The following is a 113,133-nucleotide window of genomic DNA, read 5'->3' as shown; positions in this document are numbered from 1 at the left end:
ATAATCAAGACCGATCAAGCGTCCGTCATCGACGTTGTGCGTGATCTGCTGAAGCGTATCGGTAATCCGAGGCTCGGCTTCTGCGGAGTGCCGCATGAAATCATCGGCCGTGGCATTGTCACCTGGGGAGAGGCGCAGACCGCTCTCCCCCTCCCACGAGCCGTCAGGACGGTTGCCGCGAGGATGCTCCGGAGCCGTGACAGCACCGGGCACATCGCGACCGCCAGTCGGCGGGACGCCGCTACCCTCGCTTCCGGCCCCTGCACCTTCACGCCCGGATATGGTCTGATCTCCGGCGCGCGCGGGATCGTGGTCAATGTGGTTGCCCGGCAGGTGATCGCCGCTGCCCGGGCTTGCGGTGTGACCACCGGAGCCGGGGAGCTCATGGCTGGCTGAGGGGCCGTGGGTGAAACCGCCTGATGTGCCAGGGGGGAAATGTGATGCGGTGCCACCCGAGACATCGCGGCCCACTCCACCGATATCGTCCCCGGCCCGCCCGGCAGCTCCTCCCACACCGTCTCCGGTATGGGAGGCAGTTTCTGGTCCTTGCAGAGGCGAGCTACGCGGCGGAACGTCCCCGTCCCGGCGGAGGGCTGCTGTCGCATCATCACCAGCATGCACGCCGACCAGGAGAGGCCCTCGTCGCGGCAGCGCCTCCGCCCCCGCGTTTGCTCGTTCGGCGGCCGTGCCTTCATTTGGCATCTCGTCGGGTCTATGAATGGCGTTCTGGTGGTCCCGGGGCGCGGCGATGGAGGGGATGCGTTCGTTGGCGGAGAGTTCGACCCGGGGTGGTGTGGTGTCGCGGACGCCGCCCTTGAGGACGGCCAAGTCGCCGCTCCCGACGTGGAGTTCAGAGCCCGGGGCGAACCTCCACACGGTGCTGACGGATCCGGTACCGGGCGCATTACCGAATCCGGCGCGGGCGCGGGCGGTGACGTCTGCGATCTTGGGTACGGCTCGGGTGGTGGCGCCGACGGCCCTGGCTGTCGCGCTGAGGGGGTCGATGGCCTCGCCGACCTTGGCCAAGGTACCGGCGGTTTTGGCGACGGCGCCGCCCTTGGCCAGTTTCGAGACGGCGGCCAGTGGCCCAGAGGCGATGGTCAGGCCGTTGAAGAAGACGGTGCCCGTGGCCTTGCCCGGGTGGTCTTCCCAGTCGTCCCAGCCGACCAGGCCCTTGGCGAAGGCCTTGGTGTACGGGCGGCCCTCGGCAACTTGCTCTTTCCAGGGCGAGTCCTGCTCGTTCAGAGGGTCGAAGAGGTAGGACTCCAGGCCCAGGACCGCCATGCCAAGACCCTTGCGGGCCGCGTCACCGTCCGCTCCGGGGCTGAAGAGGTCCACGAATCCGGTGACGGTGCCGACGACGTTGTCCTTGATGCTGACACCGGCCTCCCTCACATGGTGGGAGAGGTCGAACTTGTCGTAGGTGAGGGCCTCCGGGGTGCCCCAGGGCAGCTTGTCGGCGTGCTTGAGCGCGTCGGCGGTGTAGCCGTAGACCTGCGCACCGCGCGGGACCAACGTGCCCTCATAGCCCTGCGGGACGTACTGGGTGCCGCCCACCAGAGCCGTGATCTTGTTGTTGGCGGCGATCTCGGCGGCGGTGAAGTCGGCCTTGGCCTGACCGACCTCGCTCCACAGGGCCTCGTGCTGGTCGATCTTGTCCTGGTCCTGGGTCCACTCATCGTCGATCTCGCCGCTGTCGGTCTTCAGACCCGCCACGAAGTCGGCCACCCGGGTCCGCAGACGGTCCAGGCGGGCGATGATGGGCCTCACCGCGCCGGCGTAGTCGTCCAGCGCCCCGGCGACCGTCTCGACCTTCGAGGCGAACAGGTCCGCCCGGTCCCGCACCGGGGCCGTGGAGGCGAACAGTTCCTCCGCCTCGGGTGCCCGGTAGAAGGCCCCAAGACCCTGGAACTTGGTGTGCGCCACACTGCCCGCCTGGCGCAGGGCGCCGGCATGGGCCCGCAGTCCGGAGGCGTGCTGCTCCAGCTGCTCCAGGTCACCGGTGAAGTGGGGAATGTCCTTCGCGCTGATCACAGTGAGCCTCGCGTGAGGGGTATGGGCCGCTCCAGGACCGGGTCGACGACACTGGCCGCGGAATCCTGTATCTCGGCCGCGATCTCCAGGTCGCCCGCCTCGTAGGCGGCGGTGGCCAGCGCCGCGCCGCTGACCGACTGCCCAGCCCGTGCGCCGATGAACTGCACTTCCTCGGTGGTGCCTTCGGCGAACTCGACGAGCGCCGAGGCGACCAGTCCTCCGACCGGGCTCTGGCCTCCGTCGCCAGCTTCCCCTGATACAAGGGCGCCGGACCATTTCGCTGCGCCACCCAGGTCCTCGCCGTACCCGCCGACGTGTCGATCCAGGGCGCCCAGTACCTCGTTCACGTGCGACAGGACGAGATTCACCCCGCCCGGCTCAATATCCCATTTCGGCATGCCAACCCCCTATTTCAGCCCCGTGTCCCCGTATCTGCGTCGGCTCGCAGCGGCCTGTCGGTCAGCCGATGTTGTCGACGGCGGCGCGTGCCCGCGCGAGGGTCGACTGTGCGGTGCCGTCGTTCTGTTCCAGCGTGGTGCGTACGAGGCGGATGATTTCCCGTACCTCGTTGGCCGCCTTGTTCCAGCGGACTTCCTTGCCGTGGTAGTCGTCGGAGACGCCGTCGGCCTGGTAGTCGGCCATCGCGGCCTTCACCGCGCGGTCACGGTCGCCGAGCACTCGTTCCAGCTGGCCGATGATGATCTGCAGGCCGCCCTGGACGTCGGACGAGGCGCCGGTGTCGTAGGAGCGGCGGTCCTGGGTTCCAGCCATGGCGAAGTTCCCCCTGTGTGCGAATGGGTGCGAAGTGTCTTGATGGGCGAGCAGGCCTGCTCGGCGGGCTCAGGCGGAGAAGCGGGCGCCGTCGAAGTTGGCCGCGCCCATGTTCTGGTGGGCGTTGTCGGACTGCTCCTGGTCACCGGAGCCGAACGCGGTGTCCATGCCGGCCTGGCCGCCCAGGATCGAGGACAGCGCCCCGTTCAGATCCGAAGTGATCTCGTCCGCGCGCAACTTGAACGAGTCGAAGGTCGCCTTGCCCGCACCGTTGAACTTGCCCTCCAGCGGCTCGGCCGCCTGGACAAGGAGGTTGATCAGCGTCCCGAGATCGTCGCTGGACCCCACGGTGTTCTTCCCCAGCACCGCGAGAGTCGTGTCTCCCATGTCGAACTTCATGAGTCCACCCCCGTAAGTCGCCAACTATGGTGTGCGCCGCCCTTCGTCCGTCGGTCACAGCAGCAGCACACATCACTCACGCCCCGTAGCCTATCGAACATCCTCTCCCATCGCGCGTTGCAGACGCACCGTCGATTGGGCTGAAGTGGCGTGATCTGTCGCGTGGCGTCAGCAGCGGCGTCCTGGCGCAATTAGCCCAACTCCGTACTCACCAGCAGCGTGTCAGTTCGGCCGCACGAGGATCGGGTCGCGTCGGCAGGTGCCTAGGGGAGTCACGTGGCCGGGACCTTGCGTTGAGGGCCGAGCGCAACGAGGCCTGAGGGGAGGCGCAACCGGCGGCCGGAGCAGTCAGGAGCGCTGCTTGGGAATCAGGCCTGGTCGCCTGGTCGTCGACTCAAGGTGTTCTCGAGCCCCACCGTGGATGGCCGAAGACCGGCCAGTTCGAGTCGTTCGTTGGCTCGTTGACCGGCGGATGCTGCCGCAGCGACGGACCGGGGAGGCTCTGCTGTGGAGGGCAGCGTCGCTGCCGTCGGTGCAGCGGGGGCGCTCGTAAGTGCAGGCGGTTGCTGGACGAAAGAGCTTCGCCAGGACCGACTACCGCTACCTGCTCCAGGCAGCCCGTTACCAGCTCGGCGGCCCGATCGTGCTCATCTGGGACAACCTGAACGTCCATCTGGATACCCGGACGGGCGCCTGGATTGCCAAGCGGGACTGGCTGACCGTCTACCAACTGCTCTCCTAAGCCCTGGATCTCAACCCAATCGAGGAGTTCTGGGCCCTACTGCGGCGCGGCTGGCTCAGCAACGTGGCCTTCACCAGCCCCGACCACCTCCTGCCAGATCGTCAAACGTGCCCTTCGTGCGATCCAGTACCGCCGCGACCTCATCGACAGATGCCTCGCCGGCACCGGCCTCTCCCTCACCTCGACGACTTCACGAGTTCAGGCTCAGTAGACGTCGGCGAAGGCCGCTTGTCCGTATCGCATTGCATGGGATACGGGGAGATCTGGACCGATCGGAGGGCTGCCGCTGCCGCGTAGATACTCTCGTTTCCACCGAACTCGATTATGGGCGGGTCCAGATCAGGCACAATGTGGGTGCTCGGAACGCTAGTGGCGGTCTCCCTACAACCCGCCGCCCTGAGGGGCTTGAGTCGAGGGAGACCCAGGAAAATGGAACCGATTACGCTTCTGCTGATCGCGGTGATCTTTTTGATCGTTCGCGAAAGGTCGTAGCTCGGTAAGAGTGTGACGAGCACGCCGAGGGCCCCGCTGGGGCCCTCGGTCGTTCTACGCCCCGTTGCGCTCGGTCAGGCAGGTATACGAAACCTCGTTGTCCCAGCCCGAGGCTTCCGCGAACGTCAGCATCGCAGCCCGGGCAGGCGGAGCGCAGTCTGGCACATCCGTCATGAACGGCCTCGATTCTCCGGTGGGATCGAATGGCAGAAAGTCTGTGCACTGGTAGTCCGTGACCCCCTTAAGACGACGTCTCGATTGGTGGTGTCCGTAGGGTTCTCCTATGGAGAGTGGGCTTGAGACCGCGTGCCGGATCTGTGGACTGGATGTCGGCGAGGCGCGCTTCGACGATCACGGCTTGGCTCTGTTCGTCATCTGCGAGTGCTGTGGCACTGAATCAGGCGTCGGAGACGACACCGTGGCTCAAGCTCGCCACCTTCGTGACCGTTGGCTCGATGCTGGATCCGTGTGGTTCGAGCCCAAGGCCCGACCAGCAGATCGGGAACTGCGGCAGCAGTTGTCCAACATTCCGCCGAGCTGGCGCTGACCTTGATGGGCTGTCAGGTTGCCGGTGGCATGCGGCGATAGCAGATGAGTAACGCGGCGAGCCCGGCGAAGGCGAGGAAGTGCTCGGCCTTGCGCTCGTAACGGCGGTGCAGGCGGCGGCATCCGTTCAGCCAGGACATCGTGCGCTCGACCACCCAACGGTGTCGGCCAAGCCGGTCGGAGGCTTGGATCCCGCGGCGTGCAATGCGTGGCACGATCTGTCGGCGCCGCAGCCAGCGGCGAAGGCGCTCGAAGTCGTAGCCCTTGTCCGCGTGAAGCTTGGTCGGTCGACGACGCCTGGGGTCATACCGAGAGCGGATCGGTGGGATGCCACGCATCAGTGGTATGAGGGCCTGACTGTCGTGCAAGTTGGCGCCGGAGATGCCGATGGAGAGCGGCAGTCCGTGGCGGTCACAGATGACATGGATCTTTGACCCGAGCTTGCCGCGATCGGTCGGATTCGGTCCGGTCAAAGGCCCCCTTCGACCGCCCGGATACTGACCGAGTCGATCGCGCACCGCGACCAGTCCAGCTCTCCGTTCATACCAAGCTGGTCCAGCACTACCCGGTGGAGCTTCGCCCAGACCCGGGCCTTGGACCAGTACGTGAAGCGTCGGTGCACGGTCTGCCAGGAGGCGTCGAAGACTGGCGGCAACTGCCGCCAGGTGCAGCCCGAGGTCGCTACGAAGACGATCGCGGCCAGCACGGCGCGGTCATCACACCTCTGCCGACCTCCACCCTGCGCACGCACCGGAGGTTCCGGTGCGACATCCTGGAAGATCTCCCACAGCCTGTCCGGCACCAGTCGCTCAACTATCCCCATGCCTGGATAACAAGCCACCGCCAATCAAGACATCGTCTCAGCTTGTTCTTTATCTACGGGGTGGTTGTGGTGCCGAGCAATGACGCCGGTCTGGTGTCTGGTGGTCCCGCGGACGACGATGCATGCCATGACGATTGACGGCTCGTGGTTGCGGATCGAGAACTGGTTATGTGAGTACGCGTCGTCGGCGTACGCCTCATTGCCTCCTGCCACGGGCTCTGATGCGGTACGCGCGGCAGAACGCCAGTGCGGGCTCGCGTTTCCTGACGACCTGGTGGCGTCCCTGCGCCGCCATGACGGTTCGGGGGAGTGTCTGCTGCCCGGCAACTACCGCCTCTCCGGAGCAGCCCAGATCGCGAAAGACTACGTGTGGTGGATCGGGTCACAGCAGCGGGACGTTCCCGATGAACTGCGTTATTGGCGTTCGTCCTGGTTGCCTCTGGCCGTAGATGGCGCCGGGGGTTCCCTCTTCGTCGAGATGGCACCGGGTGACCGGCACGGTCGCATCGGTGCGCATGCCCACAGTGACGGTGGACGGTTCGACGACTTGCCCCAGTACACCTCGTTGCAAGCCCTGCTCAGCTGGGCCGCGCAGGCCCTGTCCGACGGCTATGCCACGGATGTCCTGGACTACGTGCTCACCACGGACGAACAGGGGCTTCCGTACTGGGAGGACGCGGACGCAGAACAGGACGGCGTGCCAGCGGTCTGGGACATGGCAGCCCTGGAGAACCGCTACGGAGGGCTCTGAGCTTGTTCTCTATCTACGGGTGCGGGCCGGTACCGAGAGGCCGGTCGATATTGGGTTGCTGGGCAGTCCGGCGATCGGGAGACTCCCGCTCATGCCTACGACCGCACGTGATCTGACGCTGGAGCACTTTCGATGGGTCGGCGGGCACGCCGATGTGTGGGCGATCTTCCGGGACGCCAAGGCGCTGCCCGCAGTGGTCGCAGGTCTGGTGGAACCGTTCCGGGACGAGGGGGTCACCGCAGTCTGCGGGATCGAGTCGCGGGGATTCCTCTTGGGAGGTGCCGCAGCGGTCGAGCTCGGCGTCGGATTCGTTCCTGTTCGGAAGGGTGAAGGCCTCTTCCCGGGCGACAAAATGGTGCGCCAGTCGGCTCCCGATTACCGGCGTATTCGCCACACGCTGCGGCTCCAGCGGTCCGCGCTGGGGCCGGCGGACCGGGTTCTCTTGGTCGATGACTGGATCGAGACCGGAAACCAGGCTGCGGCAGTCAGGAGCATGGCCGAGGAATGCGGGGCCACCTGGTTGGGGTGCAGCGTCATCGTTGATCAGCTCGCCACGTTGCCAAAGAACGCACTCGGCACCGTTCGGGGGCTGCTGGATGCGCGGGAACTCCCGCCGTCCGAGATCTGAGTTCAGTGTCGCACTTCGAACAAGTCCGAACTTGAGGAAGGCTTGCGCAGTTCAGCGGTGATGGGGGCAGGCTCCGTCTGATCCTGTGCTCCTACCAGGATGCATGTGACTGCGACGAAGACCGTGATGGTTCGAGTGCTGGCTGATGCTGTTCGGGTGGAGGCATTCGCGAACGCCTCCCGTTTCCGCAGCGAGTTCTACGCGTGTCTGACCGCCCGTCGGGACGAACTGTTCGAACTGGCTGACGCGGTGCTGTGCCTCGACGGGCCGGTGGTCTCGCCGGTGGATCTGGCGCTGGTGCCCGAACATCGGCGTGGGCATGGAGCGTTGTACGGAGCCTGTGGGTGCCCGAAACTCGGCCGCCCTATGCGACCTGCGTGTATTCGTGGATCACGCCACCGAGTAGATCTCGACGGATGACCTTGCCGTCCGGGTTGACCGGGGCGGGGAGTGGTCGCAGGGGTGCTGTTTGGTGGAGGGCGCGGTGTGGGCGGTGGGTGTTGAAGTGCGTTTCGTACGCGGCCAGTACGTTACGCAGGTGGCGTTCGTTGGTGATCAGTGTGCGGTCGAGGAGTTCTCGGCGGCATCCGCCGATCCAGCGCTCGATGTACGCGTTTGCCCGGGGGCCCGGACTGGTGTGAGCAGGACCTGGATGGTCTCGGATGCGAAGACTGCGTCGAAGGCTTCGGTGAACTTGGCATCTCTGTCTCGGACCAGGAACCTGACTCGGTCAACGCGGTCGTCCAGTGCCGTGAGGAGCTCACGGGCCTGCTGGACTGCGCAGCTACCGGTCGGATGGGCGGTGACGCCTAGGAGGTGTATCTGACGGGTGGAGATCTCCATGGCCACCATGCAGTACAGACGCCGCAGCAAAACGGTGTCGACGTGGAAGAAGTCCACCGCGAGGAACCCGGAAGCCTGGCTGCGGAGGAACTCTGCCCAGGTCGGGCCTGATCGTCGTGGTGCCGGGTCGATCCCGGCTCTCTTCAGGATCGCCCATACCGTCGAGGCGCCAACCGGGCAGCCCAGCCCGGCCAGCTCACCCGCGATCCTGCGGTATCCCCAGAGCGGGTTCTCCGCTGCCATCCTCAGCACCAGCTCCCGAACGGTCCGTCGGGTCGGCGGTCGGCCTGGTCCTCGGCGTTGGTAGGTCCAGCGGCGCTTGACCAGGTCGGAGTGCCAGCGCAGCAGCGTGCCCGGGGTAACGAACAGATGCCCTCGCAGGCCCTTGGGTAGCAACCGGGCCAGCGCCGCGATCACTGCCCGGTCCGCCCATGAGGGTTGTGGGCGGAGGACATGTCGGCGGAGCACGGCGAGCTGGTGCCGCAGTACGAGTATCTCTGTGTTCTTGGAAGTCTCCGATCGGGCAAGCAACGCAAGCCAGCCCAAGATTTTCAGGAAGGCTAGGTACAGCAGTCGCAGAGCCATGTCTCAGGATCTCGCCATGCCCGGCTTCGACCGCAAGGCCAGGTCAGTAGGGATAGTGAATTTCGGGCACCCACAGGCTGGTTCGGTGCTGTCCGGGGGCAGTTGCTGCCGGGACTGGTGGGGGCGGTGTCCGTTGTAGTGCCTGATGTATTCGACCAGGACTGCGCGAGCGTGGGCCTCGTTGTAGATCAGCATGCGGTCGAGGAGCTCGCGGCGGAGGGTGCCCACGACTCTCTCGCGGATCGCGTTCACTTTGGGCGCCTGTGGCGGGCTGAGCAGGATCTCCACGTTGTCGGCCTCGAAGACGGCGTCAAAGGAACGGGTGTACTTGCTGTCCCGGTTCCGGAGGAGGAAGCGCAGCGACTCCAACCGGTGCCCCTGCGCCATGGCAAGGTTCCTGGCCTGCTGAACGGTCCACGCGGCGGTGGGGTGGGCGGTGATGCCGGCGAGGTGGACGCGGCGGGTGCCATGTTCGATGAAGATCAGGGCGTACAGGCGCTCGAGCGAGATGGCGTCCAGGTGCAGGAAGTCGGCGGCAATGATGCCGTGGGCCTGGGCGGTCAGGAACTGCCGCCAGGTGGGGCCGGAGCGCTGCGGCGCGGGGTCGATGCCGGCTGTGTGGAGGATCTCCCAGACTGTGGACGGGGCGATCGGGTAGCCGAGGCGGGCGAGTTCGCCCTGTATCCGGCGGTGGCCCCAGCTGCTGTTCTCCTGGGCCATGCGCAGGATGAGCTGTTTAACGGCGGGCGCGGTGGAGGGTCTGCCGGGGCGGCGGTGCCGCGTGAACGTCCATTTCCTGGCTATGAGTTGGCGGTGCCAGGCCAGCAGTGTGGTGGGGGTGACGCGAAGGCCTGGCGCCAGCGCTCGCGCGGGACGAACCGCGAGAGCGCGGCAAGCCAGATTCGGTCTGCGGGCTCGTAGCGGACGCGGGCGATCTGACGGCGCAGCACCGCGTTCTCATGCCGTAACGCGAGGACCTCTGCGTCCTTGGCCACGCGGCTGCGGAGCACGGCAGACGGCAGCTTGATCAGATTCCGGACCAGGGTGGTGACGATCGACAGCGACAGCGAAGGAGCATCCCAGGCGCCATTGAGACTGTTGCCCCGCGTGGAGAAGCTGCAGGCCAGAACCGGAATCCTATTTCCGAGCGGGACAGGTGACGAACAGGTGCTTTCGCAAGTCCTTGGGTAGCAGCCGGGCCAGTCCCTCGATCGCTGCCCGGTCCGCCCATGTATCGCGGTCGCTCATCGGCAGCATCCGCAGTGCGGTGAACGTGTTGGTGACGGTCAGGTAGGCGAGACGAAGCAGCACGAGCGCTCATCCTGCCGCACCACCGACCAGGCTTCTGAGCTGTGTGGACGACATTTTCGGCAGGCACAGTGTGGCTGGCCAACCTGACGGCGGAGCACAGCAAGCTGGTGCCGCGGGACGAGTATCTCCGTATTCTTGGAAGCCCCCGATCGCGCCAGTAATGCAATCCACCCCAGGACCTTCAGGAAGGCCAGATACAGAGTCGCAGACCCATGCCTCAGCATCTCGTCCTGCCTGACCTTGACCGCAAGGCCAGGTCGGCAGCGATAACCGAGTTTCGGGCACCCACACGGTCAGATAGGCGAGACGAAGCACTACGAGTGCCCATTATGCCGCGCCATCGAAGACGATCCTGATCTGGATGGACGACATTACCGGCAGCCGCACTGTTCACCGATCGATAACAGGGCGGTCTGGCAGCGAGGAATCTGCAGTGCGGAAATGAAGATGAGTGGCGGTTGGGTCTCCTGGGGGAAGCAGGGCGAAGGTGAGGGAGATCCGGGACGGGTCGATGGCCCCGTTCGGGAGGAACGCTACGTCGTCGGCCTCCTGCCCATCAAGGACCGGGTAGAGCAGGGCGATGCCCCTGCGGTCTGCCGTGCCCCCCAGCTCCGCACGTAGCGCCTGGGCCGTGTCGCGATGGCCTGGATCGCTGATCCTGCCGAAGTAGGGCCCCCTGCGCCGGTTGCGGACGAAGAGGGAGAGCTCCGGGGAGCCAAGTACGGATCCGTTTCTGCGGCGTGGTGAGGTGAGCTGGGGAGCGAGCACCAGCCAGTCCTTGATGGATGTCTCGACGCCGGCCGCCTGGAGATACGTGAGGTGCGGCATGAAGTGGTCGGAGGGTGACCACTCCAGTCCGGCGAGCACCCCCAGAAGCTGCGCGTGTCCGACGACGGTGGTGTGGGCGAGGAAGGCGCCGGTCCCGCGGCTGGCGGCGTCGGCGGGCGGCGTGATGGTGCTCAGGGGGCTCTGGAAGGCGTCGAGAACGGGCTGCCATTGCTCCGTGTTCCTGCGCTTTGCGGTGCCCGACGAGGGGTAGGCCGACGGTTCGATCCAGCGTCCCGGCGACCTGACCTCCACGAGCTCCGCGTTGTACATCTTGCTTGGGCTGGTCGGCCTGAGCCAGGGCAGGTGCTGGGCCACTAGCGGTGGGAGCTGTGCCGGGGTGACCATCGGTTTGCCGTCCACGAGGTATGCGTAGTCGGCGAGTTGGGACCGAAAGTCCTCCTCGGCACGGCACATCGCTCCGAACGCCTCATAGAGGTCGACGCCAATATGGCCTGCCGCCTCTCCCCGGCTGATGTAGAGACGGACCAGGTCGGCGTACCCGCGGCGGAAGCCGAACCAGCGGCCCATCTGCATCAGTGTGTCGGCCTGGGTGGCGGCGCGGCGGTAGTAGCTGACCGTGAGCCCCTCGACGGTGAAGCCCCGGGCGAGTTTGGCTCCACCGACGAGAATCTTCCATACGGGGCGCCGGTCGAAGTCCACGGTGGCCCGCTCGATGTCCTTGTCGCTGTTGACGACGACCACGGGCTTCTCCGCGCCCTTGGTGATGCGGGCGCGGGCGGCTTCGACGTACGGAATCAGCTCGTCGAACGACGCGGGGAGCACGAGGCCACCGGCTCGATGGGCGGAGACGGGTGCGAAGTCCCGGTCGTGCAGCTGCCGCAGCCGGTCGAGGCCCGTGCCGGTCGACGGATCGGGCTCGTACCAGAGTCGGAGCAGGCGGTGGGTGAGTTCGCGATGGTCGGCGATGCGCACGGACTCATGGACCAGCATGGTGTGATGGCGGTAGGTGACACCGCTCGGGTCGTGGGCCTCGCGGTACATCTTGACCGCGCCGGAGAGGACAAAGGAGTCCAAGGCCTCCTGTAGGGAGGAGTCGTCACCCGGGGCGTCGTCGAGGATGGGGCGGACGTGTGCCTTCTCCTTGGAGTTGGCGACCGTCCGCTCTTCGGGTGGGATGGCGGAGTCGATGTCGTGGAAGTCGCGTGCGCCCATGTATCCCGCCGGGCGGGGCAGTGAGAGGACGAAGTCCTTCGGGAAGATGTCCTCGGAGTCGTGCGGGTCGATGAGGACGTTGGCGAACGGCGTGGCCGTGTACGCGACGTACTGGGCCCGGGGGAGCATCCCCAGCAACCGCGAGATGAGTGCGTTGATGGAGCTCCGCTCCGCGCCTTCACCCTGCTTGCCGGGGTGCACCGTGTTGACCGAACCGTGATCGGATTCGTCGTCTACGATCAGCGCAGGAATCTCCTGCAGCTGGGCGCCGAGCCTGCGCAGATCCCTGACGAGGGTGTCGAGCACGGTCTTGTTCTTCTTGACCACCATGAGCCGGGCGGCCGTGCGGTGCAGGTTGGCCGGGTGGTGGAGCGGCAGCGTGGGGTCGGCCTTCTCGAACTCGAGCGCGGCGATCCCTTGACGCAGAGACTGGTAGTCGCTGTTTAGGGTCGTGAGCCGGAGCACGTCGAACGCCCCTAGGCGGGACGGGAGTCCACCGTGCGTCAGGAACTCTCCCGCCTGCCACGCCGGGTCCGTGGCGTACTCGCAGTCCTCTTCGGGGGCATTGCGCAGGATGTTCTCGCATCCCACCATTTCCTGGTCGATGCGCCGCTGTGTCTGGGCACGAAGGATGTTGAGCGAGCCGCTGAGGATGATGACCAACCGATAGCCGACGTCGACGGCCTTGGCGACCACCCCGGTGATGTTGGCAGTCTTTCCGGACTGGACGTATCCGACTACCAGACCCTTGGCCTGGTAGGCGGTGGCATCGGTGGGGTCGGCGAGGCGCGCGACCACCTGGTCGGCACTCGCACCCACGCGGGCCGCCACGTCCGGGTCCCATCCCTTGATCTGCGTCAAGTGGCGCTCGTACGCGGGCCAGTACCAGGGCGCACCGGGCTGGTGCGTGGGCGAGTACCACGGGGTGAACGCGCTGCTGATGACGATTGGGCCGTCGGTGAAGGAGACCGGGGCGAGCTCTGTGAGTAGTCTGCGGGTCTCCGTCTCCAGGGCGAGGAGGCCGTACACCGCGGTGCGGCGTTCGTGGGTACGGGGAGCGGTATCCGTCCAACCGGGCTGCTCGGCATGGTCCCAGGCAGCGAGGGCCTGCTGCCACATGCCGCGGAGAGGGCCCGTGCCGCTGCTCGACACCAGGTGGCTGCGGAAGGTGAACTCGCTTGGGTCGAACGCGTCGAACGTGTGGGGCTCCGGCGCGGACGATCGATCCTCGGACCAGTACGAGAGGGCACGGGTGAGTGGCCGGGGGCCGTTGGCACGCAAGCCGTCCAGCGTCAGAGAATGTACCTCGATCACGTCTTCGTCAGGAGGCGCCTCGCTGACGCCCGGTAACGGCACGAGCTCGTCAAGGGCGTCGCGATGCAGCTGGCCGAGCTCCAGGCGCCGGTAGCCGGCGAGCCGGCGTTCCTGGGTGCGCGGCCCAGTGTCAGTCCAGGGCAAGACCGGGGCACGGTCGTGTTGGCGCAGGACGGTGCACCAGCGGCGATGGGTGTCGGGCGACACGCAGGTCACGGCGTCGCGGGCACCGGCGGCGCGCAGCTTAGCGTACCGCTCCAGCTCGGCAAGACCGGCATCCGCCGGCTCAGTCAACAGACCACTGGACAGCTGGATGTGGGTTCGCAGGCCACGGTTCGCCGACTCGGCCCGCTGTAGGGCGGCCACGGTCTCCCGGTGCCTGCGGGAGGCTCTCTCAGCCTCGTCAGTCTGCTGACGGATGCGTGCCATCAGCGTTCTGACTCGGCTCTCCGGACGGTTCGCGATCTGATTGGCCTTGCAGTCGTGGAGCCGCCGCAAGGTTGCGGCCGCCTGGGGGCTGAGTCGGCTCCCGGCCAACTCAATGACCTTGTCGACAAAATCTTCGGGCGGGGTTCGCCGCCCGCTCAGAAATCGGCTGACCGCCCCCACGTTCACGTGCAGTTCGTCGGCGTAGTTCCTGAGGGAGATGCCCATGACCTTGAACGCGACGCGCAGTGCCTCGGCTAGAGCTCGGTCGAGTTTGGGGAGGTCCTCTCTCAGCTCTTGCAGAGTCCCTGCTGACCACTGTTCTGACGGCACCAGACAGTCCTACCGCGTAGCGAGTCGGTCCGTGTCTGTTGCCGGGCTATTGGCAACAGGCCCAGTCTGTTGCGCCGGGTGTTGGCAACGCGTTGCCCCGGGCGCAACAGCAGCCGGTCACGGAACGGTCGGGGTGCGGCCATGACGGTGGCCGCACCCCGAGGTGCGCGGAGCGCACGTGAGGAAGGCAAGCGATGAGTAAGCGCGCAAGGAAATCGATGGGCAGGCGCGTCCGGAGGCCGGTGACGACTGCCCGTCGGCCCGCCTGCCGGTTGCGTCGGCTGGTCCGTGGGGCTTGGCAGGCCTTCGGGCGGTTCGTACTGCGGGGCTTGGCCACCGCGTTGGGCAGTGCGCTGGCGGCATGGCTGATCTGGTGGGTGCAGGGCCTCTAAGTCCGTAGTCGCATTCCAGCCGACCATGTCCCACGCTGAGCCACAGATCCAGCATGCCCGGAACAACAGGCCCGCCCAGTGCGGGCCTTCGCTGCCTCACACCTCCTGCCGTGCTGACAGGTCTTGCTCTAGCCTCTCCAGCCTTCGCCACTCACGCGCTCGCTGGTCTAGGGGCTCGATCGGAGCTCGCAGTAGACGGAACATTGCCGGGGTTGCCACCCAAAACATGCCGATGATGAGAGTCGTCAGGCAGTACACGGCCTGACCTGTTTCGGGTTTGCCTTCAGGTTTCGCGAGCCACCCCAGGGCCACAGCCTCAACTGAAACAAGTGCGAATACGACCACAAGCCAGGCGATCCCCAAGAAGTAGGTACGCACCAACCTCTTGGTACGCCGTCGTGCCTCGGGTAGCAGGGCCTCGAACCGAGCACGCACCGCCTCCACTTGCTCTCTCGTCGGCTCAGGGGGAAGAGGCTCAAGGACAGCGCGAAGTTCCTCGGAATTCGCGGTGAGCGATTCCTTGAGGATCTTGCGGTGTTGGTCCACCTCCACCACGCCCACGAGCACAATCACGGGCGCGACTGCGGCAACCGTCGCAGCGAAGGACTCTGTCATCTGCATGACGTGAGGCTTCCCCCGCTGGACGGCGACGCACGCCAACAGAGGGGGTGGACATGCCCAACTAGTACAGCAACCCGGTCACCAAAGAGGACCGCGATGCAGTCCGCCGCGTCCACGCGCAAGGTCATGGCCGCCACGAGATCGCCCGCCACATAGGCCGCTCACAGCGCGTCATCCGCCTTACGAGCAGCTCTGGCAGCCCGCCACGATCTACAGCTTCGGCGGCGCCTACGCCCCTTTGAGGTCGGCTGGGGGGCCTTACGGTGGGCATGGCGGACTTGTCGGTTCAGCCTGGTTCACGGGTACGGATCCCTTCCAGGAACTAATCACGCATCCTCCTGCCCCCTGTGACTGCAGGGGGCCGCATATGCGGCAGCGCTCCTCGACGGCCTCGCCTCACTGATTGCGGAAGTGGGCTCGGCCTCCACAAGCCCGACGGCGTCTACACCGCGGCCGAGTAGGGGTCCAGTGGCGCTGTACTTCCACGTATGGCGTCGTACAGCCGTCAACGGCGCTTCAGAACTCCGAACTGGAATCGTGCACTTCTGGGGGTCAAGGGGTCGCAGGTTCAAATCCTGTCGTCCTGACGGAAACGTCGCAGGTAGGGGCCATCTTCGGGTGGCCCCTACTTCGTGTTTGGGAGCAATTTTGGGAGCGGGGAGCGGCTCCCTTCGCTCCCAGGGAGCGTGAGTCTGGGAGCGACGTCAACCGGGGGTCGACGTCTGGTCACCCGATCCGGTCGCTCCCACGGAGAATCTCCGCTGCCCGGTCCGGTGTACGGGGCAAGGGGTCGCACTGTTCGCCCCCTTGTCCGAATACTCGTCATGGGGCCGTGCTCCCACTCGACCCCTTGACGGGTTTCACCGACCCCATGCCTGCGAGGGCTCCCTGTCTCGGTGCACACGTCATCCAGAGGTTGAACGCAGTGGCGGGATGCGGTGCAGTTCGGAAGGGGTGTCGGCTGGGGGTGAGTGCTCCGGTGGGTCCCCTTGTCGCGGCGCAAGTGGCCGTTGGCGTCTGTAGGGCGCGGTATGGAGACTGGCTGTGGTGTCTTGCCGGGCGTAGCTGGGGGTAGTGCGTCGGCGAGGTTGGTGTCTGACTTGACACGCCGCGGGGTTCACCAAGCCGACACAGGCGGCCTGTGTAGCGTCACGACAGCCGCCTAATCTGAGCGCGCCGCAGAACAACAGGCTCCTGTTCGCGGTTCATCTCGTGCCTGTTGCGTGAGTTCTTTTCCGCGTGATCATGGAGTAAGCCATGGGTCCTAAACCGGTGTCGATGCTGGCACCGGAACGGCCCGCGGATATCAAGCCGCGGCGTGCTGGCTGCATCCGACCGCGCCGGATCTGCCGGAAGGTTGGGCTGTTTACGCAGGTGACCGTCGCGCTGCAGACGTTCGGGGACAACGTGAAGGGGCTTCGTTAGCATAGTCTGCCGAACTAGGCAAACGTGCAGGTTAGTTGGGGTCGTGTCCTTCGGGGCGCGGCCCCGAATCTATGCCCGTGCTGGATTGGTGCTGGATTTTCAGACCTGTCGTCACCTGCCGTCATCCCTGTTTATCCGTACCGTGCTGGATTGGGGCTGGAAAGGGAGTGGGGAGCTGCCCACCGATCAGCCCGGTTGGGGCGGTGTCAGCGGGACCGCCGCAGGGTGGGCTACGGGGTTGACGGGGCGGGCCGCGTCCCTGCGCTGAATTCGAGGAATGCGGGCCCGCCGACACCGTGCCGCCTCGCACAAACGGGGGGGGGCAGCGTGTTCTTCGTCTGCTGGTGGTACACGATCTCAACCTCGTCTGACCTGCGGAAACGATGGAAATTTGTCTGTGGGTAATGAAGTTGGTCCGCTCCTGGTCCGGATCTTGCTGGGCGGGAGCAGGGCGTCGGACATCAATGGGGGAGTGCCCCGCAGCGTCACACTGAGCCTCAGGGGCCAAGGGCGGGACATGGAAGCGCAGTTCAGTCGTTGTCTGTCGTCCGAACGGTCATTGCGCCGTCGTCCAGTGTTGCGCCGCGCCTCCGTTGCAGTCGAAGATCTGGAGTCAGGGCTAATCCGCCTGGAGGACTACTTCGTGCTTGTCCCGGCGTTGTTCCCTCCAGAGCCATATCTGGAGGTGCTTCGGCATCTGGTAAAGGGCCTGTATAGGGCCGAGATGTAGGGCAACTGGCGCTTGCCGGCGACGTCCTCGCTGTTCAGGGCCCTGGAGCGGCTGGGATCCGAGCCCCTGCCGGCCACGCGGAAGTCCCTGACGGTGATCCTGCGGAGCCCATGCGAAACAGCGGGTCGAGGACGAGGTCTTCTCCAATCGCCCAAGGGTGATCCCATGTCAGACACACGCGCCCGAGAAGCCTGCTGAATGTGCGCGGCGATCACCGGTGGTCCTCACGTCTGCTTGCGCAGGAACCACTCGGGTGGCCTCGGTGGATAAGGGATTTCACCAGGGATTTGGAGCTCTGCTCGGATTGACTTCTCGAAAGCAAAAAGACACTCCGAGAACGTTGCATACCGCCGGCGCCAGAGCTGTTCATCCCATGGCACCTCGCCTCGGGCAAAATCCTGGAGCTGCCACACCGAGCGATTCAACAGATAGGCGGCCTCGACTATCGCAGGCGGAGCGAGCAGTCGAACGTACTCCACGCTTATCGTGCGTTCCACGTGTGCGGCTTCAAGCTCGGCGCGAAGTCGGTCTCCTTCCTCACCTGTCGGCGGCGCTATGACCATCGTCCTGTCGATCGAGACCACTCGCTGGGCGTTTACCAGATGGCTGGAATAGGCCTGCAGTTGTAACTCGCTCCACCGCTTGGACTTGTCTCCTCGGCGGCGGCGTTCCTCAATGGTGAAAGTCCCGAGAAACGACATCAACGCTCCGACAGCGACGGCAAGTATGGTCACGAACTGCTGCCCGATCATGTAGCGCCTCCAGACGTGGCGTGCTCGTCTCCCGACACGGTCCTCTGAAACCATCGAACCTCGACCGAACCCCGATGGAGCCTCGACCGAAGCAGGGAACGGTTCGACCGCACCGGACAGTGCCGCTCACGTCGACCGCAGATCGGCGGTCGGCTCATCGGCGCTGAGCAGGTCCTGATCGTAGAGGTCGTAGTACCTCAAAATGGATCGACACCTTCTGACCTGGCGCGTTGTGAGTGATCAACTGGCGCGATGGTACTCGTTGATGCGGTCGGCGACGGCTTGTCGGCGTTCGATTCGTGCCGTCGGCAGGTGGATGACCTTGGGGTCGTCGTGCGGTGCGAGTTGGTTGAGGCCTTGGCTGGGTCGGTGAGTGTTGAAGTGGCTCGCGTAGTCGCGGGGGATCTTCTCGGCGTGGCCGCGGTCGAATAGCAGGATGCGGTTGGTGCACTCCTCACGCGCTGAGCGGACGAAGCGTTCCGCATGTGGATTGCAATTTGGGCTGCGAGACGGAATTTTGACGACGGCGATGTACTCGCTGGCGAAAGCGGCGGTGAACTTCGCGTCGTGGTCGCGAACCAGGTGGGTGAAGTCGGCTGTCCGATCGCCGAGGTGCCAGAGTGCTTGACGGGATTGCTGGGTGGCCTAGTACTCCAGCCGTAGATCGCTAGTGCGCCGTCTGACCGACCGCGCCTAGGGGTGCGTGTCCGTGATCGCGATGACCTCGTCGAGGCTGTCCAGGGCGGCCTGCAAGTCGTCGACCTTGGCCTGGATGCGCTCGCGCTCGGTGCGCAGCATGGCTCGTTGCTCGGCGTCGGTGTGCCCGGAGTCCCAGCACGGAAGGAGTTCCGCGATCCTTCGGCTGGTCAGGCCAGCGGCGAACATCTGCTGGAAGAAGCGGACCAGGGGGACGGCATCCTGCCGGTAGAGGCGCTGGCCGGATGGGCTGCGCTCCGCGATGAGCAGCCCCTGCTGCTCGTAGTAGCGCACGGCGCGTACCGAGACGCCGGCACCCCGCGCCACCTCGCCGATGCGGATCAACCGCTCGGCCACGGTCTCCGTGACGGTCATGGTGATGCCTCTCACTCCGGTCCTGACGACCAGCACTTGCCTCTGACGTTAGCGTCAGGTTTTAGCGTACCGGGCATGGACATCAACAACTCAGTTGCCCTTGTCACCGGAGCCAACCGCGGCCTGGGCCGCGCCTTCACCCAGCGCCTGCTCGAACGGGGCGCCCGCAAGGTCTACGCGACGGCCCGCCAGCCCGAGACCGTGGACCTGCCCGGGGTCGAGGTGCTGCCCCTCGACATCGCCGACCCCGCATCCGTGAGGGCCGCCGCCGAGGCCGCCCCGGACGTCACGCTGCTCATCAACAACGCGGGGATCCAGACGGGGACCGACCTCGTGACCGGTTCACTGGACGCGGTACGGCACGAGTTGGAGACCAACATGTTCGGCCACCTGGGAATGATCCGGGAGTTCGCGCCGGCGCTCGCCAGGAACGGCGGGGGCGCGATCGTCAACGTCCTCTCCGCCATGTCGTGGTTCGGGCTCAACGGCGGCAATGCCTACCACCTGACCAAGGCCGCCGCCTGGGCCATGACCAACGGCGTCCGCCTGGAACTCGCCGAGCAGGGCACGCTCGTGACGGCAGTGCACCTCGGCCTGGCCGACACCGACATGGCCGCGGGCTGGCCCGTGGACAAGATCGCTCCGTCGGACCTGGCCGACGCGGCGCTCGACGGTGTCGAGGCGGGCTCCGCCGAGGTCCTCGCCGACCAATGGAGTCGGGACGTCAAGTCCCGACTGCCGCTGACGCCGGAAGAGTTCAACGCCGCGATGGACCGCGCCCTGGCGGCGCTAACGGCGGCCTGAGGGCCCTCGGGGGGCGCTGACTTCGGTCGGATGCTCCCTACGGTCGGTCAATTAATACTCCGTCCGCAGTTGTGAATCTTCACGTTGTGGCCTCGCGTCGGCGGTAGTGGCAGTCGTGGGCGCGGGCCTTGCGCCTGCCGAAAACTCCATCCATGCGGTTCAGGCGGCATGTTGGTATTCGTGGAGGATTCCGCCGAGGCGGTCTCTTCGGCGTACGTCGAGGTAGGTGATCTGTGTGGGGGTGAGCGGTTCGGGGGTGGCGCGCAGGGGTGCTGCCTGGTCTGTCGCTTGGTGGGGCCGGTGGGTGTTGTAGTGCAGTTCGAACTGGCGGAGCGCGTGGCGCAGATGGCGTTCGTTCCAGACGAGGGTGCGGTCCAGCAGTTCGGGGCGGCAGGTCTGGACCAAACGCTCCGTGATGGCGTTCACGCGCGGGATTCGTATGCCGGTGCGCACGACCTGGATGCCGACCTCGCTCAGGATGTCATCGAAGAGAGCGGGGTACCTCGCGTCCCGGTCCCGGACCAGGTACGCGAGGGTGGCGTTGGCCTCCGTCAGTTCCATGGCTAGATTTCGGGCAGCTTGGCTGACCCAGGCTGCGGTGGGGTGTGCGGTGGTGCTGAGGATGCGGATGCGGCGGGTGGCGTGTTCGATGACGGTGAGAATGTACTGACGCTGCCCGGTCAGGGTGACGGTCTCAATGAAGTCGCAGGCCATGAGGGCATCGGCCTGGGAGCGCAGGGAGTCGGCCCAGGTGGTGGCGGCTCGGTCGGGCGCGGGGTCGACGCCCTCGGAGGTGAGGATCTCCCAGACGGTGGAGGCGGCGACCTGGATGCCGAGGGTGGCGAGTTCGCCGTGCACCCGGCGGTAGCCCCAGGACGGGTTCTCCCGGACTAGGCGCAGGATCAGCACGCGGATCGAGCGCACTGTGGGCGGTCGGCCCGGCCTCTTGGGTCGGCACGTGTGGGCGTGGCGTCGTTTGATCAGGTCGCGGTGCCGGCGCAGCACGCTGTCGGGCCGGATCAGTAAGCGGAGTCGGCGCAGGGTGTGGCGGGGGAGTGGTGCCAGCAGGGTGGCGAGCAACGCCCGGTCCTTCGGAGCGAACTTGATCCGGTCCGCGTCCTTGTCGCGGTCGCTCATCGTCAGCAACCGCAGAGTGGCGAACAGGTTGGTGACGGTCAGGCAGGCGAGACGAAGCAGCACGAGTGCTCATCCTGCCGCACCGTTTAACAAGGCTCTGAGCTGCGTGGACGACTTTTTCGGCAGGCGCAGAGTCCACCTCGCCGGGGTCACTGCCCACCTCACCGGTCAGTGGACTGCCCAGCAGGCCGGGAACCTGGCCATGGCACTGGACCGCCGCATGGACTCGCTGTGTTTCCTCCTGCGAGACCGGGGCAGCAAATACACCGTCCCTTTCGACGTAGTCTTCGAGGCCGTCGGCGTTGAGATCCTGCTCAGTCCGCCCCGGGCGGCGAAGGCGAACGCGATCTGCGAGAGAGTCGTGGTCACCCTGCGCCGTGAGCTTCTCGATCGGATCCTGATCTACAACGAAGCCCATGCTGTGAAGGTACTGACCGAATACCTTCAGCACTACAACGGGCACCGGCCTCAACGGTCGCGGTGGCAACTACCCGCAAACAAAACTGAATAGCCCTTCCCGGCCACTGTCCACGACCTGGAGACCGACCGGATCCGGCGACATCCCGTGGTTGGCGGCCTGATCAACGAGTACCACCGCGCTGTATGACTGAACGGCATCGCCGCAGCTCACGGCACCGAACTGTAAATTTCGAGCAGGGCAGCACCCTCAAGTAGCCCCAGGGTGAGGCCTCCTGGGTCAGGAGGAGAATCAGCGCGTGAATCGAGCGGACCGTCGAGTGCAGTGCAGAACGGCTGGGGTACACCCCCCCGATGCAGCGCGCCGAGGGCCGGAGAAGACTGCGACGTCCCCTCGTCGGCGTTCCAAACACCACATCCTCACAGCGCGGTGGCGTGGCTCACCAACGACCCCACACGGCTGGCTGCCGTCTCGGTGTCCTGGATCTGCTTGCGCAGGGCGTCCATGTCGGCGGTGACCTTCGCTGAGGCCTCCCCGAACTCGTCTGGCCAGATCGCCCACTGCGCCCTTCGGCATACTCGGTCGTACTCCACATCGATGTCCGGTGAGGCCGCTACCCGGTCCTTGTAGAGGTCGACCGCGGCCGCCAGCACCCGTAGCGTGTGCTGTGCCTCGGTGTGGAAGGCGTCCTCGAGTTCGCGCGTGACGTCTTCGATGGTCGCGGTCAGCCGGTCGTACCAAGATGCCGCTTCGGGGTAGTCCTGGTCCTTTGGGTCAGGTCGTGGGGGCGAAGAAACAGGCGGACGAGGAGGCTGAGTCAGCGCGGGCGGTTCCTCGGTCTGGCGCGTCCCCGCTTCCGACATGTGGTCGATCAGCCAGTTGCCCTTGTCCTCGTTCGGCTTGTCGCTGTCTCGGGCCAGGGCCGAGTACGCCGCTTCGCCGGCGGCCTCCCCCGCGATCCCGACTATGGGCCCGCCGACGGCCGTGCCAACCGTCTGCCCCACTCCTCCCGCCACGCGCTGGCCCAGGGGTGTCTGCCGCTGGTCCGTGGACCACTCGATCTTGCGGACGATGGGCCGGCCGACCCTCAGGAAGATGCTCCCGTAGTCCACTCGCAGCGCGAGCAGCCGTTCGGTCGCAGTGGCCAGTGTCCTGGCGTCGTCTCCGAGCAGAGTCACGAACTCGCGGAGCACCGCGCCGTTGTCCGGCCCGTCGGGCAGCAGCTTGTCCGTCAGCTTGCTCCTTAGGGCCGACGCCACATTCCCGTGCAACCGCTCGATGGCGAGTTCCAGGGAGGCGTCGATCTTGTCGAACACCCCCACCACCCTCTCCCGGGCGCCGTTGTACTGCCGGTCGAGCTCATCGCCCTTGCCCATGCCCGCCATCGCGTCCTGGAACGCCTCGATCCAGTTGTCCCTGGAGCCCTTGCCGAGTCCGTCCGCGATCCACTGCCTGATCTCCCGACCCGCCCTCTCGATCTGTTCTTTCAGCTCGGCGATCGGTTCCCCGGTCTGGTGGAGCCGGTCGTATTCGTCACGCACACGGCCGAGTTGCCGGCCTACCTGGTTCTTCAGCTCCCTGATGCGGCCGCGGCGCCGCTTCTCCTCATCGGGCAGCGCGCCCAGCCACCCGTCGAACCGGCCGTTCAGGTCACGGCAGAGCGTGAGTATCTCTCCGGCGGGCCCCGACAGGCCGGTGAGTACGAAGGCGACTGCGTCGCGATCCATGTGCGCGAGTCGCTTGGCCAAGAGGTCCAGGGTCGGCGCCAGGATGGCCTCTGTCACCTGGGGCGGTGCAGATTGCCGGATGTCGCACACGCGGATGTCGATGCCCAATTTGCCGCTCTCGACCCGCGCAGCCGCCAATTTCTGCTCGAAGTACTCCTGCGCCAGATCCGTGTCCCGGTTGATGACCAGATGGGCGAAGTCCTCCCGGCGGACGCCCGCCAGGGCGTCGTCCGCGAGCTGCGCCGCGTCCCAGTCCTGGTCGGTGGACGGCGACTTGACCGGCCTCCGCACGATGAACAGCAGATCGGTGCTGTTGCGCAGCTGGGTGAGGAAGCGCTTGTGGACGTCCAGGCCCGCCTCGCCGGACCCCGGCAGGTCCACCAGGCCCAGGCGGACCGCGCCCACTTCCGGGAACTGGCAGAAGATGTCGATGGACCGCACCGCGTGGTACTCGCGCTGGAGTGAGCTCTCGTCTGCGGGATAGGCGACGAACGGCCGTAACCGGTCCAGGGTGATGCCCTCCGACACGCCACGCAGCAGCGGTTCGTAGCTGGCCAGCGACTCCTGCGCGTGCCGCAGCCTCATGACGTATCGCTCGGACCCGGCGCCACCCTCTGCGATCTCCTTTGGGTAGGGGAAACCGCGGAACGTGTCCAGGGTGCTTGGCGCGGGTTGCTTGAGTCCCGCCCTTTCGTGCAGCGGCTGAAGCACCTCGTCGCGGAACGTCTGCCAGGTGTGCAGGTGCAGCACCGCCCGGCCCTGACCTGCGCCCGACTCGTGGAAGATGCGGCTCGGCGTGGCTGTCGACGACGTGTATTCGTTGGACGGGATGTGTTCTTCCCCCAGGCCACTCAACTTGCGCAGCAGTGTGCTCTTTCCGGCTCCCGTCACACCGATGACGCCGATATTGACGGTCTCGCGGTGCACTCGCTCGGTGAGGACGCTGATGCGCTCGGCGTCTTCTGCGAGCCTTCCCGAGAGCTCCGCGGCTCGGTTGGGCCAGTCTCCGTCCGCTCCGAAGAAGCTCCTGACGCCGTTGAACACCGCCGCGTGCGCGTCGTCGGTAGCCGGGGCCGTTGCCGCCGCCCCGGTCAGCTCCGTGATCGACGAGATCAGGGCGTCGAAGGATGCGGTGAACTCACCCCACTGGCCCGCCAGTTCATCGACAAAGTCTCGTTGGGCCGCACGGCCGGCCAGGGCCTCGCTGATCTGCTGCTGAGTGTTCATGATGCCTCATTTCCTGCCTTTCGCGGTCTGCGGATACGGCCCGATGGAGCCTCGGCGCCACGACAGCCCGCGAGGTCATGCCAGGGCCAGCACGACGATGAAGATCAGGACGATGATCGCGACGGCGATCGCGACGGGAGGCCACCCGCCGAACGGGGGGTCCGCGGCGGTCCGGTCGGGCTCGGTGGCGTCGGCGTTGGGTACGGGCTCTGGTGGCGGCCTGTTCTCCGCACGGCGCCCGTCGGGGCCCACGTGGTCTGCGATCCAGTCGAAGGAGGGGTTCGCCGCAGCGGCGGGCGGGGGGTATCGGGGCGGCTCCGGCCATGGCCGTGGGATGGCCGGGCCGGGCTCCCCGACGAGTTTCCAGGGTGGTTGCCCGGTGACCTGGATCCCCGCCCGCGCCGTCACCTGCGGGAGCGAAGGGAGTTGGGTGATGGGTGCTCGGCACATGGCGGTGAGGGCGGCAGCGAGCTCGCCGACACGCGTGTCATTGATTCTCGTCAACTCGCGCCAGATCGCTGTCCGTCCGGGCTGCTGGAAGTCTGTGTCGTGGAAGATCAGGTTCTTGTCGGTGTGGAAACGCCCCCAGAGCGACGCATCGTTCTGCAGGGCGAGCAGAGAGAGGAAGACGACCAGCGAGGGGAAGGCATCCATGTCTCCGGCGTAGTACCCGTTCCTCCGGGACGGATGTTGAAAGTGCTGGGCGCCGCTCTCGCCGGGAGGCCTGTCGGCCAACTCGGGGATGAAACAGCCGTCGTAGTCGATGAGTTTCATCTGCGACCCGCTGACCAGACAGTTGTCGTTCGCGATGTCGCCGTGCGCCATCCCTCGGTTCAGCATGTCGTTGACGGCTGTCAGCCAGGTCGCCGCCTGATCCCCCAGAGCACTGCGCTGGCCGAGGCGCCGGCCGACCCATACATCGAGCGGGTCGCCGTCCACCCAGTCCATCTCCACCAGCGGATAGTGGACGCCCTCGACCACGATTTCCCGGTCCCGGTATGCGAAGCCGACCAGATGCGGTGGCAGCACGGGGCCGAGATACTCGTGCAGCGCCTGATAGCGCAGTCGCTGGTCGGAGGCCGCTCGGGTGAAGCACCGAATCGCGATGTCCTTGGCCCCCGCGGTGGCTTTGAAGACGACCGCCGATTTCCCGCTCGCTGCCAAAGGCATGCCCATGGCGTCCGTGTGGATCATCGCTTCCCGCAGCCGGGCGTCGGCGAAACAGATCGAGGGCGTCTGGACTGCTCCCATGTAATCCGAGGCCCGGGGCCAGACATGAGGCTGAGTCATGAGGCACCTCCCGGAGGAACCAGAGCGCCGGACCCGGGGGACACGTCTCGAATCTGCGCATTGCTGACCAGCCACTCCAGACCCTGCCGGACCATGGTGAGGTCGATCAGGAGGGTCCGTGAGCTTTCGTTGGTGGCCGTCCGTATCGCTTGCTCGACGACTGCGTACAGCTCTGCCTGCGACCCGCTCGACTGTTTCACCACCACGGAGACTTTCTGGGGACGGCTCCTGAACGAGTTGGGCGGCGCGTGGTCGGTACCTGCCAGCCACGCCACCAAGTCCTGGTTCAGGTTCGCCACCCGCTTCTGCAACGCGGATTCGTACGCCCGGTAGGCGCCGGCCTTCTCCCCCGAGTAGGTGGTCAGGAGCCGTGCGAAGTCCCGCGCCGGAGGGACGGCCGATGTTCGCTGGGCGGGAGAGCCGCCGACGAGTGCGTGCACGGCGAGGGCGAGGGCGGTGGCGAGAACCAGGACGGCGGATGCGATCAGGGCGATCCGCCTGCGCTGCGGCCGCGGACTCGGTGTCGCGGGGTGCTCGGAAGCGGGCGGACGCGGCGATTGCGACCCGTCATCGCCCCGGGGGAGAGAGGCCTCGGCCGGTACGAGTTCGGGGGGCCTAGCGCGCGGCGCAGGTACCGGTGTCTCGCGCGTCTTCAGGGAGACACCGAGGCCGACCATCAGGGCGGTCGCGTCGTCCTGCCGCATCAGCCGCCGGGTCTGCACATCGTGCACGAAACTCCGAAAGCGCGATTCGTCGAGAGCGGTGAGGTCGTCCCACGGGGTGCCGCCCTGCTCGTACACACGCAGGAACCACTGCGCCACCGCGTCGGTGACCAGGAAGAAGATGTCTCCTTCTGCCCAGGTTCCCTCTTCGGTCACCCGCCGGCCGATGCTCTTGAGATTGCTGTCCCGTTTGGTGGAGAACAGCGGAGTGTGGACGCTGAAGTCGGACGAGTCGCGGATCGGCACCGCCACGACGAGCTGCCCGTCGCGCACTTGGAAGAGACAGGAGTCGCCCATGGCCAGGCAGCGCCATGTCCCGGTGGCCTCCTGCTGCGGGGACGGCGTGAGCTGCAGACCGATCAGGGTCGCGGCGGAACCCGAGTCGGCCTTGAGTTCCTCGTAAATGTTCAGCGTCTGCCACTGGATGGACTGCGACCACTGAGTGGAAACGGCGTCGAGCCAGTCGAGTAATTCCTCATCGGAGTCCCCGAGCGGCGGGTGCTCGATAAAACCCCGGGCCAGTAGACGTGCCCAGCATCGTGCTTCGAAGGCGGTGCTGGCGCCGTCGCAGACGACCGCGAGCGAGGACGCGTCAGAATAGGCGAATGCGTCCTCGCATTGATCGGGCTGCGATCCGGGCTTGGGTACCTGCAGGACGCCGTATCGTGGCTTCATCTGCGTCACCGCTCACCGTCCGGGCCTTCCATGGTCAGGCGGGTGCCGATGTCGAGGAACTGTAGCAGCGCCCACCCATTTGCGTTGAAGACGAAACCACGCGTACCCGTTTGGGCGGGATATCCTTCTCTTTCGAGCTCTCGGTGCAGCGGCGGCGGAATTTCGGAGGAAATGTCGAACAGCATTGCCGAGTATTTGTCAGGAAGCCCCGCTGGGTTGGCAGGAAAGGCGATGGGGGCTGTGGCGAGACTGGACAGGTGGAGGTTGTACAGCAGTACGTTCCCGGCGTCCAGGCGCAGTCCGCTCAGTGCTGTTGCTGCCTTGGTCGGGTCCGAGTTCGGCTCACCGTCGGTGATGTTGATGACGATGGGCGGGAACGACGCCTTGTGCTCCTTCACCCAGGGCTTGAGCACCTTCCCGGCGAACTCCATGGCCTCCGCCATCGGCGTTCCCCATTCGGCCAGCGGTTCGAACCAGACCGGGTACCGCTTCGTCTGAGTGACGAGAGCACCCGTCGCGTCCTTGACCTGCTTGGCCTTTTCCGCCACCCGTAGAGGGTTGGCCGCGAGCTCGGCCAAGGAGACCAGGTTCCGGCCCTCCAGCGCGCCACCCAGGCACGACCCCACGCCGAGTTTCTTTCCGTACCCGATGACGCCGATGTCGAAGTAGTGGCGTGGACCCTTTCCGACATCCAACGTGCACTGCAGGATGAGATCCAGTAAGAGGTCATTTATTGCCTCTACCGCGGCCTTGTCCTTGGTTGTCGCCGGATCTCCGGCAAACGGATCCTTCATCGAGCGGGACTGATCCAGCAAGAACAGGATGCATCCAGGATGCGCGCGATTGATCTCAGCCTCGTATGAACCGCCCATGGCGGCACCCCCCGGTACTCAATGGCTGGCTACTCGGTTGTAGCGGACGGCCGGGGAATGAGTCAAGCTTTCGCGAGAGCTTTGTTGTATTTAGACTCCTGCTGAAAATGCACACGCAGGATGCTGGTGAGTGAAGGGGGATGGGCGAAAGAGGAGGCGGGATTCCTGATCATTGTGCCGGTTGAGTCAGGGCCCGGCCGTGCGACCGGAAGTGGACGGGAAGGGCCGCCAGTAGAACACCGATGACAATTCCTGTGTCTCCTGCTGCGGGGAAGCCCTGCCGACGGTCGAGTGCACCCACACCCGTGAGAATGCCGACCACCCTTCCGGTGCGCGTGGCGATGAGGGCCGAACCCGACGACCCCGCAGGCGGCGCAGGACCGATCATGGTGATCCGAACGGGGGTGTGGCTCTCCTGGGCGGCGAGATCCGTCGCCGCTCGTACGGACGTCACGCCGCTGCCAACCAGCCATCCCACCATGGTGATCCGCTCGTCCGCCGCGGGCGGGCCCCAGCGTGGTTTCGCCGTCCATGGCCAGTCGACACCCGAACCGAACACCGCGATGTCGTGCTCGGAGCCGTAATGGAGCGGGCGCAGCGCGATGGCGGCGCCGCCGGGCAGGACCACTCAGCACTGGCTCCCGCCGTCCAGATTCAGCACGTGGGCAGGGGCCACCCACACCCCCGGGGCGATCTGCAGTGCGTTCGCGGCCGGGCGGTATGTGTCGGCATCCTCGTGCACGCCGACGTAGAGAGGCCGCACGGCACGCGCGACGGCGCTGGAGTGCGCGGGCGCGAGCACATCGGAACGGATCACGTTGATGCCGGACAACATGGCTACGACCGCGGCGGCTGGCGCCACCCAGGTGTCCAGGTGCAGCAAGGGTGCCAGTCCCACGACGACGCTGGTGGCGACCAGTGCGAGCAGGCCGGTGCCCGCCCTGAGGTCGCTCGCACGCTGTCTCACCCTGTTCCATCGCATGAGCTCCTCCAGGAGACGGGCGGAGTAGCACTGGCTTGCCACAGGACACGGCAGACCGACTGAGCCGTCAACGAAAATGCCTCCTCGCGCAGAGGTCGTGCGAGGGGCAGGCACGCGGTGGGCTTCTGCGGGGCGATCGATCTGTTCAGTCCGCGGCCCGGTCCGGTGGGGGCTTCGGCTGTGCGCCTGCCGAAAACTCCACCCTCGCAGTTCAAGCGGCATGTTGGTACTCGTGGAGGATTCCGCCGAGGCGCTCTTTCCGGCGTACCTTCAGCCGGATGATCTGTGCGTGGGAGAGCGGTTCGGGGACGGCGCGTAGGGGTGTTGCCTGCTGTCTTGCTTGGTGGGGTCGGTGGGTGTTGTGGTGCAGCTCGAACTGGCGTAGCGCGTGGCGCAGGTGGTTCTTGTTCCAGATGAGGGTGCGGTCCAGGAGTTCGTGGCGGCAGGTCTGGACCCAGCGTCCATGAGGGCGTTATTGCGCGGGATCCGGACGCCGGTGCGCACGACTTGGATGCCGGTGTCGGCCAGGATCTGGTCGAAGAGGGTGGTGTACTTCGCGTCCCGGTCGCGGATTAGGTCCGCGACGGCGGCGTCGGTGTCCGTCAGGTCCATCATCAGGTTTCGGTCTGCCTGGGCGACCCAGGCGGCGGTGGGGTGTGCGGTGGTGCCGAGGGTGTGGACGCGGCGGGTGGCGTGTTCGATGACCGCGAGGATGTACTGGCGCCGTCCGGTCAGGGTGACGGTTTCGATGAAGTCGCAGGCCAGGAGGATGTCGGCCTGGGAGTGCAGGAAGTCGGCCCAGGTGGTGGTGGCTCGGTCGGGCGCGGGGTCGATGCCTTCGGAGGTGAGGATTTCCTAGATGGTGGAGGCGGGGATCTGGATGCCGAGGGTGGCGAGTTCGCCGTGCATTCTGCGGTAGCCCCAGGACGGGTTCTCCCGGAACAGGCGCAGGATCAGCACGCGGATCGAGCGGACTGTGGGTGGTCGACTGGGCCTCTTGGGCCGGCGCGTGTGGGCGTGGCGCCGTTTGATCAGGTCGCGGTGCCAGCGCAGCACGGTATCGGGCCGGACCAGTAAGCGGAGTCGGCGCAGGGCGTGGGGGAGCAGGGGTACCAGCAGAGCGGCAAGCAACGCCCGGTCCTCCGCAGCGAACTTGATCCGGTCCGCACCGAGCTGTCGCTCAAGGACGATGATCTGATGACGCAGGGCGAGGATCTCCGCGTCCTTGTCGCGGTCGCTCATCGGCAGCAACCGCAGCGTGGCGAACATGTTGGTGACGATCAAGTAGACAAGGCGAAGCAGCACGAGTGCTCATCCTGCCGTACCGCCGAGCAAGCTTCTGAGCTGCATAGACGACCTTTTCGGCAGGCGCAGTGCTCGATGGCGACGGCACTGCCTGACCCCCTCCGCCACGTCTAGGCCCGCCTGCCCCTGCAACACCACAGGCGCTGATCGCGCTACCGGCCTGGACGTGGCTCATGACCGCTCTGGAACTGTTCGCCAGAGCGGGCTACGGCGCCCTGGGAAGCGCTCCTCCCTCGCTCGTTGCGATGGTGGAAGCGACCCGGGATGCCGCCACCGGCCCTACGCGGGAACGTTGTGCGTGCCGAAAAGTACGTCCGTGCACTTCAGCAGGCGTGCCGGTACTCGTGGATTACGCCGCTGAGGCGGTCGTGTCGGCGAATGTCCAGGCGCTCGATTCGTTCCGGGGCGAGGGGCTCGGGCAGGGCGCGGAGGGGAGTGGCGGCCTGGAGCGTTCGGTGGGTGCGGTGCTTGTTGTAGTGCTGCTGGTATTCATTCAGTGCGTGGCGCAGATGGCGTTCGTTCCATATCAGGGTGCGGTCGAGGAGTTCGCGGCGCAGGGTTCGTACCCAGCGCTCCATGATCGAGTTCATGCGGGGGATTCGGATGCCGGTGAGGGTGGTGGTGATGCCAGCCTGGGTGAGGATGTCGTCGATCACTGGTGGGTACTTGGCGTCGCGGTCGCGGATGAGGTATTTGATCGCAGGGAGTTGTCCGGCGTCCTCCAGGTCCATGACCAGGTGTCGTATGGCCTGGGTCACCCAGGCGTGCGTGGGGTGGGCGGTGTTGCCCAGGACGCGGACCCTTCTGCCAGCGTGGTGGATGGCGACGAGGACGTACTGGCGATATCCGGTGAGGGTGACGGGCTCGATGAAGTCCATCGCGAGGATGGCCTCAGCTTGGGAGCGCAGGAAGCTGGCCCAGGTGACGGTGGTGCGCTGCGGGGCTGGGTCGATGCCTTCAGTTTTGAGGAGCTCCCAGACGGTAGAAGGCGCGACCGGGATGCCGAGGAGAGCGAGTTCGCCGTGGATGCGGCGGTATCCCCAGGCGGGGTTCTCGGCGGCGAGGCGGAGTACCAGGCGGCGAATCGAAGCGTGAGTACGGGGTCGGCCGGGGCGTCGCCTGGTACCTGCGCGGGCGTGGCGGTGTTTGAGCAGGTCGCGGTGCCAGCGTAGGACGGTGTCCGGGCTGACCAGGAGCCGGAGCCGGCGCAGTGTTGCGCGGGGGAGCGGAGTGAGAAGCGCGGCGAGGAATGCGCGGTCCGTGGCGTGGAGGCGGAGACGCTTGCCGTCGAGTTGTCGCTGCAGGATGCCGAGTTGGTGGCGGAGGGCCAGGATTTCGGCGTCCTTCTCGTGGTCGGTCATCGGCAGTAATCGAAGTGCCGCGAAGGCCTGGGTTATGGCGAGGTAGGCAAGGCGGACGAGCATGAGCAGTGATCATGCCGGACGGCACACGGTCACGTCCTGACTACCGTTGGCTGGCCTGCGCGGATGTAATTTCCGGCACGCACAACCGTGAGCTACTCCGCCGCGGGCTCACTGCCCGGAGGCAGCTACACCACCACCTACCAGAAGGAGACGCTGCGCCCCATATCCGTACTGGGAGACGGCTTCCAGACCGACACCAGCTACTCGCTGACCGGCAAGCCGCTCCAGTACGCACTGGGTAGCACCGGGGGAGGCAAGAAGACCTGGGCCACCAACACCTACGAGTGGGGCACCCAGCGCCTGGCCACCTCCCGCGTTGACCGTCAGGACCAGCCCGGCGTCGACCAGCTCGACACCTACGGCTACGACCAGGCGGGCAACATCCTGTCCGTCTCGGACGTCTCCCGCACCGGCACCGACACGCAGTGCTTCACCTATGACTACCTGCGGCGCATGACCGAAGCCTGGACCCAGGGCGACAAGGCCTGCGCCACGGCTCCGGCCGGAGACAAGACCGGAGGCCCGGCCCCCTACTGGCACTCCTACACCTACGACAAGGCCGGAAACCGCCTCACCGAAACCCTCCACGACACCAGCGGCGACAGCAGCAAGAACACCCAGCGCGACTACGAGTACCCCAAGCCGGGTGACCCGCAGCCGCACACCCTGACCTCGGTCACCACGCACCTGCCCGGCGGAACTGCCACCCAGGACTCCTACGGATACGACGAGACCGGAAACACCCTCACCCGCACACTGCGCGGCGACGCCCAGACCCTGGCCTGGGACGCCGAAGGCCACCTCGCCAAGGTGACCGAACCCGTAGAGGGCGAGAAGGACAAGGTCACCGAGTACGTCTACGACACCGAGGGCAACCGCCTGATCGCGCGTACCCCGACCGAAAGCACCCTCTACCTCGGCCACACCGAAGTGACCCTGCCCACGGGAGCGGCCAAGGCCAAGGCCACCCGCTACACGCCCCTGGGCGGCGGCCACCAGGCCGTCAAGGAAGACAACGGCGCTGTCACCTTCACCACCGCCGACCACCAGGGAACTGGCCAACTCTCCATCAAGGCGAATGACCTGGCCCTCACTCAGCGCCGCACGCTGCCCTTCGGAGGCCCGCGCGGTGAGGCGCCGAAGTCCTGGCCCGGCACCAAGGGCTTCGTCGGCGGCACCGACGACACCAAATCCACAGGGCTCACCCATCTCGGCGCCCGCGAATACGATCCCACCACCGGGCGGTTCATCTCCGTCGACCCGATCATGGATCTGACGAACCCCCAGCAGATCAACGGCTACACCTACAGCAGCAACAACCCCCTTACCTTCAGCGATCCCACAGGGCTGAAGGAGTGTGCTGGCGACTACTGCAGGCCCGACGAGGATTGGATAGACCGCCACGGCGACTACCACAAGGGCAACAAGAAGAAGGGCACCGTAACCAGCAAGGGCAGCGGTGGCGGCGGAGGGTACCGGGGCGGCGGAGGCGGAGGGTACCGAGGCGGTGGCGGCGGCTACAGCGGTCCGCAACCCTCCCCCAGTGCCAACCCTGCTCCTGTTCCTGGCCCCTACCCCGATGCTAACGATCGGGTCCTGGACTTCCTCTCAGTCGTCTGGATCGTCGCTGCACCTGACATCGACGCATGGAAGGGTTGCTGGAACGAGCAGGGGGTGGGGGACTGCGCCAGCGCGCTTGGAGACATGCCCACACCGGCTAAGGCCTTGAAGCTTCTCAAGCTGCGCAAGCTCAAGGAAGGTGAGGAGGCAGCAGAAGCGGTAGGGAAGTCGAAGAAGGGCGTACCGTCTGGCTGCAAGTGCTTCGTCGCTGGAACCGGCGTTCTCATGGCCGACGGCACGAGCAAGAACATCGAGGATGTTGAACTCGGCGACAAGGTCCTGGCTACCGATCCGAAAACCGGTGAGACCAGCAAACGTGAAGTCACCGCGACCATCGTCACCGAAGACGACAAGCAGTTCACCGAACTCACCCTCGCCACGCCTGATGGCTCCGAGAAGCTGACCACCACGTACGAGCATCCCTTCTGGTCGGTCGACCAGAAGGACTGGGTCGAGGCCGGAGACCTCAAGCCCGGCATGACCCTCCGCACGGACGACGGCCGCACGGTCACCGTGAGAGCCACCCGCCAGTACGAGGACCGTCAGCGCACGCACAACCTCACCATCGCAGGCCTCCACACGTACTATGTGCTGGCGGGGCAGACTCCGGTTCTTGTTCACAATTCCAACTGCCCGCTGACTGGCGGGTTCAAGGTGGGTGTCAGCCGGGACGAGATCGCCGATATTAACCGCGGTTTCGGTGGGGAGACGTTGTTGAGCGGATCGCCAGCAAACACCCTAGCTAATGCCAGTCGCTATAACAGCTTCTGGGATAAGTCGGCAGTGGTGATCCGGGATATTGCGGGAAGTCACATGTTCAACAACGGAAATAAGAGAACTGCTCAGGCTACCGATGAGCAGTTGATGCAACGGAACGGTGTCACGAGCGGCCCCAATTCCGCTGACCTTCGAAGCGTAATCGACAGGGTAGGTAAAGGTCAGCTGCATGACGTCAGTGACATCTCGGCGGCCTTGAGGGGCTATTGATATGGGAGCGAAAGTGATGAATGTCGAGCAGCTCATGGAGAAGTTGGGCCGCTCTGGCGTCACCGTGATCCTCAAGGTGGATGATGAGAGGATGACGGAAGGTGGCGAGCCTTGGACGTTGGTGATGTCGGGTCCAGGGGTCGGCGAGCAGGGATTTATCCGTGCCGAATCTTCCAGCCTCAATGACTGCCTGGAAAAAGGGTTCACGCAACTGCGTGCCAGGTCCGGCGACTGGGAATGGCTGACTGAAATCCAGTAGTCATCGAAATGAGGCCCTCCCGCGCATTTCCGGGAGGGCCTCATGCCGTTTGACGGCTGCGGTGGGTGGGTCATCAGAGGCGTCGGTCAGGCCGAGTGTGTTGCCGAGGGCCTGGCGCTGGAGGCGGAGGCGTACGTGGGGGTAGACGCCGATGTGGGGCGTGGCCGAATAGTTCCTTGATGACGACGAGATCGACGCCTTGCTCAAGGAGCAGAGTGGCGGTCGAGTGCCGGAGGTCGTAGAAGCGGATCGTCCGGAGTTCCGCGCCGTGGATGGGGCGGCGGAAGCGGTGGGTGAGGTTGGTGGGATCGAGCGGCCTGCCCTTCGGGGTGATGAAGCGGGGACGTGACGCTACGCCGCCACGTCCTCAACGCCCGGCGCCGGCCGAACCGCTACGGCATCAGCTTCGGCAAGGACCGGCGCGGCTCCAAGTCCGACGGATGGGCCCGTAGTGCTTCAAGACTGCTTCGCACCCCTTGAACTGGAGTGTTGTCGAGTGATCAGCTTGCGCGGTGGTACTCGTTGATGAGGCTGCCGACGGCCTGGTGGCGTTGGATCCGGGGCGTTGGTAGGGGAATGACGTCGGGATCGTCACGGGGTGCGAGTTGGTTGTGGCCTTGGTGGGGTCTGTGGTCGTTGTAGTGCTTTGCGTAGTCGTGAAGGATCTTCTCGGCGTGGCTGGGGTCGTACACCAGGATGCGGTTGGTGCACTCGTCGCGGACTGAGCGGAGGGTCTGCTGTGCGGTCGGGTGCATCTGAACTAGCATGCCCGGTGGGGTGGGTGGGAGGATGGTGCATTGCCCAGGCCTCGTCCTGAGTTGTGTGGCATGCCGACCGGAGGCGTTCCAAGCACCTAGGGGTGCCGATGGTCGCTGGTCGAAGCCGGGCGGCTCTGCATCTCGCGGAACGCATGCCTGGCAGATCATGGAGCTTTGGCGGCTGCCTGGCGGATGAACGCGCTGAGGGATTCCCGTGCGGCGTCGGTCCTGGCGCTGAGATCTACGGAACCGTTGGCCTCATGGACATCGCTTGCCACGTCGTACGTCCGCTCGGCCTGGTGAAGGAGAGCTGGGGCAGGGAGGTGGAGGGTGAGGCCGTTGATGGCACGCCGGGCGTCTCCGCACAGGCGAAGTGCCTCGTCGCGCGCGGCTATGTGGTCAGGTCCGCCGCGTTGTTCATGGCGGGCGTGCCACCAGTTCTGCTGACTGCGGATCACATCCGTGATGGCATTCGCGTAGGCGAGTATCGCGTTGCGTCGCTCGCCGCGGTCAGAGTTGCGACGCTGGAAGAAGTAACCGAGCACAGTTCCGAGCAAGGTCCCGACGACGGCGACAAGGCTGGTGAGAACCGATGTCATTCATCGATGGGAGCACGGGGGCATTCGAGACCGCCAGAGAAGTGCGGTGGCTTTGTGCGGCTCCGCGGAGACCTGCGTGGTCGGGGTCCCGGCGCGTGCAGATCGGCGGTGAATCTGCTGGTCCAAGGGTCTCAGCGGCGCTGTACTTCCGCATACGGCGTCGTACGGGTGCCAATGGGGCTTCAGAACTCCGAACCGGAATCGTGCACTTGACTGGGGGTCAAGGGGTCGCAGGTTCAAATCCTGTCGTCCCGACGGAAACGTCGCAGGTAGGGGCCATCTTCGGGTGGCCCCTACTTCGTGTTTGGGAGCAAATCTGGGAGCGGGGAGCGGCTCCCTGTGCTCCCAGGGAGCGGGAGTCTGAGAGCGACGTCAACCGGGGGGCGACGGCTGGTCACCCGATCCGGTCGCTCCCTGTGAGGCTCAAAAACACGAATCGTCGTCCCTCTTTGAAGCCCCTCGCCGCAAAGAACCGGGAGCGCAGGAGGACGCTGAACAGCGGCTCTGCCGCGTCTGGGATCATGTTCCGTGATCCTGTCCACGGTGTACGCCGTCACCCGCCGCCTGCTGTCGCTGCCCGCGTTGCTGCTACGGCGTGACGTCACGAAGCACGCGGAGCTGCTGGTGCTGCGCCACGAAAACGCGGTCCTGCGCCGACATGTCCCACGCCTACACTACGAACCAGCCGACCGCCTGTGGTTCACCGCGCTCTCACATCTGATACCGCACCGCCGCTGGCCTCACGTCTTCCCCATGACCCCGGCCACGCTGCTGACCTGACACCGCAAACTCGTCGCGAAGACGTGGGACTACAGCCAGCATCGCCGCCCCGGACGCCCGCCCACGAACCCCGCAGTCAAAGCCCTGATCTTGCGCATGGCGGCCGAGAACCCGGGATGGGGCCATCGGCGCATCCACGGCGAACTCACCCACCTCGGCCACAAGACGGCCGCCTCCACCGTGTGGAACATCCTCAACCAGGCCGGTATCGACCCCGCCCCACGCCGTACCGGACCAACTTGGAGGCAGTTCCTCGGGGCCCAGGCCGAGCACATAGTCGCCGTCGACTTCCTGCACGTCGACACCATCAACCTCAAACACGTCTACGCCCTGGTCATGCTCGAACACGGCAGCCGCCGCGCACACCTGCTCGGCGTCACCGCCAACCCCACCGGCCCATGGACCACCCAGGCAGCCCGCAACTTCCTCATGGACACCGGCATGAACATCGCAGGCATCAAGTTCCTGATCCGCGACCGCGGCGGCCAGTTCACCGACGCCTTCAACGCCGTCTTCGCCGACGTCGAACTGCGCGTCCTCAAAAGCCCACCCCAGGCCCCGAAAGCGAACGCACACTGCAAAAGGTTCATCGGAACCCTGCGCCCGCGAGCTCCTCGACCGGACACTCATCCTCAACGAACGGCACCTGCGCCGAACTCTCACAGTACCTGGAGCACTACAACGGGCATCGGCCTCACCAAGCACTGAACCAGCTCTGTCCATCGCAAGCTGAAGCCGGACCGCCGCGCCCCATCAACCTCTCCGAGCACCGCGTCCACCGCACAGCGGACCTCGGCGGACTCATCAACGAGTACCAGAACGCCAATTGACACCACTACGAACCCGCAGATCAGCGGCAGAATCCTATATTTGAGCCCCACAGGACCGCACCGGCCGGAAGCGCAAGTTCGCCGGCGACCAAAGGGGCGTGGAAGAGGGCCTCGTCGAAGTTCTGGTCGAAGTTCGAGGGCCGCAGGATGGTCCAGCCCAGTGCGGACCCGCGAACGGCGTCCTCGGCCGAGCGCAAACTTGGGCGGCCGTCCGCCTCGCGATCCGCGCTTGAGGCGGTTACGGACGCGGTCCGTCGGGACCCTGATCCGCTTGCTTGGAGTGCACTCCAGGGCCATAGCGTTGAGACAGCTGAACCGAACCCCCAACGCGTCGACGCATCATCCCGCACGACCAACTGGAAAGACGGCAAGTGGTAGACAATCAATTCACAACGCATGCAGAACTTTTCAATCTGTGTGGAAAGCGCGCGCTCGTCACCGGTGGCACCCGAGGCATCGGAATGATGATCGCGCGTGGCCTTCTCCAGGCGGGCGTCCGCGTGGTCATCAGCTCACGCAACGCAGAAGCGTGCGCTCAGGCGCAGGAACAGCTGTCCAAATTTGGTGAGGTGCGGGCCATCCCCGCCGACCTGTCCCGCCACGACGAGTGTCGGCGACTGTCCGACCTGGTCACCGCCGACTCTGAGCGTCTCGACATCCTCGTCAACAACGCGGGCGCCCTGTGGGACGAGCCGCTGGAGACGTTCCCGGACGAGGCCTGGGACACGGTCGTCGACCTCAACCTGAAGTCGCCGTTCTGGCTGGTCCAGGCGCTGCTGCCCACACTTCGCAGGGCGGGCACCGCCGACGATCCCGCGCGGATCATCAACATCGGCAGCATCGCCGCCATCCACATCCCCCAGCGGCCCAACTACTCGTACTCCAGCAGCAAGGCCGCACTGCATCAACTCACCAGAGTGCTCGCCAAGGAACTAGGGCCGCAGCACGTCACCGTGAACGCCGTGGCGCCCGGACCGTTCCCGTCGACGATGATGGCTGCAACCCTCGATGAGTTCGGCGAGGCGATCGCGGCGTCGGCCCCACTACGCCGGATCGGCCGCGACGACGACATGGCGGGTGTCGCCGTGTTCCTCGCCAGCCGGGCAGGCGCATACCTAACAGGCGCCGTGATCCCCGTCGACGGCGGCATCGCCACAACCGCCTAGGCCGCCTAGCCTCCCGCTTTCACTTGGCCCGTGATGACGGCTTTGGTCGTCAACTGGGTTGTGGGTAGGGCGGTTTCGTTCCGCGGGCATGACTGGGTCCCGACGCCGTGGCCGGGGTCTCTAAGGCTGTCGTGAAGTGTGACATCCGGTAGCCCTGGAGGACTGACCGTTCAACGGGGGCTCTGGGAGCGGCGTGTACCGTTCTCGGGCCCCTTCGGCGTGGGAGAGAGTATGAGTGACGGACTGACGTGGCTGGCGAACAGCGACGTGACGGGGGCGGGGTACTGCGTGACGCTGGCCCGTGGGCTGGAGCCGGATGAGCTGGTGCGGCGCCTGGCGCGGGGTGAGCCGGGTCTGCTGGGTGAGTACACGGGCGGGACGCTGGAGGATTTCCTGGAGCGCCGGGATGCGCCCGCGCGGACGGCGGTGCGGTACGGCTCCAGTGAGGGGCTGTCCTTCGCGGTGGCGTACGGGGACTGGCCGGGTTATACGGGGCCGGGGTTCACCGACGGTCTCTCCAGGGGGACGCACATCTTCCAGCTCTACTACGAGAGTGAGAATCCAAAGGTGCCGCCACCCTCATTCTCCTATTTCCACCAGGAGACTTACATGTGCGGTTTCGACCTGTGTTCGTTCCCGGATGTGGGCGGTACGGCGCCGGAGCTGATCCTCCGTGATGTTCAGGCTGCCGGTATCGAGGGGGAGGAGGACCGTGACGCCGCCCATGCCAGGTCTCTGGCAGTGGTGGAAGACCGGTTCGGTCTGAGTCTTCCCCGAATGCAGATACTGGAAGGGCTGCTGCCCGCCGCGACGATCTGACACGAAAGCCCCCGCCGGTATATCCGGATGCTGAGGTGAAAACCTCCTGCAGTTGGTCGTCAGGCTGCGGAGGTCCGGCGGCAGGGGCTGGTCCAAAGTCGTTATATCTTGGCGTAGTTGCTGGTCAACGGGTCACGCGGGGGAGGTCGAGTGGCCGAGTGAAGGGCTCGTAGGACACCTTGCGGAGACCGGCGGCGATGTTGGTGTGGCCGTGTTCGTGGAGCGCGTTGCTAGCGAGGTTGCGCAGCACGACCATGTCCTCGGGGCCATGCCCGGTGCGGACTTGGGAGCGGTCCTCGTCGAAGGTGACATCGCGGACGAAGTGCAGCCGGGTCCCGCAGTACCGCGAGAACGGTGATCGCCTCGCCGCCGTCGGCGATCATCACCGCGAGGTTGGTGGCGATACGGCCGTGTACGTGGCTGTCAGCCCGGTCGCATCGGAGAGGTCCGCGAGCAGACGTGCGCCGGCATGCCCGACCACCCCCGAACCGTCCGCCGTGACATGGGCCTTGGGACGCGAACCGAAGCAACGAGAACGCGGCGTCATCCCGGACCGTGACACCGTCGGCATGCGCTGGGGGCCAGTCCTCGCGGTGCTCAACGACCTCGAGATCACCCGAGAGCCCACTGCCGTGTGATCATGCCCGTCACCCGACGTCGTCTGCTCTTCCTCGCATGCTTCGCACCACCGAGGGCGCTGCAACGTAGCGTGTGGGTGCCCGAAACTCGGTCGCCCTATGCGACCTGCGTGTATTCGTGGATCACGCCGCCGAGTAGATCTCGACGGATGACCTTGCCGTCCGGGTCGGCCGGGTCGGGGAGTGGTCGCAGGGGTGCTGCTTGGTGGCGGACGCGGTGGGGGCGGTGGGTGTTGAAGTGCGTTTCGTACGTGGTCACCACGTTGCGCAGGTGTCGTTCGTTGGTGATCAGTGTGCGGTCGAGGAGCTCCCGGCGGCATCCGCCGATCCAGCGCCCGATGTACGCGTTCGCCCGCGGGGCCCGCACGGGAGTGAGCAGTACCTGGATGGCCTGGGATGCGAGGACGGCGTCGAAGTGAGTCTCCAGTAGGGGGAGACACAAAGGTGGGGGCATGGACGGCGACACGTTTTACTCGATCGGCGAACTCGCTCGACGGCCCGGCCCCACGGTCAAGACCATTCGGTTCTACTCCGATCGCGGAATCGTGGCGCCGAAGGACCGCAGCCCGGCCGGCTACCGCCTCTACAGTGTCACTTGGGCCAGATCGAGCGCGGTGTGCCAGAACGAGGAAGTACCGTGCAGCCGCTCACGCGGTGTGGCCGCAACTGGTTTGGCTTCGGCATCCCTGAAGGCCGCGGGCTACCGGGCTGCGGTGGGAGTCTCGGCGAAGCGCTTCTTGTATGCCTTGACGAAATGGCTGCTGTCGGCGAAGTGCCAGCGGGCGGCGATCTCGGAAACGGTGAGGCGTGTGGAGAGTAGCTCTGCCCTGGCGCGTTCCAGTCGGCGTTCGCGCACGTATGCCATGACCGACGAGGTGCCCCCTTGGCCGAACGCGCGGTAGAGGGTGCGGACGGACACGTTCAGGGCCGCAGCGATCCCCCCGGGGCCGAGATCGGGGTCGGCGAGCAGCCGGGTCTCTATGTGGTCCATCGCCGCTCTGAGGAGCGTGGGTGCGAACTCTGCGTCGTCGATGACCTGGTCGTTCAGCAGTCCTCTGAACAGCTCTAGGGTCGCGTTGCGGGCGGCCCCGGAGGCGGCAGCACCGAGTCCGTCCGCCAGTTCCGTCCAGAGACGGAGGTGGGCGAGCAGAAGGGCCGCGGCGGGTGACTCCTGTTCCGCGGTGACCGCCTGCGTGTTCGTCGGGAAGCGGATCTCGCTCGCGGGAAGTACCAGGGTGATCGCCCGGGTGCCGGGGGCGACCTCGAAGTCCCAGAGATCCTCGTTCCTTCGCACGCACAGGGTTCCGGCCGCCGCCGTGGCTCGCTGACCTCTTGTGGCAAAGCGCCACTCCCCGCTGAGCGTCACACTTGTCACGATCCGGTCCTCGAGGTGCCCACCCGGGCCCCCGGTGCCCCCTGCGACCGCGTCGCTGTACTGGTCCTCCAGGAAGAGGTCGAGCAGGTTCTGCTTCCAGATGCGGGCGCGGTATGTGCCTTCGCTGTGCCGTGGCAGCCGCATCGGCGGAGCTGGTACCGACTCGCCCGCCTGACGCCGCCACTCCTTGAGGAGCACACCGTTCCGGTTCTCGTTCGTATACGGCACGGTGAGGTCGACCACGGGTGCGGAAGGATCTCCGATCCGCCATGAAGACAGGCCTACTTCGGTGCTCATCTGGATCAAGGTACCCCTGCCCCTGGCGACCGCCCCGGCCAGGCCCACGGTGCGGTTCTGGGTGGCATGGAAGTACAACTCACCAGGCGGACTGATACAAGTCGCCGGCGTCCGGACCTTGTCATCATGATCGGGCGACTCCGCGCCTCCCGGCACGAGCGGGTTCTCTCCTCCGGGACGAACAGGTTTCGCTGGACCTTCGGGGCCTGGTTCCGACCGCCGGGGGGCTGATCCGCCTGTCCAGGTCTGTTTCACTCACCAACTGGAGTATTCGGTGCCCGAATCCGTGGTGGCTCTCTTCGAGAGTCTGGTTGGCGCTGAGCCACCGCACGACGTTCCCGTTCTGTTCGACACAGCGTGCGTAATGGGCGGGAGCATCGCGGGGCTCCTCGCCGCGCGGGTGCTCTCCGACCGCGCGCGCAAGGTCGTCATCGTCGAGCCCGACGACATATCGGCGGAGGCCGAGTCGCGCTCCGGGGTGCCCCAGGACCAGCAGGTGCACACTTTGCTGCCGGCCGGCCGGCTGTGGATCGAGCGGTGGCTTCCCGGTGTTTCGCAGGAGGCGCAGGACCGGGGCGCGTCGCTCGTCGGACCCGACAAGCAGTTTGTCGGCCACGACGACATCCGGCAGGCGCCGGACGGCGCGGACCACCAGTTCCTCGCGGTCGGGCGTCCTCTGCTGGAGAGCCTCGTCCGGGACCGGGTCACCGCCCTGCCCAACGTCTCGGTCCTGCGGGCGCAGGCGACCGGGTTGCGGTACGGCGACGGCGACGGTGACGGCGCCGTCGTCGGCGTGCGCTTCGCCGGGCCCGGGACCGGGGAGCGGGCGGAGGGGGTCCTCGCGGCGGACTTCGTCGTGGACGCGATGGGACGCTCCAGCAGGCTGTCGACCTGGCTCAGGCAGGACGGTTACGACCAGCCCCGGCTCGAACGGCTGCAATCCCCGGTCAACTACGCGACCGCCCTGTTCGAGCGCCCGGCGAAGTTCCCGGAGCTGGAAGTGGCGACCGTGCTGCAACTGTTCACACCGCGGTACCCGTCGGGCGGAGTGTCCGTCGCGGCGGCGACCGCGGTCGAGGAGCAGCAGTGGCTCGTCATGCTGATGGGCTACGGCGACAACCGGCCCGGCAGGACGATCGACGAGTTCCGTACGCACTGTGCCGCGTTGACCACAATCTTGCGCGACATCACCAGCTGTAACGTCACCCGTGAGGTGGTGACGTACCGTCAGGCGGACAGCAGGCGCCGTCACTTCACCGAAGCAGGCCACCTGCCGGCGCGCCTGGTGAGCATGGGGGACGCCGTGGCCTCTTTCAACCCGGTCTACGGCCAGGGCATGAGCTCTGCCGCCTTGCACGCCTCCTGCTTGGCCTCTTACCTCGACAGCGGCCCCGACCTCGACGCGACAGCCACGGAGTTCTTCCGTCTGCAGCAGGTGGTCGTCGATGCGGCCTGGGCCGTGTCCGCGGGAGGTGACGCCGCCCGCATCGACGCCGAGAACGGTACCGAGGTGCCGGAGGAAGTGCGGCAGCAGCGCCAGGCTATGGCACAGATTGTCGGCGCGACTCTCGTCGACGCGGATGTGTCACGAGCCTTCAACAACGTCTCCTACATGCTGCGTCACCCCAGCACGCTGTTCGACCCAGAGCTTCTGGGGAAAGCGGCGGCCGCCACCGAAGAAGCTGCCGAGAAATGAATGACGGACACCACGATCGACTGGTACATCTGCCTGTCGGACCGGGCGGTGCACGACGACTCGGCGCTCGAGGAACTGCTGACTTCGTTCGCCCCTGACGCGATCGTCCGGCAAGGACTCGCCCAAGATTGATTTTGAACAATCAATCCATAATCCAAACGCTCCGACCATCCGCGCCTCGGCAGGATGAACCCTGTGCCTAGGCGCAGCGACTGCGGACTCAGTCAACTACTCGCTGTCGCCATGGGTGAAGTGCGCGCAGTCGTTGGAGCGTCTATGACCGGCAGGGCCCGACATCGACAGCAGGCGCGGCGGGCAATGACAAGGGAGAGGTGCAAACACATGGGTGGCAACGACGTCATCGACGAGGCCGGAACGGGACAGGTCGGCGAGGGAGAGCCGTCGGTTCCCGCGCCGAACAAGATGGAGGGGGGTGTCTCGGGAGAGCGGCTGGTGCTGTTCACCGACGCGGTGACCGCGATCTCCATCACCCTGCTGATCCTGCCGCTGGTGGACCTCGTCCCCGAGGTTGCGTCCGCCCACGAGGGCGCCAGCGAGGTGATCACCGGCCACCTCGACCAAATCTGGAGCTTCCTGCTCAGCTTCGCGGTCATTGCGAACATCTGGCAGGAGCACCACCGGAGCTTCTCGACGGTCAGTACGGCTACCCGCCCCCTCTTGGTGTGGAACATGGGGTGGCTGCTGTCGGTCGTCGTGCTCCCACTCCCGACGGAGATGATCGGCGCCTTCGGCCACGACAGGTTCGTGGCGGCGTTCTATTACGCGGTGCTCCTGGTCGGCATGGTGTGCCGACTAGCCATGTTGAAGGTCCTCAAGAGCAACCCGTGGATGGTCGAGGGCAATGGCGAAGAGACCCGCCGGAGGACCGCGCACCTGTACACCGACAGCTACGTCAACGTCATCGCCATGGTCATCGCGTTCGCCATCGCCCTCGCCCTACCAGTGCTGCAGTACTACAGCCTTCTTCTACTGATCCTGCCGGGGCGGGTACGCCTCACGGGCCGGCGCCGCTCGAGCTGATCACTGGAACGGCCAGTGCCAGGGTGCCCGTCCGAGCCCCAGGGGCATCTGCCCCGCAGCTCCGCGATGCGGCGGCCACAGGGCACACGGTGGGGCCGGACAGGACACCGCCTGCCCGGCCCCACCGCTACCCGCGTTCCGGTCTTGATCAGGTCGGCATACTTCGGCGGCTCACCCGGCTGAGGCGAACAGCTGTCCTCCGCCCCACCTGCCGATGGGGGCGTGTCAGCGGCAGTGGGCGACCCGGTTCACCGGCCCCCTCGACAAGTTCACCTGTCACAGCCGGAACGCCCCCGCCCCTACAGGAAACTACGGAACTCCCGACCCCACTTCCGGTCGGCGAAGTTGCGGTACTTGAACCGCTTCTGGATCTTCGGCCGCATGCTTGTGCCAGCGCTATTGACCGCGAGCGTTGTTGAGAGATGGTAAGCGGGCAAGGCGCCGTTGAACGTTGACGGGCGTGGGCGAGCCCGAGTGTGCTTCAGCCTCCGGCGGTCATGGCCCGCAGCCGGTCCAACGTCTCGCGCATGATGTCTTGCAAGTCTTGATCCTCGGCGGCGGTGACCCATCGCGAGAAGGCGACGCGGAACACGGCGATGCTGGTCTCGGCGGCCAGACTGGCCTCGATGTCGCCGATGTCTCGCTGTCGCAACCTGTCAGCCAGGGCGGCCGACAGGGAGGTGAGCTTGATCAACTCGCGTTCGCGGAGATCGGCGTTGGCCATGATCACGGCCTGTCGCTTCTGGGCGAGGTCACGGTCGCCACCCACCATCTGGGCCACCGTGTCGAGTACGGCTGCGACGGCATCCAGCGCCGACGCCGTGTCCGGCACCCCCTCGAGAACAGCCAGCGACTTCTCTTCCAGGGCGGAGGAATCGTCGAAGAGGACCTCGCGTTTGTCGGCGAAGTGCCGGAAGAACGTGCGGGCGGTGACGCCCGCCCGCTCAGCTATGTCCGCCACCATCGTCTGTTCGAAACCGCGCTCCAGATAGAGCGACAGCGCCGCCTCGCGCAGCCGGTCACCGGCCCCAGGCTTCCACCGTCCCATGCGGAGAGTGTAGGTGATGTCACCTCGTGACACGCCGCTCCGCTCACTGCGATGTCACTCGATGACATCGCTGTGTAGAGTGATGTCATTCGATGACATCACTTGCGGAGGCACCGATGAAGCGCATCCAGTACCACCAGTACGGCGGACCCGACGTTATGCGTCTGGAGGATTTCGAGCCTTCTCGTCCTGGCTCCGGCGAGGTTCTGGTCCGTGTGCGGGCCGCCGCGGCCAACCCGATGGACTGGGGTATCCGCAGCGGCGCCATGAAAATGGTGACGGGCCGGAAGTTCCCGCGCGCTCTGGGCTACGACTTCGCGGGCGTCGTCGAGTCTGTCGGCGAGGGTGTCACCCGGCTCGCCGTCGGCGACGAAGTGCTCGGCGGGACGTCGATCAAGGCATCGGGAGCTTTCGCCGAGATGGTCTTGGTCGCGGAGAAAGGGGTGGTGAAAAAGCCCGCGAACCTTTCCTTCGAGGAGGCCGCCGCCATCCCGACCGTTGGCCTCACCGCGCTCCAAGCCGTGGTCAAGAAGGGAAGGCTGCGGCCCGGGCAATCGGTCTTCATCAACGGCTGCCTCGGTGGAGTCGGCCGAGCCGGCGCCCAGATCGCGCTGGCGCACGGCGCCTCAGTGGGAGGCAGCTGCCGCGCCACCGCCACACAAGGTGCCCGCGACCTCGGCCTCGACCCGATCGTCGCATTCGGCTTCGCCACGACGACGCTCGGCGGTCGATTCGACCTCGTCGTCGACACTGCCGACACGCTCCCGACCGACGCGGCGAGGAAGATGCTGAAGCCACACGGACGCATCGTCAGCATCCATCCCACCCCCGCGAACATCGCAAAGAGCGCACTGCCGGGCCCGTACAACGTTCTGATCACCAGGCCCGTCACGGAGGACCTCGAGGAGGTCGCGCGCGTCGCCGGACGCGGCACACTGCGGGTGCCGATCGCCCGCACGGTGCCACTCACGGAAGCAATCGCGGCACTCACAGAGCTCGAACTCAACGGCACGCCCAAGGGCGGCAAGCTCGTCATCACGACCGCATGACCGCATGACCGCATGACCGCATGGGGCATGGGTGTCACATCCCCGCGCACATCCGGCCGTTCACGGCCGCAGACTCCTGGTCGGCCGGGTCCGGGCCGGACATCCCCTCGCCCACATCGCTGACGAGATGGGCTTCTCCCCGGCTACGGCCCACCAGACGGTTCGGCGCTGGCAGGGCCGGGGGTGAGGCGGGCCTGTGTGCCCGCACGAGCCAGCCCCGAGCCACTCCACACCGCACACCCTCCGACCTGAAGGAATAGATCTGCGCTCAACGACGCGAGCGAACTTCGGCGCACCCGGATTAGTCGCTGATCGCACCCGGATCGGCGTCACCACCGCATGCCGGGTGGTCCCGGCCGCGAGCTCGACGACGACCAGGCCGCTCGCGAGCACCGTGTAGCTCTCGCCGGCCGTGGTGCGAGCGCGTGAGAGGGGTCCGTGCCTGCGAGGTGGGGGGTGATCTGGGCGGCGAGAGGGTGGTGAGGGTCTGTGTGAGGGCGGTCCGGCCGTCGGGAAGTCGGACGGCGAGCTGTATGGGACGGGCCAGGGTGCCGGTGTAGCCGACGACGTCGGCGTCCACGGTCTCACTGTGCCGGATCTTGCGCCACGATGCCCGCCGGGACGGTAGGGACCGGACGCTCGCTTGGTGACGATCCCTTCAACACCTCGCGCGGGGAGAACTTCGTACCAGGTGCGGGCGACGTCGATCTCGTCGGTTGCGGGCATGGCCTGCAGCGATGGACCCAGAGGCTCCAGGACGTCCAGAAGTGCGGTACGCCGCTCCACGTGTGAGCGGGATCGTAGGTCCCGGCCGGCGAGCTGCAGGCAGTCGAACGCGGAAGCGCGCGGGCTCGAAGATTCCCCGTCGTGGTAGAGCCCGAACCGGATCGTGTGCGACGCCTGTGCACTGGCATACGCGCGGGTTCCGGCCTGACCTGCAACTTCGTTCGACAAATAGGGACGTGAACTCCGACCCGCGCCCGCGGATCGACGCCGCCTCGCTGGGATTCACGCCACCGATGGCGGCAACGGCGTCTGCGTACTGCCGGAGACCCTGTCTACGTCACGCTGATAAAAATCTACATGATGTAGATTTGAAGTTGTGGGCGGGTGTACTGCCCGACCACAACCCCCGAGAGAGCAAGGCGAGTGAGATGAAGACATTCCTGATCACCGGCGTGAGCAGCGGCCTGGGACGGGCGTTCGCGCAGGGTGCCATCGATGCTGGCCACGCTGTGGTGGGCACCGTCCGCAAGGAGTCGGATCTGGCGGCGTTCGAGGAGCTGGCGCCCGGTCGAGCGCACGCTCGGCAGCTGGACGTGACCGACGACGCTGCGGTGTTCGCGGCCGTTGAGGACGTCGAGGCGTCGGTCGGTCCGATCGACGTGGTCATCGCCAACGCCGGCTACGGCCTGGAAGGTGTTTTCGAGGAGACGCCACTGGCCGACGTCCGGGCCCAGTTCGAGACCAATGTGTTTGGTGCCGCTGCCACAATCCAGGCGGTGCTGCCGTACATGCGCCGTCGCCGTGCCGGTCACATCATGGCGGTCACCTCGATGGGCGGCCTGATGGCCGTGCCGGGCATGTCGGCCTACTGCGGGAGCAAGTTCGCCCTGGAAGGCATGCTGGAGGCCATCGGCAAGGAGGTCGCGTCTTTCGGGATCCACGTGACGGCCATTGAGCCGGGCTCCTTCCGCACTGACTGGGCCGGGCGCTCGATGACCCGCTCCGAGCGGTCCATCGAGGACTACGACGCGTTGTTCGCCCCGATTCGCGAAAACCGGGTTAAGGCGAGCGGCAACCAACTCGGCAACCCCGAGAAAGCCGCCGCCGCGGTACTGCAGATCCTGGACGCGCCGAAGCCACCCGCCCACCTGGTGCTCGGCTCGGACGCTCTGCGCCTGGTCGCCGCCGGACGGCAAGCGGTGGACGAAGACATCCGCACGTGGAAGTCCCTTTCGCGCACCACCGACTTTCCCGACGGCCAGCAAATCGCTTCGAACTGACCACAGCCTGCTTTCTCGGAAAAGGGCAGACTCATGGCGGATACGCACGGCTACGCCCACCCGTACCTGGGCATGTGGATTACCGCCGACCGCCAGGTCCGGCAGCAACTGCTGCCCGGCGGCCCGTACGACGAGGCCCGCGGGAGTGTCGAAAGCGCCTGCACCGTCAGCTATCAGATCGCCGGTGACCGGATCTTCTGCCAGGACGACTCCGGGTTCAGTGCGGACGGCACCTTCATCGACGGGGTGCTCCACCACGCAGGGGTGGCGATGCGCCGCGCCGGCGCGGCGCCCAGCACGGCGGGGGCCCTCTGATGGCGGGCCGGCTGCGAAGCTGCGGCTCGCAGTCGGCCCGAACGCCCTGCCCGCCGACCGTGAGGTCGCGGCGCTGGGAAGCAACGTGAGGAAACTGCAGGTGAAGGCGCATCGCAGACGCTCGGCGGTCCCGCGCAAGGGTGATCTGCGCGAGCAAGTGATCCTCGATGCGGCCGAGGAGCTGCTCGACGGGATCGGCTTCGAGGCGATGACCTCGACGAACTCCAGCGGGCGGGCGTCACCTGCCGAGAAACCTGGCTGCGCACCGCCCGCCTTGACTGACCGGAGCCCCGGACCGTTCGTGCAGGTCCCGCTCAGCCGGTCATGACGCGGCGCCAGATCCCGATGGTGGTCGCTGTCGCTCGGGCCAGGTCTGGCTCGGGCGAGCAGGCAGCACGGTAAAAGGTGCGTTCCGTCATCCAGCACAGGGCGTGAGCCAGGGCAGCGGCATCCTCGGGGCCGTCACCCTCAGGGACGCCTGCGCGCTGCAGGACCTGGGTCATGGTGCGGGCGAAAGCTTCGACAGTGTCGTTCCAGGCATCAGCGATCACAGGGTGCAGAGCTGAGTAGTCGACGGCCGCACGCATGACGGTGCGGTGGTCGCGCCAGACCTGCTCGACTCCGCGCACTGCCCGCTCCATGGCAGCGCCAGGTGCGGCAGCCTCGTCCTGAGCGGTATCGGCTGTGGCCCGGACGGCTCGTATGGTGCGTTCCACGAGCGAGGCGAGGACTTCGTGCTTGTTGCCGAAGTAGAAGTACAGGGAGCCGCGCGAAATGCCGGCGCCCTTGGCGATCGCCTCGACCGTCAAATCCTCAAAACTTGTGTGCTGGAGCAGCGCTTCGGCTGTGTCCAGAAGAGCCTGCTCGCGCAGGTCTCCCTTCCGGAGCGTCTCCTTGCGCCTTGCCACGGTCTTCTCCCTGATCGGTTCTCTTCCAGCCAGCTGTCCGCTGCTGTCGGCGCAGAATCTACAGTACGTCGACTTTTTTCTCGCTCATAGGCGCGGCGGCCACTGGGGGGCGCCCGGCACTGCGCCTGCCGAAAACTCCATCCGTGCAGTTCAAGCGGCGTGTTGGTACTCGTGCAGTATTCCGCCGAGGCGGTCTCTCCGGCGCACCTCCAGCCGGGTGGTCTGTGCGGGGGTGAGTGGTTCTGGGGCGGTGCGCAGGGGGGCTGCCTGGTCTATCGCTTGGTGGGGCCAATGGCAGTGGTCACCAGTGCAGCATCTCAGCCACCGCCGAGGTCCTTTCGCCTGACTTCCACCTGCAGTGATGACTTAACGAGCCCCACAGGACCATTCGGTTGGCCATATGGCACCGGCCGACCAGTGAAAGCGTCCAAGAGGATGCGTTCCTCGATCGGCTGATCCAGCTTCACCACCACCTCCTGGCCTCGCAGCTCAGAAGTACAGGCCGCCCCGTCTTTCTCACCGCCGAATGCTGAGGACAGCACCACGCTGCCGCCTGTCTCCAGGGCCCTTACCGCGGGGCCCTCGTCGCAGGAACCGTGATGGGACACAACGGTGACTGAGCGTGGGTCCCTGGCCACCTCAACCAGGCGGTCGAGCGGTGCCAGCTCGCCAGTGGACGACTCACGGGCTGAGCAGGCCGCAAGCCGTGACTGCAATACCCAAGGAGTGTCTTCGACGTCGTTGCATCCATTCCCCCTGTGTGGATGATGAGCGCCAGTTGAGAAGTGCGCCGGAAGGAACATTCGTTCAACCTCGTGACTTGCAGGTGAACGCACAACGACAACTCCCGCACCAGGAGCGGAGGTTGGTGCTTAATCGCCCCCCGGCAGCGAGTCGTCGACATGCGGCACTTGGTGTCGCCCTACCGTACGAGCTCGTATCGGGATCGTGATCCGGTCTTCTTGAGCCGCCGCCAGCAGATGAGGCTGCAGGCTAACGAGACGAAGGCGTTGTGGAGTTCGAGTCGTCGTTCCCAGCGCACGGCCAGGCGCTTGAACTGGTGCAGCAGGGCGAAGGACTGCTCGACGACGTAGCGGAGCCGGCCGAGGCCCGTGGCGTCGGGGGTGCCCTTGCGGGAGCTGACCGGCGGGATGCGGCGTCGGCGCAGTTCGTGGCGCACGGCCCTCGAGTCGTACACCTTGTCACCGAGCACCGCCTCGGGACGCCTTCGCGGGTGGCCGGGGCGTCCGGCGACCGGTGGGATGCCCTCGATGAGGGCCAGGGTCTGGGTGATGTCGTTGCGTCTCGGTCGCGCCGACGGCAGAGCCCCGCACCGGGCTCTCGGAGAGGAACCGACCGGTTTTGGCTCTGCGGATCGGACGTGGCCGCCTTCGCAGGCCATGTGCTACTGGTCCTGTGGGTCGGTGCGGTGGCCAACCAAAGAAGGCGGCGGTACCGCTTGCTGTGTCGTCGAGAGGTCAGACGCGGAGCAGGCCGGTCGAGACCGTCCAGAGGCTCTCGGCGATAGCGGAATCGAGCGCCCATTCCTTGACACCGTGCGGGTGCTGCGCGAGGTCGGCGTCATTCGTCACGGTGTACGCCTCCTGTGAATCGTCGAGGTAGTGGCCTCCGGAATGCGCGAACTGCGGGGCGACGGCCGCAACGATGCTGGTGGCAGCCCCCTGCTCGACCGTTTTGTACGTGAAGACTCCGGCAGCTTCGGCCGCATCGAGCGACTCCTTCTGTTGCGTCGTGAAGTTTCGCTGCAGTCCCGTCGCGACACCGCCGGGGTTCACGGCATTGGCGATGATGCCGTCGGACGCCCAGAGGCGACTTGCCTCGACGGCGAAGAGAGAGTTCGCCGTCTTCGACTGGGCGTAGGCAACCTGCGGATCGTAGCTGCGACGCTCGAAGTGGAGATCGTCGAAGTCGATGCCGGCACGCATGTGCGCCGTCGAGCTGACCGAGACGATCCGTGCCCCGTCGCGGTCGGCCGCTCCCAGGGCCAGGGCGTCATGAAGGCCGACGGCGAGGGCGAAGTGGCCAAGATGGTTCGTCGCGAATTGCAGCTCCCAGCCCTCACGTGTGCGTTCGAGGCCACCAGTGACCACGCCCGCATTGTTGATCAGCAGGTGCAGCGGACCGTCCCACGCGTCAACGAATCGCGCGACGATGGCCCTGTCGGCAAGGTCGAGCCGCACGGCTCGGGGCCGTATTCCTCCGGTCGACTTCTCGATCGCCTCAGCGACGGCGCCCCCCGCTGTCGTGTTCCGGACAGCGAGCGTCACCTCCGCCCCGGCAGCGGTCAACGCGCGAGCCGTCTCGATCCCGATTCCGGAGGAGGCTCCCGTCACGATCGCGCGGACGCCGGTGAGGTCGACACCCCGCAGTACCTCATCCGCGGTGCTGGAAGCAGCGAAGGGCATGGAGATGGGTTCGCGAGCAGTCATGGCGGCGACTATACGTACTAGCCTATATTTGTATAGTGCGGCTCTCGCTCGTATGCTCGGTTTCATGGACAGTCCCGCCGCCGGCCACCCGCGGTCGACAGTCGCCGACACCGACCGTCGGACCATGGTTCTGGATTCCGCCATGGTCACTTTCGCGCGATTCGGTTACCGCAAGACCTCGATGGAGGAGGTGGCGCGGGCGGCAGACATCTCCCGGCCCGGGCTCTACTTCCTTTTCTCCTCGAAGGAGAGCCTGTTCCGCGCCGCCGTCACCCAGGCGTTGGAACGCGACATCACAGCGGTCGAACACGTCCTGGCCGACACCGGCCGACCCCTTGCGGAGCGCCTCCTCGATGCGTTCGACCAGTGGGCGGGCCGCTACATCGGCCCGCTGACACGCGATGTGGCGGTGGTCATCGAGGACAATCCCGGCCTCCTGGGAGAGATCGTCGAAACCACGCCGCAACGTTTCGAGCAACTGATCACAGACGCGATCGCCGTCGAGGCAGCACAAGCAGCGGCCCGCCCAGTCGCCCAGACAATGATCAGCGCATCGACCGGCCTCAAACACCAGGCCGCATCACGGGACTTCTACCTCGAACGACTGGAGATCGCCATCGATCTCCTGGTGCGCTGAAGACGCTTACCGAAGCCGCATGAGAGAGCCCGGCCGAACAGCCAGGTCCGCCCGCCCGGCCAGAACTGGCACCGAGCCCCCGCCACCCGACGACCCTCCGGCACCCGGAACGGACGCCGAACCGACACTGCGCCTGCCGAAAACCCCATCCATACAGGTCAGGCGGCATGTTGGTATTCGTGGAGGATTCCCCTGAGGTGGTCTCCTCGGCGCACGTCGAGGTGAGTGATCCGTGCGGGGGGCGAGTCGTTTGGGAACGGCGGGCAGGAGGGCTGCCTGGTCTATCGCTTGGTGGGGCCGGTGGAGGTTGTAGTGCTCACTCGTCGGGATGGCTGTGATGCCCGAGGAGTCCGAGTGCCGTCAGCACAGTGACACTGAGCGTCATCCAGCCCATGAACGCGCCGCCGCCGTACAGCACCGCACCAGCTACCGGTGCCCCGGCCTCATGCGAGAGCACCCCCGCGACCACCGCTACCAGTAGCGACGATACGAAGGACAAGAGTGCGAGAAGTACCTGAGCGGGGAAAGTCAGCCTCACCAGTCGATCCCTTCACCAAGGTGATCGACCAGTCGGCGGGCCGCCTCAGCTCGACCACCGTTTGCGGATGGCCTGCTGAGGCTCTGCGACGATTAGAGACTCATCGTGCTCATTGCCTGTCGAGATTGAAGCACTGTCCCCCATCGGACACGTCGCCAGTACTTGCGGCTCTCGAATGAGCAACACGAAGCGTAGTGGCAGGTGTTGAGGATTGCCAGCATCCAATCCTGGAAGGTGGGCGGTCACACACCCACCGGACATGCCCAAGAGCCCTCATGCTCACAGGGGCAGTGTGGGCTGCCGCGGAGTTCGGCAGGCAGGGGATCGGCCGGACGGGAGGGGCCAAGTGGCGCCGTACTTCCGCGTATGGCGTCGTACGGGCGTCGACGGGGCTTCAGAACTCCGAACCAGAATTGTGCACTTGACTGGGGGTGAAGGGGGCGCAGGTTCAAATCCTGTCGTCCCGACGGAAACGTCGCAGGTAGGGGTCATCTTCGGGTGGCCCCTACTTCGTGTTGAGGAGCAATTCTGGGAGCGACGTCAACTGGGGGTCGGTGAGGTCGATGACGGCCCAGTCGTAGAAGCGGTGGCCCTTGGCTCCGCTCCCTGCGGACAGCTTCTGCCAGGCCCTCTTGGGCACCTTCCTGGCCAGCGTGTCCGCGCGGAACTTCCCGGCGCCCCTGGTGACTTCGTGCGGGCAGACCACCGCGAGGACGTAGCCGGTGCCGCGTTCTTCCAGCGCGGCGCGTAGCGTCGGGTTGCCGCCGTAGACCTCGTCTCCCGCGAGCCAGGCCCGGTGGCCGGCGTCCAGGAATCGGGTGACCATGCGGGCGGCAAGCTGCGGTTTGGTCGCGAATTCGGTCTTGTCACCGAGTCCGGCGGCCCGGCAGCGGACCTGGTCGGCGTCCCACTTGGCCCGCCCGAGCAGGTGCTGCATGCCGTCCGGGGTGCTCTCTCCGGCCCGCTCTGCGATGGTCCAGCAGTTTTTGCGCGGCAGGTCCGACAGCAGCCCGAGAGCCAACCGCCCGACCCAGCGTCGGGGTTCGACCCGTGCGAACCGGCCCGCGATCCGGGCCATCAGGCCCTCGAACGCCTCCTGCCAGCGGGCAGGGTCTACGCTGTGACCTGCGCCACCGCGGGATCTTCAGTTTTCACACACCGATGATCAACGGTGGCCGCACCCGTCTCCACAGCGCGTCAGGGTCGCGCAGCGTCTGCCTGCCGTCATGTGTCTGGAGGACTTGTGCAACGTGGCGAAGTCTGGTGGGTCCAGTTCGATGAGCGGAGGTTGGTCGTACTGCTGTCGGGAGACGACACGTCCGGGATCGGGGTGATGCAGGTCGTCGCTCCGGCGGGCGTCGACATCAGCGCTCTGGGCATCGAAGTGACGGTCGGCGCCGGTGAAGGACTGCCGTTCGAAGGCGTGCTGCGGCTCGCGTTCCCGCGTTCAGGCTTCACCCCGTGCACGTGGCTGACCACTGTGTCCCGGGACGACCTGATAGAGCGGGCGGCCGTTCTGTCCTCCGTGAAGCTCAGCGAGATCGACGACGCCCTGCGACTCGCTGAACAAGCGCAGGAGCGGACCCCGGCCACGGCCGCGAAGCTCAGCGAGATAAGGGATGCCCTCCGTCTCGGTGAACTCGGGTAGACGGAGAAGGAGCCGACGCCCGCGACGGCGTGGGCGATCTCGGGCAAGATGATCGACGCTGGCCACCTGCCGCCTCGACGCCCCTCACCACCGAGATCACGATCTACGGCTGGAGTACTAGAACGAGCGGAGTTGCCGAGTTCAGGCAGCTAGAAGGCCAATCAAGACGACGTCTAACTGAGCGTTTGATGTTGTTTCGTAGCGATACATTGCGGTTTAGCGGCCTAGCCGCATTGGGGCAGGTGGGGGCAGTGAGCGAGCAGGCAGTAGTTGCGGCCACAGAGGACTGTTTCGCCCCGGCAGCTCCTGTCTCTTCCCAACGCGGCCCGGCCCGGCACCCTTTACCCGCTGGCCAGACCGCTCGCCGCGCGGTACATCACAAACATGAGCGCGCACACCGGGTATCCCAGCGATCTGTCCGATGAGCGCTGGGAGCTGATCGAACCTGTACTCGCCGCCTGGCGGGCCGCCGCCGCGACGCCCTGGACATTGGCCGACCGCCCGAACACGATCTGCGGCAGTTCATGAACGCCATCCTGTACGTGGACCGCACCGGGATCCCCTGGCGCTACCTGCCGCACGATTTCGCCCCCGCCACGGCGTACGGCTACTTCGCCAGGTGGCAACAGGACGGCGTGTTCGCCCAGCTCACCGGCCTGCTGCGGCACCTGGTCCGCGAGGTCGAAGGACACAACGGCGAACCGTCCGCCTGCGTGCTGGACTCCCAGACCATCAAGACCTCCGCCAACGTACCCCTCGCCGACCAGGGCACCGACGCCGGGAAACGGATCATCGGCCGCAAGCGTCACCTCGGCTGCGACACCCTGGGCCTGCTGCTGACCGTGCTGGTCAACGCCGCGAGCGTGTCCGACACCGCGGCCGGCGTGACGCTGCTGTCCCGCATCGCCGCCGCCCACCCGCGGGTGGCCAAGTCCTGGGTGGACGCCGGTTACCGCACCACCGCCATCGACCACGGCGCCCGTCTCGGCATCGACGTCCACCCCGCCCAACGCCCGCCGGGCGCCCGCGGGTTCACGATCATTCCGCGCCGCTGGACGATCGAGCGCAGCATCGGCTGGCTCATGCGCCACCGCAGACTCGCCCGCGACTGCGAGACCCACCCGCACCGCTCCGAAGCCATGATCCACCGCGCGATGATCGACCTCATGGCCCGCCGCCTCACCGGCGAAACCACCCCCAACTGGCACGGCACCTGAACCCGGGACCAAACACACCTCCATGGACCAAACGCTCAGTAAGCCCTACGCGTCGTTCAGGGTGCGCAGCAGGGGCAGCAGCCGCTCCCAGTGCAGCTTCAGCCCGGCGGCGCTGAAGGTCTCGGTGTCGGCCATGGTGAACCCGTGGACGGTGCCGGGGTAGATCTCGGAGGTGTACGCGACCCCCGCGGTATCCAGCCCACGGTTGAGCTGGCCCAGCGCATCGGGCGTCAAGTCGCCCTCGGCATGGCCGAGATGGACCTTCGCGGTGACGGTCTCGAAGAGCCCGGGTCCGTCGACGCCGACGGGCCCGTGGAAGGCGGCGAGGGCGCCGACCCGCCCCGGCTGGGCCGCGGCGGTACGCACGGCGTACAGCCCGCCGATGCAGTACCCGGTCACCCCGACGGGCCCGGCGGCGACCTCGGCCTGGGCGCCGAGAAACCCGAGGTAGCCCTCGGCATCACGCAGAACACGCTCGAGGGTGTGCGCCTGGATCAAGGGCATCACCGCACCCATAACCCGCTCCCGGTCCTGCGCCCCGACGAACTCGGGAAGCTTGACCACCGGCGCGGGCCCGTGCCGGTAGAAGACATTCGGCACGAGCACGTAGTACCCGTGCTCCGCCAACTCCTCGGCCATCTCCCGCAGTACGGGCCGAATCCCAAATCCGTCCGGGTACATCAGCACGCCCGGGTGCCGTCCACCGCCCCCAGGAAGGGCGGCGAACCCGTCGGCCACGCCGTCCGCGGTCGGAATCTCCAGTGTCTTGAAAGTCATGAACTCTCCCGTCTTCGTTGCCTAGTTGAACCTGCGATCAACGCGACGAAGGTGGAGCTCGTGCAACGGGGCCCGCATGGGCCCGTACGGCGCTCAGTAGAGTACCGGGTCACCGATCCGTGCGTGGCGCGAAGCCGTCCCGGTAGTCATGGCCGTGGAGCCTAGCCCAGATGATCAGCCTGACGCTACGGCTTCCACGGGTGGGCCGCGTGGCCAAAGTCGGCCGGCTCACCAGGGGTTCAAAGACAGGCTCGGGCAGCGCGCGGCCACCTCGCCACACGCCACTGACATCACTGTCGATGAGCTCTCCACAGCAAGTGGGCCAGAGCCGCTATTCACGTACATAGCCAGCGGGACAACGGTCCGTCCGGTAGTGGAGGTTCGGTGCCGCGGCCGACGGTGTCGCCCATTCGAAGACCAGTAGGCGTGGCCGCAGCGCCTGGGGCGGGGCAGGCCCTCTTGTCGAAGCCGAGCAGGCCTTTCACACTGCGGATCACGGGCATGGGGAGTGGGGGAGTGATGGCAGCACGACGACGGCGTCGGCGGATGAGGAAGCGTACGCGCAGGCATTTACAGAGTTGGGGCACGGTGGCGGCGGTTGCCGTCACAGTGTGGGTGGCGGGGAACTGGTCAGCAGTGTGGCCCGTCCTGGTGGCAGTGCTCGCCGTCGCGGTGGTGGGCGGGGCCGGGTGGGGGGTGTGGCGTGCGCACCGGCTCGCGGTCGGTCGGGACCGGCAGTGGCGGGCGCAGGAGGAGGCGAGGGCACGGGAGTTGTCGATGGCGGAGGTCGATGCTCTGTCCTGGCAGGACTTCGAGCACTACGTCGCTGATCTGTGCCGGCGGGATGGCTGTACGCAGGTCGTCGTCAGCGGCAAGAGCGGCGACCTGGGCGCCGATGTCATCGGCTTTCTCTCCGATGGCCGCAAACTCGTGGTCCAGTGCAAGAAGTACGCGCCGGATCGCAGCGTTTCCTCGCAGGACATGCAGAAGTTCGTCGGCACCGCCCGCCTCGAGCACGGGGCGGATGTCGCCCTGTTCGTCACCACCTGCCGCTCGTTCACGAAGGCCGCCCTCGGGCAGGCGGTGCGCCAGAACATCGTGGCCCTCCACCGCGACTTGCTGGGCTCCTGGGTCAAGGGCGCCCACCTGGACACCCTGATCCCGCTGAACGGAAGCGGCGGCGGCACGAGGCGGCGCCCGCCTGCCTGACGTAGAGCCGCCTGCGGCATGGACCTCCACGGTGCGGGTTTCGCTATGCGGACTGGCCTTCGGCGCGATCTGGCCGCTGAACTTCGCTGGTGACAGGATGAGTTGGAGTGAATTGGGGGGCTTCTTGCAGCGTGACAGGCGGCAGATCCAGACGGCAGTGCTGGGCAGCGCGGACTCGGAGGAGCCGCTGATGCTGCCGTTGGAGGCGATCGAGCTGGATGCTTTTCGCCACCGGCACGAGCAGCACACGTTCTGGTGCGGGCTGCTGCTGGGCGGCTGTGGCGGCCAGTTGACGACCAAGCTCTACACCGACCGGGTCTGTCACTTCGCACATCACCCGGATCCGGACGGGCTGCCGCATGTGTGCGGACGCCGCTCCCGCGGCGTGGACAGCGCAGATCACCTCTATGTGCGGTCGGCGGCCGCGGCCTGGCTCGCCGGCCGCGGGGAGCAGGCCTCCTTCGAGTGCACCCGCACCGACGAGGCACCGCTCGGGTCTGTCGTGGATGTGCGCTGGCGGCATGGTGCTCTGCGGGTGCATCTGGACTGTGCGGTGGCACCGGTGTGGGACGACGATGTGGAGCCGGTCCTCGGGACGATGGTCCCGGTCGACCACGACACACTGATCCGCCGCTGGTACGTGCATCGGATCCGCCTGGACAGCGTGGGCACCGCGCGCCACGTGGAGATCGGAACCGAGGCGTTCGCCAGGCCGATCGAATGGTTTGCTCTGGACGAGTGCGAGATGACGGAGCGTGGACTGTCGACGCCAGCGGTCGAGAAGATCGTTCAGGCCCGCCATGCGCCGCGTCCCTCGCTGTGGTCGCCCGGCAGAGCGAGGAAGGTGCCGGAGCCGGAGGCGCGTGCCCAGGCCCTGTTGCGACGGCTGGTGTACGCGCGTCGGATCGAGTCCGTGTCCTTAGCGAAGCAGGTGTGCGGGGAGATCGAGGATCTGACCGGTGTGGAAGGGGAGCTCAAGGAGCAGCTCGAGGCTGCCGTTCGCCACGCGAGGATCTGGCTGGTCGAGCAGAACGTGGAGCGCCGCAAGCTGTTCGACAACCTGAAGAGGGCGGTGGCTGAGCGGAAGCCTGGGCGGGTGCGCAGGCTTCTGATTCGCGTCAACGCGACAGCGGCTGAGGATCGCACGGAGGCTGAGTCCGCCGTCTACGAGCGGGCGATCAAGTACTTCGAGAGCCTGAACGACCTCACACGGGACGCGGTCGAAGCGGAAGCTGACACTGAGAAGGAAGCACGAAAGGCTGCGGCTCGCGTCCGCAGCGCCCTCCATCGCCTTCGCGGGTACGACACGTACACGTTCGACCTGCGCCCTCAGGTGGAGGAGCTTTTGCGATCTGCGGCCTCGGCCGGAGAACTGCTGAAGGGTGGTGAAGCGCGGCGTGTGGAGGTCTGGAAGAAGCGGGCGGCACTGGGACCGCAGGAGCAGCTGCGTGTGGCGCGGCGGTACTGGATCCAGCGGAGCTGTCCGCGCTGCGACGCGGAGCAGGGCAAGGACTGTGCGCTGGTCGAGGGCCCCAGCAGTGGAAAGCCACGCAAAAGTGGTCACCATGAGCGGCTGCAGCTGATCGTGGACGAGCGGAAAGTCGCACAGAAGAAGGCTCGGCAGGAGGTCGAGGCTCCTGCCGAGCAAATGCGGCCGGTCCCGGAGGCGCGTGAGCGTGAAGTCGGCCCCGCACGCCCTCTCCCGGAGCGGCGGCCGAAGGCCTACCCGGAGGGCCGGGCACAGCAGATGGGGAAGAAGACCGCGGCCCGGCTGCACCACCAGGTGCCACGCGGCGACTGGTACCGAATGGTGTGCCCACGATGCCACGCCGGACCGGACAGGCTGTGTGACAACGACGATCGCGTCGGCCCCAGCGAGAAGCGGCAGCTTCCCCACGATGAACGCCTGCGCCGCGTCCTGCAGAGTGACGACCACATTGGCCCCGGCGAGAAGCAGAAGAGCGCTCGCGGCGGACACCAGCACCAGGACCCGCTGCCTGCCCAGGCCAAAGCCCGGCCTCCTCGGCCGCGCAAGGGAGAGCGGGAAACCCAGGAGACCGCGGGCTCGGCGGCGCGTACCTGGCATACGGACGAGGTCACTTGCCCGAACTGCCAGGCCGCCCCAAACTCCCCGTGCACGCCCCACGGCCCGCACCACGAGCGGGTGGAGTGGGCGAAGGAGTTCACCCGAAAGCTGTGGGGCTGAGATATACGAGGGCGACGGGGACGCCCGTCCAGTCACCCGGTCCAGCGGGAAGTGGAGGCGGCGTTCGCCCAGTTCAGGGAGGCGATGAAGGGCGGACGCCGCCAAGACGACGTCGCCGACGGCCGGGTCAGTGTTTGACGCGGTTGCGGACGGCCGGGGCCCCTCCGTGGCCGGAGCTGGTCCCGGGAGGTACGAGGGGCGTGTAGAGGCGCGCAGAGCGTCCGCCGATCCCGGCAGGGGATCGGCGGACCGCACACTGCGGCGGCGGCCCTCGCAGCAACGCGGCCACCCGCCGTGCTTCCCGGAGTCGAGGTGGAGCCACAGACCAACGGGAGGTACCGCCCCTGTCTTTGAAGCCCTGCTTGCGCCCCGATGCCGGGCACGCACGCTCGCCGCACGCACCATCCGCGCTCCGCACGCACCATCCGCGCTCCGCGCGAACGACGGGGGCTCAAAGACAGGCTCCTATTCGTCTAAGGGAGTTACTGCAAGAAGCTGTCGATGGGCGCCGCGTCGTATTCCGTCGCCCCCGTCGTGGTGATGCCGCTGGTTGAGCCGGGCAGCCGCAGAGAGTCGAAGGCACTCACATGCAGGTCGGCTTTTCCGTCACCGTTCGTGTCGCGCAGCCGTACCAGGCTACCGAACTGGTCGTCGGCCGCCAGCGGACCCGGCACGCCAGGGGTGTTGCGGGCGAACCACTGGGAACCGGCACCGGACAGGCCGCTCGCCCGCCCCTTGAAGACGTGCACACCGCCCGCGTAGTCCCGGCCGTCGATCTCCTCGCCCCGCACGCCGACCGCGAGATCCGCGTAGCCGTCGCCGTTGACATCACCCGCCGAGACGGATGAGCCAAACTCGTCGTAATTCTCCGCAGATCCGGCGACGCCGCTCGTTGACTGGGTGAGGCGGGCGCTTCGGGACGGACCGCCGGAGGCGCCATACCAGACGCTCACGCGGCCCTTGTGCTTCGAGTAGAGGGAGGTGCCGATGGCGATGTCGCCGTAGCCGTCCTTGTCGAAGTCGGCGATGACACCGTCGCCGCCGCGCTCGGAGCTGCCGCCGTTGCCTGACTGGGACTCCAGACGCAGGGTCTTGCCCGGGGCCAGCGAGCTCGCGCCGCCCTTGATGAACCAGGCATCGGAGGCGATGGATTCGGAGCTGACCACGTCGCCGATGATCGCGAGATCCGTCTTCTTGTCGCCGTTGACCTTGCCGGAGATCAGAGCCGAGGCGTAGAAAGACGTCGTCTTGTCGAGCTTGGTCACTGTGCCGGTGGTGCCGGAGCGCTTGAGCGGGCCGCGGTAGACGTAGGTCATGGATTCATTGATGACGGCCAGGTCCTGCTTGCCGTCCCCGTTGAAGTCACCGGTCGCCAGGTCCTTGCCCATGTAGTTGTTGCGGCCCGGGTTCTTGTTCGGGAGAGTCGTGCCCTTGGACAGGCCGGAGGCGGAGCCCCACAGGATGGTCACGGCACCCTGGTCGGCGCCGTGGGAGCCGTTCTCGCCGGTCGCCGCCACTGCGAGGTCGCCGTATCCGTCGCCGTCGAAGTCCGCGGCGGCCCGTACCTCGCCGAACATGTCATCGGCCTCGTCCGCGCCGGGCACGCCGGGGCTCGCCTGGGTGATGCGCTGCTGCGTCGAGCCGGGCCCGGTGGCCGTCCCCAGGACCACGGTGACTCCGCCGCCCCCTCGGGCGCTGAAGCTCGAGTACGCGTAGTCGCGGTAGCCGTCGCCGTTGAAGTCGTCGCCGTGCTTCGCGGGCGCGGCGACCGCTGCCACGGCGGGCAGCGTGAGAGGGGTCAGGCCAGCCACCAGGAAAGCGGCGAGCGTGGCCGATGTTGGGATGCGCATGAGTGTCAGGGTTCCTTGCAAGTCGAGAGGCAGCGAGAGTGAAAGGAGCACCGGCGGTGGGGTCAGCCGGCGATCCGGGCGCCGAAACAGCGCGCATGGCCAGGTGGTGCGTGGGGGCGCCGCGCCGTTCACCGGAAGTTGTCCCAGGAGACGTGTGGGGTCGGCGATCAAGAGACCGGTGACGGCACCGAAGGGTTGTACGGGACACAGAGAAACCTCGTACGTGCTTGTCGCGGCCTGTCTTTGAACCCCATCGTCCGCGCGGAACGCGGGCGCAACGGCGGTCGAGGCGTGCGGTCGGTGTACCGGGCGTCGGGGCGCAGGCGTACTGACGACATCGCGTATTGAAGTGTCGCGAGTTGCCAGGTGTTCCGGGGCGGCGTCGCTTGGCGGCGTGAGAGCTTTTGGGAGGGGGAAATGCACAGCTGCGGAGGCGATCCGGAACGGCTAGCGTGCGGCACGTGCGGCCCGGCCGTCAGCCGCGCCTCGCTCAAAGGCCGACCTCGCGGCCGCCGACGCCCGCACGGCCCGTCTCGCCGCCCAGGTCCGCCGGCTTGAGCAGCGCCTCAGCGAAGTGCTGGGTGACCAGGTCTGGCGCGACTCCGGCATCGGAGGGCGGCTTCGTCGCGTGCTGCGGCGTACACGACGGCGAACAGGCTGCCGTCGTCCTCCCGGCCCGCGCATCCGGTGATCCAGCACGCTACAGATATACCCCAGGGTGCAGAAGTAGGTCCTACTCCGGAGCGACGCGGTCTCCCGCCGCGGTCAGGGATGCTGATCAGCGGAAAGAGGAAGGCCGCCCGTCGTTTCTTCTTCGAAACGTCGGGCGTCACTCTCCGTTGAGTGCACCTTGAGGCAGGAAAAATGCCCAAAGCGAACAGATTAAACAGAGTCACCAGCCGTGCCCTTCTGATGGCGTCCGTCCTGACGGCCACGGCGATACCGGCGGCCATCGGTCTCAGCGGGTCCGCTCCGACAGCCGCGAAGACGAACGCGTCGGTGACGGCCGCGGCGGCCGACCCGGACTTCGAACTCACCGCCGACAGCCATGTCCCCGGGGCCGACCCGAGCGTGATCCGGGTGGGCGGCATGTACCACGCGGTGAAGACGATCGGGGGCGGGCTCGCCGTCCGCTCCGCGTCCACCCTGGCAGGGCTCGCCGACGTTCCCTCCCGGCGGATCTGGACCGACCCGGGAATCGGTGACATATGGGCACCGAAGCTCGTGAAGGTCGGCAGCAAGTACTACGTGTACTTCACGGGCGGCAAGAGCGCGGCGCACCGCATGTACGCCATCAGCTCGGACTCGCCCGACGAGGGGTTCGGGGCCGCGAAGAAGCTGGCGCTGCCGGACGACATGTGGGCGATCGACGGCTCCGTCTTCAGATTCAACAACCAGCTCTGGTTCGTGTGGTCCGGCTGGTCCAAGGCCACCCAGGGGGCGGAGCAAAACCTCTACATCGTCAAGATGAGCGGTCCGACCACCCCGACCGGCTCCCGCTACATCATCTCCCAGCCCCGTGAGGGCTGGGAGCGCAAGGTCGGCCGTATCAACGAGGCGCCGATCCCGCTCAAGGACCCCCACGGCCAGCTGCACATCGTGTACTCGGCCAACGGATCCTGGAGCGACCAGTACTGCCTCGCCGACCTGCGTCTGCGTGCCGGTGGCGACCCCACCCATGTATGGGACTGGTACAAGTCCAACGGCTGCGTGTTCGGCTCCAACCCCAGCACCATGATGAAGGGCCGGACCGCCACCACCAAGGTCATCGGTCCCGGCAGCAACACCTTCGCCCTGGTCAACGGTGATATCAGCAACAGCCCACCGGCCGGCCCGCGGGCCCCCTTCGTGTACCACGCGGTTCCGAAGGGCACGCCCTACTCCTGGTCCGCCCGGCAGTGGCGGAACGGCACTTTCGTCTGGTGGGGAAGCACCACGTACACCCGTGCCAACGTCCCCGGCGCCACCAGCAACACCGGCTCGGGCTTGAAGTTCTTCGAGTGACAGTCGCTGCCGTGGCGTCCTTCGCCCACGGCGGTCCACCAGAAGGCCACCCCCGGGAGCGCCAGCCACCGAGGCGTCGCTCACCCCAACGCTCCGGGCAGTCTCCCGCCCCGGCCGGGGAGGCCGCTACGCAGGATCAGCAGGAAGAGGAAAGCCGGTTGAGCCCCTGAGCCTCGTCGTTGCCGGCGAGCCAGGCTGAGAGTGTCACGGTCGACCGTATCCCGGGAACGATGAGGAAGGGATACGGCGGCAGGAAAGAGTGAGGTTATGGCGATGTGTGAGAAGTGCGGTACGCGAAAGCGCGGCTGGCCCCGTTCCTGTTCCCGGTGCCGTTCCAAGTCGGACCGGAAAGACGCTGTTGCAGACGCCGCCGATATTGCCGTGGAGGGAGGGCTGCTCAACTGGATCTGGCGAGGAATCATGGCACTTGTGCGGCTGGTGCTGCGTACGGTCAACTGACCGGATTCAGCGGGCGCTGAACGACCAGAAGGCCTTTACCGAACAAATCGATTTCAAATGATCCCTTACGGCAAGCCAACCCTCTATTGAACGGGACCCGGATTGGCCGCCGGGCCGGGCCGCGGGAACTTCTCGCTATCCGCCGCAAGGGTGTCGGCCCCGGCCGGATCCGCGCCGGTGCGCAGGCCCGCCGAGGCAGGCAGCATTCATCCGGCGGCCAACGGCTGGCTGAGGCCGCACCGGCCGGCCTCAGCTCCTGGGACGCGCCAGGCAAGCCGTCCACCCACCGTGCGGAACGCCCCAGCCGCGTAGAGGACGTAGGCCCGAGCGGCGACGGCGGCCGCGAGGGCCGCGGAGCCGGTCGGCACGCTGCCGGCGGTGCGGCGGGCTTGTTCGGCTAGAGCCTGTCTCTTTGACTTCACGGTGCTCGGGCCACGTGCGAGGGTTGTGGCCATGCCGCAGCTTGGTCACCGTCTCCGATCCCTCAGATTCACGTTCGGGCTTGCCCCGACGGGCTTCGCTGCATGCCGGGAGACAGGTGACCCTGCGCTGGAGCACGCCCTGGCGGATAGAGCGACGCTCTGTGGCATCCCTCAGCGCCAAGTGACGGTGTATCGGCATCTGTTCGTCGCGAAGAGGCCCGGAAGGTGCTCGGCCTGCAGGGTGAAGGCAACTGACGCCGCGTCGAGGCCCTGAGTCAGGCATTCCCTGGCAAGCGGGCGCCCTCGGCTTTTCGTGGTCGTGTCCAGATCAGGATGGCTGCGAGGTGGAGTGCGGCCTGGTAAGCGATGGCGAGCTTGTCCGTTCGCATGGCCAGGCCACGCCACTGCTTGAGCCGGTTGATACATCGTTCGACCGCGTTGCGCTGTTTGTATGCCGCAGCGTCGAAGGTGGGCGGGTGGCCGCCGTTCGGCCTCGCCGCAGACGGTGTCCGACCTGGTCGGACGGCTGTGGAATGACGGCGCGGATCCCGCGGCGGCGGAGATGCCCGCGGATCGCGCGGGAGGAGTACGCGCGGTCGGCCAGGACGGCCTCCGGCCGAGTTCTCGGTCTCCCCGGGACCGCCACGCGGAACACGGATGCCTGCCATGACGGCCTCGAAGGCTGGCGCGTCACCCGCCGGGCCTCCGGTGACGCGGAGGACCAGAGGCCGTGCACGGCTGTCGCTGGCGAGGTGAGCTTTCGTGCTCAGGCCGCCGCGGGACCGTCCGAGGGCGTGGTCGTCAGGTTCGGCCCGGCCTGACGCCCCTATTTCCTGGCGCCAGCGGCGTGCTGGTGGGCCGCTGCCCGGGTCGCGGACTGCCGCACCGATCGACGCTTCTGAAGAGCCTCATGGATTTGGCCGCAATGCCCGGTCGTGCCCGGCCGATACCTGCAACCACACCAACCAACCTGCCGTGTCTCGCCATCAGATCACCCCTTTGGGTGCCCAGCCCCGCCGCGTGTGTCTCAGGAGACATCCTGCGCGCGAACCCCCGGGCGAACCATGGCAAGCCAATGCAGGCAGACCAGAACCCGACCGGCATGCTGACCCGTCGGACACGCCCTGGGGCGGCGCGATCGGCGGCGGCCTGCCCCGGCTGGGCCATGGCATCCGGGAATGACCACGGCCTCGAAAAAAGAGGACATCAAGCACATGTGGCCGAAGCAACGGAACAAGTACCGTCGTCGCGGCTTCACATGGGCAAAGACCAAGAAGATTGACCGCGCGATCGGCCGCGGAGAGAGCGCCCTCACGCTCAAAGGTCAGCTGTCGCCGGGCACGTCGATGAAGGCGGCGCCGGTCTCGGTCATCCGCTCGACCGCATAGGCCGGGTCGAGCAGCGCCTCGGGAGTGTGGATGCCCGGCGTGACAGCGTCGCCGCGCAGTCCGAGCAATCGCTCGATGCCGAGTGCGATGCCGAGTGCGGTCAAGGGGCGCTGCCCTGCCGGATGGACCAGGTAGCTGCTGGTACTGATCGGCGCACCCCCTCGGTCTGCGCCCTCGAGGTAGATCCGGACCTCGAAGGACGCGGGCTCGCCGCGACGTCGGCCGGCGGATTCGCCGACGGCGAAGTCGAAGCGGACATGGGGTGCGTCCGTCGCGAGGGCGAGGCTTGGTACGTCGAGGATGGCGATGCTCTGTCCGGGCAGGACGGTGCCGTCGGTACTGTGCACATCCGCTTGTGCGTCGGGGCCGTTGATCCAGGTGAAGACGCCGTCTCGGCGTACCAGTCCCGCCGAAGTGGCGGTGGACCACCGCTGCAGATCCGCTCTTCCCGCGGGCCCGCCGGTGTCCAGGTCGTCCAAGACGGCACTGATCCGGATGGTGTCGATCCGGTCGAACTGCCGGGCCGAGTGCAGAGCCGCGAGCACGACGGTACCGGCGCAGTAGTGGCTGGCCACCAGGATCGGCGCGGCGCCTGTCCGGTGGGCGCCCGCGACGACCTCCGGCGCGATGTCCGTCAGGCCGCTGGAGATGCTGAGGTACGGCAGCCCGCGATGCTGTGCGTAGCGCAGTCCGTGCAGGTGGTCGTCCCATAGCGCGGCGACCACCGCCGAGTATCGGTGGTCGGCAGGGAGGCCGAGATCGCCGTGCCGCAGATCGGTGGTCACTGCCGTTGCGGCGCCCAGTTCGTCGGCCACCCGCTGGGCGCGGCCGATGTCACGGCCCGCGATCGTCAGCGGCAGTGCCGGGTGCCATTGACGCAGGAGGGCGGCGGCCCCCGCGCCCGCCTGTGGGGCTCAAATATGGGATTCTGCCGCTGATCTGCGGGTTCGTAGTGGTGTCAATTGGCGTTCTGGTACTCGTTGATGAGTCCGCCGAGGTCCGCTGTGCGGTGGACGCGGTGCTCGGAGAGGTTGATGGGGCGCGGCGGTCCGGCTTCAGCTTGCGATGGACAGAGCTGGTTCAGTGCTTGGTGAGGCCGATGCCCGTTGTAGTGCTCCAGGTACTGTGAGAGTTCGGCGCAGGTGCCGTTCGTTGAGGATGAGTGTCCGGTCGAGGAGCTCGCGGGCGCAGGGTTCCGATGAACCTTTTGCAGTGTGCGTTCGCTTTCGGGGCCTGGGGTGGGTTTTCGAGGACGCGCAGTTCGACGTCGGCGAAGACGGCGTTGAAGGCGTCGGTGAACTGGCCGCCGCGGTCACGGAGCAGGAACTTGATGCCTGCGGTGTTCATGCCGGTGTCCATGAGGAAGTTGCGGGCCGCCTGGGTGGTCCATGGGCCGGTGGGGTTGGAGGTGACGCCGAGCAGGTGCGTGAAGCCAGGCGGGTGAGTCAGCGAGCCCTGGCGTCCGCGCGGGTCTCGCCCTGCCGGCTGGACAGTCGGCGGACGACGTCCAGCTCGTCGGCACGCGAACTCGCGTCGGCGGCCGGGAATAGGCCTAGTCGCACCACTGACGCGCATTTACCGTGCGCCTATGGATGAGCTGCGCACACGCAAGTACGAACGGTGGTTCCGCGCCGCAGACGTCGACGGCGACAGCGCGATAACGCGGCAGGACGTCGTCACGATGAGCGAACGCTATGTCCAGGCCAGGGGCATCGCCCCCAACTCCCCTCAGGCACGGCAGATGTACGAGACCATGCACGGGTTCTGGGAGTCCGTGATCGCCCCCGCCGACGCCGACAAGGACGACAGGGTGACCTTGGCGGAGGTCACACAGGCGTTCGCCGCCACCTTCACCGATCGCGCCCACTACCCCGAGGAGCTCGCGCCGATCGCCGACCGCTTCTTCGACCTCGCCGACGTCGACGGCGACGGCGCGATCAGCCGCACCGAGTTCACACACATCTTCGGAAGCACCGGACGGGCCGCCGACGACGAGTGCGCCGAGGTGTTCAACGCGCTCGACCTCGACGCCTCCGGATCCCTCTCGCGGGCCGAATATCACAAAGCCGTCTCCGAGTTCTTCTACGGAGACGATCCCGGCTCGCCGGCCAACCACATCTTTGGCCGCCTCGCATAAGGGAATTGGGCCCGGCTCCTCTACGCACATCGAAACCTGAGGCTCCGATGGAACCCAGGGGGCACCGGCTCCAGTTCCAAGGTCGGGCCGACCACCTTCAGCGCCCAGCATGTAGTCGCCGTGGCATCCGCCGACTACATCCACTACATATGCCCGACCAGCAGAAACGTGGGAGGCAGGTCTGCGCCACGGTAAGCCGGCAGGACATGAGAGCCCTGACCAACCACCCCGTTCAAGGAGGCCACCATGGCGCAGAACAGCACCGAGCAGAAGTTCACCTTCCTGTTCACCTGGTTCGACCGCACTGGCGACGGCTACCTCACCCGCGATGACCTCCAGGAGATCGGCGAGGTGTTCGCCGCGGTGGCGCCGGACGAGAGGAACAAGAGCGCGCTGCGCGAGGCCTTCATGCTCTGGTGGGACGTCCTTGGCGAGGCCGGCGCCCCGGATGCTCAGGGCCGCATCGGGCGCCAACAGTTCATCACCGCCATGCGCTCCCACATCGCCGCCGATGCCAAGACCGTCGAACGCCTGGTGACGCCCATCATCGACGCCCTCATGCGCGCCCTGGACACCGACAAGAGCGGCATGCTCACCGCTGATGAGTACGTCCGCATGTACGAGGCCCTCGGTATCGACCCGGCCACCTCCGGCGCGGCCTTCCAGCGCCTCGACCGCAACGGCAGCGGCACCATCACGCACGACGAATTCCGCACCGCCATCGAGGAGTTCTACCTCAGCACCGACACCGAGGCACCCGGCAACTGGCTGCTCGGCTCGCCACTGCCGCGCGGCTGACCGGTCCCGATGAGCACCCCCTCTTCATGCCGCTGTGGTGGTCGTGCCGGATCGCCGGGTACAGCTCGACCTTCGGCACCTACGGCATGACCAGGACCTTTCACCAGGTACGTTCCACTGCTGCCCTGACCAGGGAACCTGCTGACTCAGGCAGCTTGTGGGTGCCCGAAACTCAGACACCCTGTGCGACCTGCGTGTATTCGTGGATCACGCCACCGACTAGATCACGACGGATGGTCTTGCAGTCTGGGGCGACCGGGTCGGGGAGCGGTCGCAGGGGTGCTGCTTGGCGTAGGGCGCGGTGCGGGCGGTGGGTGTTGCAGTGTGTTTCGTATGTGTCCAGTACGTTCGCCCATACCGTGGAGGCGCCAACTGGACGATCGGCGCAGGGCAGTTCGCCTGCGATCCTCCTGTGTCCCTAGTGCGGGCTCTCCGCGGCCATCCTCAGCACCCGCTCCCGTACGGTCCGCCGGGTCGGCGGACGTCCTGGTCCTCGGCGTGACGAACAGGTGCCCTCGCAGGCCCTTGGGCAGTAGCCGGACCAGTCCCGCGATCACTGCCCGGTCAGCCCATGAGGGGGTGTGGCCGGGCAATCTGACGGCGCACGAAGGTGAGTTGGTGCCGGAGTACGAGTATCTCCGCATTCTTGGAAGTCTCCGATCGCGCCAACAACGCAATCCATGCCAGGACCTTGAAGAAGGTCAGATACAGCAGTCGCAGAGCCATGCCCCAGGATCTCGCCACGCCACGCCACGCCTGGCCTGGACGGCAAGGCCAGGTCAGGTCAGCAGAGGTAGCCGAGTTTCGGGAGCCCACCAGGTGACGTGCCGTCGGCCGGCCCTGCGCCGACCGGGCAACCATGTATGAGAGCCGACGTGTGGGAGTCGCTGCGGCGGGATATTGATGAGGCGCCTGCCGAGTTCCCTCACCTGCCCGTCACTACCGGCCCAACGCAAGCTTGCATCTGACTCCTCGGGAGGCGCACGCATGTCCAGCACCGTCACCGAGCATGACGCCGCGTTCAACCGCAGAGCCTGGGACACCCTCGCCACCACCAACACCGGTCAAGAGGCCGTCCTGTACTGGCACTTCCGCGACGCGCCCGGTCCGGGAGCCGAGCTCCTGGGGCCCCTAAAGGGTGCGACCGTCGCCGAGCTGGGATGCGGCACCGGCCATCACCTCGCCCACATCGCTGAGCACGGGCTCGCTCGCGGGATCGGCAATGACGTCTCGCCCGTGCGTATCCATCAGGCCGCCACTCAGCACGCTGTCCACGAAGCGTTGGAGTGGTGGCTCGGGGACGCCGTGCGCATCACCCCGCATCTCCCGCTGCTGGACGCGGTGTTCTCCGTGTTCGGCGGACTCTGGTTCGCCGACCCCCACCAACTCCTGCCCGCTCTCCACCAGCGCCTCAAGCCCGGCGGGCGACTGGTCTTCTCCTGCATGACCCGCGCCCCCGGTGCCCCCGAAGGACGCCGCCAGATGATCGTCTACACCCCGGCCACCGGTCGCGTCCCCGTCAGACGTTGGATGTACTCGATTCAAGGCTGGCTACGTATCCTCTCCGAGCACGGCTACCGCGTCGACATGGTCGACCAGTCCCCAGACCCACGCAACCAACGGGTCCGCAGCACCGTATTCGCCGCGCACACCACCTAGTGACCTCGAGATAGGGCGCTGCACAGCCCGGCCCGACTGAGCCTGCATCTTGCCGTGCACTATCCCGCGCTGCGTCGCACATCGCGCCGTGCCCTCGTCGCTGCTCGGCCGACAGCCCTCTGCCCCCTCGAGCAGCCAGCACTGGACAAGTAGTTGACGTGTCATACAGAAAGATGATGCGTCAACCAAATTGGTTTGTGCGCGCCGCACTCCTGAGGAGATCTCCGTGAGTACGTCGCCGAAGGCCGGCCTCGAAGCCCTGCTGACCCCCGAGGAGAGCGTCCTGGTACTGATCGATCACCAGCCGTACCAGTTCGCCAACCTTCACAGTCACGAGCCGATGATGGTCACCAACAACGTCGTGGGCTTGGCCAAGGCGGCCAAGGGTTACGGTGTCCCGACGATCCTGACCACAGTCGTGGAAGATCGCGGGGGCCTGCTGATCCAGCCGCTGCAGGACGTCTTTCCCGACTTTCCCGACCAGAAGCCGATCAACAGGACCTTCATCAACACCTGGCAGGACCCGCAGGTGGTGGACGCCGTGAAAGTCACCGGACGCAAGAAGCTGATCATCGCCGGCCTGTGGACGGAGATCTGCGTGGCCATGCCCGCCATCCAGGCAGCGGGTGAAGGCTTCGATGTCTTTGCCGTCACCGACGCCTCCGGAGGCGTGTCGGCCGAAGCCCACGACATGGCGGTACAGCGCATGATCCAAGCCGGGGTCGTGCCGATTGCCTGGCTGGCCTTGATGGGCGAGTGGCAGCGCGACTGGGCCCGCACCGACCTCATCACGCCCGAGGACCAGGCAGCGGTCCTGGCGCACGCGGGCGGCACCGGGATCGCGACCATCTGGGAGCAGCAGCTCTTGAACACCCTGGTCGCCGAGGCGGCCGGGGTGTAGCGGCGGGGGCATGGGGGCGGTCCCGGTATCGGAGTGCCGCCTCCTGTCCTGCCCGTCACGCGGCCACCCGAGAGGCTTAGCCCGTCAGCCCGTCAGCCCGTCAGCCCGTCAGTCAGTCGGGCGTGAAGGCGTCGCCCGGGTGCGTCGCGACGGTGGTGCGTACATCCAGCCGGTCCGATGACGCATCAACCAGTTCACTACACTCGACCGCGTGACTGATCGGGTGAATTGGCTGACGGCGGAGGAGCAGCACGCGTGGAGGAGTTTCGTCCGGTTGCATGAGCGGCTTATGGGCCGCCTGTCGCATCTGCTACAGACGGAATCCCATATGGCGGCGGCGGATTACGCGGTCCTGGTCAACCTGACGGATGTACCGGAGGGTCGTCGGCGGTATCAGGACCTCGCGCGGGCGCTGGAGTGGGAGAAGAGCCGGATGTCTCACCACATTACGCGCATGATCGGGCGGGGGTTGGTGGTGCGGGAAGAGTGCCGGGACGACGGGCGGGGTGCCTTCGCGGTGATCACGGAAGCGGGGCGCGAGGCCATCGCGGCGGCGGCCCCGCTGCACGTGCAGGCCGTTCGATCCCTGTTCTTGGACCAACTCACCGCGGCGGAGCTCCGTACCTTGGCTGAGATTTCCGTCCGCGTGGTGGAGAAGCTGGACGACGACGCCTGAGCGATAGGCGCCAGCCCGCTCGAGGAATTAGCGGCAATCAGCTACCCGCGGGCGCAGTCTCAGGCGGCTGCTTGCGCAGCGTCGGTTCGGGCAGCGGAGCGGGTCACTCTCCCGTCTCAGAACCTCAAAGACTCGCGTCAGGTGGCGACAAGTTGACGCCACCTGACGCGGGTTGCCGGTTCGCTGGCGAGCCAGATGGGCTGGGTGTGGTCACGCAGCCGAACCGCACCTGACCGTCTTCGTCACCGTCTTCGCCCTCGCGGGATCTGCCTGGGTGCGGAGGCCGTGCCTGTGCCAACGGCGCGGCACGGGGCGCTTGACGCAGGTGCTTCACCCCGGCAGCTGCGATCAGTCGTGCCCCTGGGCGCCGCACTGCCCTGTCCGGGGCTCCCCACCACGCGTTGAGTCACGGATGGAACCGCCACCGCCCTTCAGAAATGACATCCACCTCGCCGTCCCTGACGCGAACGGCCGTCTCGTCATCGATGAAGTAGAGCGGGAAGTCTGCCCGCGCAGCGATGCGATCAGCCCAGGCGTCGTCCCGCTCGGGGAAATCCGGCGAGTACAGGTGGGGCTTGAGATACCAGTCGAAGAGGCCGAACGGCGGCTCCACGGTCGTCGCGTCGAGTACGTGGAGGTCCGCGGTGTCCCCGATGACGTCGGCGGAGTGTGTGGTGAGATGACGACTGAAGATCATTGAGCCGGCGCTGACCCCCACATAGACCCGGTTCTCCAGCGCCTCCAGGAAGCCGTCGGCCAGGCCGTTGCCGGTGATGCTGCGCGCGAGGTGGTAGTGGCTGCCGCCCTCGACATAGATGACGTCGGCGTGGAGCAGCCGGTCGAGCACCATCTGCCTGGGCAGGCCGTTCAGCTCCAGGACGTCGAACTCCCGCCAGCCGAGGCCGCGCAGCCGGTTCATGTCCTCGACGAACCACCCGTGGTCCCCGGGCTCGGCGACCGACGCCGTGGGAACGAACACGACGTTCGCCGATCCGAACGGCTTTCCCAGCATGTCCCGCAGCGCATCCCGCAGCGTCTCGTTGCGCAGGCCACTCGCCGTCAACAGAAAGTTCATCGGGCGAGCCAAGCACGGCTGACGGACGCGCGCAACGAACCCAGGATCCACCCATACCGTCATGGCACGGCCGTATCAGGAACAGGCAGTCATCATGAGCCGGCCCCGCAGGGTGACATGGGAAGTCAGGGGCATGGCCACCGGCCTTTTCACAGGTCGGGAGGCTCTTCGTCATGTGGATGTGGCGATCGCCGGTGAGCGACGCGGTCGAGCGGGTTGTGGTGACGTTGGTGATCAGGTTCGGGCGGGCGAGTCGGTCGCCGTCGGCCCGCGGGTGGCAGGTTTCGCAGACGTGCGGCTTGTCCTCCGGCGTCCGTCTCCGAGAGTCGGACGTAGAGCGGGCGGGTGGGCCCGTGGTGGCGTGGCCACGGACGCGGTCCGCGGCTGGTCGGGAGAGGCTGTGACCCCAGCGTTCGTGCCCGGTGCCGGTCACCCGGCCCGGGCAATGAGGATCAAACCTGTACTGCGGTTCCGTGGACGCCGTACTTGTCTATCAGGGTGAGTTCCTCCTCGGTGAACGGCGGGAAGTCCAGGGCCCGTACGTTGTGGTCCAGCTGCCAGGTCGAGCTCGCTCCGATGAGGGCGCTGGTGACCTGCGGCAGCCGCAGTACCCATTGCAGCGCGAGCTGGGCCAGGGACTGGCCGCGTTCGCGGGCGAGTTCGTTCAGCGCCGTGGCCCGCTCCCGGTAGGTGTCGTCGATGACGTCCGGCGACAGGAAGGTGCTGTTCCGTGCCCGCGCGCTCTCGGGGACCGTTCCGGTGAGGTACTTGTCGGTGAGCAGCCCCTGTGCGAGAGGGCTGTAGACGACGAGGCCGAAGCCGTCCCGGTCGGCCAGTTCGACCAGGCCGCCCAGCTCCGGGCTGCGGTCGAAGAGGGAGTAGCGCGGCTGGTGGACGAGCAGCGGTACCCCTGCCTCACGCAGGAGTACGACGGCCTCGTGGGCTCGTTCGGGGGTGTAGTTGGAGATGCCCGCGTACAGGGCCTTCCCCGAGGTGACCGCGCTCGCCAGCGCGCCGACCGTCTCCTCCAGCGGGGTGGTGGGGTCGGCGCGGTGGCTGTAGAAGATGTCTACGTAGTCGGTGCCGAGGTCGCGCAGGCTGTGGTCGAGCGAGGTCAGCAGCGACTTGCGGGAGCCGCCGCGCTGGTAGGGGCTGGGGCCGATGGGGTTGCCTGCCTTGGTCGAGAGGATCAGTTCGTCCCGGTAGGGGGCCAGGTCCTTACGCAGGACCTGGCCGAAGGTCTTCTCGGCGGCGCGGTGCGGGGGGCCGTAGCGGTTGGCGTTGTCGAAGTGGGTGATGCCCAAGTCGAAGGCGTGCAGCAGGACTTCGCGCTGCGTCTCGTAGGGGTAGTCGGTGCCGAACTTCTGCCACAGGCCGAAGGAGAAGGCCGGGAGGTCGAGGCCGGAGGCCCCGGTGCGCCGGTACTCCAGCTTCTCGTAGCGGTCGACTGCCGCCTGGTGGGGGAGGCCGAAGGTGCCGGAGGTTGACATGTGGAGATTCCATTCGTTGCCGTGGGTGTTCTCGTGTTCTTGTGTGCCCGTGTTCACCGCTGAGCGATTTCTTCAGGGCGTAATAAAAAGTATGTAGAACTGGGCCTCTTGCGTTGTATCTTCATGGAAAAGATGATGGAAAAGATGATGGAAGAGATCAGCGAAGGGGAGAAGTGATGTGCCCGGCCTCCGTCAGGAACGTCGTCATTTCGGCGAGTGAGCTCAGTGCCGTGCTGCTCGAAAGCGCGTCGGTCATTGTCCTTGAGGTAGGAAGACTTGAGGTGGGACGAGAGACCGGGGACGACAGTGAGCCTCGGCGTTCCTACTCGACGGGACATATACCCGGCGCTCATTACGTACCGTTCGAAGCGGACCTCGTCGGATCGACCACCGAAAACACCGGGAACGGGCCGCTCCCTCGGGTGAGCGATCTGCAGGAACGGCTGCGCGTCTGGGGTGTGGACGACGACAGCACCGTCGTCGTCCACACCCGGCAGAATCCCGCTGTGGCCGCTCGGGCCTGGTGGGTTCTCCGCTGGGCCGGCGTGGAGAACGTGCTGTGTCTGGACGGCGGCCTCGCTGCCTGGCTGGCGTTCGGCGGACCGCTCGAAGCCGACGTGCCACCGCCGGCCGCGGGCACGGCCGTCGTGCGGCCCGGTTCGCTTCCCGTCCTGACCGCCGAGGACGCCGGACGGCTCGCCGCCTCGGGGCACCTCATCGACGCGCGTGCCCCAGAGGCGTACGCCGGTGATGCGCAGCGGACGGGGACCGGCCACATCCCGGGCGCGTACAGCATCCCCGGGTCGGACAACTTCTGTGGGGGAGAGCTGCGCGAGGCCACGGAGTTGAGGAGCCTGTACGCCGCCCACCTGGACGGACGCGTGGTCGGCGCCTACTGCGGCGGCGGGGTGTCGGCGACGACGACCGTGCTGGCGCTCGCCTCTCTGGGAGTCGAGGCGGCTCTCTACCCCGGCTCGTGGTCCGCCTGGATCACGGATCCCGCGCGGCCGACAGCGACCGGGCCCGCAGTGCCTCCGGCCGCAGGACGGTGACGCCGAGGGCCGGGGAGCGCAGCGCCCCGGCCCCCAAGGCGCTTGGCATCTCACCCCCGGTCGACCACACCGGGGCCGCCCGAAAGATCGCCGGTGAACAGGCCGCGCAGCTCGGCCTCCTCATCGGTCGTCGGGACCCACCGGGAGGCCTGAACGTTCTCGTCGAGCTGCGCGGGCACGGTCACCCCCGCGATCACGCTGGTGACCGTCGGCTGGGCGAGCAGCCAGCCCAGTGCCGCCGCGCTCGGGGTGATGTCCCGGTCGCGCGCGAACTGCTCGAACTTCGCCAGCTCCGCCCAGGGCGCCGAACGTAGCAAATAGCGTTTCAGGTTGGTTATCTTGGAATTCTCCGGAGCCCGCTCCGCCGAATACTTTCCGGTGAGCAATCCGTTCTGCAGAGGGAAGTACGGAATGAAACCCAGGCCATGATGCTCAAGCGCCGGGATCAATTCCTCCTCCGGCTTTCGCCAGAGCAGACTGTATTCATCGGTCGACGAGACGAACCGCGAAAGCCCTTGCGCGCGGGCGGTGTGTTCCGCGTCGACGATCTGCCAGGCCTTGAAATTGGACGCGCCGACGTACCGCACCTTTCCTGAACGTACCAGTGTGTCGAGTGCCGACAGGGTTTCCTCGATCGGCGTGCAGGGGTCCGGGAAGTGGATCTGGTACAGGTCGATGTAGTCGGTGCGCAGTCGGCGCAGCGACTCCTCCACCGCGGCGACGATGTACTTGCGGGATCCCGACCGACTGTAGGCGGCGCCGTGTTCCTGTTTGAGGTTCAGGCCGAACTTGGTGCCGATGACGACCTGTTCGCGGCGGCCGCCGAGTGCGGCGGCGAACAGTTCCTCGCTCTGTCCGGGTCGGTCGCCGTAGCCCTCGGCGAGGTCGAAGTACGTGACGCCGAGGTCGATCGCGCGGTCGACGATTGCGGTGACCGCATCCTGGCCGGTCGCGCGCATGCCCGACCGGCCGAAGGTGCTGGCGCCGATGCCGATCTCGGACAGGACGAGGCCCGACGAGCCGAGTTGGCGGTGTCCTTCGGGGGGTTGCGGAGCAGGGGGCACGGTTGTCCTCGGTACTCGGTGGGTTCAGTAGGTGTCGTCGGTGTCCAGCAGGCCCTGGAGCGTCGAGGCCTCGTACTCGGTCCTGAAGATGCCCCGGCGTTGGAGTTCCGGGACGACGAGGTCGACGAAGAGGTCGGCCGGTCCGCGGTGGTACGGGGGAAACAGCTGGACCCCGTCGAGCACCTCCTCCTCCAGGTTCTCCTCCAGCCATTCGGCGATGGTCTTCGCGTCGCCGACGACGGCCGGCTGCTGTGCGTGCCGGGCACGCTGGACGTAGTGGTACAGCTCGCGCAGGGTGGCGTCCTCGCCGATCTGGGTGGTGAGGATCTGCCGCAGCAGTTCCCGGTCGTCCTTGGTGTCGCGCGCACGGTCGCTGAGCAACGGCTTGAGCGCGTCGTCGGCGAGCTTGTCGATGTCGACGACGTCGAGGACGCGCTCACTGTCGCGGACCCTCGACAGGTCGATGCCGAGCACCTGGGAGAACGCGGCAGGCAGATCCTGGGCCAGCTGCAGGGCGCTGATCTCGTTGAACTTCGCGCGCGCTTCCCGGGCTGTGCCGCCCAGGTAGAAGGTGATCCCGGGGATGATTTTGAACTTCTCCGGGTCACGTCCGTTGGCCGCGACGCGTTCCTTGAGTTTGCGGTACTCCTCCTTGCCGCGGCCGATGCCGAAGTACGGAGAGAACCGCACCTGCCCGAAGTCGGCGCCATAGCGCAGGGACTCCTCCGAGAGGCCCACCTGCACGATCGGGATGTGGGACTGCACCGGCGGCGGTACGTTCAGCGGTCCGCGGACGTCGAAGTGCTCCCCATGGTGGTCGATCTGGTGCCACGACCCCGGCTTCACCAGGGTGCCGCTCTGCTTGTCGTCGAGCAGGAAGTCGTGGTCCCAGCTGTCGTACAGGAGCCGGTTGACGACCTGGGTGAACTCCCGGGCCCTGGCGTACTTCGTCTCCTCGGTCGGCACCGGGTTCTTGCCGTAGTTGCCGACCGGGTCGCCGTCGCGGTCGATGCCGAAGACGACGTTCAGCGCGGTGCGCCCCTGGTTGAAGTTGTCCAGCGTCGCCAACTGCCGTGCGACGCCGTAGGGGTGCTCGAAGGAGGAGTTCACCGACATCACGAACCCGAGGTTCTTCGTGAGCGCCGCGGCATGTCCGGCGTACACGAAGTTGTCCCACCGGTAGATCCGGTTGAGGCGCTCGGGCTCGCTGCCGAGTGCGCTGCCGGCGAAGACGTAGTCCAGTTTGCCGCGCTCGGCGGTCCGGGCGATGTCGAGGATGACGCCGGGGTCGTGCAGACCGGCGTTGGTCGCCTCCGGCAGTCGCCAGGCGTCCAGGTCCCAGCCGGTGCCGTAGGCGGCCAGGCCCAGGCGGAGTTTGCGTCGGCGGCTCATGCGGATCGTTCCTCCGGGTCGGTGGCGGCGAAGCTGTTGGGGGGTGTGTCGAGGCCGAAGTGGCCCCGGAAGGTGTCAGCCGTGTACTCGGCGCGATACACACCGCGTTCCTGGAGGATCGGGACCACTTCGTTTGCGAAGCGCTCCAGCGGCTCCCACAGGTAGGGCACGCTCACGTTGAACCCTTCGGCGGCGCCGCGGTCGAACCAGTCGATCAGGGTGTCGGCGACGTGCTCGGCCGTCCCTATCACCAGGGGGAAGTTGCCCGCGATCGCAGCGCTCAGGACGTCCTTGACCCGGACACCGCCGTTGTCCACGGTGCGGCCGGTGCGCTGTGCCAGCGCCGTAAGCAGGGTGCGGCCGTAGGCGTTGAACCGGTCGGCGGTGTCCGGCTTGACGGTGCCGTCGATGCCCAGTGGCCGCAGATCGACACCGACGCGCTCCGACAGCGAGCGGACGCTGCGGACGCCCTTGGGCAGCGGGAACCGGGAGCCGCTGATCCGGGCCCACTCCGGCCCCGACCAGTACGAACCGTCCTGGTCGCCCTCGACGATGTCGTCGTCGAACGGCAGCAGACCGTTCAACTCCTCGTACAGTTCGACCGCTTCCGCCCGGGTGTCCGCGACCAGGGGCGTGATGCCCGGCAGGAAGAAGATCGGGTCCACCCGTCCGCGCAGGCGCTCGGCGCGGCGGCGTACGTCGGTGTTGAACGCGATCGAGTCCTCCGGCGTCGCGGGACCGGTGAAGTTGACGTCGGCCCACTTCGCGGTCAGCTCACGGGAGAGCTCGGAGGCACCGGCGTACAACAGCGGTACGTGGCCCTGCGGCGGGCGCTCCAGCGGCAGCGTGCCGGCTACCTGGAAGTGTCTGCCCTGCCAGTTGAGCCGGTGGACCTTGGACTCGTCGATGTAGCTCCCGGCCTTCTTGTCCTGGAGGTAGGCGCCGTTCTCGATGCTGTCCCACAGTCGCTGGACGACATGGATGAACTCGTCGGCGCGCTCGTAGCGGGCGGCGCCGCCCAGGTCGGGCAGGCTGAAGTTCTTGGCGGCCAGGTCGGAGGCGCCAAGGACGACGTTCCACGCAAGACGTCCGCCGCTGAGGTGGTCGAGGGACGCCGTCAGTCTCGCCAGGATGTACGGCTCGTAGAACGTCGGGTGCGCCGTCACGACGAGCCCGATCTTCGAGGAGTTCAGGGCGAGTTGGGAGGCCAGGGTGAAGGGTTCCAGGCGTCCGGTGTTGTGGGTGGTGACCCACTGTTCCCCGACGATGTCGCCCGGGAGGGTGTCCCCGAGGAAGAAGAAGTCGAACTTCGCGTCCTCGACGATCCGCAGAGCCTTCGTCGCGTACTCCAGCTCGAAGGCCTGCGCCGTGGGCGCGTCCGGGTGGCGCCAGCCGCCCCAGTGAGTGCCGTTCAGCCAGTGCATGTAGCCCAGGTGAAGCTGTCGCTCGGGCATCATGTGTTCCTTTCTGTCGCGGAGCCGCCCGGTCCTACGAGTACGGGCGAGTCGGGCGCGACCGCACCGGGGATCGACGTCAGGAGTTCCTTGACGTAGTCGGTCCGCGGCTCGGTGAGGATGCCCAAGGCCGGTCCGCGCTCGACGATGTGCCCGTGCTGCAGGACGACGATCTCGTCGGACACCTCGGCGATCACACCCAGGTCGTGCGAGATGAAGACGTAGGTAAGGCCCAGTTCGCGCTGGAGCGAGTCGAGCAGGCCGAGGATCTGGCGCTGCACGGTCACGTCGAGGGCGGAGACCGGTTCGTCCAGGACGACGACGTCCGGCCGCGGCGCCAGTGCGCGGGCGATGGCCACTCGCTGCCGCTGGCCGCCCGAGAGTTCGGCGGTGTACCGGTCGGCGAGGGCGGCGGGCAGGCCGGTCACCTCAAGCAGTTCCGTGATCCTGCGCGCACGCTCCTGCGCCGACCCGAACTTGTGACCCCGCAGTGGTTCGTCGAGGATCGCGCGGACCGTCGAGCGCGGGTTGAGGGAGGCGAAGGGGTCCTGGTAGACCATCTGCACCTTGCGGTAGAGGCCGGCCTGTCCGGCGCCCCTGCGGTGGTGGACGACCGGGTCGCCGTCGATCTCGACCGAGCCGGTGTCCGCCGGGGTCAGCCCGGCGAGGATGCGTACCAACGTGGTCTTGCCCGATCCCGATTCGCCGACGATCCCAAGGGTGGTTCCCCTGCGCACCTGGAACGAGGCATCGGCCACCGCGGTGACCGTGTCCGAACCGCGGCGGGAAGCGGGAGAAGTGCGGGAGGCCCGGGAGGCCCGGGAGGCCCGGGAGGCGCGGGAGGTTCGGGAGGCGAAGGTCTTGCCGACCTCCTTGGCCTCGACGACCACCGGGGAGTCCGCGGGCACGGTCCGGAAGTACTCGAGGCGGGCGGTCGCGGCCTGCCGGCCCGAGAACCCGAGCGAGGAGGACCGCAACAGGTCCTCTGTGTACGGGTTTCCCGGGTCGGCTATCACCTCGTCGGTCCGCCCGACGCGTACGATCCGCCCGTCCTTCACCACGGCGATGTCGTCGGCCCGTTCCGCGGCGACCCCCAGGTCGTGGGTGATGAGCAGGATTCCGAGGTTGTCGCTCTCCACCAGATGCGACAGGAGGTCGAGGATGGTCTTCTGCACCGTGACGTCTAGCGCGGTCGTCGGCTCGTCCGCGATCAGGAGCCGGGGCCGGGTACTCATCGCGGCGGCGATCAGCACTCGCTGGCACATCCCCCCGGACAGTTCGTGCGGGTAGCGGCCGTACAGGCGCGCGGGGTCCCGCAGTCCGACCTTCGCGAACAGGTCGAGGACCCGTTCGCGGCGCTCCGGGCGGGAGCCCACGCCGTGCGCGCGCAGCGGTTCCGCGGCCTGGACGCCGACGGGCAGCAGGGGGTTCAGGCCGAGGAGCGCGTCCTGGGGGATGTAGCCGATCTCCTTGCCGCGTACGGCCCGGTACTGCCGTTCGGACAGCCCGGTGAGCGTACGGTCGCCGAGGAGGACCTCGCCCGCGGTGACGCGCCCGTTCTCGGCGAGGGTCCCGGTGACGACCCGGCCGAGGGTGGACTTGCCCGAACCGGACTCGCCGACGACGGCCCGGATCGAGCCGGCCGCGACGTCCAGGCTCACACCGTCGAGTACGGGTACCGCGGCGCGGCCGGGGACGGTGAACTCGGCGCTCACGTCCCGCAGTCGCAACAACGGCGTGCTCTGCTGCTCGGCTGACGGCACATGTCCGGGCGACGACACGTACTCGAGTGACGACACGTACTCGAGTGACGACACGTACTCGGGTGACGACACGTACTCAGGCGACGACACGGGTCCTCCCTCGGTTGAACGACCTGCCGATGCGGTAGACCGCGAGCACGGTCAGCACGATGACCAGGCCGGGCAGCAGACTCAGCCACCACTGGACGCCGATGAACGTGCGTCCCTCGGCCACCAGAAGGCCCCACTCGGGAGTCGGCGGCGGTGCGCCGAGGCCCAGGAAACTCAGCGCGGCGACGGTCAGGATCGCCGTGCCGATGTCCATGGTCGCCGCGGCAAGAACCGACCTGGACGCGTTGGGCACGACGTGCTTGAACAGGCGGCGGACATAACCGTGCCCCGCGAAGACCGAGGCCTCGACGTACTTGGCGTTGCCGACCTTCAGTACCTCGGACCGCATCAGGCGGGCGAAGCCGGCCGTGCTGTTGATGCCGATGGCCACGGCGATGTTGAGCGTGCCGCGTCCCAGCGCGGAGATGATCGCGAGGGAGACGATCAGGCTCGGCACCGCCAGCATGATGTCGATGATCCGCATCAGGACGCTGTCGGCCTTGCCGCGCAGCGCACCCGCGACGAGACCGATCAGTGAACCGCTCACCAGGCCGATGACCACCGCGACGACCGCAGCCTGGAGGGACAACCTGGTGCCCCACACGGTGCGGGTGAACTGGTCGCGGCCGAAGTCGTCGGTGCCGAAGAGATGGTCGGCGTCCGGCGACAGGAGCATCGCCGACCCGTTCTGTTGCAGCGGGTCGCCGGAGGCGAACAGGCCGGGATGGATCGCGGCGGCGAGCATCACGATGATCCACAGGTACGCCGCGAGGAGTCCGGGCGAGCGCAGCAGCGCGGCCAGTCGGCGGCCGCCGTGCCCGGGTAGCCGCAGCCGCCGCCCGGACGGTGGCCCGGATGCTGGCGTGGACGGCGCCGCTTCCTTCGCTTCGATAGTCGTCATGTCATCCGTCCCATTGGATCCGCTTGTCGAGCAGCGGGTAGACCGCGTCGACGACGAGGCTCACCACGACGAAGATCACCGCGCTGATCGTGACCGCGACCAGGACCACGGGCATGTCACGGCCGTTCACGGCGTCGACCACGAGACGCCCCACACCGAGCCGGGAGAACACCGTCTCCGTCAGGACCGTCCCGCCGACCATCACGCCGACGGTGGTCCCCAGCGAGGTGATGACGGGCAGCGCGGCGTTCTTCAGGGCGTGCCGGACCACGATGTCGAACCGGCTGAGCCCCCAGTTGCGGGCCGTCTCGACGTACGGCGAGGTCAGAGCGCCGCGAAGATTGGCCGTCAGAAGCTGGGAGATGCTGCCGCCGCCGGCGACCGCGAGGGCCGCCGAGGCGATGAACAGTCCCCCGAAGCTCTGGTCGCCGACCGCTTTGATCCAGTGCAGTTGGAAGGCGAACACCTGCAGCAGTACGAGCCCGACCAGGAAGGGAGGCAGCGACACCGCGACCGGCGGCAGCGAGATGAGCAGCTCGCGCGCCCACTTCCAGTTGGTCAGTTCGATGACCACCGACAGCGTCACGCCAAGGACGACCGCGAGGAGCAGCCCGAGAAGCGCCAGCTTGAGCGTCTCGGGGAAGGACTCGAAGTACACCTCCACCGCAGGGCGGCGCTGGTAGATGCTCTGCCCGAAGTCGCCCTGGAGGGCTCCGGTCAGCGCGTCCCAGTACTGCACCCACACGGGGCGGTCGAGGCCGAGCAACTCACGCTGCTCGGCGAGGAGTTGCTTCACGTCGGCACCGTCGGCGCCGGCCGTGAGACCGCCCGCCGCGTCACCGGGCACGACGTACAGCAGGAAGAACGCCCCGGTGAAAGCACCCCAGACCACGATCACGCCGTACAGGAGCCGAAGACCGTATCGTGCCATCGCGCTACTTCTTCGCAAGCCAGGCATTGATCAGGTACTGATCGAGACCGACGGGCGTGATGTCGTGCAGCCGGGGCGAGTGGGCCCAGATGTCGACGTCGTTGGACACCGGAATCTCGTACGCCTGCTCGACGAGGATGCGGGACGCCTGGTCGACCAGCTTCTGGCGCTTGTCCTTGTCGGTCGTCTGGTTCTGCTCCTGGAGGAGCTTGTCGACTTCCTTGCCGGCCTCGTCGCCGTCCGCGATGAAGCTCCGGTCGGAGCCGTCCGTCCTGCCGTAGTTGGCACGCAGTACGTCAGGGTCGGGTGAGGAGGCGTACCAGTAGGCGACGTCGTACTCACCGCTGAGCAGCTTCTCGTTCGCCTCGGCGTCCAGCGGCGGGTCGAGGACGAGCTCGACGCCGAGCTTCTTCCACTGGTCCTGGAGGACCTGCATGCCCGCGTCGTCCCGCGGGGCGCGCAGCGAAAGGCGCTTGCCGTCGGCGTCGCGGCGGATGTCGTCGGAGCCGACCTTGGTCCAGCCGGCCTGCTCGAGCAGCGACTTGGCCTTCTTCGCGTCGTACTTCAGCAGCTTGCTCTGGTCGGAGTAGTAAGGGTTGTCCTTGCTCAGCGGACCGGTCGCCGGCTGGTCCACGCCACCCGAGGCGATCTTGACGAACTGCTCCCGGTCCACGCCTATTTGCAGCGCCTGGCGGACTCGCACGTCCTTGAGGAACTTGGAGGAGGTGTTCAGCGGCAGTTCGAGCCCGGTCGCGGGGTTGAGCGTCTTGGAGATGGTCAGCCCGGAACTCCGCAGCTGCGAGACGTACTTGGCGTTCACCCAGTAGATGAACTGGAGCTCGTCGTCACCGATGACCGCGCCGTTGCGGACCGAGTCCTCGGGGATGATCTTGTAGACGACCTTGTCGAGATAGGCCGGTCCGCTGTGCTCGAAGTACTTCGGCGCCCAGTCGTAGTCCTTGCGCTTCTTCAGCACGATCTGCTGGTTCGGTACGTACTTCTCCAGGTAGAAGGGGCCTGATCCGTCAAGCCGCTTCTGCCGCTTCTCGACCGGGAGTTCGGCCGTCTTCTGCGAGACGATGCCGACGTACGCACGGGACAGGGACGTCAGGAAGGCGGCGTTCGGCTCCGCGAACTCGACGGTGACCTTGTGCTCCGAGGGCGTCTCTATCTTGCTGATGCCCTGCACGATGGTCTTGGCGCTGGAGTGGATGCCGGGCCGGTTCAGACTCTCCAGGTTGGCCTTGACGACCTTCGCGGTGAGTTTGGTGCCGTCGTGGAAGGTGACGTCGTCACGCAGCTCGAACGAGTACTTCCGCGCGTCGCCGCTCACCGTCCAGCTCGTGGCGAGCCACGGCTCGACCTTCTTTGTCTCGGGGTTGTAGAACACCAGGGAGTCGGCCAGGGAACGGGCGACCGTGCGCCAGACCTGGTTGACGACGGCGGCGTCGACACCGCCGGGATCGGCACTCAGTCCGATGTTGAGCGTGCCTCCGTAACGGTCCTTCTTGGGCACGTTGGCGGCTGCCCCGCTCTGCCCACCGCTGCCGCCGCCCGAGCAGGCGGCGGTCGCGAGAAGCGCCAACGCGGCGCCCGCTGTGGCGAGCCGACGCCACGGACGTGAACTGAACACGAGTTGTTGTTTCCTCTCGATCGGCTCAGGGGCGAGTGGTAGCGACCGCACTGTCGACAATGACCGGTCAGCGCCACGTAGTTGCACTTGCCTCAGGCGAAGGGGGTGGCGGTGATACATAAAAGTTCCGGTATCAAGGCCGAATGAAGTTACGTAGGAAGAACAGCTGGATACGGTTACCTCGTAACCGATATGTTTACACGGGTGTTCGGTAAGTATCGTGACGGCAGTGTTGCAGTCTCCTGAACGGGGAAACCGGCGTGGTGTTTGACAAGAAGTACAGCGACGAGGTCCGGCAGCTCGCGGTCGAGCGCGTACGGCAGAGGCGTCTCGTGGAGCCCGAGAACCGCTCGATCGTCCGGGAGGTCGCCGAGGAGTTCGAGGTCGGCCCGCAGTCCCTGCGCAAGTGGCTCATCCGCTACGACGACGGCAGTTACGACTACGACTCTGCTCCTGCCTCGGCCCCTGCCTCCGCCGACGGTCACGGCGACGGAGACGGGGACGGCTGGGAACCCCGCGCTTCCTCGGTACTCCGCGCTTCGTCGGTCGGCCGCCAGGAGCGCAGGCCGGGCCAACGGGAACTCCTCACCAGGATCGCGGAGCTGGAACAGCAGATCGCCGTACTGCGGGAGGACAATCGTTCCCTGACCCGCGTGGTCGCGCTGCTGGCCGACCAACTGCGGGTGGCCACCACGAACGGTGTCCAGATTCCGGACTCCGTGGTCCGCCAGGTGCCGCGTGCCTAGACTTCCTGTGGTGAGCGACAGAGTGACCGTGGTCAGCAACCTGCACGGGCGGACCACCGACGTCCGCGGCCGTTACGACATCGCCGGGCCCGGATTCGAGATCGTGTCGGACGGGTCGGTGCGCAGCGGCGGCCCTGGCGAGGAGGCAAGCTCGCTCGACCTGCTCGTCGCCTCCCTCGTCTCCTGTGCGCTCAACGCGTTCCGGCACGACTTCGTCGAAGGCGGACAGCCGGAGCGCCAGGTCGAGATCTTCGCCCGCATCGAGCGCAGGATCGAGGGTGACTATCTGGGCACGCTCATCATGGAATGCTTCATCGACGGCGTCGACCACGTCACGGCTGACGAACTCGTCGCCGAGTACAAGAAGCGGTGTCGTATCTACAACGCCCTCAAGGAGAGCCTTCCGGTGGTGTTCGTCCCGCACACAGCGGGGCCCTCGGGGTCCCCGGGATGACGGCAGCCGAGTCCGCCCATCTCGTGGACGCCCGGACGGCGTACGTCGAGAGGGTGCGTTCGGTGTTCATCGAGGTCGCGCCCTGGCGGGTGATGGCACCGGGACCGGATCCGATCCAGGGAAGCATCCCCGGTGCGATCCGGACATCGGTCAAGTCCGACTTCGCCGGCCGCCCGACGGCCGACAGCGGCCACCTTCCTCTGCCGGAGCCCGGCACCGTGCACGCCACCCTGCTGGCACACGGGGTCGGACCTGCCGACGACCTCGTTCTCTACACCCGCCGCGTCGAGGAGCTGTCGTCCGCCGCACGCGCGTGGTTCGTCCTCACCTGGGCCGGCTTCCGTTCGGTGCGCGTCCTGGACGGCGGTCTGCCGGCCTGGACGCGTGCGGGCGGTCCGACGGCCCGAGCCCGGGAGCGAGCTCCGGTGCCCGGCCGCTTCGAGAGCACGCCCTCCCAGGCGCACGAGGGCGGCGGTCGACAAGTACTCGGCATCGCGGACGTCCTGGAGGTCGCGGACTACGGCACGCTGCTCGACTCGCGCCCCACGGGTGCGTACAACGGAGCCCTTGACGATCCCAGAACCGGCCATGTTCCGCACGCGGTCCACGCTCACTCGGCCGACCTTGTGGCTCCCGACGGGTTGCTCGTACCACCCACCGAAATGCGGAAATGGTTCTTGTCCCGCAGGGCGATCGGTAGCCATGAGGTCGGTGCCTACTGCGGTGGTGGTGTGTCCAGCGCTCTGCTGGTGCTCGCCGGAGCCCTGCTCGGACAGCAGGTGGGCCTGTTCGTGGATTCCTGGTCGGCCTGGGCACGCGATGTGTCCCTGCCTGTCGAGCGAGGCGCGGCGTTGACCCGTTCCGCCGTCGTCGACACCGACTGCGCGTGAAGCACTGCGTCTGCCGACAGCAACCGCAGGTGATTCCGGTGAGATCACCACAGGACCGGGAGCCTTTCAGGCACCCGCTTGATGTTGCCTGTGCACCAGGACATCTGGTCGACCGGATGCGAAGCGAACATGCCCACGGTGAGTGACAAGAATGCCGTCAATGCAATGCCCCTATGGGATGACGTTGAGTAACTGTTCGGCTGTGCTCGGGCGCCGGCATGAGCCGTCTGCGGCCGCGTCCGCGCCCGTGAGGTGGGCTGATGCACTTTCCGACAGCAGGCGGTCCGTTCTTCCGCCACCTGCGCATATGGCACGCCGTGCTGGCCTCCCTCGTAGTGGTGGCGGTGGTGGCGGTGGTGGCGTACCTCGCCCTTGTCCCGTCCGACGACGTGCGCTCGGTGCCCAACAGCCCCTGTCGACCCGCTGATTCGGCGCGCGAGGACACGCCCGCGACCCCCGACCTCGACGGGGACGGCCACACCGACCTCGCGGTCTTCAGGTACTCGGTCGAGGATCAGGAACTGGTCGTCCTCGAGGGACCGTTCAAGCGCTCCGGCGCCCCCGCCCGGACCGTGGAGATCCCCAGCCCGGACCACGAGGCCGCGGAACCCGTGCTGGTCGCCGGGGACGCGAACGACGACCGCGCAGACGATCTCGCGCTCTACGGCTCCCCGTGGGATCCGCCCCTGCTGTTCACCGGCGGCGCCCGTACCGTCGGCGGTCTGAACAAGGAGCCCGAGCGGCTGCCGGAGGGCGAGAACATCGTCTTCGGCGACTTCGACGGCGACGGGCGGCAGGACATCGCCATGGGGCGGAGCTTCATCGACGGCTACGACGACGTCGACACACCCCACCGGCGCGGCCAGGTCAGCGTCCGTTACGGGAAGGAGCCGGGGGAGTGGGTCACCATGGAGGGCGGCGACTTCAAGGAAGGCTTCGGCACCAGGCTCGCCGTCGGAGACTTCAACGGCGACGGCCGCGCGGAACTGACCCTTTTCGGCGGGGCAGATGGTGGATCACCGATGGTACGGCCCGCGACGAGGCATCCTTCCCGGACCTCCCCAGCAAGTACCAAGGTTCGTAGGCCCCGTGGATGGCTTCAGGCATGCAGGGTGGGCCGGTAGATGAGTTCTTGGATGTTGCCGTCGAGTGTCCGGCTGTCGAGCAGTTCGAGGTCGAAGTCGGCCGCACCTTGCAAGACCGGGTGATCACCAGTCTGGCCGGTGATCACAGGGAAGAGCGTCACCTGGACGCGGTCGACCAGGCGAGAGGTCCGTCACGGCTCTCCTCGGGAAGAACTGGCCTGTCGTCCCGGGGTGCCGGGGCGGGGCGTCCCAGGGCCGGTCACGGTGTCTGGTGCAGTGGCAGATGCAGGTGGAGTTCGTAGCCGCCGTCTGAGGTCGGGGCGGCGGTGACGGTGCCGCCGAGGAGTTCGGCTCTCTGACGCAGTCCGGCCAGACCGTGGTGGGCACCTGGCAGCTGCAGCGCGGGCCGGGTGGGCACGCTGTTGGTGACGGCGGCGTGCACGTTGCCGTCCTCCTGCCGGATACGGATGACGGCCGTGGCGCCGGGCGCGTGCTTGCGGACGTTGGTGAGAGCTTCCTGCACAGCGCGGTAGACGGCGCGTTGGAGCGGTGGGGGCAGAGTGTCGGGCAGGTCGGTGTGCAGCCGCGTCTCGATGCCGCTGGTGTCGACGAGGCGGTGCAGGTCGGCCAGGGAGGGCTGCGGGGTCAGTTCGGTGGGGCGGCTGCCCGCTGCCCTGAGGACGCTGACCATGTGCCGCAGCTCCTCCAGGGTCTGCACGCTCAACTGTCTGATGGTGGTGGCAGCCTCGCGCGCTGCGGCGTCATGGGTGGCGACCTGGAGCGCTCCGGCACGTACCGCGATCAAGCTGACCTGATGGGAGACCACGTCGTGCATCTCCCGGGCGAGCTGGGCGCGTTCCTTGGCAAGGACGCCCTGCGCAAGGAGCTCACGCTCGTGCTCGCGGGCCAGGGAGATCTCGGCGAGCCGCAGAGACAGCTCACGGCGGGCCTGGACCAGCTGTCCGAGGAAGACCGGCGCGGTGGCGGTGGCCAGGCTGTAGGTGACAGTGACCAGATCGGAGGAATCGGAGAAGTCGGTGAACTTTGGTGAGGGCCAATTCCAGTTGGTGAGGTCGCAGGCGGCCAGAGCCAGCGCACCGGCGGCCAGGAGCATCCGGTGGCGGTTGAGCGAGGCCAGGGAGTACAGCGCGGCCAGCGGCGCCAAGATCGCATCGCTGACCAGGGCGGCGGGCAGCGTGAGCAGGAAGGCCGGCAGCGGTACACGGCGGCGCAAGCACAGAGCCGCGGTGGCGAGCAGGGCGGCGGCTCTGCGCAGCGGTTCGTCGGACTGCTCGTGCACCCAGACGTCCAGCAGAGAGACGCCGATGAGCAGGGCGTCCAGTACCGGCGCGGGTATCCGACGGTCTTTCACTTCTCCTCCCGTGGGTCCGGTGCCTTGAGCAGGCCGGCGCGTTCGGCCAGCAGGGCGGCCTGGACACGGCTGACGACCTGCAGTTTGGACAGCACGGCGCTCACATGGTCCTTGACCGTGCTGGTGCTCAGGTGAATCCGCGCGCCGATGGCGGCGTTGGACAGTCCTTCGGCGATCAGGATCAGTACGGCGCGTTCCCGGTCGCTCAGCACCTGAACGCGGTGCATCGCGGCGTACTGGGGGGTGTTGTCGAGGTAGCCGTGCACGACGGTGCGGGTGACGGAGGAGGACAGTACGACGCCGCCCTCGGCCAAGTTGCGTACCAGTACGGGCAGTTGCACCGGATCGGTGTCCTTGAGCAGGAAACCGGCCGCCCCCGAGCGCAGGGCAGCGGCCACGTATTCGTCCATGTCGAACGTGGTGAGCATGGCCACCACCGGGCTCTCGGCAAGCTGCCGCAGTTGGGCAAGGACCGTAAGCCCGTCCACGTCCGGCATCCGGATGTCAAGGAGCACCACATCCGGGCGCAACTCTCTGGCCGCCTGCACCGCTTGTCCGCCGGCGACCGCGGCCACCACCTCGATGTCGTCGGCTGCGGACAGGATGTGTTCGAAGCCCGTTCGGACCAGCGCTTCGTCGTCGACCACCAGTACGCGAATCACGGCCGTCCCCCTCATCGACGTGGGACCGCTTGAGGATTCGTACCACGCACAGCAGCGCCCGGGAGTTCGTGCGGCGCTTTATCCGCTGGGCGACGGAGGGTATCCAGCCGGTCGGCGGGAGGATGGTGGCCACTTGCCGGATAGGCCCGGACGCGGTGCGTCGGCAGCCTGAAAGTCATGACACACCACGCGCCATCGGTCCCCGCACCCGCCGAATCGCAGCTCTTGCCGCGACCGGCCCGCCCGCCCGGCGCCGCCCGTCCGCCCTCGGTCGGCCGCCTCATCGGCATCGACCTCGCCCGTGGCCTTGCGGTCTTCGGCATGTACGCCGCCCACGTCGGCCCCGAACCGACGATCGGCGGACCGCTGGGCTTCGTCGCCGAACTGGCCCGCGGCCGCTCCTCCGCGCTGTTCGCGCTGCTCGCCGGGTTCTCCCTCGTCCTCATCACCGGCCGCCCGCAGCCGTACACTGGCCGGGCCGGGCGGCAGGCTGCGGGCCGCATCGTCATCCGCGCACTGATCCTGATCGCCGGGGGCTACGCGCTGACCGCCCTGGGCACCGACGTCGACGTCATCCTCTCCTTCTACGGGCTGCTCTTCCTGCTCCTGCTGCCGCTCCACCGGTTGGGGGCCCGCACCCTGGCACTGCTGGCCGCCGCCACCGCGTTGGTCATGCCGGTGATCCTCTTGGTGGTCCGGCAGGCCCTCTACGCCGGTGACTGGGGCGACACGTTCATCGCCGCGGATCCCCTCGCACGCCTGACCGGCACCGACGGCCTGCTGGAGCTGTTGTTCACCGGCGAGTACCCGGTGCTCACCTGGATGCCGTTCATGCTCACCGGGATGGCGCTCGCCCGCCTCGACCTCACCCGGGCCCGCATCCGCACCAGCCTGGCATGGACCGGCGGCGCCCTGGCAGCGCTCGGCTACGGCGGCTCCTGGCTGGCCCTGCACTTCGTCCCGCACGCCCGCGCCATCGTCGCGGCTGCCACCGACGGCGGCGGCGCGGCCTCCGCCTGGTGGTCGGACACCGTCGGCTACGTCAACGACGACACCCCCGCCGCCTGGCTGCTGGTGGGCGCGCCCCACAGCCAGACCACGTTCTCCATCCTCGGCAACACCGGTGTCGCCCTGCTCGTGGTGGCAGCCTGCGTCACCGCCGCCGCCCGGATGCCGCGCCTGACACGGCTGGCCCGACCGGTCGCCGCCGTCGGCATGGTCGCCCTGACCGCGTACGTCGCCCACATCCTCGCCATCCGCATGGTCGGCATGGAGGAAGAGACAGGACCGGCCCTGATCGCGCTGGCCGTGTTCATCGGGGTCGCCATGCTCCTGGCCACCCTCTGGACCCGGTACCTGCGCCGCGGCCCGCTGGAGTACTTGCTGCACAGCGCCACCCGCATCACCCGCCACATCAAGTGACACCCTGTGGGCGCCCGAAACGAGGGAGGCCAGTCGTGCCCGGTCCGGTCACCTGAGTGATGATGCTCGACTACGTCACGCCCAGCCTGGACACGACGATCCTCGCCATCGCCGAAGCGGTCGCGTTGTTCGCCCGGAATCCGGACCAGTGGGATCTGTTGCGCGAGGACCGCTCGTTGATCCCGCACGCGATCAATGAGTCGTTGCGCCTGGAGACCCCGCGCCTTCGGGCGGGGAGAGCACGTGTGCGTCGGAATGCACCTCGCCAGGCTGGAAATGAGCACGTTGCTGGAAAGGCTCGCCGACCGGGTCGCCCGATTCGAGATCCTCGAACATCGGCCGATGATCAACAACGGGTTGCGCGGTCTCGACCGCCTGGACGTGGCGGTCGAACCTGCGACTTGACGCTCGGTCACCGTACCCCTGAGGACGTCGGCGGGAGGGGTGCGAGGCCGGGAACGACTTTGCGGTCGGGCTGTCGTCGCTCAAGCGCTGCGAGCGGCGGCAGCCGCGCTTCCGGAACACCACATTGTTCATCTACATGACTGTAGATTCAAGCCAACTTCCGACGCTCCACCGGCTGAAAATAGTCGCTGGGGAGCGGCGCGCAGGACTGTTGACACCTCGTGCCCTCTGGGGATAAGTCGGGTTTTCCACTGTCGGCCGGACGGTGTCGACGTCCGTCGGCGCGCCGTCGAAGTCCGGACATCGAGCCTGGTGACGGAGCCGCGTCGGATGGCTGTCGCTGTGGCGCGTAGGCACTCACCCGCGAAAACCCCCGGATTCCCGGCCGTGGCAAGGGCGTATCCGCGCGGGATTTGAGGGGTGATCACGGTGATAGCATCCCGGCATTCGTGATCTTGATCCACTCGTCCCGCGCGCCTCTTTGCGATGCGCCCCCTGTGTGTGCATCGCCTGTCGGGCGATGCTCTGGGCCGTGTGGCCGGCCCTGACGAAGTGCATCTGTCGCTCACTGCTGGCCATGCGCCGAGAAAGGTTTCCATGACACAAGACGCACTGGTGTGGTGCCTGGTTGTGATTGCGGCGATATCCGTCGCCGCCGTCGTGGCACTCACCGCCCGCAGCAGAGCCCTCGCGGCGAAGAAGCAGCAGACAGAGGCCGAACTGCGCCAGCAGTTGAGCACTCTGAACGGCCAGCTTCACGTCTCCCGCGTCGAGTTGCAGAGAATCTGGGACGAGCGCGACGGCGCCATCCTGGAGGCGAAGGAAGCCGCGGAGGAGAACACCAAGGCGGTCCTCAAGGGCGCCGCCAGCTTCCTGCAGAGCCTTGCGGCCGAGCAGACCACGCTCCTTGACGGTGTTCAGCGGCGCTACGGAGGCCACGCCGTCCTCAGCGACCTCCTGGACGTGAACCACGCCAACGCCCAGATGGCCCGCAAGGCCCAGGGCATCGCCGTGATGTGCGGCGCGCCCCTCGGCCGGCGCAACAGGGCGGCCAGCGTCTACGACGTGGTGCGCAGCGCCCAGGGCCAGATCCGTAACTTCAACCGGGTCGCCATCATGCAGCAGACCGGTCTCGCGCTGAAGGCGTCCGCGGTCGCTCCTGTCGCTCTCGCCGTGGCCGAACTCCTTGACAACGCTGCCAGCTTCTCCCAGCAGGACGCGCCGATCGAGGTGACCTTCCAGCGCATCCAGAACAACCTGTGCATCGTCATCGACGACGCCGGCGTCAGCATGGGCGACGAGGACCGGCAGCGGGCGACCGCCCTGCTTTCCGGCACCGACGTCCCACGCCTGTCGCAGCTCGGCAACCAGCCCAAGTTCGGTTTCCCCGTCATCGGCCTGATTGCCCGTCAGTACGGCTTCAAGGTGGATGTCACCGGAGTCTCGCGGTACGGCGGTGTCCGCGCCGTAGTCCTGCTGCCCGAGGAGCTGTGGACCATGGAGGATACGCAGCAGCCGCAGGCTGCGGAGGCGCCTGTCAGCCCCATCCGCAGGACCGAGCCGCCCGAGCAGGTCCAGCAGATCCAGCAGGTCGAGCAGGTTCAGCGTGTCCAGCAGGCGGAGCCGCTCGAGCAGCCTGAGACGCCTGTCGCGCCCCCCAGGCGCACGGTGCACGGTCTGCCGAAGCGGGGAGCACGCCAGTCGCCGGTCGCGAGCGTGCCCGACGCCGCTGCCCCCCGGCCCGCGTTCCCGGGCGCCGGTGGAGTACCGCGCGCCTCGGGCCGCGGCCTGGGCGCCTTCCAGAAGGGAACGATGTCGGGCCGCAACCTCGACACAGAGCCGGCCGAAGGGTCTGAAGACGAATGACCGCAGACCTGTCCTGGATGCTCCAGGACATCGTGCAGAACGTGCCCCGGGCGCGGCACGCAGTCCTGCTGTCCGCCGACGGCCTTCCCCGCGGCTCCACGGAGGGTCTCGGCCCCAAGGACGTGGGAACCATCTCCGCGGCCATGGCCGGCATGCAGTCCCTCAGCCGGGCCACCGCCCACTTCGCCGGTACGGCGAAGGACGGGCAGTGGAGTCAGACGGTCATCGAGTTCTCGCACGGCTGGATCTTCCTGATCGGGGCCGGTCAGGGCGCCTACCTCGCTGCGGCCGCCGAGCCCGACGTGGACATGCAGCAGATCTCCTTCCGCATGCACCGGCTGGTGGCCAGGCTGGGCAACAACCTCACCTCGGCGCCCAGAATCCAGGCGGACGATGCTCCGGCGGGAGGCTCCGCCGATGCGGCCCGGCACGGGGCCACCGGAGGATCGGGTTTCGTGCTGCCCGCCCTGGACCGGGCGATCGCAGACGTACGGGGCGCCCGGCACGCCGTGCTCCTGGGCGGCGACGGACTGCCGCGCGGGGCGACAGCGGGGATGACCCGGGACCTGGCCGACACCATCTCCGCCGCCATGACCGGCATCCACGCCTACAGCAGGGTGACGGCACAGTTCGCGGGTGCCGTCGAGGACGTCGCGTGGCAGCAGACGGTCATCGAGTTCTCGCACGGCTGGATCTTCCTGATCGCCGCCGGTGGAGGGGACTTCCTCGCCGCGGCCGCCGAACACGACTGCGACATCGAGGAGTTCACGACCCGGCTCCACGAAGTGGTGCCCGAACTGACCGCGCAGCCCGCGCACGGAGGGGGAGCCGGCGATGTCTGAGGACCCGGACGAAGGACTGGAACTGACCGCCCCGTTAGTGCCACTCTTCGTCATCACGAACGGGCGAGCCCTGCCGCCGGACCACCAGTACGAACACACCGCCCTGGTGACGGCCGTCCGCGACGCCGAGACAGCCGTGCGCGCGCTGTCCCCGGAAGCACGTACGGTCATCGATCTGGTGGCCAACGGATTCCTGTCCGTGGCCGAAGTGGCCGGGCACACCCACCTGCCGCTTGGCATCGTGCGCATCCTCCTCGCGCAGTTGGAGGAGGGCGGCCTGATCCTGGTCAGAAAACCCATACCGCGCGCCGAACGGGTCGACAGGGAACTGGTCAGCGCCGTGCTCAATGGCCTGAAGAACCGATTCGGAGCGTGACTCTTGTACCTGGATCCAGATGTCTCCCATGCGGTGAAGATCCTCATTGTGGGGCACTTCGGGGTCGGGAAGACCACCTGCATCGGCGCCCTCTCCGAGATCGAGCCGCTGCGGACCGAGGAGGAGATCACCGAGGCCAGCGTCGGCTTCGACGACCTCTCCGGCACGCCGAACAAGACGACCACGACCGTGGCCATGGACTTCGGCCGCCTCAGCCTCAGTGACACCCTCGTCCTCTACCTGTTCGGCACCCCCGGGCAGGAGCGCTTCAAGGAGATGTGGGAAGAACTGTCGCGCGGCGCCCTCGGCGCGCTGGTCCTCGTCGATCCCGAGCGCCTGGACGAGTCGTTCCCCGTCCTCGACCTCGTGGAACGGTTCGGCCTGACGTACGCGATCGGCGTCAATCACTTCGACGGCACCGTCGACTACCCGCTCGACGAAGTGCACGAGGCGCTGAACCTGTCGCCGGAGACCCCGGTCATCAGGTGCGACGTACGCGACGATCAGTCCGCGGCGCAGGCACTCATCACCCTCGTGCAGCACCTCATGTCCCTGCTCGCCTAGGGCCTGCCCGGCGGACCATGCCGCAGGCGCGGGGTCTGGTGCGCACATCTGCGGCGTGGTCCGCCATCCCATCGCTCCGCGATGCCTCAGTCGTCCGCCTCGCAGCAGCACGCACCAGACCCCGCTGCCAGCAACGACAAGTGACCGTCACTCACACGCGGCCTGATCCGCCGGACAGGCCCTAGGAGCCCCGGAATGCAACAGCCCTCAGAGACCTCGTACATACCGCCGGGCTGCCCCGCGCACGAGAACCTGCACCTTTATGGTCCCTCGTTCGGCGCCGACCCCGACGGTCACTACGCGCACCTGCGCGCGGCCGGCCCCAGCGCCGCCGTGGACATCGCCCCTGACGTCCAGGTCGAGCTGGTCACCAGCTACGACGCGGCCCTGCACATCCTGCACAACCCCGCGTCCTTCCTGCGCGACTCCCGGCGCTGGAACGCACTGAACGAGGGCCGCGTCCCGGCCGACAGCCCGGCCCTGCCGATGATGGGCTACCGCCCCAACGCCCTCTTCAGCGACGGCGCGTCCCACGCCCGGCTGCGCCAGGTCGTGACCGACAGCCTCGCCACGGTCGACGAACGCCAGCTCATCCGCCTCACGCAGCAGTCCGCCGACTACCTGATCAGCCAGTTCAGCACCGACCCCGGCGGCCAGACGGATCTGATGTCCGCCTACGCCGGGCCGCTGCCACTGCTGATCTTCAGCCACCTGTTCGGCTGCCCGCCCGAGGTCGGCGACCGGGTGATCGCCGGGATCAGCGGCATCTTCGAGGGCACACCCGGCGCCGACGAGGTGCTCGGCGGAGCGCTCTCCGAGCTGATCGCACTCAAGCACCGCCACCCGGGCGCGGATCTGACGACTCGCCTGATGCAGCACCCGGCCGGGCTGACCGACGAGGAGGTGCTGCACCAGCTCGTGACGCTGCTGTCCGGCGGAACGGCACCCCTGGCGGCCACCATCGGCACCAGCAGCGCGCTGTACCTGGACGAGCAGTGGCAGACCGGCCTGCCGGTCGAGGGCGCCGTCTCCCAGACCCTGTGGAACTACGCCCCGATCGCCAACTACGCGGCCCACTATCCGACGCACGACGTCGAGCTGGGCGGCAGGACGATCCGGGCCAACGACCCGATACTGATCTCTTTCGCCGCGGCCAACACCGACCCCAAGCTGAGCGTCCACCGTGAACAGCTCAGCGCGAAGGCGCACCTGGGCTTCGGAGCCGGGCCGCACGGCTGCCCCGCCAAGGATCCGGCGTTCATGATCGCGGTCACTGCTGTCGAGTCCTTGCTCAAGCGGCTGCCGGACATCGAGCTGAGCCGGCCGTTCGCGGCCCTCGCCTGGGTGCCGTCGCCGTGGAGCCGCTCACTGGTGACGCTCCCCGTCCGTTTCACTTCGCGAAGGATTCCCTTTGCCGCAGGCGATTTCAGCCAGCAGCAGACGGCGTCCGGCGTCCAGCCCCCGGTCGCTCCCGCGGACGCGCTGCTCGCGCGCGGCGGCCAAGCAGATTCCGCTTCCGCCGCTTCGAGGCAGCGCAAAGGGGGTCTGTTCAGCCGATTCGTGGCATGGACGAGAGGCGAGTGATCTAAGTAACTTATTGAGGACAGTGAGTTATTGGATGCTTGAACGATCATGTGGGTATCCATGGCGGCTGATGCTCAGAAAGGAGCCGTCGCCATGGGAATTGTCTCCTCCCGGCTGTACGACCGTCGGGCCGCAGTATCCCAGTTCTCTCGACTGCGAACCGCAAAGGGCCAGTCCGACCCCTTTCCCATCTACGCCGAACTCGCAGCAGGGGGCGGGGTCAGTCCCGCCCCTTGGGGTGGCTTCCTCGTCACCGGCTTCGACGTCTGCGATCAGATACTGAGGAGCCGTGACTGGCTCGAGCCCGATGCGCGCTGGCGAGAACGGCAGGGTCCGGGCACGCGTTGGAACGCTCCCTCCTCGCGGGAGATGAGCAACACGCTGCCCGGGCTCAACGCACCGGACCACACGCGGGTCCGTCGGGCCGCAGGCGGCTTCGACCGCACCACCATCCAGGACATCGGCCGGACGCTCGAACAGGCGGTCGAACGACTGGTGGACTCGCTGGTCGAGCAACTGCAGTACGGCGAGGCCGATTTCGCTGCCCTGGTCGCCGAAGAACTGCCCATCGCGGCCATCGGGCACTGGCTCGGCCTGCCGGCCGCGGACTGGCCGCGCCTGCGCACGCTGACCCACGAGCAGGTCTTCACCCAGGAATTACTGCCCTCCGCCTCGCAGTTGGCCAGGTCGGACGCGGCCACCGCCGAACTGCGCGCCTACTTGGTCGACCTGGTCCGCAGCCGGCGCTCCCGGCAGGGCGACGACCCCGTGTCCCGATGGATACAGGCGTGGGACGCCATCGAGCCGGACCGCGCCGAGGCCGACGAACAAGTGTACCTGCTCACTCTGTTCATCATATTGGCGGCCCTGGAGACCACCTCGACCCTGCTGTCGACGATGGCGCTGCGGCTCGTCGAACACCCGGACCGGTGGAACCTGATTGCTTCCTCCCCCGATCTCGTACCCGGATTCGTCGAGGAGACACTCCGTTTCGACCCGCCCACTCATGTGATCAGCCGGGTCGCCGCCCAGGACACGGTCCTGGAAGGGTTCGAGATCCGCCGGGACGAGATGGTTCACCTCATGGTGGCGGCGGCGCACCGTGATCCGGCCAAGCACAGCGACCCCGACCGCTTCGACCCGCTGCGCAAGCCGGCCCATCTCGCCTTCAGCGGAGGCATCCACTACTGCCTCGGCGCCCCGCTGGCCCGGCTCGAGGCCCAGACCCTTCTCCGCCATCTGACACAGCGCCTTCCCCGTCTCACCCTGGTCCGCCCCCCGACCTGGGCACCCCGAGTGGCGTTCCGGCGCCCGCTGAACTTGGACGTTGCGTTCGTATGACAGAACAGAATCGTTTCTTCTCCGTGCCGTCCCGCAAGTCGATACGCGTCGAGCAGGACGGCCCGGTGCTCCATGTCCGCCTCAACCCCGCAGGGCAGGACGATACGTTGAGCGTCGCCGTCCTCGACGACCTCATCGCGGTACTCGACGATCTCCACGAACGGCCCGACATCCGCATTCTGGTGCTGTCCTCGATGGGCGAGGACTTCAGCCTGGGGGCCGACCGCACCGAGTTCCAGGCGGCGATGGAGGCGGATCCGACCGGCTCCGCCCTGCGCCGCATCGTGGACAAGGCCCACCGCCTGTGCCAGGCGATCGAGAACACCCACGCGATCACCATCGCCCAGCTCCAGGGCAGGGTCATCGGAGCCGGCCTCGCGCTGTCCTCGTACTGCGACCTGCGCGCGGGCGCGGACACGTGCCGGTTCCGGATGCCGGAGGTCGGCGTCGGCCTGCCCCCGGCCTGGGGCGGTGCCATGGGCCGCCTGATCTCCGAAGCCGGAGCCGCCAGGATCCGTGAACTCATGCTCACCTGCGACACGTTCGACGCCGCCACCGCGCACCGCATCTCGCTCCTGCACAAGGTGACCCCGCCCGACGCACTGGAACAGGCCGTCACCGCGTGGACCAGACCCCTCTCCAGACGCTCGCCCGAAGCCCTGATCACGACCAAACGCATGCTGGCCGGCTACTCCCGGGCCGACCGCACCGCCGACATCACACTCCTCGACTCCCACCTCCTCGCCGCACAGGCGACCCGCGCCCGCTGACCCGGGTGACCCACGGTCCAGACCCCGCGCAGTACCCCGGTCCGTACGGGGGTGCTGCGCGGGGGCGGTTGTCGTGGCGGGTCCTGGTTCACGCGACGGCGACGGCGGCTGGTGGTTCGACACCTGCTTGGGGTCAAGGACGGTAGATGCACTCCGCCAGCGTTGAATGCTTCTTCCAGCCCAGGGTCTCGTACAGCGCGCGTCCGGCGTCGGTCGCGCCGAGAACGCCTGTGGCCGCACCCAGGTCGACTGCTCGGTCGGCGAGCGCGCGCATCACGAAGTCGCCGAGGCCGCGCCGCCGATGAGCCTCCTCGGTGACCACCTGGTCCACGACCACATCCTCCCCGAGGACCGCCATCTGTCCCGTGGCCGCGGGTTCGCCCGCCGCGTCAAGGACGCGGACGCGCACGACGCCGCTGTCCGCCTCGAAGATGGCGGTGTATCCCTCGGGTGCGACCGGGTTGGTGACCATCAGGTCGGTTCTCATCAGGTGGCCGGTCTCTTCCCGGGCCACCACCCACCCCTGCGGAAGCCAAGGCTCGACTTCATCGGGCTCGGCGGGCATCTTCATCCAGGTCCGCGGCATCGTCACCGAGGCAGCCGCGCTCCGGACCGACAACTCATCGCTCTCCGGCAGGACATGACGCCCGACTTCGCGTGGATTGCCGGCCACCTCGACGTACAGCCCCCAGGGGTGCTCGACCGGCGGGGGCGTGTGCCGGGAAACCGCCCAGCCCATCACCCATGTCCTGACTGTGTTCGCAAGCATCGCGCCCTCCCGAAGCAGTGCCGCATACGTCGCCATGTAATGGCCGAAGTGGATGCGCAAACCTTACGATGTCTCGCCGTGTAAGTCACCTAGCCCGCAGGCGACACTTACGCGCTCGCGCTTGCACAGCTATACGCGTCCCTTGGGAGCCGAGTCCGAGGTCTCTGCGTGAGGACACGGAGAGACCTCCGATGAGCCATCTATGCTGACCCACAGAAAAACAGGGGGAAGGGGCAGTTGATGGACTGGTTCTGGTGGGTTCTGATCATCTTCTGGACGGGTGGATTCGCGTGGGCGGCCGACAACGTCCGCACTGCGCTGCGCAATCGGCATGAGCGCAAGTTGCAGTTGCTGGAGGTGGCGAAGCAGGAACGTCTGGCCGTCGAAGCGGCGCACAAGCCGCCGGAGGCGGTGTGCGGATGCACGCACCATCTCGCCAAGCACGACAAGCAGGGCCGGTGCCATGAAGCCGTCGAGGTGCCAACGTCCTGGGACGAGAACAAGAAGCCGCTGCGCTACGAGGCCGGCCAGTGCAACTGCCAGCAATACGTGGGACCGCAGCCTCTGTCGCAGGTGTTCGCGGAGGACCTGACGGACCGCGCCTGAGAAGTCGCACCCCGGTCCTCGCGTGGCGTGGCGTGGCGTGGGTTGGGGGCAGGCGTCGCGGCGGAGGACCCGCTGGCCGCAGGGTCCTCTGCTCGCATTGATCCGGCCTGGCCGGGAGCGAAGGCACCAGCCGCGTGAGCAAGCTTGTCACCCGCCGGCCGCGGCCTCCGCGACCTCGCCGATCAAAGTCCAGCGAAGGCCGGAGAAGCCGGAACCGCCTCGGCGCGCCCCCAGCTGTCCATGTCGTATCCCTCGAGCGGCCGAATTCTACGCACCTTCCCGGACTCACCCTCCGTAACTGTACCTTTCGTAAGGTACAGTTACGGAGGTTGCAGTGGTGCTGATGGAGAGGTGTACGGCGATGGTTCTGAGCGTGGGGCGGCGCTGGCTGTTGCTGGCCGTGGTGAGTGCGGGGCTGCTGCTGATCACGCTGGACAACTCGATCCTGTACGCGGCGTTGCCGACACTGGTGGAGGAGCTCGGGGCGAGCAGCTCCGAGGGCTTGTGGATCATCAATGCCTATCCGGTGGTGATGGCCGGACTGCTGCTGGGCAGCGGAACGCTGGGCGACCGGGTGGGGCACCGGCGGATGTTCCTGATCGGCCTGGTGGTTTTCGGGATGGCCTCGCTGACTGCCGCGTTCTCGCCCACTCCGGAGACCTTGATCGCGGCGCGGGTGTTCCTGGCCGTCGGTGCGGCGGTGATGATGCCCGCGACGCTCGCCCTGATCCGCATCACGTTCGAGGACGAGCGCGAGCGCAACGTAGCCATCGCCGTCTGGGGCACTCTGGCGATCGTGGGCAGCGCACTGGGCCCCATCATCAGCGGGCTCCTGCTGCAAAGCTTCTGGTGGGGGTCGGTCTTCCTGATCAACGTCCCCGTCGTCATCGTGGCGCTCGTCGCCACGCTGGTCATCGCACCGCCCAACGACGCGGACCCCACCAAGCGTTGGGACCTGCCGTCCTCGCTCTTCGCGCTCGTCGCCCTGGTCGGCCTCGTGATCGCGATAAAGGAGACAGCGAAGACGGACCCCGCGCCGCTCGTCATCGTCGCTGCCGCCCTCGCGGCCGCTATCGGCGGGTGGGCCTTCGCGCGGCGGCAGCGCCGCCTGCCCTACCCGCTGCTCGACTTTGCGATCTTCCGCAACCGGGCCTTCCTCGCCGGAGTTCTGGCCGCCGGGTTCTCCATGTTCGCCATCGCCGGTGTCCAGTTGGTCACCACACAGCGCTTCCAGCTCGTGGAAGGCTTCACCCCGCTGCGTGCCGGACTCCTGGTCGCCGCCGTTGCCCTGGGGGCGCTGCCGACGGCCATGGTCGGCGGTGCCAGCCTGCACAGGATCGGCCTGCTGCCCCTCGTCGCGGGCGGTCTCGCCCTCAGCACCGTCGGCTCCGTGCTGGTCCTGCTGAACTTCGACACGAACATGGGGCTGCTCATCGTCGGGTTGCTCATCACCGGCGCCGGTCTGGGAGCGGCCATGTCCGTCGCCTCCAGCGCGATCATGGGCAACGTTCCGGCCCGAAGGGCCGGCATGGCGTCCTCGGTGGAGGAAGTGTCCTATGAGTTCGGCAGCCTCATCGCGGTCGCCGTACTCGGTAGTCTCCTGACCGCCGTCTACACCGCGACGATCGATCTGCCCGCCGGAGTCCCGGACTCCGCGCGCGACAGCCTCGACGCCGCGCTCGCCCTTGCCGGGAACGACCACCCGTCGCTGGTCGCCGCGGCTTCGGACGCGTTCGACAGCGCCTACTTCTGCGTGATGATCGTGGTCATCGCCGTCATGTCTTTCGGCGCGATCGTGACCGGCCTTCTCCTGCGCCGCCACGGCCCCGGATCAGCCCTGTCCGCCCCCGCACACCACCAAGTCCCGGCCGGGAGAATCCATGCGGACCAGTAAACGAACCCAGATCCTCGAAGCGGCCACCCGCGTCGTGGAGCGCGAAGGTGTCAAGAGCGTCACCTTCGACTCCGTCGCCGCCGAGGCAGGCCTGACCAAAGGCGGACTCCTGTACCACTTCGCCTCCCGCGAAGACCTCGTCCAGGCCATCCACCAGCACCTCGCCGACCAGTGGGAAGCGGACATGGCCGCGGCGGCGGGCAAGCCCGCCGCCGACGCCACTCCCACCGAACGGCTCACCGCCTACACTCGCGTCGCCACCCAGAGCGCCACACGGGCCGAGCTTCTCTTCATGCTCGAAGGATCAACCACCGCCGAGCACGCGGCCTCCTGGGACGCCGTGATGGAACGGTGGGCCCCGCCCTTGCCCACAGGCGCCGACGGCCCCGTCGTACTCGACCAGTTCATCGCCCGCCTCGCGGCCGACGGCCTATGGCTGTACGAATCCCTCACCACGGAACGACTGAGCCCCGAGCTGCGGCGCGCCGTCGCCGAACGCATCACCGACACCCTCACTCGCGGCGACAGCTGAACCCGCACCGGCCCGCGACCGCCTACTGGTAGCAGGGGTTTCCGTCCGGCATGCTGCTCGGACGGGTCGCCACGGCCGCCTGTCCGGATGCGGAGACTCCCCAAAAGAGGCCGCTCTACAGGCCTGTTGAACGTCGGCGGATGGCTGCGAGGAGGCGCCGCATGCCGACCGCGTGCCCGCCCGTCCCAATGACGAGCAGGCGGTAGACGCCGCCCGCCGGGCCGGGGAAGACGGCTCGGCTTTCGGCGCGCAGCCGTGATCGACCCGGACCGACGTGTTCGAGGCGAAAGATCAGGGCGTAGGACGAGAAACGATGGCGTCCCGTGAGGACCAACTCCCGTCCCGGGACCGCGGCGGCCACCCGAAAACCTGGCAACGTGGAGCCTTCGGCAAGCGGCCGTGGCCCGGCCGCTGTGCGGTCGACGGCTCCCACCAGTCTCGCGTAGCGGCCCTTGCCGGAAGGTGAGAAGGACTGGTCCAGTGTCTCGCTCAGACCGCGCCAGACGTCGTCGACTCCCGCCGCAATGACCGTCGTGTGCTCATCGATGTACGGCAACGAAGCGATCTGCATCAAAGTCTCCCTCTGAGCGTGTCCTTGGCGATGAGGTGGGATCCGGAGTAGCAGAGGCGGTACACGTCCGCCTGGTCGAGAGGGTTGCTGTTGGAGCGGTAGAAGGTGCAGGTGGTTCCGGGCGGCCGAGGGGCTTCACGCGCGTGGTCGGAGGGGTAGGGGTAAGGCCGCTGTGGCAGGGCGTGTGCGAACTCGTGCCGCTGCTGGCCGATGCGCAGTCGCTCGTAGTCGGACGGCGAGAGCACGCAGGTGGACAGTTGGTAGGCCAGCATGGCGGCGGCAGGCAGGAAGACGAGTGCCGCACCGGCGGGCGCGGCGAAGGCCGCCGCGAAACGCAGGCGCGCCCGGCGCCGGACGTGGGACAACTGTCGTGCCGACTCGGGTGCAACGGCGGAGCTGGTGGTTCGGGGGTCTTGGCCAGGCTCCGCCCGCGCAGCCCCAGGTTCCGCCCGCGTGACTTCGGACCGGGCGGGAGCGGGAGTGGGCCCGGGTTGGGGCATGTCGTGCGGGAGAATGGCGCTGACCTCGAAGCCGCCCTCGTAGGGTGTCGCCCGCAGCGTGCCACCGAGGACCGTCACGCGCTCGCGCAGTCCTGTCAGGCCGTGGTGCCCCGGCACGAGGCCGGGCAAGGGGCCTCCGGGTGGCGGCGAGTTGACGATCCGGATACGGGTGGTGCGGTCGCCGCCGTGAGTGATGTGGACCTGCACGGCACTGCCCGGAGCGTGCTTGGTGGCGTTGGTGAGCGCTTCCTGCACCACGCGGTACGCGGCTCGTTCGACCAGTGGTGGCAGCGCCGCTGCCTTCCCCTCGTGCTTCCCCTCGCGCTTCCACTCGACGGAAACGCCGGAGGCCAGCGTCCGGTTCAGCAGGTCCTCGATGCTTTCGGGCGAGGACCTGTTCTCCTCGGACACCGGCGCATCGCGCAGAACAGTGATCGTCTCCCGCAACTGGTCAACGGCGTCGACTATCGTCGCGCGCAGGTCCGCGACGTCGTCACGGTCCCGAGCGGTGAGTGTGGGGGAGAGCTCAAGCGCACCGGCGCGCAGCGCGATCAGGCTGAGGACATGGCCCAGCGAGTCGTGCATGTCGGCGGCGATGTGCGTACGTTCCTTGAGGCGTACCTGCTCCGCGGCGATGTACTGCCGCTCCTCCAGGCTGCGGGCCAGTTGCCAGCCGCCCCGCACCAGTTGTCGGCGCGCTCGCCAGTAGTGGCCGACGAGCCAGGGGAGCAGCAGCGCTGACGGCAGCACCGTCACCGCGTAGAACCACCAGACGGCACCGACTCCCAGGGCAGCGCACAGCCCGAGATCGATCGCCAGACAGGCCGCGAGCACCAGCAACGGCGCACGGGCCGCCCCGGTCCGCGCGCCCAGCTGACAGCTGAGTACCGCCAGGGCCAGTACGTAGACATTCGCGGGGCTCGACGTACTGGCCAGTCCCAGCGCACACGGGATGTTGGCCAGGAGGACCGCCGTTCCCGGGCGGCACCGGGCGAGGGGGACCGCAACGCCCAGCACCAGCACGGGAAGCAGCAGTCCCAGTACGAGCGAGGGCGCCGAGCTGTCCCGGAACCAGAGGACACCCGCGGCGGAGAGGGCGGCCCACAGGGTGAGGTCCGCCAGCAGTGACCTCCTTGGAACGAGAGCCTGCCGCATAGCAAGGAGGGCCTGCCGCATACCTCTGTCTCCTCCTGCCTTCGTCGATGGGCCGGTCTTGCGCGCCTGTGGGTCGGGGCCGGTTGTCGGCGCGGGTCAGGCGTCGCGCAGGCGTAGCACGGCCCGCCCGGCCAGATGGGCGGCCAGCGTCCAGGCGAGCAGGACGAGGATCGCGACGCCCGGTGGATAGGGAGCTTCGGCATTGTGGCGCATGAAGCGGTCGCCCGCGCTCTGCGGCAGCCAATCGTTGATCGCGACCAGCACCGGACCGCCGAGCCCGACGAGCGTGCTGGGAAGGGCCCACAGCAGGGTGAAGAGCACCGCAAGCGCCCCGGCCGCGTGCCGCGCGGCGAAGGCCGCCCCTACCGTCAGGACCGCTATGAGGGCGTAGTAGAGGCTCACGGCCAGGACTTGTCGTGCCGTTTCGCCGGTATCGAATGTGGCGTGGCCACGGAAGGGACCCCAGGCCACCGCCATCCCCACCACGGCGAACACCGCCCCGGCGATGAAGGTGACCACAGCGGCGACCAGGGCCTTGGCCAGCTGGACCCGGTGCCGCACGGGCACCCACAGCAGTGTCGTGCGCACGCTGGTCGTCGTGTACTCACTGGTGACCGCGAGGGCGGCGAGAATGACCACGGCGAACTGCCCGAGCGTGGTGGAGGACGCCGCGGCATTGCCCACGGGTTGCGCCGGAGCATCGTTGATTCGGGCGATCGAGCCGAAGTAGAAGGTGAACACCCCCGTCGCCCCCAGGCCCGCGAGCAGGCAGACGTAGGGCGTGCGGACCGACCACAGCTTCGTCCACTCGGAGGCGACGGCGCCCGTGAATGGACCACCGAGCCCGCGGGGAACGTAGCGCCCGGATGAGTGATGCTGTGCGGTCGCTGCCGTCGTCATGCTCCCACCTGCGCCTTCCGCGACTGGCTGGACTGTGCCTTCTGCTGCGCCTTCTGTGACACCTTGGCCCGCGTCCGGGCGGTACCGCTGTCCCCGTACGTCGCCTGCTCCGTTCCGTACTCCACGCTCTGGGCGGTCAGTTCCATGTACGCCTGCTCCAACGAGGCGTTTACGTCGCTGAGTTGATGCAGTCTGACGCCGGCGCGGTGGGCGAGATCGCCGACCTCGGCAGCGGAGCGGCCCCGGACCACGAGCCGGCCGTGCCCCGGCGTCTCCACCCGGACGTCCCCCTCCGCAAGGAGCCGTGCGACCAACGAGGACAGTTCCTCGGAGTCGGGCACGGTGACCTTCACGCAGGCCAGAGAGCTGCCGGTCAGGAAGTCCGCCATGGGTGTGTCGGCCAGGAGCCTGCCCTTGCCGATGATGACGAGGTGGTCGGCCGTCAGCTGCATCTCGCTCATCAGGTGGCTGGAGAGGAAGACCGTACGGCCCTCATCGGCCTGCTCGTGCACGAGTTGTCGCATCCAGCGCACTCCGTCCGGATCGAGACCGTTGACCGGCTCGTCCAGGATCAGGACCGGTGGATCGCCGAGCAGTGCTCCCGCCACCCCGAGGCGCTGGTACATGCCCAGGGAGAATGTTCCCGCACGGCGCCGGGCGACAGCGCTCAGCCCCACCGTCTCCAGTACGTCGTCGACCCTGCCCACCGGGATGCCGTTGCTGTGGGCCTGCGCGACCAGATGAGAGCGCGCCGAACGCGCCGGGTGGACGGCCTTCGCGTCGAGCAACGCACCCACCCTGCGCACCGGATGGCGCAGAGACGCGTAGGGCTCGCCGTCGATGAGAGCCTCACCTCTCGTGGGATGGTCCAGACCCAGGATCATGCGCATCGTCGTCGACTTCCCCGCACCGTTCGGGCCCAGGAAGCCCGTGACCTTTCCCCTCCTGACGTCCAGAGTCAGTTCGTCGACGGCGGTTTTGTCGCCGTAGCGCTTGGTGAGTCCTCTGAGGGCGATCACATCGGTGCCTTTCGCTTCGGCAGGGTCTCGCTCTGACCGGGACGACGCTAGAGAGGACCGGCCCCTGGCACAGCGGCCGTTGGTCAGCACCTTCCTTACTTTCGTCAGGGGTACGTGTGCACCCCTGGTCGTACGTTGCATCTGGGCTCCGCACCACGGCAGTTCAGAGGGCTACGCTCATTTCGTGGAGCAGAGATCATCAGACCAGCGGCCCGTTCGCGTCCTCGTGGCGGACGACGAGGCGATGGTCCGCGCAGGGGTGCGCGCCATCCTGGCCAGGGACCCGCACACCGAGGTGGTCGCCGAGGCCGCGGACGGTCACGAAGCCATCGAGCTCACGCTTCGCCATCGGCCCGACGTGGTGCTGCTCGACATCCAGATGCCGGGCCTCGACGGCCTGGTGGTGGCGGCGCGAATCCACCGACAGCTGCCTGCGGCAGGCGTGATCATGCTGACGACGTTCGGCGAGGACCACTACATCACGCGAGCTCTCCAGGACGGGGCCAGCGGCTTCTTGCTCAAGGCGGACGATCCCCGGGAGCTGCTGCACGGAGTCCACGCGGTGAGAGCCGGAGGGGCCTACCTCTCGCCCAGAGTCGCGGCCAGAGTGATCGCCGGTCTACGCGCCGACCGCCCGGCGGGCAGAGCGCGAGCGCACAACCCGCCCGGCCACCTGACGCAGCGCGAACGCGAGGTCCTGGCCGGAGTCGGTGCGGGCCTGTCCAACGCGGAGATCGCAGCGGAGCTGCACCTGGTCGAGGGAACCGTGAAGGCGTACGTCAGCGCCCTCCTCAGCAAGCTCGGAGTGCGCAACAGGGTCGAGGCCGCCATCGCCGCCCACGAGGCGGGACTTGCCTCGCGCGGGCGGCACGGCCCGTAGACGACGCGGGCCGGAAAGCGATTGACCCCGCGGTGCCGTTCGTGAACCATTCCCGACCGTGACGACGAACTCCGACCACGACAAGACCGCCCACGGACAGGGCCCAGCGGCCGACGGTCGCCCACTCGCCCTCATCACCGGTGTGGGCCGCACAGTGGGGATCGGCGCGGGCATCGCCCGTCGTCTTGCCGCATCGGGCTGGGACATCGCCTTCACCTGCTGGACCCCCTACGACGACCGTATGAGCTGGGGCCGCGAGCCCGGCGCGAGCGAAGCTATCAGCCAAGCTCTGGCCGAACACGGTGCGTCCGTCACCGCGATCGAGGCGGACCTCGCCGACCCTGATACCCCGGCGCGCGTCTTCGACGAGGTCGGACAACGGATGGGCGGTGTCACCGGCCTTGTGATGTGCCACTGCGAGTCGGTCGACTCCGGGCTCCTTGACACCACCGTCGAGAGTTTCGACCGGCATTTCGCCGTCAACGCGCGCGCCACCTGGCTGCTCATCCGGGAGTTCGGACGCCGCTTCGCCGCAGAGCGGGGGACAGGGCGGATCATCAGCCTCACCAGTGATCACACCGTAGGCAACCTGCCCTACGGGGCGAGCAAGGGAGCCCTGGACCGCATCACCCTGGCCGCCGCCCACGAACTCGCCCACCTGGGCGTGACCGCCAACGCGATCAATCCCGGTCCTGTCGACACCGGCTGGATGCCCGACGAGGTCCGGGAGGACTGCGTCCGCAGCTCCCCGCTCGGCAGGCTCGGCACTCCGCAGGACACCGCGCACCTCGTGGACTTCCTGTGCTCCAAGGAAGGCGAGTGGATCAACGGTCAGCTGCTGATGAGCAACGGTGGGCTCGCATAGCCGTCGATCCCGATGTCCGAGCGGTGTGCCTGCACCGCTGCGCCGCCACGGTCAGTAGGGCACCGTGTCGCAGTACGTCTCCGCCCAGGCGGAGGCGCCGTACTTGTTGGCCGCGCGTACCGTGATGCAGATCTCGTCACCGGAGTACGGACCCTTGATCGTGTAGCTGGTGCTGCCCGTGGAGTAGACGGTGTCGACGTTCTTCTTGGTGAAGTTGCTGCCCTTGTTGGTGTAGTGGACGTCGTACTTGGTCGCTCGGGAGACCGCCGGCCAGCTCATCTTGATCGGCATGTCGCACGCGCCGACACAGGAGTTGGTGTACACGGCCTTGTAGCTCTTCATGGCGGGCGGCCGTGAGCCGTTGGACGAGCCGCCGGAGCCGGATGAACCTCCACCGTCCGAGCCCGAGGAACCGGATGACCCCTCAGGGCCGGATTCATCGCTGGTGTCGGTGCCGTCGCTGTCGGATCCGCTGTCGCCGTCGGGCGAACTGCCCCCACCCTCAGCCGAAGTGGGCTTGTCGCGCCCGTCCTTGTCCTCCTGGCCCTTTTTGTCGTCCTTGTCGTTGCCGTCGTCCCCGTCCTTCCCCTTTCCTGCCTTGGAAGGCGAACTGCTGGGCGCACTGGGGGATGTGCTGCCACCAGGAGTGACGCTCGCGCTGCTGCCCGGCGGCTGGGCGTGCGTTCCGTCCCCGTCGCCACCTCCGAAGGGCTGGATCAGGGCCACCGTGCCGCCGCCGACGGTGATGACGGCGACGATGGGCAGCACGATGAGCTTGCGGCGTCGGTCGGGCTGCTGTTCGTGCTTCTGTGCCCGTAGCGTGGAGCCCTTGTCCGCCGGGATGTCTCCGTCAGGCCCGCCCTTCGGCCGTAGCCCGATGGTGGCCAGGTCCACGGGCTCCTCCCGCAGTGGTTCCGCCTCGGCGTCGAGCAGTCGTGCGGACTGCTGCGCGAGGTGCGCGACGACTCCGGCAGGCAGCCAGGAGCCGGACGCGGCGCGGGGGAGTGTCCGCTCGGGGTCCTCCAACAGCTCGTCGACGTCCGGCCGTTGCTTTGGTTCCTTCGTCAGGCACCGGGCGATGAGTGCCCGCAGCGAGGCGTCCTCGACGCGTGTCAGATCGGGCTCGCCCTCCACGATCTGGAACATCACCGCGTGCTGATTGCTCGCCCCCTGCCCGAACGGCAGCTGCCCGGTCGCCGCATACGTCAGTACGCACCCGAGGGTGAACACATCGCTCTTGACCCCGGCCCGCTGCCCGCGCACCTGCTCCGGCGACATGAATCCGGGAGAGCCGATGGCCATGCCCGTACTGGTCAACAACGACTCGACGGAAGTCTCGAGCGCCCGAGCGATCCCGAAGTCGATGACCTTCGTGCCGTCCACGGTGAGCATCACGTTGGACGGCTTCAGGTCGCGGTGCACGATTCCGGCGCCGTGAATGTCCTTGAGTGCCTTCAGCAGTCCGTCGGCGAGTGCATGCAGGGACGCCGCAGGCAACGGGCCGTGCAGCCGCACGACTTGCTCCAGCGAGAGCCCGGGGACGTACCCCGTGGCGACCCACGGCGGTTCGTCGCCCGGACCCGCGTCGAGCACCGGCGCCGTGTACTGCTCCCCGACCTTCCGCGCCGCCTCGATCTCCCGCCGGAAACGCTCCCTGAAGTGCTCGTCGGACACGTGCTCCTCGTGCACGACCTTCACGGCCACGGTCCGCCCGCTGTCCGCCCGTGCGAGGAACACCCGCCCCATGCCACCGGCGCCGAGCCGCCCGAGCAGCAGGTACGGTCCGATGCGCGTGGGGTCGCTCACCGCGAGCGGCTTGATACCCCCGTCGACCCGGTCGTCCCGCTCGTCGTTTCCGTCCCCGTTCGTACCGCTCATGATGCTGTGGCTCCTGGCTCTTCTCACCTGGTCAACGGCGTAACTCGGATGACAATAGGCGCTGTTGAGGCGCCTGGTGAAGTTGGGAGAGGGGGAGCGGCTCGTCGATTCAGAGCGGTTGCCAGATCCGTGCCAGCGCCGACGTGGTGAGAACCTGGTCGGGGTGCCCATGTCCGGCCAGGCGGCCGTCCTGGAGCAGGAGGCAGCCGTCCGCCGCGCCTGCGACCTCCAGGTCGTGCGTGGCCTGGACGACCGTCACGCCGTCGGCGACGAGCGCCGTCAGCAGGGCCCCGATGCGCTCCCTCGCCTCCGGATCCAGACCCGTGGTCGGCTCGTCGAGGAGCAGCAGGTCCGACTCTTGCGCCAACCCTTGTGCGATGAGGGCGCGTTGACGCTGTCCGCCCGACAGTTCTCCCAGCTGGCGTGAGGCGAGGTCGCCGATGCCGAGCCGGTCGAGCGCGGCGTCCACGGTCGCGCGGTCCCGGCGGGTCAGCCGACGCCACGGGCCGCGCTCACTCCAGCGCCCCATCTCCACGGTCTGCCGGACGGTGAGCGGCAGGCTGTCGCCGACGGCTCCGCGCTGCGGTACGAACGCGGGCGGCAGATGTCCGTCCTGGTGGAGTTCGCCGGATGTCGGCCGGATCACACCGGCGAGCACGCCGAGCAGAGTCGACTTGCCACTGCCGTTCGGTCCGACGAGCGCCGTCGTGGTCAACCTCGGTATTTCCGAGGTGAGTTGCTGGAGGACCGGGCGCCCCGGGTAACCGGCGCACAAGTCGGTGAAGTGAAGGTGGGCGGTCTGCTTCCGGGGCGAGGTGGGCGAGGGGGTCGGTTTGTTGAACATGATTTTCATTGTAGTGTCCTCGGCATGGAATGGTTGACGGCCCCGTTCGAGGTGACCTTCGTGCAGCGAGCCCTGTGGGGCGGAATCCTGGTGTCCGCGATCTGTGCGCTGGCCGGTACCTGGGTGGTGCTCAGGGGGATGGCCTTCCTCGGCGACGCCATGTCCCACGGCTTGCTGCCGGGGGTCGCGCTGGCGGCGCTCTTCGGCGGAAACCTGCTGGTGGGGGCGGTGGCCAGCGCCGCCGTCATGACGGCGGGCGTCACCGTGCTCGGACGTACGCCGAGGCTGTCCCAGGACACCGGCATCGGGCTGCTCTTCGTCGGCATGCTCTCGCTCGGCGTGATCATCGTCTCGCGCTCGCAGTCCTTCGCGGTGGATCTGACCGGCTTCCTGTTCGGTGACGTACTCGCCGTCCGGGAGCAGGACCTCCTCCTGCTCTCGGCGGCGTTGTGCGCGGCGCTCGTGGTGTCGGTCCTCGGCCACCGTGCCTTCCTGGCCCTGGCGTTCGACTCGCGCAAGGCCCAGACCCTGGGGCTGCGTCCGCGTCTGGCCCACGCCGTGCTGCTCGGCCTGCTGGGTCTCGCGATCGTCGCCTCGTTCCACATAGTGGGAACGCTGCTGGTCCTCGGCCTGCTCATCGCTCCGCCCGCGGCGGCCCTGCCGTGGGCGCGCAGCGTGCACGGGGTCATGGCGCTCGCCGCGCTCCTCGGCGTCGCCGCCACGTTCGGCGGCCTGCTGCTGTCCTGGCACCTGGGC

At 67.3% G+C, this 113,133-nt stretch carries 99 protein-coding genes, 1 tRNA gene and 14 pseudogenes (2 of these 114 running past the window's edge); 54 read left to right on the top strand and 60 right to left on the bottom strand.

The genetic code is table 11. The features are described from left to right. The 4 genes from ACWFRJ_RS30850 to ACWFRJ_RS30835 all read right to left on the bottom strand — a co-directional run. Positions 1–2,034, bottom strand: the 5' portion of a protein-coding gene (locus tag ACWFRJ_RS30850) for a hypothetical protein (RefSeq protein WP_453538099.1). 1,254 nt of this gene lie to the left of the window's left edge; the window shows 2,034 of its 3,288 coding nt (coding positions 1–2,034); the start codon lies at positions 2,032–2,034; the stop codon falls past the left edge of the window. Then, entirely contained in the window at positions 2,031–2,432 is a 402-nt protein-coding gene (locus ACWFRJ_RS30845) for a DUF6507 family protein (RefSeq protein ID WP_453538096.1), read from the bottom strand. Before ACWFRJ_RS30845 ends, ACWFRJ_RS30850 begins: the two co-directional genes overlap by 4 nt. Positions 2,433–2,493: 61 nt before the next feature. Next, a complete protein-coding gene (locus ACWFRJ_RS30840; RefSeq protein ID WP_135335255.1) occupies positions 2,494–2,805 on the bottom strand; it encodes a pore-forming ESAT-6 family protein in 312 nt (103 codons plus the stop codon). 69 nt (positions 2,806–2,874) lie between these two features. After that, positions 2,875–3,204 (bottom strand): hypothetical protein, encoded by a 330-nt coding sequence (locus ACWFRJ_RS30835; RefSeq protein ID WP_453526625.1) that lies wholly within the window; start codon positions 3,202–3,204, stop codon positions 2,875–2,877. Between the two features lie 568 nt (positions 3,205–3,772). Here ACWFRJ_RS30835 and ACWFRJ_RS30830 point away from each other — a divergent pair. After that, positions 3,773–4,157 (top strand): annotated as a pseudogene (locus tag ACWFRJ_RS30830) (transposase); the annotation flags it as partial. An 841-nt stretch (positions 4,158–4,998) separates the two neighbouring features. On the opposite strand, the gene ACWFRJ_RS30825 reads toward ACWFRJ_RS30830, so the two are convergent. After that, a protein-coding gene (locus ACWFRJ_RS30825) for an IS5 family transposase (RefSeq protein WP_453538091.1) occupies positions 4,999–5,807 on the bottom strand; the annotation gives its coding sequence in 2 pieces (ribosomal slippage) (positions 4,999–5,466 and positions 5,469–5,807; 807 coding nt in all). A gap of 127 nt (positions 5,808–5,934) precedes the next feature. On the opposite strand from ACWFRJ_RS30825, the gene ACWFRJ_RS30820 reads away from it, so the two are divergent. The 3 genes and pseudogenes from ACWFRJ_RS30820 to ACWFRJ_RS30810 form a co-directional block, all read left to right on the top strand. Continuing rightward, a complete protein-coding gene (locus ACWFRJ_RS30820; RefSeq protein WP_453538088.1) occupies positions 5,935–6,558 on the top strand; it encodes an SMI1/KNR4 family protein in 624 nt (207 codons plus the stop codon). 91 nt (positions 6,559–6,649) lie between these two features. Next, complete coding sequence (locus ACWFRJ_RS30815; RefSeq protein WP_453538085.1) at positions 6,650–7,186, top strand: phosphoribosyltransferase; 537 nt, start codon at positions 6,650–6,652, stop codon at positions 7,184–7,186. Positions 7,187–7,312: 126 nt separating this feature from the next. Beyond that, a pseudogene (locus tag ACWFRJ_RS30810) lies at positions 7,313–7,525 on the top strand (transposase); the annotation flags it as partial. A 25-nt stretch (positions 7,526–7,550) separates the two neighbouring features. Here ACWFRJ_RS30810 and ACWFRJ_RS30805 read toward each other — a convergent pair. The 9 genes and pseudogenes from ACWFRJ_RS30805 to ACWFRJ_RS30765 form a co-directional block, all read right to left on the bottom strand. Continuing rightward, entirely contained in the window at positions 7,551–7,781 is a 231-nt protein-coding gene (locus ACWFRJ_RS30805) for an integrase core domain-containing protein (RefSeq protein ID WP_453538590.1), read from the bottom strand. Beyond that, entirely contained in the window at positions 7,742–8,614 is an 873-nt protein-coding gene (locus ACWFRJ_RS30800) for an integrase (RefSeq protein ID WP_453538082.1), read from the bottom strand. Before ACWFRJ_RS30800 ends, ACWFRJ_RS30805 begins: the two co-directional genes overlap by 40 nt. 3 nt (positions 8,615–8,617) lie before the next feature. Then, positions 8,618–9,681 (bottom strand): annotated as a pseudogene (locus ACWFRJ_RS30795) (integrase core domain-containing protein). 70 nt (positions 9,682–9,751) lie between these two features. Further along, the gene (locus tag ACWFRJ_RS30790; protein WP_453538079.1) at positions 9,752–9,925 is read right to left on the bottom strand and encodes a hypothetical protein; all 174 of its coding nucleotides are present in this window, start codon (positions 9,923–9,925) and stop codon (positions 9,752–9,754) included. A 390-nt stretch (positions 9,926–10,315) separates the two neighbouring features. Next, the gene (locus ACWFRJ_RS30785) at positions 10,316–13,534 is read right to left on the bottom strand and encodes a Z1 domain-containing protein (RefSeq protein ID WP_453538077.1); all 3,219 of its coding nucleotides are present in this window, start codon (positions 13,532–13,534) and stop codon (positions 10,316–10,318) included. 953 nt (positions 13,535–14,487) lie between these two features. Then, positions 14,488–15,012 carry a hypothetical protein gene (locus tag ACWFRJ_RS30780; protein WP_453538074.1) on the bottom strand — a complete coding sequence of 175 codons (525 nt, stop codon included), beginning with the start codon at positions 15,010–15,012 and terminating at the stop codon, positions 14,488–14,490. Between the two features lie 2,379 nt (positions 15,013–17,391). After that, a complete protein-coding gene (locus tag ACWFRJ_RS30775; RefSeq protein ID WP_453538071.1) occupies positions 17,392–17,919 on the bottom strand; it encodes a hypothetical protein in 528 nt (175 codons plus the stop codon). A gap of 240 nt (positions 17,920–18,159) precedes the next feature. After that, positions 18,160–18,435 carry an integrase core domain-containing protein gene (locus ACWFRJ_RS30770; RefSeq protein WP_453538587.1) on the bottom strand — a complete coding sequence of 92 codons (276 nt, stop codon included), beginning with the start codon at positions 18,433–18,435 and terminating at the stop codon, positions 18,160–18,162. A gap of 177 nt (positions 18,436–18,612) precedes the next feature. Further along, positions 18,613–18,990, bottom strand: a complete 378-nt coding sequence (locus ACWFRJ_RS30765; protein WP_453538068.1) for a MerR family DNA-binding transcriptional regulator — start codon at positions 18,988–18,990, stop codon at positions 18,613–18,615. A 75-nt stretch (positions 18,991–19,065) separates the two neighbouring features. Here ACWFRJ_RS30765 and ACWFRJ_RS30760 point away from each other — a divergent pair, with 75 nt between their 5' ends. Next, complete coding sequence (locus tag ACWFRJ_RS30760; RefSeq protein ID WP_453538065.1) at positions 19,066–19,794, top strand: SDR family oxidoreductase; 729 nt, start codon at positions 19,066–19,068, stop codon at positions 19,792–19,794. Positions 19,795–19,953: 159 nt separating this feature from the next. On the opposite strand, the gene ACWFRJ_RS30755 is transcribed toward ACWFRJ_RS30760, so the two are convergent. Further along, positions 19,954–20,994 (bottom strand): integrase core domain-containing protein, encoded by a 1,041-nt coding sequence (locus tag ACWFRJ_RS30755; RefSeq protein WP_453538063.1) that lies wholly within the window; start codon positions 20,992–20,994, stop codon positions 19,954–19,956. A 43-nt stretch (positions 20,995–21,037) separates the two neighbouring features. Here ACWFRJ_RS30755 and ACWFRJ_RS30750 point away from each other — a divergent pair, with 43 nt between their 5' ends. After that, the gene (locus ACWFRJ_RS30750; RefSeq protein WP_453538060.1) at positions 21,038–21,442 is read left to right on the top strand and encodes an integrase core domain-containing protein; all 405 of its coding nucleotides are present in this window, start codon (positions 21,038–21,040) and stop codon (positions 21,440–21,442) included. Between the two features lie 326 nt (positions 21,443–21,768). Here the strand turns inward: ACWFRJ_RS30750 and ACWFRJ_RS30745 are convergent, their stop codons facing one another. The 8 genes and pseudogenes from ACWFRJ_RS30745 to ACWFRJ_RS30710 form a co-directional block, all read right to left on the bottom strand. Then, positions 21,769–24,303, bottom strand: a complete 2,535-nt coding sequence (locus tag ACWFRJ_RS30745; protein ID WP_453538058.1) for a hypothetical protein — start codon at positions 24,301–24,303, stop codon at positions 21,769–21,771. Between the two features lie 75 nt (positions 24,304–24,378). Then, positions 24,379–25,593 carry a hypothetical protein gene (locus tag ACWFRJ_RS30740; RefSeq protein ID WP_453538055.1) on the bottom strand — a complete coding sequence of 405 codons (1,215 nt, stop codon included), beginning with the start codon at positions 25,591–25,593 and terminating at the stop codon, positions 24,379–24,381. Further along, on the bottom strand, positions 25,590–26,990 hold the full coding sequence (locus ACWFRJ_RS30735) for a protein phosphatase 2C domain-containing protein (protein ID WP_453538052.1): 1,401 nt from the start codon (positions 26,988–26,990) through the stop codon (positions 25,590–25,592). Before ACWFRJ_RS30735 ends, ACWFRJ_RS30740 begins: the two co-directional genes overlap by 4 nt. A gap of 5 nt (positions 26,991–26,995) precedes the next feature. Continuing rightward, complete coding sequence (locus ACWFRJ_RS30730) at positions 26,996–27,862, bottom strand: VWA domain-containing protein (RefSeq protein ID WP_453538050.1); 867 nt, start codon at positions 27,860–27,862, stop codon at positions 26,996–26,998. Between the two features lie 169 nt (positions 27,863–28,031). After that, positions 28,032–28,490: a hypothetical protein gene (locus ACWFRJ_RS30725; protein ID WP_453538047.1), complete on the bottom strand. Its 459-nt coding sequence runs from the start codon at positions 28,488–28,490 to the stop codon at positions 28,032–28,034. Then, on the bottom strand, positions 28,491–28,844 hold the full coding sequence (locus tag ACWFRJ_RS30720; RefSeq protein WP_453538044.1) for a hypothetical protein: 354 nt from the start codon (positions 28,842–28,844) through the stop codon (positions 28,491–28,493). 211 nt (positions 28,845–29,055) lie between these two features. Next, positions 29,056–30,149 (bottom strand): annotated as a pseudogene (locus ACWFRJ_RS30715) (integrase core domain-containing protein). Between the two features lie 323 nt (positions 30,150–30,472). After that, on the bottom strand, positions 30,473–31,573 hold the full coding sequence (locus ACWFRJ_RS30710) for an integrase core domain-containing protein (protein ID WP_453538041.1): 1,101 nt from the start codon (positions 31,571–31,573) through the stop codon (positions 30,473–30,475). Between the two features lie 87 nt (positions 31,574–31,660). On the opposite strand from ACWFRJ_RS30710, the gene ACWFRJ_RS30705 reads away from it, so the two are divergent. Then, positions 31,661–34,180 carry a polymorphic toxin-type HINT domain-containing protein gene (locus ACWFRJ_RS30705; RefSeq protein ID WP_453538038.1) on the top strand — a complete coding sequence of 840 codons (2,520 nt, stop codon included), beginning with the start codon at positions 31,661–31,663 and terminating at the stop codon, positions 34,178–34,180. Positions 34,181–34,196: 16 nt separating this feature from the next. Beyond that, positions 34,197–34,439, top strand: coding sequence for a hypothetical protein (locus ACWFRJ_RS30700; RefSeq protein WP_453538035.1), 243 nt, complete (start codon positions 34,197–34,199; stop codon positions 34,437–34,439). On the opposite strand, the pseudogene ACWFRJ_RS30695 reads toward ACWFRJ_RS30700, so the two are convergent. From ACWFRJ_RS30695 to ACWFRJ_RS30685, 3 genes and pseudogenes are all read right to left on the bottom strand, one after another. Beyond that, positions 34,440–34,776: pseudogene (locus ACWFRJ_RS30695) on the bottom strand (tyrosine-type recombinase/integrase); the annotation flags it as partial. Positions 34,777–34,939: 163 nt separating this feature from the next. Then, positions 34,940–35,194: an integrase core domain-containing protein gene (locus ACWFRJ_RS30690; protein ID WP_453538032.1), complete on the bottom strand. Its 255-nt coding sequence runs from the start codon at positions 35,192–35,194 to the stop codon at positions 34,940–34,942. 167 nt (positions 35,195–35,361) lie between these two features. Beyond that, the gene (locus ACWFRJ_RS30685) at positions 35,362–35,796 is read right to left on the bottom strand and encodes a hypothetical protein (RefSeq protein WP_453538029.1); all 435 of its coding nucleotides are present in this window, start codon (positions 35,794–35,796) and stop codon (positions 35,362–35,364) included. A gap of 165 nt (positions 35,797–35,961) precedes the next feature. On the opposite strand from ACWFRJ_RS30685, the gene ACWFRJ_RS30680 reads away from it, so the two are divergent. The 5 genes from ACWFRJ_RS30680 (at position 35,962) to ACWFRJ_RS30660 (ending at position 39,391) form a co-directional block, all read left to right on the top strand. After that, a tRNA-Pro gene (locus tag ACWFRJ_RS30680) sits at positions 35,962–36,051 on the top strand. A 273-nt stretch (positions 36,052–36,324) separates the two neighbouring features. Next, complete coding sequence (locus ACWFRJ_RS30675; protein WP_453538026.1) at positions 36,325–36,576, top strand: hypothetical protein; 252 nt, start codon at positions 36,325–36,327, stop codon at positions 36,574–36,576. A 96-nt stretch (positions 36,577–36,672) separates the two neighbouring features. Continuing rightward, the gene (locus ACWFRJ_RS30670) at positions 36,673–37,284 is read left to right on the top strand and encodes a hypothetical protein (RefSeq protein WP_453538023.1); all 612 of its coding nucleotides are present in this window, start codon (positions 36,673–36,675) and stop codon (positions 37,282–37,284) included. 493 nt (positions 37,285–37,777) lie between these two features. After that, positions 37,778–38,572, top strand: coding sequence for an SDR family oxidoreductase (locus tag ACWFRJ_RS30665; RefSeq protein WP_453538020.1), 795 nt, complete (start codon positions 37,778–37,780; stop codon positions 38,570–38,572). Positions 38,573–38,803: 231 nt separating this feature from the next. Further along, positions 38,804–39,391, top strand: coding sequence for a DUF6461 domain-containing protein (locus ACWFRJ_RS30660; RefSeq protein ID WP_453538017.1), 588 nt, complete (start codon positions 38,804–38,806; stop codon positions 39,389–39,391). Between the two features lie 266 nt (positions 39,392–39,657). Here the strand turns inward: ACWFRJ_RS30660 and ACWFRJ_RS30655 are convergent. Together ACWFRJ_RS30655 and ACWFRJ_RS30650 are read right to left on the bottom strand one after the other, a co-directional pair. Next, positions 39,658–39,938, bottom strand: a pseudogene (locus ACWFRJ_RS30655) (IS1380 family transposase); the annotation flags it as partial. Positions 39,939–40,126: 188 nt separating this feature from the next. Beyond that, positions 40,127–40,483: an integrase core domain-containing protein gene (locus tag ACWFRJ_RS30650; RefSeq protein WP_453538014.1), complete on the bottom strand. Its 357-nt coding sequence runs from the start codon at positions 40,481–40,483 to the stop codon at positions 40,127–40,129. On the opposite strand from ACWFRJ_RS30650, the pseudogene ACWFRJ_RS30645 reads away from it, so the two are divergent. Further along, positions 40,482–40,622, top strand: a pseudogene (locus ACWFRJ_RS30645) (MerR family transcriptional regulator); the annotation flags it as partial. The gene ACWFRJ_RS30650 and the pseudogene ACWFRJ_RS30645 overlap by 2 nt on opposite strands. A 107-nt stretch (positions 40,623–40,729) precedes the next feature. Here the strand turns inward: ACWFRJ_RS30645 and ACWFRJ_RS30640 are convergent. Further along, positions 40,730–41,701: a helix-turn-helix domain-containing protein gene (locus ACWFRJ_RS30640; protein WP_453538011.1), complete on the bottom strand. Its 972-nt coding sequence runs from the start codon at positions 41,699–41,701 to the stop codon at positions 40,730–40,732. A gap of 364 nt (positions 41,702–42,065) precedes the next feature. On the opposite strand from ACWFRJ_RS30640, the gene ACWFRJ_RS30635 reads away from it, so the two are divergent. The 3 genes from ACWFRJ_RS30635 (at position 42,066) to ACWFRJ_RS30625 (ending at position 44,438) form a co-directional block, all read left to right on the top strand. Next, complete coding sequence (locus ACWFRJ_RS30635) at positions 42,066–43,397, top strand: FAD-dependent oxidoreductase (protein WP_453538008.1); 1,332 nt, start codon at positions 42,066–42,068, stop codon at positions 43,395–43,397. After that, the gene (locus ACWFRJ_RS30630) at positions 43,398–43,529 is read left to right on the top strand and encodes a hypothetical protein (RefSeq protein ID WP_453538005.1); all 132 of its coding nucleotides are present in this window, start codon (positions 43,398–43,400) and stop codon (positions 43,527–43,529) included. Between the two features lie 210 nt (positions 43,530–43,739). Then, positions 43,740–44,438 carry a TMEM175 family protein gene (locus ACWFRJ_RS30625; protein WP_453538002.1) on the top strand — a complete coding sequence of 233 codons (699 nt, stop codon included), beginning with the start codon at positions 43,740–43,742 and terminating at the stop codon, positions 44,436–44,438. Positions 44,439–44,919: 481 nt separating this feature from the next. On the opposite strand, the gene ACWFRJ_RS30620 is transcribed toward ACWFRJ_RS30625, so the two are convergent. After that, positions 44,920–45,486: a TetR family transcriptional regulator gene (locus ACWFRJ_RS30620; protein ID WP_453537999.1), complete on the bottom strand. Its 567-nt coding sequence runs from the start codon at positions 45,484–45,486 to the stop codon at positions 44,920–44,922. A gap of 116 nt (positions 45,487–45,602) precedes the next feature. Here ACWFRJ_RS30620 and ACWFRJ_RS30615 point away from each other — a divergent pair, with 116 nt between their 5' ends. Continuing rightward, positions 45,603–46,535, top strand: coding sequence for an NADP-dependent oxidoreductase (locus ACWFRJ_RS30615; protein ID WP_453537996.1), 933 nt, complete (start codon positions 45,603–45,605; stop codon positions 46,533–46,535). A gap of 31 nt (positions 46,536–46,566) precedes the next feature. Continuing rightward, positions 46,567–46,792 (top strand): annotated as a pseudogene (locus tag ACWFRJ_RS30610) (helix-turn-helix domain-containing protein); the annotation flags it as partial. A 361-nt stretch (positions 46,793–47,153) separates the two neighbouring features. On the opposite strand, the pseudogene ACWFRJ_RS30605 reads toward ACWFRJ_RS30610, so the two are convergent. Then, positions 47,154–47,489: pseudogene (locus ACWFRJ_RS30605) on the bottom strand (ATP-dependent DNA ligase); the annotation flags it as partial. 200 nt (positions 47,490–47,689) lie between these two features. On the opposite strand from ACWFRJ_RS30605, the gene ACWFRJ_RS30600 reads away from it, so the two are divergent. From ACWFRJ_RS30600 to ACWFRJ_RS30590, 3 genes are all read left to right on the top strand, one after another. Then, positions 47,690–48,541: an oxidoreductase gene (locus tag ACWFRJ_RS30600; RefSeq protein ID WP_453537994.1), complete on the top strand. Its 852-nt coding sequence runs from the start codon at positions 47,690–47,692 to the stop codon at positions 48,539–48,541. A 33-nt stretch (positions 48,542–48,574) separates the two neighbouring features. Next, positions 48,575–48,856: an Atu4866 domain-containing protein gene (locus tag ACWFRJ_RS30595; RefSeq protein ID WP_453537991.1), complete on the top strand. Its 282-nt coding sequence runs from the start codon at positions 48,575–48,577 to the stop codon at positions 48,854–48,856. An 85-nt stretch (positions 48,857–48,941) separates the two neighbouring features. Beyond that, positions 48,942–49,184 carry a hypothetical protein gene (locus ACWFRJ_RS30590; RefSeq protein WP_453537988.1) on the top strand — a complete coding sequence of 81 codons (243 nt, stop codon included), beginning with the start codon at positions 48,942–48,944 and terminating at the stop codon, positions 49,182–49,184. Here the strand turns inward: ACWFRJ_RS30590 and ACWFRJ_RS30585 are convergent. The 3 genes from ACWFRJ_RS30585 to ACWFRJ_RS30575 form a co-directional block, all read right to left on the bottom strand. Then, positions 49,171–49,764, bottom strand: coding sequence for a TetR/AcrR family transcriptional regulator (locus ACWFRJ_RS30585; RefSeq protein ID WP_453537985.1), 594 nt, complete (start codon positions 49,762–49,764; stop codon positions 49,171–49,173). The genes ACWFRJ_RS30590 and ACWFRJ_RS30585 overlap by 14 nt on opposite strands. 922 nt (positions 49,765–50,686) lie before the next feature. Next, positions 50,687–51,166 carry a transposase gene (locus ACWFRJ_RS30580; protein ID WP_453537982.1) on the bottom strand — a complete coding sequence of 160 codons (480 nt, stop codon included), beginning with the start codon at positions 51,164–51,166 and terminating at the stop codon, positions 50,687–50,689. Positions 51,167–51,242: 76 nt separating this feature from the next. Next, entirely contained in the window at positions 51,243–52,214 is a 972-nt protein-coding gene (locus ACWFRJ_RS30575) for an SDR family NAD(P)-dependent oxidoreductase (protein ID WP_453537979.1), read from the bottom strand. Between the two features lie 64 nt (positions 52,215–52,278). Between ACWFRJ_RS30575 and ACWFRJ_RS30570 the strand changes: the two genes are divergently transcribed. Beyond that, positions 52,279–52,851 (top strand): TetR/AcrR family transcriptional regulator, encoded by a 573-nt coding sequence (locus ACWFRJ_RS30570; RefSeq protein WP_453537976.1) that lies wholly within the window; start codon positions 52,279–52,281, stop codon positions 52,849–52,851. Positions 52,852–53,167: 316 nt separating this feature from the next. Here the strand turns inward: ACWFRJ_RS30570 and ACWFRJ_RS30565 are convergent, their stop codons facing one another. Further along, a complete protein-coding gene (locus tag ACWFRJ_RS30565; protein WP_453537974.1) occupies positions 53,168–53,389 on the bottom strand; it encodes a hypothetical protein in 222 nt (73 codons plus the stop codon). Between the two features lie 544 nt (positions 53,390–53,933). Beyond that, positions 53,934–54,467: pseudogene (locus tag ACWFRJ_RS30560) on the bottom strand (transposase); the annotation flags it as partial. Positions 54,468–54,632: 165 nt separating this feature from the next. Between ACWFRJ_RS30560 and ACWFRJ_RS30555 the strand changes: the two are divergent. Together ACWFRJ_RS30555 and ACWFRJ_RS30550 are read left to right on the top strand one after the other, a co-directional pair. After that, positions 54,633–55,037, top strand: coding sequence for a type II toxin-antitoxin system PemK/MazF family toxin (locus ACWFRJ_RS30555; RefSeq protein ID WP_453537971.1), 405 nt, complete (start codon positions 54,633–54,635; stop codon positions 55,035–55,037). A 384-nt stretch (positions 55,038–55,421) separates the two neighbouring features. Next, positions 55,422–56,254 (top strand): annotated as a pseudogene (locus tag ACWFRJ_RS30550) (IS5 family transposase). Positions 56,255–56,299: 45 nt separating this feature from the next. Here ACWFRJ_RS30550 and ACWFRJ_RS30545 read toward each other — a convergent pair. Continuing rightward, complete coding sequence (locus ACWFRJ_RS30545) at positions 56,300–57,031, bottom strand: dienelactone hydrolase family protein (RefSeq protein ID WP_453537968.1); 732 nt, start codon at positions 57,029–57,031, stop codon at positions 56,300–56,302. Positions 57,032–57,550: 519 nt separating this feature from the next. Between ACWFRJ_RS30545 and ACWFRJ_RS30540 the strand changes: the two genes are divergently transcribed. Next, positions 57,551–58,240 (top strand): restriction endonuclease, encoded by a 690-nt coding sequence (locus ACWFRJ_RS30540; RefSeq protein WP_453537966.1) that lies wholly within the window; start codon positions 57,551–57,553, stop codon positions 58,238–58,240. 124 nt (positions 58,241–58,364) lie between these two features. Continuing rightward, entirely contained in the window at positions 58,365–60,446 is a 2,082-nt protein-coding gene (locus tag ACWFRJ_RS30535) for a zinc finger domain-containing protein (RefSeq protein ID WP_453537963.1), read from the top strand. Between the two features lie 482 nt (positions 60,447–60,928). On the opposite strand, the gene ACWFRJ_RS30530 is transcribed toward ACWFRJ_RS30535, so the two are convergent. Beyond that, complete coding sequence (locus ACWFRJ_RS30530; protein WP_453537960.1) at positions 60,929–62,296, bottom strand: FG-GAP and VCBS repeat-containing protein; 1,368 nt, start codon at positions 62,294–62,296, stop codon at positions 60,929–60,931. Positions 62,297–63,208: 912 nt separating this feature from the next. Here ACWFRJ_RS30530 and ACWFRJ_RS30525 point away from each other — a divergent pair. Continuing rightward, entirely contained in the window at positions 63,209–64,300 is a 1,092-nt protein-coding gene (locus tag ACWFRJ_RS30525) for a glycoside hydrolase family 43 protein (protein ID WP_453537957.1), read from the top strand. A gap of 1,156 nt (positions 64,301–65,456) precedes the next feature. On the opposite strand, the pseudogene ACWFRJ_RS30520 reads toward ACWFRJ_RS30525, so the two are convergent. The 3 genes and pseudogenes from ACWFRJ_RS30520 to ACWFRJ_RS30510 form a co-directional block, all read right to left on the bottom strand. Continuing rightward, positions 65,457–66,046 (bottom strand): annotated as a pseudogene (locus ACWFRJ_RS30520) (IS5 family transposase); the annotation flags it as partial. A 459-nt stretch (positions 66,047–66,505) separates the two neighbouring features. After that, entirely contained in the window at positions 66,506–67,384 is an 879-nt protein-coding gene (locus ACWFRJ_RS30515; protein WP_453537954.1) for a saccharopine dehydrogenase, read from the bottom strand. Positions 67,385–67,649: 265 nt separating this feature from the next. Then, entirely contained in the window at positions 67,650–67,916 is a 267-nt protein-coding gene (locus ACWFRJ_RS30510; RefSeq protein WP_453537951.1) for a hypothetical protein, read from the bottom strand. 241 nt (positions 67,917–68,157) lie between these two features. Here ACWFRJ_RS30510 and ACWFRJ_RS30505 point away from each other — a divergent pair, with 241 nt between their 5' ends. The 5 genes from ACWFRJ_RS30505 (at position 68,158) to ACWFRJ_RS30485 (ending at position 72,740) form a co-directional block, all read left to right on the top strand. After that, entirely contained in the window at positions 68,158–68,706 is a 549-nt protein-coding gene (locus tag ACWFRJ_RS30505) for an EF-hand domain-containing protein (protein WP_453537948.1), read from the top strand. Between the two features lie 246 nt (positions 68,707–68,952). Further along, the gene (locus ACWFRJ_RS30500) at positions 68,953–69,504 is read left to right on the top strand and encodes an EF-hand domain-containing protein (protein ID WP_453537945.1); all 552 of its coding nucleotides are present in this window, start codon (positions 68,953–68,955) and stop codon (positions 69,502–69,504) included. Between the two features lie 987 nt (positions 69,505–70,491). Next, positions 70,492–71,163, top strand: a complete 672-nt coding sequence (locus ACWFRJ_RS30495) for a class I SAM-dependent methyltransferase (protein ID WP_453537942.1) — start codon at positions 70,492–70,494, stop codon at positions 71,161–71,163. 226 nt (positions 71,164–71,389) lie between these two features. Further along, complete coding sequence (locus tag ACWFRJ_RS30490; RefSeq protein WP_453537939.1) at positions 71,390–72,064, top strand: hydrolase; 675 nt, start codon at positions 71,390–71,392, stop codon at positions 72,062–72,064. 211 nt (positions 72,065–72,275) lie between these two features. Next, a complete protein-coding gene (locus tag ACWFRJ_RS30485; RefSeq protein WP_453537936.1) occupies positions 72,276–72,740 on the top strand; it encodes a MarR family winged helix-turn-helix transcriptional regulator in 465 nt (154 codons plus the stop codon). A gap of 406 nt (positions 72,741–73,146) precedes the next feature. On the opposite strand, the gene ACWFRJ_RS30480 is transcribed toward ACWFRJ_RS30485, so the two are convergent. Both ACWFRJ_RS30480 and ACWFRJ_RS30475 read right to left on the bottom strand, forming a co-directional pair. Further along, the gene (locus ACWFRJ_RS30480; protein ID WP_453537933.1) at positions 73,147–73,815 is read right to left on the bottom strand and encodes a Type 1 glutamine amidotransferase-like domain-containing protein; all 669 of its coding nucleotides are present in this window, start codon (positions 73,813–73,815) and stop codon (positions 73,147–73,149) included. A gap of 452 nt (positions 73,816–74,267) precedes the next feature. Continuing rightward, the gene (locus ACWFRJ_RS30475; RefSeq protein ID WP_453537930.1) at positions 74,268–75,305 is read right to left on the bottom strand and encodes an aldo/keto reductase; all 1,038 of its coding nucleotides are present in this window, start codon (positions 75,303–75,305) and stop codon (positions 74,268–74,270) included. A gap of 176 nt (positions 75,306–75,481) precedes the next feature. Here ACWFRJ_RS30475 and ACWFRJ_RS30470 point away from each other — a divergent pair, with 176 nt between their 5' ends. Then, a complete protein-coding gene (locus tag ACWFRJ_RS30470; protein ID WP_453537927.1) occupies positions 75,482–76,357 on the top strand; it encodes a sulfurtransferase in 876 nt (291 codons plus the stop codon). Positions 76,358–76,407: 50 nt separating this feature from the next. Here the strand turns inward: ACWFRJ_RS30470 and ACWFRJ_RS30465 are convergent, their stop codons facing one another. Genes ACWFRJ_RS30465 through ACWFRJ_RS30435 form a run of 7 tightly spaced genes read right to left on the bottom strand, consistent with a single transcriptional unit; the run spans position 76,408 to position 85,585 of the window. After that, positions 76,408–77,421, bottom strand: a complete 1,014-nt coding sequence (locus ACWFRJ_RS30465; RefSeq protein ID WP_453537924.1) for an aldo/keto reductase — start codon at positions 77,419–77,421, stop codon at positions 76,408–76,410. A gap of 24 nt (positions 77,422–77,445) precedes the next feature. Next, positions 77,446–78,813, bottom strand: coding sequence for an NtaA/DmoA family FMN-dependent monooxygenase (locus ACWFRJ_RS30460; protein WP_453537921.1), 1,368 nt, complete (start codon positions 78,811–78,813; stop codon positions 77,446–77,448). Next, positions 78,810–80,267: an NtaA/DmoA family FMN-dependent monooxygenase gene (locus tag ACWFRJ_RS30455; protein ID WP_453537918.1), complete on the bottom strand. Its 1,458-nt coding sequence runs from the start codon at positions 80,265–80,267 to the stop codon at positions 78,810–78,812. Before ACWFRJ_RS30455 ends, ACWFRJ_RS30460 begins: the two co-directional genes overlap by 4 nt. Then, the gene (locus ACWFRJ_RS30450) at positions 80,267–82,120 is read right to left on the bottom strand and encodes a dipeptide ABC transporter ATP-binding protein (RefSeq protein WP_453537915.1); all 1,854 of its coding nucleotides are present in this window, start codon (positions 82,118–82,120) and stop codon (positions 80,267–80,269) included. Before ACWFRJ_RS30450 ends, ACWFRJ_RS30455 begins: the two co-directional genes overlap by 1 nt. Then, positions 82,107–83,021 carry an ABC transporter permease gene (locus tag ACWFRJ_RS30445; RefSeq protein ID WP_453537912.1) on the bottom strand — a complete coding sequence of 305 codons (915 nt, stop codon included), beginning with the start codon at positions 83,019–83,021 and terminating at the stop codon, positions 82,107–82,109. The genes ACWFRJ_RS30450 and ACWFRJ_RS30445 overlap by 14 nt, the downstream gene beginning before the upstream one ends. A gap of 1 nt (position 83,022) precedes the next feature. Continuing rightward, positions 83,023–83,952, bottom strand: coding sequence for an ABC transporter permease (locus tag ACWFRJ_RS30440; RefSeq protein WP_453537909.1), 930 nt, complete (start codon positions 83,950–83,952; stop codon positions 83,023–83,025). Between the two features lie 4 nt (positions 83,953–83,956). Then, positions 83,957–85,585, bottom strand: a complete 1,629-nt coding sequence (locus ACWFRJ_RS30435; protein ID WP_453537906.1) for an ABC transporter substrate-binding protein — start codon at positions 85,583–85,585, stop codon at positions 83,957–83,959. A 260-nt stretch (positions 85,586–85,845) separates the two neighbouring features. On the opposite strand from ACWFRJ_RS30435, the gene ACWFRJ_RS30430 reads away from it, so the two are divergent. From ACWFRJ_RS30430 to ACWFRJ_RS30415, 4 genes are all read left to right on the top strand, one after another. Beyond that, on the top strand, positions 85,846–86,331 hold the full coding sequence (locus tag ACWFRJ_RS30430; RefSeq protein WP_453537903.1) for a hypothetical protein: 486 nt from the start codon (positions 85,846–85,848) through the stop codon (positions 86,329–86,331). Between the two features lie 10 nt (positions 86,332–86,341). Continuing rightward, a complete protein-coding gene (locus tag ACWFRJ_RS30425) occupies positions 86,342–86,785 on the top strand; it encodes an OsmC family protein (protein ID WP_453537901.1) in 444 nt (147 codons plus the stop codon). Next, positions 86,782–87,675, top strand: coding sequence for a sulfurtransferase (locus ACWFRJ_RS30420; RefSeq protein ID WP_453537898.1), 894 nt, complete (start codon positions 86,782–86,784; stop codon positions 87,673–87,675). The genes ACWFRJ_RS30425 and ACWFRJ_RS30420 overlap by 4 nt, the downstream gene beginning before the upstream one ends. Before the next feature lie 260 nt (positions 87,676–87,935). Next, positions 87,936–88,799, top strand: a complete 864-nt coding sequence (locus tag ACWFRJ_RS30415) for an FG-GAP repeat domain-containing protein (RefSeq protein ID WP_453537895.1) — start codon at positions 87,936–87,938, stop codon at positions 88,797–88,799. Here ACWFRJ_RS30415 and ACWFRJ_RS30410 read toward each other — a convergent pair. From ACWFRJ_RS30410 to ACWFRJ_RS30400, 3 genes and pseudogenes are all read right to left on the bottom strand, one after another. Further along, positions 88,775–88,939, bottom strand: a pseudogene (locus ACWFRJ_RS30410) (dihydrofolate reductase family protein); the annotation flags it as partial. The gene ACWFRJ_RS30415 and the pseudogene ACWFRJ_RS30410 overlap by 25 nt on opposite strands. Before the next feature lie 80 nt (positions 88,940–89,019). Continuing rightward, positions 89,020–90,132 (bottom strand): sensor histidine kinase, encoded by a 1,113-nt coding sequence (locus tag ACWFRJ_RS30405; RefSeq protein ID WP_453537893.1) that lies wholly within the window; start codon positions 90,130–90,132, stop codon positions 89,020–89,022. Then, positions 90,129–90,794 carry a response regulator gene (locus ACWFRJ_RS30400; protein WP_453537890.1) on the bottom strand — a complete coding sequence of 222 codons (666 nt, stop codon included), beginning with the start codon at positions 90,792–90,794 and terminating at the stop codon, positions 90,129–90,131. Before ACWFRJ_RS30400 ends, ACWFRJ_RS30405 begins: the two co-directional genes overlap by 4 nt. Before the next feature lie 177 nt (positions 90,795–90,971). Here ACWFRJ_RS30400 and ACWFRJ_RS30395 point away from each other — a divergent pair, with 177 nt between their 5' ends. The 10 genes and pseudogenes from ACWFRJ_RS30395 (at position 90,972) to ACWFRJ_RS30350 (ending at position 99,964) form a co-directional block, all read left to right on the top strand. After that, complete coding sequence (locus tag ACWFRJ_RS30395) at positions 90,972–92,216, top strand: DUF418 domain-containing protein (protein ID WP_453537887.1); 1,245 nt, start codon at positions 90,972–90,974, stop codon at positions 92,214–92,216. A 195-nt stretch (positions 92,217–92,411) separates the two neighbouring features. Continuing rightward, a pseudogene (locus ACWFRJ_RS30390) lies at positions 92,412–92,480 on the top strand (hypothetical protein); the annotation flags it as partial. A gap of 12 nt (positions 92,481–92,492) precedes the next feature. Next, complete coding sequence (locus tag ACWFRJ_RS30385) at positions 92,493–92,621, top strand: hypothetical protein (protein ID WP_453538630.1); 129 nt, start codon at positions 92,493–92,495, stop codon at positions 92,619–92,621. 597 nt (positions 92,622–93,218) lie between these two features. Then, on the top strand, positions 93,219–94,487 hold the full coding sequence (locus ACWFRJ_RS30380; protein WP_453537884.1) for an ATP-binding protein: 1,269 nt from the start codon (positions 93,219–93,221) through the stop codon (positions 94,485–94,487). Further along, on the top strand, positions 94,484–95,329 hold the full coding sequence (locus tag ACWFRJ_RS30375) for a roadblock/LC7 domain-containing protein (RefSeq protein WP_453537881.1): 846 nt from the start codon (positions 94,484–94,486) through the stop codon (positions 95,327–95,329). Before ACWFRJ_RS30380 ends, ACWFRJ_RS30375 begins: the two co-directional genes overlap by 4 nt. Continuing rightward, positions 95,322–95,705 (top strand): DUF742 domain-containing protein, encoded by a 384-nt coding sequence (locus ACWFRJ_RS30370; protein ID WP_453537878.1) that lies wholly within the window; start codon positions 95,322–95,324, stop codon positions 95,703–95,705. The genes ACWFRJ_RS30375 and ACWFRJ_RS30370 overlap by 8 nt, the downstream gene beginning before the upstream one ends. Before the next feature lie 3 nt (positions 95,706–95,708). Then, positions 95,709–96,269, top strand: a complete 561-nt coding sequence (locus ACWFRJ_RS30365) for a GTP-binding protein (protein ID WP_389917050.1) — start codon at positions 95,709–95,711, stop codon at positions 96,267–96,269. A 195-nt stretch (positions 96,270–96,464) separates the two neighbouring features. Beyond that, a complete protein-coding gene (locus ACWFRJ_RS30360) occupies positions 96,465–97,853 on the top strand; it encodes a cytochrome P450 (RefSeq protein ID WP_453537874.1) in 1,389 nt (462 codons plus the stop codon). Between the two features lie 93 nt (positions 97,854–97,946). Further along, positions 97,947–99,194 carry a cytochrome P450 gene (locus ACWFRJ_RS30355; RefSeq protein WP_453537871.1) on the top strand — a complete coding sequence of 416 codons (1,248 nt, stop codon included), beginning with the start codon at positions 97,947–97,949 and terminating at the stop codon, positions 99,192–99,194. Next, positions 99,191–99,964 carry an enoyl-CoA hydratase/isomerase family protein gene (locus ACWFRJ_RS30350; RefSeq protein ID WP_453537868.1) on the top strand — a complete coding sequence of 258 codons (774 nt, stop codon included), beginning with the start codon at positions 99,191–99,193 and terminating at the stop codon, positions 99,962–99,964. Before ACWFRJ_RS30355 ends, ACWFRJ_RS30350 begins: the two co-directional genes overlap by 4 nt. Positions 99,965–100,097: 133 nt before the next feature. Here the strand turns inward: ACWFRJ_RS30350 and ACWFRJ_RS30345 are convergent, their stop codons facing one another. Next, positions 100,098–100,733: a GNAT family N-acetyltransferase gene (locus tag ACWFRJ_RS30345; RefSeq protein ID WP_453537865.1), complete on the bottom strand. Its 636-nt coding sequence runs from the start codon at positions 100,731–100,733 to the stop codon at positions 100,098–100,100. 240 nt (positions 100,734–100,973) lie between these two features. Here ACWFRJ_RS30345 and ACWFRJ_RS30340 point away from each other — a divergent pair, with 240 nt between their 5' ends. The 3 genes from ACWFRJ_RS30340 (at position 100,974) to ACWFRJ_RS30330 (ending at position 103,765) form a co-directional block, all read left to right on the top strand. Then, positions 100,974–101,339 carry a hypothetical protein gene (locus ACWFRJ_RS30340; RefSeq protein WP_453537862.1) on the top strand — a complete coding sequence of 122 codons (366 nt, stop codon included), beginning with the start codon at positions 100,974–100,976 and terminating at the stop codon, positions 101,337–101,339. A 361-nt stretch (positions 101,340–101,700) separates the two neighbouring features. Beyond that, a complete protein-coding gene (locus ACWFRJ_RS30335; RefSeq protein ID WP_453537859.1) occupies positions 101,701–103,233 on the top strand; it encodes an MFS transporter in 1,533 nt (510 codons plus the stop codon). After that, on the top strand, positions 103,220–103,765 hold the full coding sequence (locus ACWFRJ_RS30330; RefSeq protein WP_453537857.1) for a TetR/AcrR family transcriptional regulator: 546 nt from the start codon (positions 103,220–103,222) through the stop codon (positions 103,763–103,765). Before ACWFRJ_RS30335 ends, ACWFRJ_RS30330 begins: the two co-directional genes overlap by 14 nt. A gap of 115 nt (positions 103,766–103,880) precedes the next feature. On the opposite strand, the gene ACWFRJ_RS30325 is transcribed toward ACWFRJ_RS30330, so the two are convergent. The 4 genes from ACWFRJ_RS30325 to ACWFRJ_RS30310 form a co-directional block, all read right to left on the bottom strand. Then, positions 103,881–104,336, bottom strand: coding sequence for a hypothetical protein (locus tag ACWFRJ_RS30325; protein WP_453537854.1), 456 nt, complete (start codon positions 104,334–104,336; stop codon positions 103,881–103,883). Continuing rightward, entirely contained in the window at positions 104,336–106,012 is a 1,677-nt protein-coding gene (locus tag ACWFRJ_RS30320) for a sensor histidine kinase (RefSeq protein WP_453537851.1), read from the bottom strand. The genes ACWFRJ_RS30325 and ACWFRJ_RS30320 overlap by 1 nt, the downstream gene beginning before the upstream one ends. 75 nt (positions 106,013–106,087) lie before the next feature. Continuing rightward, positions 106,088–106,891 carry an ABC transporter permease gene (locus tag ACWFRJ_RS30315; protein ID WP_453537848.1) on the bottom strand — a complete coding sequence of 268 codons (804 nt, stop codon included), beginning with the start codon at positions 106,889–106,891 and terminating at the stop codon, positions 106,088–106,090. Next, complete coding sequence (locus ACWFRJ_RS30310) at positions 106,888–107,910, bottom strand: ABC transporter ATP-binding protein (RefSeq protein ID WP_453537845.1); 1,023 nt, start codon at positions 107,908–107,910, stop codon at positions 106,888–106,890. The genes ACWFRJ_RS30315 and ACWFRJ_RS30310 overlap by 4 nt, the downstream gene beginning before the upstream one ends. Positions 107,911–108,094: 184 nt before the next feature. Between ACWFRJ_RS30310 and ACWFRJ_RS30305 the strand changes: the two genes are divergently transcribed. Together ACWFRJ_RS30305 and ACWFRJ_RS30300 are read left to right on the top strand one after the other, a co-directional pair. After that, complete coding sequence (locus ACWFRJ_RS30305; RefSeq protein WP_453537842.1) at positions 108,095–108,790, top strand: response regulator; 696 nt, start codon at positions 108,095–108,097, stop codon at positions 108,788–108,790. A 58-nt stretch (positions 108,791–108,848) separates the two neighbouring features. Then, positions 108,849–109,655 (top strand): SDR family oxidoreductase, encoded by an 807-nt coding sequence (locus ACWFRJ_RS30300; RefSeq protein WP_453537839.1) that lies wholly within the window; start codon positions 108,849–108,851, stop codon positions 109,653–109,655. Between the two features lie 51 nt (positions 109,656–109,706). Here ACWFRJ_RS30300 and ACWFRJ_RS30295 read toward each other — a convergent pair whose 3' ends face one another. Both ACWFRJ_RS30295 and aztA read right to left on the bottom strand, forming a co-directional pair. Next, on the bottom strand, positions 109,707–111,533 hold the full coding sequence (locus ACWFRJ_RS30295) for a protein kinase domain-containing protein (protein ID WP_453537836.1): 1,827 nt from the start codon (positions 111,531–111,533) through the stop codon (positions 109,707–109,709). A gap of 109 nt (positions 111,534–111,642) precedes the next feature. Further along, complete coding sequence (aztA, locus tag ACWFRJ_RS30290; RefSeq protein WP_453537833.1) at positions 111,643–112,386, bottom strand: zinc ABC transporter ATP-binding protein AztA; 744 nt, start codon at positions 112,384–112,386, stop codon at positions 111,643–111,645. Between the two features lie 15 nt (positions 112,387–112,401). On the opposite strand from aztA, the gene aztB reads away from it, so the two are divergent. Continuing rightward, positions 112,402–113,133: the 5' portion of a zinc ABC transporter permease AztB gene (gene aztB, locus ACWFRJ_RS30285; RefSeq protein WP_453537830.1), read on the top strand. Its footprint extends 123 nt past the window's final position; only the first 732 of its 855 coding nucleotides appear in the window; it begins with the start codon at positions 112,402–112,404; its stop codon lies off the right edge, out of view.

The sequence above is a fragment of the Streptomyces sp. NPDC055239 genome, from assembly GCF_053606205.1.
This window is presented reverse-complemented; position numbering and strand designations above follow the sequence as displayed.

Coding starts and splice junctions, on each gene's coding strand:
- ACWFRJ_RS30845 (WP_453538096.1), bottom strand. CDS start 2,432: ATGCCGAAATGGGATATTGAGCCGGGCGGGGTGAATCTCGTCCTGTCG.
- ACWFRJ_RS30840 (WP_135335255.1), bottom strand. CDS start 2,805: ATGGCTGGAACCCAGGACCGCCGCTCCTACGACACCGGCGCCTCGTCC.
- ACWFRJ_RS30835 (WP_453526625.1), bottom strand. CDS start 3,204: ATGAAGTTCGACATGGGAGACACGACTCTCGCGGTGCTGGGGAAGAAC.
- ACWFRJ_RS30820 (WP_453538088.1), top strand. CDS start 5,935: ATGACGATTGACGGCTCGTGGTTGCGGATCGAGAACTGGTTATGTGAG.
- ACWFRJ_RS30815 (WP_453538085.1), top strand. CDS start 6,650: ATGCCTACGACCGCACGTGATCTGACGCTGGAGCACTTTCGATGGGTC.
- ACWFRJ_RS30800 (WP_453538082.1), bottom strand. CDS start 8,614: ATGGCTCTGCGACTGCTGTACCTAGCCTTCCTGAAAATCTTGGGCTGG.
- ACWFRJ_RS30780 (WP_453538074.1), bottom strand. CDS start 15,012: ATGCAGATGACAGAGTCCTTCGCTGCGACGGTTGCCGCAGTCGCGCCC.
- ACWFRJ_RS30775 (WP_453538071.1), bottom strand. CDS start 17,919: ATGATCGGGCAGCAGTTCGTGACCATACTTGCCGTCGCTGTCGGAGCG.
- ACWFRJ_RS30765 (WP_453538068.1), bottom strand. CDS start 18,990: ATGACCGTCACGGAGACCGTGGCCGAGCGGTTGATCCGCATCGGCGAG.
- ACWFRJ_RS30760 (WP_453538065.1), top strand. CDS start 19,066: ATGGACATCAACAACTCAGTTGCCCTTGTCACCGGAGCCAACCGCGGC.
- ACWFRJ_RS30745 (WP_453538058.1), bottom strand. CDS start 24,303: ATGAACACTCAGCAGCAGATCAGCGAGGCCCTGGCCGGCCGTGCGGCC.
- ACWFRJ_RS30740 (WP_453538055.1), bottom strand. CDS start 25,593: ATGACTCAGCCTCATGTCTGGCCCCGGGCCTCGGATTACATGGGAGCA.
- ACWFRJ_RS30735 (WP_453538052.1), bottom strand. CDS start 26,990: ATGAAGCCACGATACGGCGTCCTGCAGGTACCCAAGCCCGGATCGCAG.
- ACWFRJ_RS30730 (WP_453538050.1), bottom strand. CDS start 27,862: ATGGGCGGTTCATACGAGGCTGAGATCAATCGCGCGCATCCTGGATGC.
- ACWFRJ_RS30720 (WP_453538044.1), bottom strand. CDS start 28,844: ATGCGATGGAACAGGGTGAGACAGCGTGCGAGCGACCTCAGGGCGGGC.
- ACWFRJ_RS30710 (WP_453538041.1), bottom strand. CDS start 31,573: ATGCTCGTCCGCCTTGCCTACCTCGCCATAACCCAGGCCTTCGCGGCA.
- ACWFRJ_RS30700 (WP_453538035.1), top strand. CDS start 34,197: ATGAATGTCGAGCAGCTCATGGAGAAGTTGGGCCGCTCTGGCGTCACC.
- ACWFRJ_RS30690 (WP_453538032.1), bottom strand. CDS start 35,194: ATGCACCCGACCGCACAGCAGACCCTCCGCTCAGTCCGCGACGAGTGC.
- ACWFRJ_RS30685 (WP_453538029.1), bottom strand. CDS start 35,796: ATGACATCGGTTCTCACCAGCCTTGTCGCCGTCGTCGGGACCTTGCTC.
- ACWFRJ_RS30670 (WP_453538023.1), top strand. CDS start 36,673: ATGGCGGCCGAGAACCCGGGATGGGGCCATCGGCGCATCCACGGCGAA.
- ACWFRJ_RS30660 (WP_453538017.1), top strand. CDS start 38,804: ATGAGTGACGGACTGACGTGGCTGGCGAACAGCGACGTGACGGGGGCG.
- ACWFRJ_RS30650 (WP_453538014.1), bottom strand. CDS start 40,483: ATGCCCCCACCTTTGTGTCTCCCCCTACTGGAGACTCACTTCGACGCC.
- ACWFRJ_RS30640 (WP_453538011.1), bottom strand. CDS start 41,701: ATGAGCACCGAAGTAGGCCTGTCTTCATGGCGGATCGGAGATCCTTCC.
- ACWFRJ_RS30635 (WP_453538008.1), top strand. CDS start 42,066: ATGGGCGGGAGCATCGCGGGGCTCCTCGCCGCGCGGGTGCTCTCCGAC.
- ACWFRJ_RS30630 (WP_453538005.1), top strand. CDS start 43,398: ATGACGGACACCACGATCGACTGGTACATCTGCCTGTCGGACCGGGCG.
- ACWFRJ_RS30625 (WP_453538002.1), top strand. CDS start 43,740: ATGGGTGGCAACGACGTCATCGACGAGGCCGGAACGGGACAGGTCGGC.
- ACWFRJ_RS30620 (WP_453537999.1), bottom strand. CDS start 45,486: ATGGGACGGTGGAAGCCTGGGGCCGGTGACCGGCTGCGCGAGGCGGCG.
- ACWFRJ_RS30615 (WP_453537996.1), top strand. CDS start 45,603: ATGAAGCGCATCCAGTACCACCAGTACGGCGGACCCGACGTTATGCGT.
- ACWFRJ_RS30600 (WP_453537994.1), top strand. CDS start 47,690: ATGAAGACATTCCTGATCACCGGCGTGAGCAGCGGCCTGGGACGGGCG.
- ACWFRJ_RS30595 (WP_453537991.1), top strand. CDS start 48,575: ATGGCGGATACGCACGGCTACGCCCACCCGTACCTGGGCATGTGGATT.
- ACWFRJ_RS30580 (WP_453537982.1), bottom strand. CDS start 51,166: ATGGCCTGCGAAGGCGGCCACGTCCGATCCGCAGAGCCAAAACCGGTC.
- ACWFRJ_RS30575 (WP_453537979.1), bottom strand. CDS start 52,214: ATGACTGCTCGCGAACCCATCTCCATGCCCTTCGCTGCTTCCAGCACC.
- ACWFRJ_RS30570 (WP_453537976.1), top strand. CDS start 52,279: ATGGACAGTCCCGCCGCCGGCCACCCGCGGTCGACAGTCGCCGACACC.
- ACWFRJ_RS30545 (WP_453537968.1), bottom strand. CDS start 57,031: ATGACTTTCAAGACACTGGAGATTCCGACCGCGGACGGCGTGGCCGAC.
- ACWFRJ_RS30540 (WP_453537966.1), top strand. CDS start 57,551: ATGGCAGCACGACGACGGCGTCGGCGGATGAGGAAGCGTACGCGCAGG.
- ACWFRJ_RS30530 (WP_453537960.1), bottom strand. CDS start 62,296: ATGCGCATCCCAACATCGGCCACGCTCGCCGCTTTCCTGGTGGCTGGC.
- ACWFRJ_RS30525 (WP_453537957.1), top strand. CDS start 63,209: ATGGCGTCCGTCCTGACGGCCACGGCGATACCGGCGGCCATCGGTCTC.
- ACWFRJ_RS30510 (WP_453537951.1), bottom strand. CDS start 67,916: ATGAACACCGCAGGCATCAAGTTCCTGCTCCGTGACCGCGGCGGCCAG.
- ACWFRJ_RS30505 (WP_453537948.1), top strand. CDS start 68,158: ATGGATGAGCTGCGCACACGCAAGTACGAACGGTGGTTCCGCGCCGCA.
- ACWFRJ_RS30500 (WP_453537945.1), top strand. CDS start 68,953: ATGGCGCAGAACAGCACCGAGCAGAAGTTCACCTTCCTGTTCACCTGG.
- ACWFRJ_RS30495 (WP_453537942.1), top strand. CDS start 70,492: ATGTCCAGCACCGTCACCGAGCATGACGCCGCGTTCAACCGCAGAGCC.
- ACWFRJ_RS30480 (WP_453537933.1), bottom strand. CDS start 73,815: ATGAACTTTCTGTTGACGGCGAGTGGCCTGCGCAACGAGACGCTGCGG.
- ACWFRJ_RS30475 (WP_453537930.1), bottom strand. CDS start 75,305: ATGTCAACCTCCGGCACCTTCGGCCTCCCCCACCAGGCGGCAGTCGAC.
- ACWFRJ_RS30470 (WP_453537927.1), top strand. CDS start 75,482: ATGTGCCCGGCCTCCGTCAGGAACGTCGTCATTTCGGCGAGTGAGCTC.
- ACWFRJ_RS30460 (WP_453537921.1), bottom strand. CDS start 78,813: ATGAGCCGCCGACGCAAACTCCGCCTGGGCCTGGCCGCCTACGGCACC.
- ACWFRJ_RS30455 (WP_453537918.1), bottom strand. CDS start 80,267: ATGCCCGAGCGACAGCTTCACCTGGGCTACATGCACTGGCTGAACGGC.
- ACWFRJ_RS30445 (WP_453537912.1), bottom strand. CDS start 83,021: ATGACGACTATCGAAGCGAAGGAAGCGGCGCCGTCCACGCCAGCATCC.
- ACWFRJ_RS30440 (WP_453537909.1), bottom strand. CDS start 83,952: ATGGCACGATACGGTCTTCGGCTCCTGTACGGCGTGATCGTGGTCTGG.
- ACWFRJ_RS30420 (WP_453537898.1), top strand. CDS start 86,782: ATGACGGCAGCCGAGTCCGCCCATCTCGTGGACGCCCGGACGGCGTAC.
- ACWFRJ_RS30415 (WP_453537895.1), top strand. CDS start 87,936: ATGCACTTTCCGACAGCAGGCGGTCCGTTCTTCCGCCACCTGCGCATA.
- ACWFRJ_RS30395 (WP_453537887.1), top strand. CDS start 90,972: ATGACACACCACGCGCCATCGGTCCCCGCACCCGCCGAATCGCAGCTC.
- ACWFRJ_RS30385 (WP_453538630.1), top strand. CDS start 92,493: ATGAGCACGTTGCTGGAAAGGCTCGCCGACCGGGTCGCCCGATTCGAG.
- ACWFRJ_RS30380 (WP_453537884.1), top strand. CDS start 93,219: ATGACACAAGACGCACTGGTGTGGTGCCTGGTTGTGATTGCGGCGATA.
- ACWFRJ_RS30375 (WP_453537881.1), top strand. CDS start 94,484: ATGACCGCAGACCTGTCCTGGATGCTCCAGGACATCGTGCAGAACGTG.
- ACWFRJ_RS30370 (WP_453537878.1), top strand. CDS start 95,322: ATGTCTGAGGACCCGGACGAAGGACTGGAACTGACCGCCCCGTTAGTG.
- ACWFRJ_RS30360 (WP_453537874.1), top strand. CDS start 96,465: ATGCAACAGCCCTCAGAGACCTCGTACATACCGCCGGGCTGCCCCGCG.
- ACWFRJ_RS30355 (WP_453537871.1), top strand. CDS start 97,947: ATGGGAATTGTCTCCTCCCGGCTGTACGACCGTCGGGCCGCAGTATCC.
- ACWFRJ_RS30350 (WP_453537868.1), top strand. CDS start 99,191: ATGACAGAACAGAATCGTTTCTTCTCCGTGCCGTCCCGCAAGTCGATA.
- ACWFRJ_RS30345 (WP_453537865.1), bottom strand. CDS start 100,733: ATGCTTGCGAACACAGTCAGGACATGGGTGATGGGCTGGGCGGTTTCC.
- ACWFRJ_RS30340 (WP_453537862.1), top strand. CDS start 100,974: ATGGACTGGTTCTGGTGGGTTCTGATCATCTTCTGGACGGGTGGATTC.
- ACWFRJ_RS30335 (WP_453537859.1), top strand. CDS start 101,701: ATGGTTCTGAGCGTGGGGCGGCGCTGGCTGTTGCTGGCCGTGGTGAGT.
- ACWFRJ_RS30330 (WP_453537857.1), top strand. CDS start 103,220: ATGCGGACCAGTAAACGAACCCAGATCCTCGAAGCGGCCACCCGCGTC.
- ACWFRJ_RS30325 (WP_453537854.1), bottom strand. CDS start 104,336: ATGCAGATCGCTTCGTTGCCGTACATCGATGAGCACACGACGGTCATT.
- ACWFRJ_RS30320 (WP_453537851.1), bottom strand. CDS start 106,012: ATGCGGCAGGCCCTCCTTGCTATGCGGCAGGCTCTCGTTCCAAGGAGG.
- ACWFRJ_RS30315 (WP_453537848.1), bottom strand. CDS start 106,891: ATGACGACGGCAGCGACCGCACAGCATCACTCATCCGGGCGCTACGTT.
- ACWFRJ_RS30295 (WP_453537836.1), bottom strand. CDS start 111,533: ATGAGCGGTACGAACGGGGACGGAAACGACGAGCGGGACGACCGGGTC.
- aztA (WP_453537833.1), bottom strand. CDS start 112,386: ATGAAAATCATGTTCAACAAACCGACCCCCTCGCCCACCTCGCCCCGG.